The following is a 104,201-nucleotide window of genomic DNA, read 5'->3' on the forward strand; positions in this document are numbered from 1 at the left end:
CCCGCTGCCTCAAGCGCTACATCGCCCGACAGCTCTACCGCACCATCACCACCCACCACCGCACCCCTTGACAACCTCACTCACAGATCGGCGCAGCGGGGGCGGGGCGGGGCGGCGCAGCGGGGGCGGGGCGGGGCAGGGCGGGGCAGCGGGGCGGGGCGGGGCGGTGGGGACAAGATCGGCGCAGCGCTGCGGGGTGGGGCGTTCGTATTATTTCGGCATGGTGGGGTTTTCGCGGCGGGCGGTGTTGCTGGCTGGCGGCGGGCTGCTGCTCGGGTGCTCACCAAGGACTGAGGCGGACGAGGTCCACCTGCGACTGGCTACCGGGCCGGCGGGGGCGGTCTACCGGAGGATCGGTGGGGCGTTGGCCGAGCACATCTCCGAGCAGGTGCCGGGGGCGACGGTGACCACCGTGCCGAGTGGGGCGTCCACCGACAACATCCGGATGCTGCGGGCCGGCGAGGTGCACCTGGGCCTGACCAGCCTGGATGCGCTGATCACCAGCGACGGCAGCGCGCCCGGTGGGTTGTCGGCGATCTGCCGGCTCTACGACAGCCATCTGCATCTCGTGGTCATGGCCGGTTCGGCGATCGGCGCGTTCAGAGACCTTGCGGGTAAACGGGTGTCTCTCGGTGCGCACGACTCGGGCACGGAGTTCACGTCGTTGCGGGTCCTGAGGCTCGGCCCGCTCGAAGCCGACGGCCGGAATCTCAGCCAGGCCGAGTCGGCGGCGGCGTTGCGGGACGGCACGATCGACGCGATGTTCTCGTTGACCGGGGTTCCGACGCCCGCGATCACCGAGTTGGCGCAGCGGCACCCGATCCGGTTGATCCCGTTGGACGCGCAGGCGGACGGGCTCTTCACGGCGTACCCGGGTCCCTACGCCCCGGCCATGATCCACGCGACTGCCTATGCCGGCGTTCCGGCGACGCGCACCGTCGCCGTGCCGAACGTGCTGCTCGCGCGCGACGACCTGCCCGACGATCTGGTTTACGCCATCACCGACACGGTTTTCCGGCACACCGGGGCGATCACCTCCGCTGGCCGTGATGACGCCGAGGCCCTTCCGGAGGCGTGGCAGATCAATGTGCGTACCGGAATCTCCACCGCGTCGGTCCCACTCCATCCGGGGGCGGCGGCCTGGTTCCGCGACCGCAAACGCTGACGCCGGGACCACAAACGCTGAGGCCGCGACCGCAAACATTGACGCCGGGACCACGTCAGGCCGAGGCGGGCGCGACAGGCAGCACCACCACCGCGGCCAGCCCGTGCCCGGAGCCGTCCGGACGTGGCAGGCCCGCCTCCAGCCGCAGCTCACCTCCGGCCGCGGTGACCAGGCCGGCGCAGATCGCCAGCCCCAGGCCGGTGCCGGGCACGTTCTGGTGCCGGGGCGAGCGCCAGAATCGTTGCAGCGCCTGGGCCCGCTCGGACACGTCGATGCCCTGCCCGTCGTCCCGGACGACGACCGTGACGACCGCAGCAGCGGGATCGACGTCCGCGCTGACCTCGATCACCTGCGCGTCGGACAGCCGCAATGCGTTGCTGATCAGCTCGTCCAGGATGCTGCCCAGGCCGCCCGGCGGCTCCAACAACCGCAACCCCGGGGGTACGTCGACAGTCAGTGTCTGCCCGGCCGTGGCCGTCAGGGCCCGCCACCTGTCGACCCGGGTCGCCAGCACCTCGTCGAGGTCTACCGGCGACGACCTCCGCATGCTCTCCATCCGTGCGCTGGCCTGGAGTGAGTTCAGCATTCGTTGCATCGCCTTCAGTTCGTCGACGGCGACGTCGTACACCTGTTGCCCGTCTCCCTCGGGCCGTAGGTGTGGTGCCAGGCTCTCCACGGCGAGCCGCAGGCTTGTCAACGGGTTGCGTAACTGGTGTGACGCGTCGGAGACGAACGCGCGCTGCCGCTGGGCGGCGTTCTCGACGGCGTCCATCATGGTGTTGAACGACTGCGCGAGCCGACGCAGCTCGATCGGGCCGGCCTCGGCGTCGGCGCGGATGGTCAGGTCGCCCGCGGAGATCCGCGAGGTCGCCGCGTCGAGTTTCCGTACCGGCCGCAGCACCCACGCCGACACCGGCCAGGCGACGGCTGTCAACGCGAGCAGCGGCAGCAGCCCGAGCCCGGCCAGCCGAGCCCAGCGGACCAGGATCAGCTCGCGCGTCCGGGTCAGGTCGGAGATCGTCACGACCGCGCCGACGACCTCGCTGTCCCGGCCGACCGGCTCCGCCACGACGAGCGCCGAGTCGTCCCACGGTGCCCACTCCCAGGACGGTTCGGACCGGGCGCCGGCGAGCGCCGCGGTCACGATCCGGGGCAACGCCGCCTCGGTGCGGGCCGCGTTCTGGTAAGCGTCGGCTGGTCCGAGCAGCACCGCGCCCGACGTGTCGATGAGCGCGACCGGGATGCCGTACAGCTCGTGGTACCGCGTCAGCTCCTGCTGCAACGCCTCGGTGCGGCCGGTCGACAGGGCGGTCTCGGCAAGCGAGGCGAACCGGCCGACGTCGCCCAGCCGGTTGACGTAGGTCTCCTGCATCTCGCGTTCGGCGACGGTGACGCTGAGCGGCACCCCGAGCGCCGCGACGAGCAGGGCCGCGAGGGGGACCAGGACGACGAGCAGTCGGCGGTGCACGACGTCAGCCGGTCAGCTCCGGCTGGTCGGCCAGCAGCCGATAGCCGACGCCGTGGATCGTTCGGATGGCCACGTTCGACCCCAGCTTGTGCCGGATCGTCGCGATGTGGGTGTCCAGGGTGCGGCTCGACGACTCCCAGGTCGCGCCCCAGATCTGGTCGAGGATGACGTCGCGGCTGACCACGTTCGGCGCGCGCCGGGCCAGCAGCAGGAGCAGCTCGAACTCCTTGCGGGTCAACGACACGGGGGTGCCGTCGACGGTGACCTCGCGGGTGCCGACGCCGATCCGCAGCGGGCCGAGGACGAGCTTCTCGTCCGCCTGGGCGTGGGCGCGGGCGGCCCGGGTGCGGCGCAGGACGGCGTCGATGCGGGCGAGCAACTCCGGAACGCCGAACGGTTTGACGATGTAGTCGTCAGCGCCGGCACGCAGGCCCCGGACCCGCTCGTGCTCCTCGGATCGCGCGGTCACCGCGATCACGGCGGTCTGCGGGTGGTCGCGCAGCCTGCGGATCACGTCGAGCCCGTCGCCGTCGGGGAGACCCAGGTCGACGAGGACCACGTCGGACGGCGCGGCGCGCACGGCCTGCGCGGCGGTGGCGACGCGGTGGACCTCGAAACCCGCCTGGGTCAGGACGGTCACCAGCCCCCGTGCCACGCGGTCGTCATCCTCGATGACGGTTATCCGCATAGCAGCGGATTGTACGGCCCGGATCGGCTCCCGCCGGCCCCGGTTCTTGGGATTTTCCTGACACCATCCGGGCCCCGACCAGCAGAGACTGAGGGCCACTGACGCGCCGAGGAATGTCCATGCGTTGATGGGGAGGTCGCCGTATGCGAACGACAGGCAGATACTGGACCACCGCGCGGATGATCGCCGCGATCGGTGTCGTATCGCTCGCCGCCGCGTGTTCCGGCAACGGGGGCGCCACCGGCGGCGACGCCGCGAGTTACCCGGACGACAACATCACGATCGTCGTGCCGTTCAGCGCGGGCGGCCCGACGGACACGGTCACCCGCCTGATCGCCGAGCCGATGGCCGCGAAGCTCGGTGGCAAGATCGTCGTGCAGAACGTCGAGGGCGCTGGCGGCACTGTCGGCGCCGGTCAGGTCGCGCGAGCCAAGTCGGACGGCTACACCGTGCTGATGCACCACATCGGCATGTCGACGGCGCCCGCCCTCTACAAGAGCCTGGGCTACAAGCCCCTGGAGGACTTCGAGACGGTCGGTCTGGTCACCGAGGTGCCGATGACGATCGTCGCCCGCAAGGACTTCGCACCCGCGACACTCCAGGACCTGGTGACCCACGTGAAGGCGAACGCCAACAAGGTCACGCTCGCCAACGCCGGCATCGGCGCCGCGTCCCACCTGTGCGGACTGCTGTTCCAGACCGCCACCGGCGTGAAGCTCCAGGAGGTCCCGTACCAGGGCACCGGCCCCGCGTTGACCGACCTCGTCGGCGGCCAGGTCGACTTCATGTGCGACCAGACGACGAACACCAGCGGCCAGATCGCCGCGGGGAAGGTGAAGGCGTACGCGGTCACCACGCCCGAGCGGGTGAAGAGCCTTCCCGACCTGCCCACCACCACCGAGGCCGGGCTGCCGCAGCTCACGGTCAGCGTGTGGCACGGTCTCTACGTTCCGGCCGACACGCCGAAGGAGATCGTCCAGAAGCTGTCCGAGGCGTTGCAGGTGGCCCTGGCCGACCAGAAGGTCATCGACCAGATGGCCAAGCTCGGCACCGCTCCCGTCGCGGCCCAGGACGCGACCCCGGACGCGCACCGGGCGAAGCTCGACGAACAGCTCGGCACCTGGGCGAAGATCATCGCCGACGCCGGGGTCAAGGTCTCCTGAGGTGGAGCGCCGTCGGTCGTACCCGGATGTTCTCGCCGGTGCAATCTTCGTCCTGATCGGTGGCGCGTTCGTGGTGGGGGCGCTCGGCTACGAGGTGGGCACCCCCACGCGGATGGGTCCCGGCGCCTTCCCGCTGCTGGTCGGCGCGGCCGTGGGCGCACTGGGCCTGGCGATCATCGGCAAGGGGCTCGTCGCCGGTGAGGTGATCTCGTTCGGGCCGGTCCCGTGGCGAGCGGTCGCTGCAATCGTGCTCGCGGTCCTGTTCTTCGGGTTCACCATCCGGCGCCTCGGGTTCGTACCGACGACGGCGGTGACCGCACTGCTCACCACCCTGGCCAGCACCCGCGTACGGCCGCTCACGGCGGTGGCCGTGGCCACCGGCCTGACCGTGGCCAGCACGCTCATCTTCGTCGTCGGACTCCAGCTACGGATCCCCCTGTGGGGCCCCTGGCTGGGGGCCTGACGCGACGTCCGGATTGAGGCATGGAACTCCTCGACAACCTCGCGCTGGGCTTCTCGACGGCCCTGCTGGTCCAGAACGTCCTCTACTGCTTCGTGGGAGTGCTGCTCGGGACGGCGGTGGGCGTCCTGCCCGGCATCGGGCCCACCGCGACGGTCGCGATGCTGCTGCCGATCACGTTCAGCTTCGAGCCGGTCACGGCGCTGATCATGCTGGCCGGCATCTACTACGGGGCGCAGTACGGCGGCTCGACGACCGCCATCCTGATCAACCTGCCCGGTGAGTCGTCGGCCGCGGTGACCGCGCTGGACGGGCACGAGATGGCTCGCCAGGGCCGGGCCGGGCCGGCCCTGGCGGCCGCGGCGATCGGGTCCTTCGTCGCGGGTACGGTCGCCACCGTGGCGCTCGCCGCCGCTGCTCCACCGCTGGCGAGTGTCGCGTTGAAGTTCGGCCCGGCCGACTACTTCTCACTCGTGCTGTTCGGCCTGATCGTGTCGATCGCGCTGGCGCGGGGCACCGCGCTCAAGGCACTGGCGATGATCGCGCTCGGCGTGCTGCTCGGCACGGTCGGCCAGGACATCTACACCGGGACGCCCCGGTTCGTGTTCGAGCAGCGCGAGCTGTACGGCGGGATCGACTTCGTGTCGGTCGCCGTGGGCCTGTTCGGGGTGGCCGAGATCCTGCGCAACCTGGAGAACGAGCAGACCCGTACGGCGATCGTCAACAGGGTGACGAACCTCTGGCCGACCCGGGAGGACCGACGTCGGATCGTCGCCCCGATCCTGCGCGGCACCGGCCTCGGCGCCGCGCTCGGCGTCCTGCCCGGCGGCGGCCACGTGCTCGCCTCGTTCACCTCGTACGCCGTCGAGAAGCGCATCTCGAAGCGACAGCAGGAGTTCGGGCGGGGCGCGATCGAGGGTGTCGCCGGGCCCGAGTCGGCGAACAACGCCGCCGCGCAGACGTCGTTCATCCCGCTGCTCACCCTGGGCCTGCCGGCCCACCCGGTGATGGCCCTGATGATCGGCGCGTTCATCGTGCACGGCATCACCCCGGGCCCGAACGTCATCAACGACGAGCCGGCGCTGTTCTGGGGCCTGATCGCCTCGATGTGGATCGGTAACGTGCTCCTGCTGGTGCTGAACCTGCCGCTGATCGGCCTCTGGGTGCGCATGCTGCGCATCCCGTACCAGGTGCTCTTCCCGATGATCATTCTGTTCGCCGCGATCGGCACCTACTCACTGAACGCCAACGCGTACGACGTCTACGCGATCGCGTTCTTCGGGATCCTGGGCTACATCCTGATCAAGTGCGGGTGCGAGCCGGCGCCCCTGCTGCTCGGCTTCGTCCTCGGCCCGCTGCTGGAGGAGAACCTGCGGCGCGCGCTCATCATCTCCCGCGGCGACCCGTCGGTCTTCCTGACCCGACCGATCTCCGCGGCGCTGCTGGCCCTGACGGTCGTCGCGCTCGTCGTCGCCGTCCTGCCGACGATCCGCCGACGTCGCGAGGTCGTCTTCGCCGAGGAGGAGTAGTAATCCGAACCGTGTGACGGTCAGGTCGACGAAGATTGTCCCCGTGACGAGCGACAACCCGCATCGGAGCTGGACCAGCCGAACCGCCTGGGAGGGGCGGTTCAACGCTCCGCTGCGCGCGTTCCTGCGGACCGAGACCGGCGGCGCGCGGGTGGTGCTCGTCGCCGCGGTGGTGGCTCTCGTCTGGGCCAACCTCGACACGTCGTCGTACGAGTCGGTCTGGAGCACGTCCCTCTCGGTCCAGCTCGGCGACTGGCACCTGTCGGACGACCTGCGGACCTGGGTCAACAGCGGTCTGATGACGTTCTTCTTCCTGGTCGCGGGGCTGGAGTTGCGCCGCGAGTTCGACATCGGCGAGTTGCGGGAACGGCGTCGCCTGGCGTTGCCGATGCTCGCCGGGGTCGGCGGCATGCTCGTGCCGATCGCGATCTACCTCGCCATCAACGCCGGGCACCCCACCGCCGCGGGCTGGGGTGCGGTGATGGCCACCGACACGGCGCTCGCGCTCGGCGCGCTTGCCGTCTTCGGGCCGCGTTTCTCGGAACGGCTGCGGGGTTTCCTGCTGACCGTCTCCGTCGTCGACGACGTGGTGGCGATCGCGGTGCTGGCCATCGCGTACCCGCATCACCCCTCGCTGACGGCACTCGTCGTCGCGGCGGCGATCTTCGGCGCGGTTCTGCTCGTCCGGACGTGGGGTGTGCGGTTCGGGCCGGTCTACGCGCTGCTGGGCGTGGCGGCCTGGATCGCCGTGTCCATGTCCGGTGTCGACCCGGTCGCGGTGGGCCTGGTGATGGGGTTGCTGACCTACGCCTACGCCCCGGGTCGCAGCGACCTGCAACGGGCCAGCGACCAGTTCCGCCTCTTCCGAGAACAGCCCACCCCGCAGCTCGCCCGGATGGCCCGGGCCGGGCTCATCTCGGCGCTGTCGCCGAACGAGCGGTTGCAGACGCTCTACCATCCGTGGGCGAGCTACGTGGTGGTGCCACTGTTCGCGCTCGCCAACGTCGGCATCGTGATCGACGGCGACCTGTTGGCCAGGGCCGTGAACTCCCCGGTCACGCTCGGCGTCGTGGTCGCGTACATCGTCGGCAAGCCGGCCGGGATCACCGCCACCGCGTGGCTGGTGACCCGGCTGAGCGGCAACCGCTTTCGGCCACCTGTCGGCTGGGTCGCCGTCGCGGGGGTCGGGACGATCTCCGGCATCGGGTTCACCGTCGCGCTCCTGATCGCCACCCATGCGCTGAGCGGCCCGGCCCTGGACGAGGCGAAGTTCGGCATCATCGTGGCGACCCTCGGCGCGTCCCTCGTCACCTGGCTGGTGTTCCGCTCCGTCGGGCGGCTCTCACCGGCGCGGCGGACCCGCGCGCTGCTGGGCGTCACCGAGGGGATCGTCGACCTGATGCTCCCGGTCGATGCGGAGCGCGACCACATGCGCGGGGCGCTCGAGGCGCCGGTGACGGTGGTGGAGTACGGCGACTTCGAGTGCCCCTACTGCGGGCAGGCCGAGCCGATGGTCAGGGAGTTGCTTGCCGACTTCGCCAACGTCAGGTACGTCTGGCGGCACCTGCCACTCACCGACGTCCACCCCCATGCCCAACTGGCCGCCGAGGCCGCCGAGGCGGCGGGGGAGCAGGGCGCGTTCTGGGAGATGCACGACCTGCTGCTCGCCCACCAGGACGCTCTCAACCCCGCCGAAGTGCTCGGCTACGCCGAACAACTCGACCTGGACCTGGACGCGTTCCGGGAACACATGGCGAAGCGGATGGGCGTGGACCGGATCGCCGAGGACGTCGACTCCGCCGACCTCAGCGGCGTCACCGGCACCCCGACCTTCTTCATCAACGGCCGGCGACACCACGGCGCTTACGACATCGCCGCGATCTCGGCCGCGGTGAAGTCGGCGTTCGCGAGCGCAAAGCTCCGCCCCGAGTACCACCCCCGCGAACCTGGCCGCCGGGAGGCTGGTCCGGCGAGCTGACCGGGCTGGCGCGCTGATCCGGCGGCCAGGTTCTCGGCGCCAGCCAGGTGTTCGACGAGCGCCGCGGCCCCCTGACGGCCGTCGGTGGTGCCGGCCCGTTCGGGGGTACGGATGGACACCTCGCCCACCTCCCGCAGTCGCCCCGGCGCTCGACCAACAGTCAGCCTGCGCGACCTACGTGCTCCGTCTGCGTGATCTGCGGCCCGCCTCCGTGGCAATGGGATCCGCCGTCGTGACCTGGGATCCGCCTCCGAGCCACCTTGGTGCTGAGGTATTGGTCGGCACCTTTGGAGCTGAATCGTTTGCGCCATCGGCGACCAGGGCGGGTCGTTCTTTCGGCTTGGGCCACAGCTTCCGCGCTGCGACCCACGGAGCCTTGATCTTCCGTAGCTCGTCCGGAGAGTTCACCCCGCCCCGTGCCCCCGCCCCGTGCCCCTCGATCATGGAGTTCTGGTGGGCGAAAAACCCGTGTACGCCCCTAATGTGAGGCACCACAACTCCATGATCGACGCAGCCAGGCCAGCCGCCCCGGCGATCTTGCAGTTTTGGTTGTCGAGATGTGGGATATGAGCCTTATGTCGCCACAGAAAGTGCAAGATCGCGGTGATTGATCGGGGTGCTGTCCGAGGTGAGGCGTAGTGGGTCTGAATTGTTGCGACATCGGCTCGAAGGGCAGCGTGCTTAGGCAGGTGTCCCGGCGGGCCGCGACGGCGGCCGCGTTGAAACTTGAGCCCGCAGTCGCGCCGGTCCAGACGCGCGGCGCTCACGGTCGCGTTCACGGGTTTGAGCGTCCGGCCGGAGTGGCCTCAACGATCTGTCCGCGGGTCGATGTCCGAAGTGGAACACGCGCGGAACGTATTCGTGGAATCACGATGGACTCGAGCCCTTGACTCGCGGGAAACATCGGGCCACCATCTGACAACGTTGTCACCGATCCTCGTCATCTGACAACGTTGTCATATCTGGAGGCACGATGTCCGACCCATCGCCGATGTCGCGGCGTACCTTCCTTTCCGCCGGCGCGACGCTGCTCGCCTCGGTCGGGGTGACCGCTGCGCTGCCGGACGCCCTCGCGTCCGCCGCCGTGCCGGCGCCGCCGGCCAGCCCGTCGGCCACCCCGACCGCCACCGACCTGGCCCGGTACCGTCCGGTGGCGGTCTCCTCGACCGACTACGCGCCGACACCCGCCACCTTTGCCGTGGACGGCCTGGCGCAGGTCGGCGTCCGGGGGAGTGGGTGGCGCGCGGCCAATGGTGACCCGCAGTGGATCTCGGTGGACCTTCAGGCGCTGTGCCGGGTCGAGGCCGTCTCCCTGGTCTTCGAGGCCACGCTCAGCGACGGGCCGTTCGACGGCAACTACACCGAGACCGACGGCGACGAGATCCTCTCCAGCGCCGCGACGGCGTACCGGATCGAGGTCTCCACCGACGGCAGTGCCTGGCGAACGGTGTACGAGACCAGCGAGGGCCAGGGCGGCGTGCAGTCCATCAAGCTGCCCGAGCCGGTCACCGCCAGGTGGGTTCGGATGACCACCACGAAGCGCTCGAACAGCAACCCGGTGGGCCTCAACGGTTTCCAGGTCTACGGCGTACCGCTGGCCGGCCGGCCGAAGGCCGAGGGCTGGACCAGTTGGGAGGGTGGCAACACCGGCCCGGCGCCCGAGCTGAAGGTCGCCGCCGACGGTACGGTGCCGCTGGAGTCGGGCTGGTCGCTGACCATGGACGACTTCGCCGGCACCGCCGATGGCGCCGAACTCTCCCGCGCCGGTGTCGACGTCCGGTCCTGGCTGCCGGCGACGGTGCCCGGCACCGTGCTGGGCACCCTTGTCGAGCAGGGGCACCTGCCCGATCCGGTGAGCGGCCTCAACAACATGCGCATTCCGGAGGCGCTGTCCCGGCACACGTGGTGGTACCGGCGCGCCCTGCGGCTGCCGCGCGACCTGGACACCTCGGCCGGCCGACGGGTCTGGCTGGAGTTCGACGGGATCAACCACGAGGCGACCGCCTGGGTCAACGGTGTGCAGGTCGGCAGCGTCAAGCACCCGTTCGCACGGGCTGCCTTCGACATCACCGACGCTCTCGCCGGTCACCGGGGCGAGCACGTCCTCGCCGTCCGGGTCACCCCGATGCCGCACCCGGGCACCCCGGGCGACAAGGGCCCCGACGGTCGTACCTTCCTCCAGTCGGCCCACCACTACCTGGACGCGCCGACCTACCTGGCGGTGTCCGGGTGGGACTGGATGCCGGCTGTCCGCGACCGGGTCACCGGCCTCTGGGACCACGTCCGGTTGCGCAGCACCGGCGCCGTCGTCGTCGGCGACCCGCACGTGCAGACCACGCTGCCCGACCTGCCCCGCACCGACACCGCCGAGGTCACCATCCGGGTGCCGGTCCGCAACGCGGCCACCACCGCCACCACGGTCACCGTCCGCGCCGAGTTCGACAGGGTACGCGTGGAGTCCACGGTCACCGTCCCCGCCGGCGGAAGCACCACTGTCACCTTCGCGCCGGAGCGCTTCCCCGCGCTGCGCCTGCGCAAGCCCCGGCTGTGGTGGCCAAACGGCTACGGCGAGCCCCACCTGTACGACCTCACGCTCACCGCCACCGTCAAGCGTTCGGTCAGCGACCGGCGTGCGCTCCGTTTCGGTATCCGCGAGTTCGCCTACGACTGGCATCAGCCGATCGTGATCTCGCCGCCGGGTAAGCCCGCGCTGGAGTTCGTCGACGGGGCGGCCACCCAACTGGTCCCGTTCGCCCGGCAGCACGCCCGGTACGTTCGCATTCAGGCCGGCCAGCGCGCCACCGGCTGGGGCATCTCGATGTTCTCGCTGTCGGTGGCCGACGGCGCCGGCCCGGATCTCGCCCTGGGCCGCGACGCCACCGCCTCGTCGTCGGAGAACGACGGCAACGGTCCGGGCAGGGCCGTCGACGGCGATGCGGCCACCCGCTGGGCTTCGCAGGCCGAGGACGACCAGTGGATCCAGGTCGACCTCGGCGCGGCTGTCGACGTCGACCGGGTCACCATCGTGTGGGAGCAGGCGTACGCGCTGGACTACCGGGTGCAGGTCTCCGTCGACGGCGACGCCTGGAGCGACGTGACGTCGGTGAGCAACGACACCCCGCTGGGCAGCCGCGCCACCCAGGTCGAGACGTTCGCCAGCCAGACCGCCCAGCACCTGCGCATCCAGACCGGCGCGCGGGTCACCTCGTGGGGTGTGTCCATGTGGGCGCTGTCGGTGCAGCGGCAGGCCGAGCCGGACGTCGATCTGGCCCTGCGCAAGGCCGCCACCGCGTCGTCGTCCGACGGCGACTCGAACGGCCCGGACCGGGCCGTCGACGGCAATCCGCGGACCCGGTGGTCGTCGGCGTTCGAGGACAACCAGTGGATCCAGGTCGACCTCGGCGCACCTGTCACCTTCGACCAGGTCACCATCGTGTGGGAGCAGGCGTACGCCCGCGACTTCGTCATCCAGGTCTCGACCGACGGGCAGCGGTGGACGGACGTCAAGGCGGTCAGCAACAAGATCACCGAACTGAAGATCAGTGTCAACGGTGTGCCGGTGTTCGCCCGGGGCGGCAACTGGGGCTGGGACGAGCTGCTGCGTCGGGTGCTGCCCGACCGGCTGGCCGACACGGTCGAGATGCACCGGGACATGAACTTCACGATGATCCGCAACTGGCTGGGCAGCAGCAACCGCGAGGAGCTGTACCAGGCCTGCGACGAGCAGGGCATCCTGGTGTGGAACGACTTCTGGCAGGCCGGCGGGTTCCTGCCCAACCCGCCCGGCTACGTGGACATCGCCGCCGACACGATCCGGCGGTTCCGCCACCACCCGAGCATCGTGGTCTGGTGCGGCGCGAACGAGGGTGACCCGCCGCCGATCGTCGACGCCGGCCTCAAGCAGGCGGTCAGCACCGAGCATCCGGAGATCCTCTACATTCCCAACTCGGCCAGCGGCATCGTGAGCGGGCGTGGGCCGTACCACTGGGTCGACCCGAGCACCTACACCGACGTGAAGATGTACGAGGCCGACTCCTTCGGCTTCCACACCGAGATCGGCATGCCGGTCGTGTCGGTGGTGGAGAGCATGCGCAACCTCGTCGGCGACGCGAAGGAGTGGCCGATCGGCGAGGTGTGGAACTACCACGACTGGTCGACCATCGGTAACCAGCGCGTCGGCACGTACCAGGCGGCCATCGACGCGCGGCTCGGCGAGTCCGCCTCGCTCGACGAGTTCGCCACCCGGGCGCAGTTCGTCAACTACGAGAGCCACCGCGCCATGTTCGAGGCGTGGAACGCCAACCTGTGGCAGGACGCCACGGGTCTGCTGCTGTGGATGTCGCACCCGGCGTGGCACAGCACGGTGTGGCAGACCTACGACTACGACCTCGACGTCAACGGTGCCTACTACGGCGCCCGCAAGGGGTGCGAGCCGGTGCACGTGCAGGCCGACCCGGGCAGCTGGCAGGTCCGGGTGGTCAACCACACCGCCGCGCCGCTGAGCGGGGTCACCGTGAGTGCCCGACGGTACGACCTGAGCGGCCGTTCGTTGGATGCCCCACAGCGTCAGCGGGTGGACGTGGCGCGGTCGGCCACCGCTGCGGTCTTCCCGCTCGCCGCGCCGGACGGCGGCGGGCTGCACCTGGTGCGACTGGAGTTGCGCGACGGCCGCGACCGGCTGTTGGCGGAGAACACGTACTGGCGCTACGACAGGGCCGAGCAGTTGCGGGCGCTCAACGACCTGCCGCGCACCCGACTGTCGACGTCGTCGAGCACCGTCCGCGTCGTGGACGGACGCAACACCGTCACCACGACGGTCCGCAACCAGGGCCGTACGGTCGCGGCGTTGGTGCGGCTGGCGGTGCGCGACAAGCGCGGTGAGCGGGTCCTGCCGGCCCGCTACGACGACAACTACTTCTGGCTCCTGCCGGGGGAGACCCGCGAGGTGCGCGTCTCCTGGCCGGCGCGGTCGAACCTCGCCCGCCAGGTCACGGTGACCGCCCAGGCGTACAACTCCTAGGAGTACGCGGTGGGAGGCGGCATCCCGAGCCGCTTCCCACCGCGTCGTGCCTGTCCCGCCACCTGATGCGGGTGTTTAGGTCCGTTACCGCACGTCGACCCGACGCCGACACCCATGCTGGACGAGTGACACGGTCCGGTTCCACGTCCGGCGCGGTGCGGGTCGCGTTCGCGTTCTGGATCACGCTCGTGGGCACCACCGTGCCGACCCCGCTCTATCCGCTCTACGAGATGGAGTTCGGGTTCTCGTCGTTGACCGTGACAGTCGTCTACGCCCTGTACGCGCTGGGAGTCGTCGTCGGGCTGCTGGTCTTCGGCCGACTCTCCGACCAGATCGGGCGACGACCGGTCATCCTCATCGCGCTGCTGCTCTCCGTCGCCGCCGACGCCGTGTTCCTGTTCGCCGTGGACCTGGCGATGATCATCGTGGGTCGGGTCCTCGCCGGTCTGTCCGCCGCGCTGATCATCGGGGCGGCGACCGCGGCGCTTGCGGAGCTGATCGACAGCCGCCATCCCAAGCGTGCCGCCACCGTGTCGATCTTCGCGAACCTGGGCGGCCTGGCGGCCGGTACCCTGCTGTCCGGGGTCGTGTCGGACGTGGCACCCGACCCGCTCCGGCTGCCCTGGCTGATCGTGCTGGTCCTGGCGGTGATCGCGATCATCGCGCTGCGCGGGGTGCCGGAGACGGTGCGGGAACGGTCCGCGGTGACCCTGCGGGTGCAGCGGTTGCACGTGCCGGCGGCCATCCGGGGCGACTTCGTCCGTTCGGCGATCACCGCCGGTGCGGGCTTCGCCGCTCTCGGGGTGCTCACGTCCGTGACGGGGCTGTTCCTCGGCATGGTCCTGCACGAGAGGTCGCACACCCTGGCGGCGCTCGTGGTCTTCGTGGCGTTCATCGCAGCGGCGTTCGGTCAGCTGCTGACCCGCGTCCTGTCCTCACGCGCCGCGCTCGCCTACGCCTGCCTGGGCCTGGTCGCGGGGGCCGGCCTGCTGGCGTACAGCATGTGGATGGCCCTGCTGGCGACGCTGATCATCAGTGCGGCGCTCATCGGGGTCGCGTCGGGGGTAGCGGTCGGCGACGGCATCGCGACGATCACGATGAGGACCGAACCGCAGCACCGGGCCGAGGCGGTGTCGACCTTCTTCGCCATCCTGTTCGCCATGCTCGGCGTGCCCGCGGTCGGGGTCGGTCTGCTCATCCAGACGATCGGCCTGCGTCCCGCCGCCGAACTCTTCAGTGCGGTGGTGGCGGTGCTCGCGCTGGTCGTCCTGCTCAGCCTGCTGCGGGGCGGCCGGACCCGGCCCGCGAACTGACCACCGGATACGCTCCCCGGATCATGACGTTCACCACCCGACCCACGTTGCAGGGCACCTTCGGCATGGTGTCCTCCACGCACTGGCTGGCCAGCCAGGCGGCGATGGGCATCCTCGAACGCGGGGGCAACGCCTTCGACGCCGCGGTCACCGCCGGGTTCGTCCTGCACGTGGTCGAGCCGCACCTGAACGGGCCGGGCGGCGAGGTCCCGGCCATCGTGGCCACCGCGCAGGACCCCGCTCCGAAGGTGCTGTGCGGGCAGGGCCCGGCACCGGCCGGAGCGACGATCGCGCACTTCCGGTCCCTCGGGATGGACCTCGTCCCCGGCGCCGGGCCGCTCGCGGCGGCCGTGCCCGGTGCTGTGGACGCCTGGCTCCTGCTGCTGCGCGAGCACGGCACGCTCACCCTCGCCGAGGTGCTGGAGCCGGCGATCGGCTACGCCGGCGCCGGGCACCCGCTGGTGGGCCGGGTCGGTGACACCGTGGCCGCCGTCCGGTCGCTGTTCGAGGACCACTGGCCCACGTCCGCCGCGCTCTGGCTGCGTGGCGGCCGACCGCCGCGCGCGGGGGAGTTGGTCACCAACCCGGCGTACGCGGACACGCTGCGCCGACTCGTCCAGGCGGGGCAGGCGGCCGGCACGGACCGGGAGGCCCAGATCGAGGCGGCGCGACGCGCCTGGAGTACGGGTTTCGTCGCCGAGGCGATCGACGCGTTCAGCCGGTTACCGTTCCAGGACTCCAGCGGCCGGCCGCACGCCGGGCTGGTCACCGGCGACGACCTGGCCGCGTACTCGGCGAGCTGGGAGACGCCCGCCATTCTCGACTGGCACGGCTACTCGGTGGCGAAGACGGGTTTCTGGGGCCAGGGCCCGGTGCTGCTCGAGTCCCTCGCCACACTGGACGCGCTCGACGACCCCGCCGGGTACGACCCGGGGACCGCCGCGGGCGTCCACGCCCAGGTCGAGGCGCTCAAGCTCGCCTTCGCCGACCGGGAGGCCTGGTACGGCGACGGCGTCGACGTGCCCGCCAGGGCGCTGCTCTCCCCGCAGTACGCGCGGGAGCGGGCCGCCCTGATCGGCGACCGAGCGTCGGTGGAACTGCGGCCGGGGCGTCCGGACGGGGCGCAGCCGCGCCTGCCCGCCCACGTCCGACCCGGCGCCGCGCGGCGTACCGGGCCGACGGACGCCGCCACCGGAGAGCCGACCGTGCAGGCGGACGGCGTGACCCGGGGCGACACCTGTCACGTGGACGTGGTCGACCGCTGGGGCAACATGATCTCCGCTACGCCCAGCGGTGGCTGGTTGCAGAGTTCCCCGACGATCCCGGAACTCGGCTTCCCACTGGGCAGCAGGTTGCAGATGTTCTGGCTGGAGGAGGGGCTCGCCTCCTCGTTGGCGCCGGGGCGGCGGCCGCGTACGACGTTGAGCCCGACGATGGTGCACCGCGACGGTGAGCCGGTGCTGGCCTGCGGCACCCCCGGTGGCGACCAGCAGGACCAGTGGCAGTTGCCGTTCCTGCTGCGGCACCTCGTCGGTGGGCAGAGCCTCCAGGAGGCCATCGACGCCCCGGCGTGGCACACGGTCAGCCTGCCGGGGTCGTTCTATCCACGGGACATGGAGCCGGGCGTGCTGGTGGTGGAGGACCGGCTCGACGAGGGCGTGCGGACGGCGCTGCGGGCGTACGGGCACGAGGTGCGGGTCGTCGACGGGTGGAGCCTCGGTCGGCTCTGCGCCGTGACCCGCGACCCGGCGACGGGTGTGCTCGCCGCCGGTGCGAACCCCCGGGGTATGCAGGGCTACGCGTGCGGCCGTTAGGTGGTCACCACGTAGCCGCCCTCGGCGTTCTCGTGGGCTGCGGCGGACGCGGGCCTGAGCGTCAGACGCCGCGCGCGAACAGCGCGAGACGTACCCGGTTGGGGCTGTCGGTCTTGGCCATCAGGCTGGTGATGTGGGTCTTGACCGTGGTGACGCCGATGTGGAGACGGTCGCCGATCTCGGTGTTGGACAGCCCCTCGGCGACCAGGTTCAGCACGTCCCGTTCGCGGGCGGTCAACCCCTGCACCTGCCGGGGTATCTCCGGGCGCGCGTGCACCGCGCGCTGCACGAGTCGGCGCAGCACCTCCGCGCTGAACGGGCTGTCACCGACCGCGGCCCGACGGATGCCGTCAAGCAACTCGGTCGGGGGCGCGTCCTTGAGCAGGAACCCGCAGGCGCCGGCGGTCAGCGCGGGGTAGAGGTGGTCGTCGTCGCCGAACGTGGTCAACACCAGGATGCGGGTGGCCGGACGCTCGGTGAGGATTCGGCTGGTCGCGGTGATCCCGTCGACGCCGGGCATGCGCAGGTCCATGACGACGACGTCGGGCAGGAGCCGCGCGGCGAGGGCGATCGCGTCGCGGCCGTTGTCGGCCTCCCCGACGACCTCGATGTCGGGCTGGGCGTCGCAGAGCATCCGCAGCCCGGCCCGGATGAGGTGCTGGTCGTCGACCAGCAGCACCCGGATCACGCCGACTCCGTCGTGCGGGACGCGGTCGGAGCCTCCCGCTCGCGGGGCACGGCCCTGGTGGGCGCGGGTGCCACCGCCGGGAGGACGGTACGCACCCGCCACCCGGTGTCGGTCGGGCCGGCGTCCAGCCGGCCGCCGAGGACCTCGACACGTTCGCGCATCCCGGTGATGCCGTGCCCGCCACCGGCCGGGATGCCCGCCGGCACCCCGCCGCGCCCGTTGTCGGTGACCTCCCAGTGCACGGAGCCGTCCCGGACGGCGACCACCAGGTGCGCGAGCGCGGACGTCCCGGCGTGTTTGGCCACGTTCGTCAACGCCTCCTGGGTCAGTCGCAGCACCGCCATGCCGCGCACCGCGTCGAGTGAACCGATCGCCGGATCGAGATCGGCCTCCACCGTGACACCCGCCTGCCGGGCCCGGTCGATGGACGCGCCGATCGCCGCCGGCAGCGCGGCGGGCTCGATCGCGGTCAGCGCCGCGTCGCCGCGTACCCCGTCGGGGTCGCGCAGCACCGCGACCAGCCGGCGTAGCTCCCCCAGGGCCGCGGTGCCGGTGCCGTGCACGTCGTCGAAGACCTCGCCCACCCGAGGATCCAGGTCGGTGAGCACGTGCCGGGCCACGCCGACCCGCAGGACCATCGACGCCACGTGGTGCGCGACCACGTCGTGCAGCTCACGGGCGATGGCGCTGCGTTCGTCGGCGCGGGCCGCGCGGCTCTCCGACTCGTGCTGCCGTTGCTCGGCCAGGGCCCGCTCCACGGCCTGCCGACCCAACTCCCGGTTGGTGCGGATGAGCAGGCCGAGCAGCACCGGAACGCCGACCTCCAGGGCCAGGCCGACGACGCCGGAGGCGATCTGGCCGGGTGTGTCGCCGATCGAGTCGGTCAGGTCGACCACGGCCAGCAGCGTGGCGGACAGCCAGATGACCCGCGCGCGACGGGCCCGCATGGTGATCTCCAGCAGGGCCCAGCTCGCGCCGACCTGGTTGATCGTGAAGTCGTCGACCAGGCTGATCCCAACTGCCAGCAGGGCCGTCTGCGTCATCAGGTTGACCACTGGCCGACGGTGCGCCACCAGCGCCGCGGCGAACGCCAGCACCGCGAGGACCCACTGTGTTGGTGTCGGCATGTTGGTGGAGTGCGGGATGACGAGCAGGTAACCGAGCCCGACGAGGTCGAGCAGCACCATCCGCACGAAGGTGTCGCGCATGTCGAACAGTCGCGCCGGCCAGCTCACGGTGGTCAGCCTAGGTGCTGCGGCCCGGTGGCGGCGGTCGACGACCCCCGCCACCGGGTCCGGACCGCGAGGTAGGCGGCCAGCCCGAGCGGTCCGAGCAGGATGGTCAGCAGCAGCACCGGAGCCATCACCAGCGCCGGCACCCCCCGTTCCCGGCTGTCCCACCACGCCCACCGCCCGACGAACAGATCGAACGCGATCATGTGCGCCCAACCCGCCGCCGCCCCGTCGGCGGTGCCGAGCAGGTCGCGCACCCCGGCCAGGGTCGGCGACGCAACCGCCGGCAACACGTCACCGAACGCCGGCAGCACCAGCAGCGCGTAGATCACCACGACCGGCAGCACGATCAGCGGAGAGGCGACGATCCGGGCGGTCCACGACCAGCGGGGCAGCAGGATCATCAGCGCCCAGAACGGCGCGGCCACCGCGAAGGTCAGCGTGAACAGCGTCGCGGTCACGCGACCAGCGCCAGTTCCGGGCGACGGCGGCGCGCCAGCACGAGCCCGGCGGCGGTCGCGGTCGTGACCACCAGGGCCGCGAGCGCGGCGAGGGTGACAGCGTCCGGCCGCAGCAGTGCCTGCCCGCGCAGTGCCTGCCAGGTCAACATCACCGTGAGTACGCCGTACGCCGCGCCCGCCACGACCAGCAGCCGGGCCCGGGTGCGCTCGTCCAACCGCGTGGCGAACCGGCTCAGCAGGATCGCCAGGATCGGCAACGCCTGGAGGGCGTGCAACCCCACGAAGTGCCCGATCCGCAGGTCACCTCCGGTGGTGCTCCAGCCGACCACCGGCAGGCCCGCCCCGCCGTCGGGGACACCGACGCTGTGCGCCCCGGAGATCCCCTCGATGCCCGGGTCCTGCATCGGCAGCGCCATCGGCACCGCCGCGAGCATCCCCAGCAGGGACAGGCCGAGCCCCCACCCGACGGCGGTCGCGGCGACCCGATCGGGGATCCGCTGGATCAGGACCACGATCCCGATGACGAGGTGCGCGAAGAACAGCACCATGATCGCCGCACCCATCGCCGCGAACATCGCGGTGTTCACGGGCGTGGTGTCGTTGAAGTGGCTCATCTGCCCGCGTGCCGCCTGACCGACGATCCACGCGTTCTCGACGACCGCCACCGCGACGATGACGACGACCGCCCACTCGACGACCCGGCTGCGGCGCGGCAGCAGGGAGAGCATCCAGGCGAGCGTCGCGCCGTACAGCACGAACGACACCGCGAACTTGAACGGCTTGAGCCAGATCGGCACCCCGGTGAGGACGCGCGGGTCGACGAGGATGCCGACCACGGCCACGACGGTGAGCACCGCCATCAGGGACACCAGGATCATCAGGGGGCGGTTCCAGCGCATCGCCCGGCGCACAACGGTAGTCATGTCTGTAGATGCTCGTCTCCGGGCGCGCCGATCGCGTCCGACCTCGGGCCCTGGTTGCGACCGCTGGTCGGAGCGGTCCTCCTCCCTGGGTAGGAGTCGAAGCCCGTCGAAACCGCTCGTTGGTGCTGGCCCGGCTTGTCGATGTCCGGCTGCTCGGCCACGAGCAACCGAACCAGCTCCGGGGCTCGGTAGCGCACCCCCTGGGACGTCGGTTCGGTCATCGTCACGAGGTGTGCGTCGGCGAGCTGTTCGAGCACCAGCTCCACACCGATTTCGGCCAGCCCCAGTGGTCCGGCGAGCGGTCCGGCCGGAATCCCCGCCGGGCCGGCCGCGCTGACCAGGTGCAGCGCCCGTCGTTCGAGCGCTCCGACCGCGCGGTAGGACACCGCGACGCGCGCACGGACCGACAGGTCGTCGAGCACGAGTTCGTCGAGGTGAGTGTGCTCGTCCCGCAGCGCGAGCGCGAGTCTGCGGATCATGACCGGTGGGCGTCCCGCCAGGCGGCTGGCGGTGATCAGCAGCGCCAGCGGCAGTCCCGCGCAGGACGCGACGACCGAACGGGTCGACTCGTCCGCGTCGATCAGACCGGCCCTGGTGCGGAACATCAGCTCGGCGGCGACCGGATCGAGCGGGCCGAGGTCGACGCGATGCACGTCGGTGAGCCCGGCCAGCCGATGCCGGCTGGTCACGATGACAGTGCACGCCGCGTCGCCCGGCAGCAACGCCCGGATCTGCGCCAGGTCGGTCGCGTCGTCCAGGACGAGGAGCGCGCGACTCTCGGCGAGGCAGCCGCGCAGCAACGCGTGCCGGTCGGCGGGCAGTGCGGGTAACCGCTCCCCGGCCACCCCGAAGGCGTGCAACAGACGGATCACCACCGGGTCCAGCGCGTCGGCGACCGCGTCCTGCGGTGGCCGGGACGATGCCGGCACCGGTCCACCAAGGTCGACGAAGAGGTGGGCGCCGTGCCCGGCCGGGCGGAGCAGGTGGGCGAGGTGGATCGCGAGGGCGGTCTTGCCGACACCGGCCGGTCCCACGACGACCGCGACCCGACAGCGGCCGGGGACCACCGGCGAGTGGGTAAGCGCGTCGAGCAGCCCGCGCGCCTCAGCCTCTCGACCGAACAGCACGGGCAGGTCGGCCGGTAGTTGCCGCAGGGGGCCGGCCGGTCCGACGACCGGCGCCCGCTGATGCCTCGCGCTGGGCTCCTGCGGCGGGGTCATCTCCGGCTCGCGCCGCAGCACCGCCCGGTACTGGGCGGTCAGGTCGGCGCTCGGCTCCATGCCGAACCCCTCCACCAACGCCGTCCGGGCCGCGCGGTAGGTCGCGACCGCGCCGGTGGTGTCCCCGCCGCGGGCGCAGGCGGTCATCAGCTGGCCCCAGGCCCGCTCCCGGCCCGGGTGCTGTCCGACGAAACCCTGGAGTAGCTCCCGTGCCGCGCCGAACCGCTCGGCTCGCAGCAGGGCCTCGGCGTACCCCTCGGTCGCCTCCACCCAGCGGTTGTGCAGGAGCACCGACCAGCCGGACAGCACCGGCCCCTGCGGCACGTTCAGCAGCGGAACGCCCCGGTACGCCTGCGTCGCGTGGTGTAGATGCCGTGTCGCGGACGCCAGATCGCCGTCGTTGAGCGCCCGGAGGCCGGCGGTCACGTCCCGTTCGAACGTCACCACGTCGAGCGCCAGCGGCGTCTCGTCCACCAGCCGCAGTGCCCACCCGGCTCCGTTGCGGACCAGTTGACCGCCCGCGCCGGTGACCCGGGCCAGCCAGCTCCGCAACCCCCACGCGTAGGTCCGCAGGTTGACCGCGGCGGACTGGGGCGGGGCGCTCGGCCACAGCTCCGCCATCACCCGGTCCCGGCTGACCATCCGCTTCCCGTCCATCAGCAGCAGAGCCAGCAGGGAGCGCTGCCGCCCGGACGGCAGCACCACAAGCTCCCCATCGACAGTGACCCGCATCGTGCCGAGCAACTCGACCGACAGAACCATGACCCACCCGCCCCCGTGCCTCCCCGGCCGCGAGACGACGGACTGCCGCCCCACGCTCACGCCGGAGCTCGTTGGGCCCAGTCTCAGTGCGAGGAGTTCGACGGTCACCGCACCTGACCGTGCGGAACAGACCCGAACGCCGCGGACGCCGGCCTCCCGGCGCGCGAGCCGGGCGGCGCACGGGCACCACGAGTACGGCGACGTGTACGGGCCGTCGTACGGCGGTCAGCGAGCGTTCCAGCGAGCCGACCGTCGGCCAACTCGTCACTTTGGAGTCATCGTGACCGCTCGATCAAGGCCCGGACGTCTACGTCTCGGGATCCTGCTGCTAATGGCGGTGGTGGTGGCCGTGCCCGGGAGTGCGGTGGCGCCGCTGTCGCCACCGAAACCGGCCTCGGCAGCCCCGTTCCGCCCGGCCGGGGACGCGGTACCGACAAGCGCGGTGCCGACCCGACCCCGCCCCGTCGACCGTACCCCGCTGGTCACCAAGGCGCCCAGCACGACCTGGCCGAAGGCCGAGGTCGCGGTGGTGAACCCGCCGTCTCCAGAGGATCGCGCCGCGGCCAGGGCCGACCGCGCACTGACCGCGCCGAGCCTGCGCCGGGCCGGCAACACCCCGGTCTCGGTGGCCGCGGACAGCCCGGTACGGGTGGAGGTGCTGGACCGCTCCGCCGCCGCCCGGCGCGGCCCGGCAGGTCTGCTGCTGCGCCTCAGCCACACCGATCAGAAGACGCGTGACCTCGGCGTCAGCGTGGACTACTCCGGGTTCCGCAGCGCCTTCGGCGGTGACTACGGCGCGCGGCTTCGCCTGGTCCGGGTGCCGGAGTGCGCTGCCACCGAGGGTGTCGGATGCGGTCGCGGGCAGCCGGTGGCGACCCGCAACAACGCCCGGACCGGCACCCTCAGCGCCCAGGTCTCCGATGGGCTCTTTGCGGTGACCGCCGGGGCGGCGGGCTCGACCGGCAGCTACGGGCCGACGTCGCTGGCGCCGTCGGCGACCTGGCAGGTGGGCCTGCAGTCCGGCGACTTCACCTGGTCGTACCCGATGGAGGTGCCGTCGGTGCCGGGCATCGAGCCGGACCTCGGCCTGAGCTACTCGTCGGGAGCGGTCGACGGCAAGACCGCCTCCACCAACAACCAGCCCTCCTGGATCGGTGAGGGTTTCGACCTGCAACCCGGCTTCATCGAGCGGTCCTACAAGGCGTGCGCCGAGGACGGGCAGACCGGGGTCAACGACCAGTGCTGGGAGACGGAGAACGCGGTGGTGTCCCTGCCGGGTGTCTCCGGCGAACTGGTTCGCGACCAGGCCACCGGCGTCTGGCGGGCCGAGGAGGACGACGGCTGGCGGATCGAGCGGCTGACCGGCGCGGTCAACGGCGACGAGGGCTCGGCCACCCCGGACGACCGGGGTGAGCACTGGAAGCTGACCGCCCAGGACGGCACGCAGTACTTCTTCGGCCTGAACCGGCTGCCCGGGTGGTCGTCGGGTCGCGGCGAGACCAACTCCACCTACACGATGCCGATCTTCGGCAACGAGGCGAACGAACCCTGCCACGGGTCGACGTTCGCGCAGTCGTGGTGCCAGCAGGCGTACCGCTGGAACCTCGACTACGTGGTCGACACGCACGGCGACGCGATGGCGTACTACTACGACCGGGAGATCAACCAGTACGGGCGGAACAAGACCCCGACCGCGCCGACGCCGTACGTGCGCGCCGGCTACCTCAACCGGATCGAGTACGGGCTGCGCGCGTCGAGCGTCTACACGGTGCCGGCGAGCGCCCGGGTGCTCTTCAGCACCGCGCCCCGCTGCCTGCCCGGCTCGTCCTGCCAGGCCGGCCAGCCGGCGGACTTCCCGGACGTACCCCTGGACCAGTCCTGCTCCGGCGGCACGTGCCCGCTGGCGGCACCGACGTTCTGGGGCACGAAGCGGTTGGCGAAGGTGACCACCCAGGTCAACCACGGCGGCTTCCAGGACGTCGGCTCGTGGAACCTCAACCACACCTTCCCCGACCCGCAGGACGGCTCCACCGCCTCTCTCTGGTTGGAGTCGATCGCCCAGAGCGGGCACCTCGACGGCAGCGCCACCCTGCCGTTGATCGACTTCGACCCGGCGACCACCGCCCAGGGCGAGGGCACGCCCAACCGGGTCGATGGCCTGGACACCCAGCCGGCGATGAACAAGTTCCGGGTCGGCACGGTGAACAACGAGACCGGCGGGCAGATCCTGGTCAAGTACGCACCCACCGGCTGCGTGCGCACGGCCCTGCCCGCGGCGCAGTCCAACACGTCGCGCTGCTTCCCGGGCTACTACGCCCAGGAGTTCGAGACCCCGACGATCGACTGGTTCCAGAAGTACGTGGTCACCGAGACGGTCGAGACCGACCTGGTCGGCGGCGGCACACCGGAGGTGACCCGCTACGAGTACGGCACGGACGGCGCCTGGCACTTCGACGACGCCGAGCTGACCCCCGATCGGTTCAAGACCTGGGGGCAGTGGCGGGGCTTCCAGAAGGTCCAGGAGATCAGCGGCAACGGCACGGACGCGCCGCACACCGTGACCGAGCACGTTTTCCTGCGCGGCATGCACGGCGACCGTGCAACGCCAACCGGGGGCAGCAAGTCGGTCCAGGTGGACGGGTTGGACGATTTGAACATCCGGCGCGGCTTCGCCCGGGAGACCTCGGTCTACAACGGCGTCGGAGGCGCCCTGGTGTCCCGCTCGGTCAGTGAACCCCTGGAGATCAGGAACACGGCCACCCGCCCCCGGTCGACCGGCACGAACCTGGCCGCCTGGGTGACCGCCGAGCGCTCGGAGCGCAGCACCGAGACCCTGGCCGCCGGTGGCAGCCGGACCACCGAGGTGCTGTACCGCTACGACGACGACGGGCTACCGATCGAGGAGCACGACCGGGGCGACATCGACGTCGCCGACGACGACGAGTGCACGACCACGACGTACGCGAAGAACCGCACCGACTGGATCATCGACGCCGAATCGCGGTCCACCACCGTGCTCGCGCCGTGCGGCACCACGCCCACCTATCCGGAGGGCCTGCTCAGCGACGAGCGGTTCTACTACGACGGACAGTCCACCTGGGGCGCTCCGCCGATCCGCGGTGACATCACGAAGTCCGAGGAGGCCAAGGACTGGTCGAACGGACCAGTCTGGCAGACCGTCGGCAGCGCAGTCCTGGACGACCACGGCCGACCGACGTCGATGACCGATGCCCTCGGCCACACCAGCACGACCACCTATACGCCAACCGTCGGTGGTCCGCTCACCTCGGTCCGGGCCACCAACCCGCTGGGGCACGCGTCGACAATGACCCTAGCTCCGCTGACCGAGGATCCGCTCACCGTGGTCGACGCCAACGGCCGCCAGACCGATCTCGCCTACGACCCCATGGGCCGGTTGACCAAGGTGTGGCTGCCCGGTCGGGCGAAGGCGACGACGACGCCGAACCTGGAGTACAGCTACGACGTGCGGCGCACCGCCCCGACGGTGCTGGGCACCCGGACCTTGCTCGGCACCGGGACCGCGTACGCCACGTCCTACCAACTGCTCGACGGGTTCCTGCGCGAGCGGCAGACCCAGGAGCAGTCGCCGAACACCTCCGGACGGATCGTCACCGACACCTTCTACGACTCGCACGGGCGGGACTGGAAGGAGAACGCCGACTACTACACCAGCGGCCTGCCAGCCAAGGTGCTCGTCGGAGTGGCCGACACGGCGGTGCCGTCACAGACCCGGACGCTGTACGACGGGGCCGGCCGGGAGACCGCGGAGATCCTCTACGGCCGCAACGTGGAGAAGTGGCGGACCAGTACCACGTACGGCGGTGACCGGGTCTCGGTCACCCCGCCGGCCGGGGACACCGCCACCACGACGATCCTCGACGCGCACGACCGGACCGTCGAGCTGCGCCAGCACACCGCCGGCGTGACCAGCGGCTACGACAGCACCCGCTACGGCTATGACCGGGCCGGACGCCTGAGCACCGTCACCGATCCGGACGGCAACGTCTGGCGGCACTTCTACGACCTGCGTGGCCGCAAGATCCGTACCGAGGACCCGGATGCCGGCGTCCAGCGGATCGGCTACGACGAGGCGGATCGGCCGGTCACCACCACCGACGGCCGTAACCGCACGGTGGTCACGCTCTACGACGAGCTGGACCGGCAGAAGGCGGTGCACGAGACCTCGTCCACTGGGCCGAAGCTGGCCGAGTGGACGTACGACACCCTGCCCGGCGGCAAGGGGTTGGCCACCGCCTCAAAGCGGTACGTCGGTTCCGCCGTCTACGAGAATCAGGTGCTGGGCTACGACCCGAGCGGTCAGCCCACCGGCGCATCGGTCGTCATCCCGGCGGCCGAGGGCGGTCTGGCCCGCTCGTACGACACCACGTTCCGCTACAACGCCGCCGGCCAGGTCACCGACACCAACCTGCCGTCCGCCGGTGACCTCGCCGCCGAAACGGTGAAGTCCTTCTACACCTCGCTCGGCCTGCCCAGCTCGCTGGCGTCCAGTGGCAACACCTATGTCGCCAGCACCGGTTACAGCAACACTGGCGAGTTGGGCCGGTTCGTGCTGGGCGCTAGCGGCAGGCAGGTCACCCGGGACTTCAGCTACGACGAGACGACCGGGCGGTTGACCCGCGCCCAGACCCAGTCGCCGGGCACCACACCGGTCTCCGACGCCACCTACTCCTACGACCCGGCCGGCAACCTCCTGCGGGTCGGCGACAGCGTCACCAACGACACGCAGTGCTTCGAGTACGACCAGTTGCGGCGGCTGACCGAGGCTTGGACTCCGGCCGGCGGCAACTGCGCGGCGGCGCGCGGCACAGCGGCGCTCGGTGGCCCTGCGGCCTACTGGCACAGCTGGACCTTCGACAAGGTCGGCAACCGGCTGACCGAGGCGCGGCGCTCCGCAGCCGGCGACACCACCGCCAGCTACACGTATCCCGCGGCGGGTTCTGCCCAACCACACACCCTGACCTCGGTGCGGACTACCGGACCGGGCGGGGACCGGACCGACAGCTACAGCTACGACGCCGACGGCAACACCACAGGTCGGTCGGTCAACGGCAAGGTACAGGTCCTGGACTGGGACGCCGAGGGGCACGTCTCCACCATCACGGAGAACGGCAAGACCACCTCGTTCGTCTACGACGCCGACGGCAACCGGCTGCTGCGCCGCGACGCCACCGGCACCACGCTGTACCTGGGGCACACCGAGGTGCATCAGCCAACCAGCGGTGCGACGACGGCCACCCGCTACTACGCCTACCAGGGACAGCCGGTGGCCGTGCGTAAGGGTGGCCAGGTCTCCTGGCTGACGTCCGACCACCACGGCACCGGTGAGATCGCCATCGACTCGGCCACCATGGCGGTGACCCGTCGACTACTCACGCCGTACGGCACGGCACGTGGCGGCACCGGCACCTGGCCGGGGGAGCGGGGCTTCGTCGGCGGCAACATCGACCCGGGCACCGGGTTGACCCATCTCGGCGCCCGGGAGTACGACCCGGGCACCGGCCGGTTCATCTCGGTCGACCCGATCATCGACATCGACGATCCACAGCAGATGCACGGGTACGCCTACTCCAGCAACAACCCGACGTCGTTCAGCGACCCGGACGGGTTGAAGCTGATGGCGGACAACAGCGGCGGCGGCAAGGCCAAGCCGAAGGCGAAGAAGCCGGCGCCAGCGAAGAAGAAGGCCGCCCCGAAGAAGAAGGCGAAGTCCTACGCCGCGTCTCCAGCGCAGAAAGCCGCGTACGCGAAGGCCAAGTGCGGCGCGTCGTGCGTCAGCGCCAACGGGAAGAAGATGAACAAGAAGGGGGTGAAGGCGTACGAGGCGAAGCAGAAGAAGGCCGCCAAGGAGCAGCAGAAGCGCACCACCGCGGCGAAGAAAGCGAGGGCCAACGCCGCGAAGAGCTGCAACGCCGCCTGCCGGCGCGACGCCACGGCGAACAAGCCCAAGGCCAAGGCCAAGGCCAAGGCCGCACCCAAGACGCCCGCCAAGTCGACGCCGAAAGCTCCTTCGAAGGATGTGGAGAAGAAGCGTGCGCTGGTGCACACGGCCACGGGCATCGGCGTTGGCCTCTTGACCGGCCTCGCTGTCGCGGCAATCTGTGCCGGCACAGCGGGCATCGGCTGTGCGGTGGTGGCTGGCCTGGGAGTAGGCGCGCTTATCGGAACACCCGCACAACTCGGGGTCGCCCGAGCGATGGGAGAGGAGATATCCGGGCGTAAGGCGGTTCAATGGCTGGGGCAGTCTTATCTGGGCGGCCTCGGGCAGGGGTACAGCTGGGGCAAGTACGGGATGTCTCCTCTGAAAGTGGGGATCCATCGCGCCAGGAATGGTCAAATGCCTTCCCCCCGAGAGCCGTGACCGATTGACCACGACTCCGAGCGACTTCGGTCTGGCCAGTTCGTTCGGTCCGATCGGTAGTGCGTAGGGCGAGGCCCGCGGTCGTCTGACCGTGGGCCTCGTTGCATACCCCGGCATGTACGGGGTGCTGTACGTCGACCTCGCACGCTGAGCCCGGCCCGTCCTCCACGACGGGTCGGGCTCAGTCGTCGGAGGTTGGCATGCGCGTTGTCCACAGAGGGCTGCTGGTGGCGGCACTCGTCGTCGCGGGGCTGCCGGTGCTCGGGTCACCGGCTCATCCCGCCGCCCCGCCCACCGACCGGCCCGGCGCCCTGGTGCCGGTCGCGCCGCGGGGCGAGGACGTCTCCCGCAAGCTGGCCGCCCGCGCCGTACCGCCGGTGGTCTGGCCGGACGCGGGGCGGGCCGACGTCGATCGGGACGCCACCCCGGTTCGGGCCGGTCGGCTGCCGGTCCGGGTTTCCGCGGCCGACGGGCGGGCCGGCCGGGTCGGCGTCGAGGTGCTGGATCGGGCGGCCACCGCCCGGGCGCAGGTGCGCGGACTGGTGATGAAGGTCCGGCACGCGGCCACCGACGAGGACCGCACACCGCGCCGCTCGACTGTCGACATCGACTACGCCGGCTTCCGGGGCGCCTTCGGCGGTGACTACGCGGCCCGGTTACGTCTGGTCAAGCTGCCCGACTGCGCCCCGAGCGCCGGCCCGGCCTGCGGGCCGAGCCAGCCGGTCGCCGCGACGAACGACAGCCGCGCCAAGCGGGTCTCGGCCCGGGTCACCGACGGCACGTACGCGCTGACCGCCGGGGCGAGTGGCGCGGCCGGCAGCTTCCGACCGACCTCCCTGTCGCCGTCGGCGACCTGGCAGGTCGGCCCGCAGTCCGGCGACTTCCAGTGGTCCTACCCGCTGCGGACGCCGCAGTTGCCCGGTGGTGCACCGGAGCTGGCGCTCGACTACTCGTCCGGGCGAGTCGACGGACGCACCGCCGCGACCAACAACCAGCCGTCCTGGGCCGGTGAGGGCTTCGAGCTGCAACCGGGCTTCATCGAGCGGTCGTACCAGCCCTGCCTCGAGGACGGTCAGGCCGGCGTCGGCGACTTCTGCTGGGCGACGAACGGTGCTGGGAAGCTGGTGCAGAGCGCCACGGTCTCGTTGCCCGGCCTCAACAGCGAGCTGGTCCGCGACGACGCCACCGGCACCTGGCGGGCCGAGCAGGACGAGGGTTGGCGTACCGAGCTGCTGACCGGCGCTGTCAACGGTGACGAGGGTTCGACCAGCCCGGACGATCGGGGCGAGTACTGGCGGTTGACCGCGCCGGACGGCACCCAGTACCACTTCGGCCGCAACCGGATGCCGGGCTGGACGGCTGGCGCGGCCGAGACCAACTCGACTCTCACCGTGCCGGTCTTCGGCAACCACGCGAACGAGCCGTGCAAGGGCACCTCCTTCGCGACGTCGTGGTGCCAGCAGGCGTACCGCTGGATGTTGGACTTCGTGGTCACCCCGCACGGCGACGTGACCACCTACCACTACGACCGCGAGACCAACAGCTACGGCCGCAACGCCACCCCCGGCAGCCCGACGCCGTACGTCCGGGCCGCGAACGTCTCCCGGATCGAGTACGGGCAGCGCCTGGACACGCTCTACACCGCGCAGGCGGGGGCGCGGGTGCTGTTCGGCAGCGCCGAGCGGTGCCGCCCCGGGTCACCCTGTCAGCAGTCGCAGCCGGCGGACTTCCCGGACACGCCGCTGGACCAGGCGTGTGCCGCACTGTGCCCGCTGTCGACCCCGACCTTCTGGAGCACCCGCCGGCTCGCGAAGGTGAGCACCCAGGTCAACGACGGCGGTTTCCGGGACGTCGACTCGTGGAGCCTGACCCACACCTTCCCGGCGACAGGTGACGATTCGGCTCCCAGCCTCTGGCTGGAGTCGATCGTGCACACCGGCCACGTCCGCGGCACCGCGAGCATGCCCGCCGTCGACTTCGACCCGGGTACCACGGCCGAGGGGGAGGGCACCCCGAACCGGATCGACACCCAGGGCGACACCCAGCCCGCGATGCGCAAGTACCGGCTCGGCACGATCCGCAATGAGACCGGTGGCCGCACCGAGATCAGTTACGCCGCGTCCGACTGCCAGCCGACCGCGCTGCCGACGCCGGACCGCAACACGGCCCGCTGTTTCCCGGTCTACTGGTCGACCGAGTTCGCCACCCCGACCCGGGACTGGTTCGCCAAGTACCTGGTCACCCGGGTCACCGAGACCGACCTGGTCGGCGGGGAGAGCGCCAACCCCAAGATCACTGAGTACGAGTACGACGGGTCGGCCGCCTGGCACCACGACGACGCCGAACTCGTCCCCGACCGGTACAAGTCGTGGGGGCAGTGGCGCGGTTACCAGCGGGTCCGCATTCGCGCCGGTCATCCGGGCGACGGCCCCCGCACCCTGACCGAGCACGTCTACCTGCGGGGCATGCACGGCGACCGCAACGCCGACGGCACCACCAAGACCGTGACGATCGAGGGGCTCGCCGACGAGGCGCCGCTGCGGGGGTTCGCCCGCCAGACCACGGTCTTCGACGGCGACAGCGCCTCGGTGCTCTCCCGTACCGTGGCGCAGCCGATGCAGTTGCCGGTCAGCGCGACCCGGGACCGCGCCGGCACCCCGTTGCGGGCCCGGGTCACCCAGATCAAGTCCAGCACCACCACGACCACACTTGCCACCGGCAGCCGGGTCACCGAGCAGCGTTACGGCTACAACGGTTCCGGGCTGCTCACCGAGACGCACGACCTCGGCGACGTGGCGCTTCCCGGTGACGACACCTGCCAGGTGCAGACCTACGCCGTCAACGAGGCGAGCTGGATCCTGAACGCGCTCTCCCGGCAGGTCACCGTCGCCGGAGACTGCCAGAGCACCGAGGTGCTGACCGACCGCCGGTTCTTCCACGACGGGGCCGAGGGTTGGGGGAGCCCGCCGTCGACTGGCGACGTCACCCGGGTCGAGGAGGGCACCGAGACCGGTTACCAGGTGACCGAGCGCGCCACGTTCGACGTGCACGGCCGTCCGTTGGACCGGCGCGACGCCTCCGGCGACCTGACCCGCACCTCGTACACCCCGGCGGTCGGCGGGCCGTTGACCGCAACCGTGGTGACCGACCCGGCCGGGTTCACGGTGACCACCACGATCGACCCGCTGCTCGGGCAGCCGCTGTCGACCCGGGACGCCAACGGCGGCGTGACGACCAACGGGTACGACCCGCTCGGCCGGCTGACCTCGGTGTGGCTGCCCGGTCGGGCGACCACCGCGACCCCGAACCACCGCTACTCCTACCTGGTCCCCGGTACCGGCCCGAGCGTGGTCACCAGCCAACAACTGATCGGCACCGGCGCGGCCTACCGGACCAGCACCGAACTCTTCGACGGGTTCCTGCGGTCCCGACAGGTGCAGCAGCCGGCACCAGGCGGCGGCCGGATCCTGACCGACACCCGGTACGACTCACATGGCCGGGTGTCCCGCACCTCGGCGCCGCGGTTCGACAGCGGAGCACCCGGCGTCGGCCTGGTCGCCCAGCCGGCGGTGCTGCCGGCGGAGACCCGGCTCGGCTACGACGGCGCCGGCCGGCAGAACGCCGAGGTGCTCTACGGCCAGGGCGTGGAGAAGTGGCGAACCAGCACCAGCCACGGCGGCGACCGGGTCACTGTCGACCCGCCGGTCGGGGGCACCGCAACCGTGGAGATCCGCGACGCCCGAAACCGTACGGTGGAGCTGCGCCAGTTCCTCTCCGGCGCGCCCAACGGTACGTACCAGGCGACCCGGTACACGTACACGTTGGCCGGGCAACTCGCCTCGACCACCGACCACGCCGGCAACGTGTGGCGCTACGGCTACGACCGGCGCGGTCGGCAGGTGCGCGCCGAGACGCCGAACTCGGGCACCCGATCTACCAGCTACGACGCCGAGGGGCGGGTGCTGACCAGCACCGACGGCAACGGCCGAACGGTGAGCTACGACTACGACCAGTTGGGGCGGCGCACGGCGGTGCGCGAGGGCGCCACGGTGCTCGCCAGTTGGGCGTACGACACCGCGACCAACGGTCGGGGCCGGCTGGCCAGCAGCACCCGGTACGCCGCCAGCGGCGACATCGTCACCGGTGTGAGCGGCTACGACCTGCGTGGTCGGATCACCGGTACGGCGCTCACCGTGACCGAGCCGGGGCTGGCCGGCACCTACCGGACCGGACACGTCTGGTACGAGGACGACCAGCCGTACACCGCCACGCTGACCCTGCCGGTAGCGAACCTCGGTGGGTTGGCAACCACCGAGACGCTGCGGCACGGCTACGAGGCGAGCGGACTGCCGAGCACCCTGCTGGGGCAGAGCAGCTACGTCGCGGCCACCACCTACACCCGCACCGGTGAGGTGGAGTCCTACCAACTCGGCGCCGCCGGTCGGCAGGTCACCCGCGCGTTCGGATACGACCCGGTGACCCGGTGGCTGACCCGCGCCGAGACCCGCCGGCAGGGCCAGGGCGCTGCCGCCGACGTCTCCTACGCCCACGACCAGGTGGGCGGGGTGACCCGGATCGCCGATGCCACCACCGCCGACACCCAGTGCCTGCGCTACGACGGGCTGCGCCGGCTCGTCGAGGGGTGGACGCCGGCCGGTGGCGACTGCGCGACCGGGCCGAGCGTCGCCGGCCTGGGTGGACCGGCCCGGTACTGGGACTCGTGGAGTTTCGACGACTCGGGCAACCGGGCCGCCGAGATCCGGCGCGGCGCCGCCGGGCAGAGCACCCGTACCTACTCCTACCCGGCCCCGGGCGGCGCGCAGCCGCACACGCTGCGCTCGGTCCGTACCGAGGGTCCGGCCGGCACCCGGACCGACACCTTCAGCTACGACGCCGACGGCAACACCCTGACCCGGCCCGGTCAACAGCTCGGCTGGGACGCCGAGGGCCGGCTCGCCACGGTCAGCGCCGGCGGCCGGACCTCCTCCTTCGGGTACGACGCGGACGGCAACCGGGTGCTGCGTCGCGACGCCAGCGGCACAACGCTCTACCTGGGTGACACCGAACTGCACCGCGACCCGGCCGGGGTGGTGACCGGTACGCGGTACTACCGGCACAACGGTGCCACGGTGGCGTTGCGCCGGGGTGGCACGGTGAGCTGGCTCGCCACCGACCACCACGGAACGGCGCAGACCCTGCTCGACTCGACCACGCTCGCCGCGACCAGCCGGCTGCTCGGCCCGTACGGCCAGCCGCGGGCCACCGTCGCCGGCTGGGTCGGTGACCGGGGCTTCGTGGGTGGCAGCGCCGACCCGGACAGCGGGCTGGTGCAACTCGGCGCCCGCCAGTACGACCCGGACACCGGGCGGTTCGTCTCGGTCGACCCGGTCACCGATGTGGCCGATCCGCAACAACTCGGCGGCTACGCGTACGCGAACCACAATCCGGTCACCTTCACCGACCCGGACGGGCTGCTGACCAAGAAGCCCGCTGCGAAGAAGGCGGACAAGCCGGCCAAGACCTCGACGAAGAGCAGCATCACCATCGGCGCGACCGCCACCCGCAGCACCAAACCGTTGACCAGCGGGAGCAAGCAACGGCTGTCCGAGGTGATCGACTACCTGTCGGGCAGCTACAGCTACAGCGACTGGGAGGAGGTCTACACCTGGGAGGACACGCCCAGCGGTGCCAGCAGCGGTGTCTACATCGACGGCTACAGCCGGGACGACGGCTACTACTCCCTCGACGACTACTACGACGACTACTACGAGGACGACTACGAGGTGCCGGTCGTGTACTACGGGGAGAGGGATTGCGTCGGCTGGAACCAGTGCCTCTATCCGCGTCCGATCGAGCAGAGCGTGGTGTGGGAGTCGGCTGCCGCGTTGGACTTCGTCACGGAGTACCGATCGGTGCCCACCGTGCCGGCGCCGATGACGTACCGCGTCACCGAACCGTCCGGCTGGGCGAGCCCGGTCGCAGGGCTCAGTCTTCCCGCCGAGCACCGGCTCGACCTGCCGACGTTCTCCTGGCGGCGGTCATGACCCGCCGGCGGCTCTGGCCGCTCTGCGGGCTGGTGCTCGCTGCCGTCGTCGCCGGGCTGACGTTGCCCCGGTCGCCGTCGGGCACCGCGTCGGCCAGCGGCTTTCCGGCCGTCGCCGTGGCGGCGGCGCCGGTCGAGGAGCCCGCCAGGGTCCGTGCCGCCCGCAGCGGCACCCGGGTCGCGCTGCCCGAACGGACGACCGCGACCAGGCAGGTCTTCGTGAACCCGGACGGCACCCTCACCGCCGAGATCAGCCAACGCCCCGAGCGGGTCCGGCGGGGCGAGCAGTGGGTGCCGGTGGACACCCGTCTGCGCGCCCGGCCGGACGGCACCGTCGCACCCGTTGCGGCGGCCGGGCTGACCCTCTCCGGCGGCGGAACGACGCCGCTGGCGACCCTGGTCACCGGTGACGGCCGGCTCGAACTGAGCTGGCCGACGCCGCTGCCCAGGCCGGTGCTGGCCGGCGAGACCGCCAGCTACGCCGACGTACTGCCCGGTGTGGACCTGCGGGTGCGGGCCACCGCGACCGGCTTCTCCCAGGTGCTGGTGGTCCGGACCGCCGAGGCGGCCCGCCAGCCGGCGCTGCGCCGGTACACGTTCGGGCTGCGCACGACGAAGCTGACCGCCACCCGCAACGACGCCGGTGGCCTACGGGTCACCGACCGGGCCGGAAGGACCGTCCTCAGCTCGGGTAGTGCCTGGATGTGGGACTCGGCGACCCGCGACGGGTCGGACCGACCCGCCCGGCGGGCGCCGATCGGGCTGGAGGTGACCGGGGACCGGCTGACGCTCGTCCCCGACCCGGCTCTGCTGCTCGACCCGGCGGCCCGGTTCCCGCTCCACCTCGACCCGGACCTGACCGGCGACCAGCAGCACTGGCTCATGGTGCAGAAGGACCTACCGAACCAGAACTGGTGGGACAGCACGCAGTTCCGCCCGCAGGTCGGCCGTGACCCACGGGAGTCGAGCACCGACCGGTTCCGGTCCTACTTCGAGCTGGACACGTCAGGGGTGGCCGGCAGGAGCATCATCCGGGCGCAGTTGCGGATCCCGCAGACCTGGTCGTGGTCGTGCACCCCCGAGCCGCTGCACCTCTACCACACCGCGCCGATCACGTCGGCGATGAACTGGACCACCGCTCCGCCGCTGCTCGCCAACCGGAAGTTGAGCACCATCACCGAGGCGTACGGCGGTGAGGGCACCGGCGCCTCCTGCCAGGTTCCGAACGACGCGGAACTCACCGCCACCGCCGCGGTGGCCGAGGCGGCCGCCGTCCGGGCACCCACACTGACCCTCGGGCTCGCCTCGGACGAGTGGACAAGCGCCAACGGCGCCAAGGAGTTCCTGCCGAAGGCGACGCTCGTGATCACCTACAACACGGTGCCCGAGGCCCCCGAACTGGACGGCTGTACCGACAACTCGGCCGGTTACCTGACCAGCGACCAACCGACCCTGACCGCCGTGCCACTCGACGCCGACCAGGACGACCAGTTCCTGTCGGTGGCCTTCCAGTGGGCGGACAACACCGGTCGGGTGCTGGGCGAGGCACCGGGGGACCAGAGCGTCTTCTCCGGCAACCCGGTACACGCTCGGATCAGCACCGTGCTGACCGAGGGCGCGACGTACCAGTGGCGGGCACGTACCCAGGACGCCAAGACCACGGGACCGTGGAGTGCCTGGTGCCGGTTCGTCCTCGACGCCCAGCCGCCGACGGTCGCGCCGACGGTGACCTCGCCGGTCTTCGTGGCCGACGGCGTCGCCGGCCGGCCGTACGAGGCGGGTGAGGTCCGCTTCGACGCCAACGGCGCCACCGACGTGGTGGCGTTCCGGTACTGGGTCAACGAGAAGGAGCAGCCCGACCTGCCGGCCGCCGGTGGGCTGGCCCGGGTGCAGGTGACGCCGACCCGCGGCTACAACACGGTGCTGGTGCGCGGGGTGGACCGGGCCGGGCTGACCGGCCCGGAGACCCGCTTCGACTTCGTGACCGACAGCGAACACCTGACGCCACCTGTCGCCGAGTGGACGATGGAGGACTACGGCAGCGAGGCGTGGGACACGGGCAGCAACCTGCACCACGCCACGCTTACCGGCGCGGCCGTCTTCGGCGCTGGTCGAGGCTCCGGCGGTCTGGAGTTGGACGCCTCCGAGCAGACCTACGCCCGGACCGCGGGTCCGGTGATCCGCACCGACGCCAGCTTCACCGCCATGGCCTGGGTCAAGCTGGCCAGGGACGACGACTGGTTCACCGCGCTCGGCCAGTCGGGCCTGCGGTTCCCCGGCTTCGAGCTGGAGTACGGCCTGTGGCCGCGCGGCTGGGTCTTCGAGATGGCCACCTCCGACAGCACCGAGGGGCAGGTCTCGGTCGACGCCGCCGCGGCCAGTGGGATCACTGCCCAGCCCGATGTCTGGACCCACCTGGCCGGCGTGTACGACCACCAGGCCGGGCAGCTACGGCTCTACGTCAACGGCGCGCTCGCCGGTACGGCGGCGCACCGCAGCACCTGGAACGCGACCGGGCCGGTCAACATCGGCAGCGGCTTCTGGCACGGCACGCATCCGGCCCGGTGGCCGGGCAGCCTGGACGACGTACGGATCTTCGATCGGGTGACGAGCGAGGCCGAGATCCGCGAGGTGATGGCAGGGGAGCCGTGGGGTGCGGAGGCGCGCTGGCAGTTCGAGGAGACCGAGGGGCGTACCGCTGTCGACGAGACCGGCAACACCAACACCCTCGCCGTGTCGTCGAGCGGGCAGCCGTGGGGGGCGGGCCGCAACGGGGGCGGTCTGCACCTCGACGGCGACGGCGACATGGCCTGGGCCCCCGGCCCGGTGGTCCGTACCGATCGGAGCTTCACCGCCGCCGCCTGGGTGAAGCTGGCCCGCGACACCACCACCGGCACGGTGCTGAGTCAGGATGGCCGGACCTCCAGCGGCTTCACCCTGCGCTACGACGCCGGGTCGCGGCGTTGGTCCTTCGCGATGGCCCGGGCCGACGCGGCGGACGGGCGGGACTGGCCGGCCGTGCACTCGACGGTCGCGCCGGTGCTCGGCGAGTGGACCCACCTGGCCGGGGTGTACGACCACGACCGGGGCCAACTGCGCCTCTATGTGAACGGGGTGCTCTCGGGCACTGTCGCGCACCTCAGCACCTGGCACGCCACGGGGCAGTCGCTTGTCGGGCGGGGCCGTAACAACGGCTGGTATGTGGAGTGGTGGTCCGGGGTCATCGATGAGCCGGTGCTGACCAGCGGGGCGTTGACCCAGGGCCAGATCGCCGGGCTGATCGGCGACAACCTGGAGGGCTCGGGAGGCGAGTGGGACTTCGAACCCGAGCCGACCGGGCCGACCACCCTGGCCCGGGTGGACCGCAGCGGCAACCGGCACAGCATCACCATCGGCCCGGGGGTGGACCGTACCGTTGCCGGTTACGGCACGGGCGGCAAGGGCCTCGGGTTCGACGGCACCGGCGGGTACGCGAGCACGGCCGGTCCGGTCGTGCGGACCACCGGCAGCTTCACCGTCGCCGCCTGGGTCAAGGTGACCGACACCGGCGTACGCCGGGTCGCGGTGAGTCAACAGGCCACCCAGACCAGCGGCTTCAGCCTGGAGTACAGCCGCGAGCGCAACCGGTGGGCGTTCGTCGTTCCGCACGACGACCGGAGCACGACGAGCGGGGAGCGGGTGTCGACAGTGGTCTCCACAGGTGCTCCGCAGCTGAACACCTGGACCCATCTGACCGGTGTCTACGACGCCGCGGCCAGCGAGCTGCGGCTCTACGTCAACGGTCGGTTCGCCAACGTGGTGACCCACCGCCGGCCCTGGTCGTCCCGAGGGCCCCTGCAGATCGGCCGGGCCTGGTGGGGCGGTGCCTGGCAGGCGCCCTGGAAGGGAGTCGTCGATCAGGTCCGGGTGCTCGACCGGGCCGCGGTCATCGACGAGGTGCGTGCGCTCGCCGGCATCGCCACGCCGCCGGAACCCGGACCGCTGCGCCTCTTCGCTCAACATGCCAACCTCTGCCTCGGCGAGAACCCCCTGGACACCGTCGGTCACCTCTTCCTGACCGCCTGCCGGGGGGTCATCCCCGACCTGTCGTTCCAGCTTGCCGGCGACGACCTGTACCGGATCATGACCGCGCATCCGCAGCACGGGACGGGCTGCACAGGCGTGGCCGGCAACTCTACGGCGGTCGGCGCCCGGTTGGAGAACGACTACTGCGTCGATCGCAAGCCGGAGCGGTTGACCCGGTTCCGACTGATTCCGGTGTTCGGCCCGACGTTGCACGGGCACCTCATCAAGGCGGAGCACAGTGGACTCTGCGTCGGTGTCGCCGGTGACGCGACGGCACCCGGCTCGGTCGCCGTGCAGCTGACCTGCGATCCGACCGCCCCGGGCCAGGTCTTCGACCTGCAACGCGTACCCGACGACGGGATGCCGGCACCGGGTGCGACCCAGATCCGGTCGGTGCACTCCGGGCTCTGTGTGGGTGAGGTGTCCGGCGATTCGAACCATGTTCTGCAGCAGACCTCGTGTGCCAGCGCGTCACCGCCGATGCGGGTGGAGGCGGCCGGGCAGGGCAGGTACTGGATCAAGAGCACGCACCCGGTCAACGGGGTGGGCTGCACCCGGGTGCTGAGTCCGGTGATCGCCGTCGGCAGCGCGGTCGCCGACGGGGCCTGCCCGGCCGACGCCGGCGCGGCACACCGGTTCCGCCTGGAGCCGGTCAGCGCGCCGCTCACCGGCTATCTGATCCGCCCGTTGCAGAGCGGGCACTGCCTGGGCATCGTGGGCAGTTCCACGACGGCCGGCGCCCGTCTGGTGCAGCAGGCGTGCGATCCGGCCGCCCGGGGGCAGGTGTTCGAGTTCCGGCCACCGGGCACCACGCCGTGACCGCGTTCATCTCGGGGGACGCCGTGTCTCCCGATTCCACAGAACGGCGCAAAAATACCGCTTTAGGGTAAGTGAGGTGATCGCCCCTACCTGCCCCGATAGCTTTCGAAGGAGAGGAAAACTCGTATTCCTCCCATCGGGTGCAGAAGGAGATCGGAGATGAAGCGCAGCGTCGCCCTCGCGGCCGCCCTCCTGGCGGGCCTCAGCAGCATCGGATCGATCCCCGGGACCGCCGTCGCCGACGGCGGCGGCCCTGGTTACCACGACGACCGCAAGGGGGGTGATCACCACGACGGCGACGAGGGCGCGGTCTTCGTCCAGACCAACAAGGCCGAGGGCAACACCATCAAGGTGTACGACCGTGACGAGGACGGTCGCCTCACCAAGGCGGGCGAGTACGAGACCGGCGGGCTGGGCGGCTTCACCATCGGCGCGCCGCTCGACGCGCTGGCCTCGCAGGGGTCCCTCACCTATCACCGGGGACTGCTGTTCGCGGTCAACGCCGGCAGCAACACCGTGACGGTCTTCCGCGTCGACGGCACCAGGTTGCACAAGCTCCAGGTCGTCTGGTCCGGTGGTCTGCTGCCGGTGAGCGTCGCGGCCCGTGGCGACCTCGTCTACGTCCTCAACGCCGGCGGCGAGGGCTCGGTGCAGGGCTTCGAGCTGGACAAGGGGCGCCTGTCGCGGATCGAGGACGCCAACCGGTCGCTCGGGCTGCACAACGGCAACCCGCCCGCGTTCGCGTCCGCCCCGGCGCAGGTCAAGATCGACCCGGACAGCGAGTTCGTCCTGGTGTCGGCCAAGAACGCCAACGTCATGTTCAGCTACGAGATCGGCCGCCACGGCGAGCTGTCCCGCAACCCGGTGATCAGCGACGCGGGGAACACCCCGTTCGGCTTCACCTTCGACTCCGAGGACTCGTTGCTGGTCACCGAGTCGGGCGCGAACGCGGTCAGCCGGTTCGAGCTGGAGGACGACGGCGCGCTCGACCAGGTCGGCCCGTCGGTGCCCAACGGGCAGCAGGCGCCGTGCTGGATCCAGCGTGTCGGCGACTACTTCTTCGTCGCCAACGCGGGCAGCTCCACCATCAGTTCCTACCGGGTCGACGACGACGGCAAGCTCGAAATCGTCAAGAACGTCGCCGCCGACACCAACGGCGGTTCGATCGACATGACCGCCAGCGACGGCTTCCTGTACGTGCAGAACGCCACCGCCGGCAACGTGCAGGGCTACAAGGTGCACGAGGACGGGTCCCTGAATCTCGTCACCACTGTCGAGGGTCTGCCGAAGTTCGAGAACGGCATCGGCATGGAGGGCATCGCCGCCTCCTGAGCAGCAACTCCGCTGGTCCCGGTCGTTCGTCGACCGGGGCCAGCGTCGTCTGGCGGGTCGCCGCGCCTCAGGAGGCCAGCCGCTCGCGTGCGGTCGGCCCGGGGAGTTCGGCACCGCCGTCCGACGTGTTGATCTCCGACCAGACGGCGTCGAGGGAGAGGCCCAAAACGTCGGCGATCGCCGCGATCGTCGGAAAGGCGGGGGTGGCTATCCGGCCGGACTCGATCTTCCGAAGGGTCTCCGGCGAGACGCCCGCGTCGAGCGCGGTGAGGAGCATCGAACGCTCTCCGCGGGCTCGACGCAGGAGGGCACCGAGGCGCTGTCCGCGTTCGAGCTCTGCGGGAGTGAGCGGCAACCTGACCATGCCCCGATTCTAGTACCGGGATAATATGGCCGGGATACTTATTGGTGGCCCGAGGAAGGCGCTTCATGATCGAGATCCTGAGCCCCACCGACGTGCTGCGCGGGAAGGACACCGGCGCGCTCGTCGCCACCATCCTGCGAACGCTGAAGAGCCGGTGTGCGGTCGGTACCAACCTGCTGGACATCGACAGCTGGGCGCAGACCATGATCACCGAGGCCGGGGCGCAGTCCTGCTACGTCGACTACGAGCCGTCCTTCGGGCGCGGGCCGTTCGGCCACTACATCTGCACGTCGGTGAATGACGCCGTGCTGCACGGGCTGCCGTACGACTACGCCCTCGCCGACGGTGACCTGCTCTCGCTCGACCTTGCCGTCTCCCTCGGCGGAGTCGTCGCCGACTCGGCGATCAGCTTCATCGTCGGGGACGCGCGACCCCCGGAGAGCGTCGCGCTCATCGACGCGACCGAGCGCGCGTTGCGGGCAGGGATCGCCGCCGCCGGGCCCGACGTCCGCATCGGTGACATCTCCCATGCCATCGGCACGGTCCTGCAGGCGGCGGGATACTCGGTCAACACCGAGTTCGGCGGCCACGGCGTCGGGTCGACGATGCACCAGGACCCGCACGTTTCCAACACGGGGCGCCCCGGTCGCGGATACCGGCTGCGCCCGGGGCTGCTGCTGGCGTTGGAGCCCTGGGTCATGGCGGACACCGCCACGCTCGTCACCGATGCCGACGGCTGGACGCTCCGCAGCGCCACCGGTTGCCGGACGGCGCACAGCGAGCACACCATCGCCATCACCGACGACGGCGCGGACGTGCTCACCCTGCCGAGGGCCTGATCCGTACGGCACCGCCACCGTGGATGACTAACCGGCCACCGACCGGGCACGTCCTTCCGTGACGCCCTGCGGGGTCGCGTTCAGAATGAACCGATCGGTCATATTTTCCGTGATGACGGTCAGGGTCACCCACCAGAGTCACGGAGGCACGATGTCAACGGTTCGAACGGGTCCGGTCATCGGACTGCTCGTGCAGGTCGGCGTGCTGGCGGTGCTCGCCCAGACGGTCGGTCTGGGCACGCCGGGCTGGGTGGCCGGCCTGGCGTACGGGCTGGTCCTGTGCGCCCTGCTCGGCCGGGGGATGTCCCGCTCGGGTGCGGACGCGCTGAGCCCGGCCGACCGGGTGACGCTGAGCCGGGCGATCCTGGTCGGCGCAGTGACGGCCCTGGCCGCCGACTCGTTCGGCAGGTCGGCGCCGGTCACCCTGATGGTCGTCCTCACCAGCGTGGCGTTGGCCCTCGACGCCGTGGACGGCTACACGGCCCGCCGCACCGGGACCACGAGCGAGCTCGGCGCGCGCTTCGACATGGAGATCGACTCCTTCCTGGTCCTGGTGCTCTGCCTGCACGTGGCTCCCGCGGTGGGTGGTTGGGTGCTCGCCATCGGCGCGATGCGCTACGTCTTCGTCGCCGCGAGCTGGGTGCTGGGCTGGATGCGCGGGTCCCTGCCGCCGCGCTACTGGCGCAAGGTCGTCGCCGCCGTCCAGGGCGTGGCGCTGACGGTGGCGATGGGCGACAAGCTTCCGGGGCCACTGACGACAGTCGTGCTTGTGGCGTCACTGGCGCTGCTCGTCGAGTCGTTCGGGCGTGACATCGCGTGGCTCTGGACGACCCGGCACCTTCGCCACACCGTCATCCACGACGTCCCGGACGTACTGGTGCACGCGAGCAGCCCGGTGAGCCACAGCGCCCCGAGCCCCGCGACGGCGGCACTGGCCCAGGGTAGGACGGACGGGCGGCCCTGGGCGGACCGCCAGACGGTCGCGGTGGCCCGCCGCGGGATCGCCCGCGTCTGAGCCGCCCAGATGCCGCGCACCACGAAGATCATGGAAGGATGCCCGGGTTGTCGCTCTTGACGCGCGTACGTCGGCTGCCGAACCAGGGACGGAGGGCGATGGGGGACGACGTCCCGGACACCACCGCCACCGACGGCAGCGACGTCGAGGACCGGCCGAAGCGTTCCATCGTGGGCCGGCTGACGACCGTCCTGGCCGCGCTGCTCGTGCTGCTCGTCCTCACCCTGCCGTACGACTACGGCCGGCTCAGCCCGGCGGGGTTCGTGCGGATCCCGCTGGAGGCGCTGTTGGTCGTGGCGCTCCTGCTCGCCCTGCCGTCGCGGGGCAGCCGACTGGTCGCGACGCTCGCCGGTGTGGCGCTCGGCCTGCTGGGCCTGCTGAAGCTCCTCGACCTGGGGTTCTCCGCCGCGCTGAGCCGGGCGTTCGACCCGGTGCTCGACTGGGCGTTGCTCGACGAGGGGTTCGCCTTCCTCAGCGAGTCGTACGGCCGGCCCGCCGCCATCGGCGCCGCGGTCACCTTGGCGGTGCTGCTGGTGGCCCTGCCCACCCTGGTCACGCTGTCGGTGCGGCGACTGCGGCGGCTGGTGGTCCGGCACCGCACCGGCACCACCCGGGTCGTGGCCGCGCTCGTGGTCGTCTGGGTGGCCTGCGCCGCGTTCAACGTGCGGGTGGTCGAGGGCGTGCCGGTCGCCGACACGTCCGCGACCACCCTGGCCAACGGTCATGGCTTCCAGGTGCGCCTGCGTCTCGACGACCGTGAGACCTTCGGTGCCCTGATCGAGGCCGACAGGTTCGGTGACACCCCGGGTGACCAGCTCCTGACCGCGCTGCGCGGCAAGAACGTGGTCGTCGCCTTCGTGGAGAGCTACGGCCGGGACGCCGTCGAGGACCCGGAGTTCGCGCCGCAGGTCGGTGCGGTCCTGGACCGCGGCACCAGCGAGCTGGGCGCGGCGGGTTTCGCCGCGCAGAGCGGCTTCCTCACCTCGCCGACCTTCGGTGGCGGCAGTTGGCTCGCGCACGACACGCTGCTCTCCGGCCTCTGGATCGACAACGACCAGCGCCACCGCACCCTGCTCGCCAGCGACCGGATGACCCTCAACAGGGCCTTCCAGCGGGCGAGTTGGCAGACCGTCGGCGTGATGCCCGCCGTCACGAAGGCGTGGCCGGAGGGCTCCTTCTTCGGCTACGACCGCTTCTACAACGCGAAGACGCTCGCGTACCGTGGCCCGAAGTTCAGCTTCGGCACCCCACCCGACCAGTACACCCTGGCCAGCTGGCAACGCCTGGAGCAGGCCAAGCGCGACGGCAACGTGATGACCGAGCTGGCGCTGGTGTCGAGTCACGCGCCCTGGACGCCCGTCCCGCCGCTGCTCGACTGGGCCGACGTCGGCGACGGCGCGGTCTACCGTGGGGCCGGCGCGGGCAGGTCCGACGAGAAGCGCCGCAGCACCACCCAGATCCGCGCGGACTACCGGAAGTCCATCGAGTACACCCTCGGGTCGCTCATCTCCTATGTGCGGACCTACGGAGACGACGACCTCGTGTTCATCGTCCTCGGTGACCACCAGCCCGCCGCGGTCGTCACCGGCGACAACGCCAGTCACGACGTCCCGATCTCGATCATCACCCGGGACCGGGCCGTGCTGGACCGGATCTCCGGGTGGGGCTGGCAGGACGGGCTGAAGCCCGGGCCGCAGGCGCCGGTCTGGCGGATGGACGCCTTCCGCGACCGTTTCCTGACCGCCTTCGGCCCGTAGCCCTCGGCGACCCCTCTCACGAACTGGACCCCGACAGATGACGGCTACCACCGCAACCAGGATCGCCGCGCTCCGCACCGATCCGGCCCTGTCCTCGCTGCACCGCTCGCTCGACGTCTACTACGGCGACCCCGCGCGGGACACGAGGATGGACGCCTTCTACTCCCGCTTCGTCGGCAGCGGCGATCTCGTCTTCGACATCGGCTCCCATGTGGGCGACCACATCGGCAGCTTCCGTCGTCTCGGTGCCCGGGTCGTCGCGGTGGAACCGCAGCCGCTGTGTCTGCGGGCACTGCGGACGATCTACGCCGACGACGATCAGGTGACACTCGTCGACGCGGCCTGCGGCGCGCGCACCGGGCGTACCCGGTTGCACGTCAACTCCACGAACCCCACCGTGTCGACCGCGTCACTGGACTTCGTCCGGGCGGCGAACGGCGCGGGCGGTTGGGAGAGCGAGGTGTGGGACGCCGACATCGAGGTCCCGGTGGTCACCGTCGACGCGCTGATCGAGACGTACGGCGTGCCGACCTTCACCAAGATCGACGTCGAGGGTTTCGAGGACGAGGTGTTGGCCGGGCTGAGCCGCCCACTGCCCGCGCTCTCGTTCGAGTTCACCACCATCGCGCGTGCGGTCGCCCACCGCTGTCTCGACCGGCTGACAGCGCTCGGCTTCGCCGGCTTCGACGTCGCGTTGGGCGACGACAAGTCGATGACCTTCCGACGCTGGGTGTCCGCCACCGACCTGGCGACACACCTCGACGACCTGCCGCACGCCGCGAACGCCGGCGACGTGTACTGCGTGAGCCGCTGACCGGGAACCCACCACCTGGCCGTAGCCGGGGGTGCGGCGGCTAGATCATGCGCAGGGCCAGCGCGGCGGAGACCGCCAACTCGCGGTCGAACACCTGATCCCGGGGAACGAACACCATCGCCTGCCCCTCACCGAGGACGACGTCCTCCTGTTGGGCGGTGGTGGTGCCGTGGAACACGTGGACGGTCACCGTGTGCGGGAAACCGGCTTCGTACGGACGCGGACCGCTCCACAGCGGGTGCAGCGTTTCCGCGGTCAGGCCCGTCTCCTCCACCAGTTCGCGGTGGGCCGCCTCCTCCGGGGACTCGCCCGGCTCGACGTGGCCGCCCGGCAGGCTCCACTGACCCGGCGAGACGGGTGCGTCGTCGTCGCGGTGCTGGAGCAGCACCGCGCCCGACGGGTCGACGAGCAGCACGAGGGCGACGTCATAGGTGGCCATGACGAGACGGTGCCACGTCGCCGGGAGCATGTCGACGACTGTGGCGCCCTGGCGCGACGGGGCGCGTACCCTGCGCGGATGGACCTCGATGATCTTCCGCTTGCCGAGTTCGCGTTTCCGGGGCCACTACGAGACAAACTGGTAGGTGCGATCCTGTCCGGGGCGAAGACCTCGACGACCGGCCTGCTCGCCGGTTACGAGTGCGCCAACGAGCCGCTGCCCGAGGTGGGTCAGCTCTCGGCAGTGGTGGACTCCGCAGGCCGGCGGGTCGCGGCCATCGAGCTGACCGACGTCCGGGTGATCCGGCTCGCCGACGTCGACCTGTCACACGCCCTAGCCGAGGGGGAGGGCGACGAGTCGGTGGCGCAGTGGCGGGCGGGGCACGAGACGTTCTGGCACAGCGCCGAGGTGCGCGCCGAGCTTGGCGATCCGACGTTCACGGTCGACGACGACACCCGGGTGGTGACCGAGCGCTTCCGGCTGGTGCACGTCGTCTGAGCATCAACACTCCACTGTGGATGACTGACGGGTCACGGCACCGTCCAAGGTCACCTATGCTCGGCGCGTGATCCCCCCGGCACTCGAGATCCGCGGCCTGGTCAAGACCTTCGCGGCGCATCGCGCGGTGGACGGCGTCGATCTGACCGTCCACCCCGGCACCTTCCACGGCATCGTCGGGCCCAACGGCGCCGGCAAGTCCACCACCATCGGAATGGCCGTCGGCCTGGTCACCCCGGACGCGGGGCAGATCCGGGTCCTCGGCCACGACGCGCTGCGCGAGCGGGGCCTGACCCGCGCGCTGACCGGCGTACTGCCCGACGGCCTCGACTTCCCGGAACGCCTCACCGGCGCCGAACTGCTGCGCTACAGCGCCGGCCTGCGCGGGCTGCCCCGGGCCGCGGCGACCGACCGGGCCGCCGAACTGATCGACGTGCTCGGCCTGGCCAAGGGCGCCGGCACCCCGCTGGCTGACTGCTCCACCGGCACCCGCAAGAAGCTCGGGCTCGCCCAGGCGCTGCTGCACGCGCCCCGGCTGCTCGTGCTCGACGAACCGTTCGAGGCGGTCGACCCGGTCTCCGCGGCCACCATCCGCCGGGTGCTGCGCCGGTTCGTGGCCGGCGGCGGCACGTGCGTGCTGTCCACCCACTCGATGCTGCTCGTCGAGCAGATGTGCGACGAGGTCACCGTGATCCATCAGGGCCGGGTGGTCGCCGCCGGAACGGTCGCCGACGTCGCCGCCGGCAGCAGCCTGGAGGACCGGTTCGTCGAACTGGTCGGCGCCGAGGCCGCTGGCAGCGCCGGCCTGGACTGGCTGACCGAGGCGCGATGAGCACCCGACCCGTCGCCGCCGGCCCACTGGGCGGCACCCTCGGCGCGATCGCGGTGCCAGCCCGGATGCGCGCGACGATGCTGCGCCGCTCACTGCGTGAGCACCCCGGGCCCACGGTGGCCGGCCTGGTCGGTCTCCTCGCCGCCGCCTGGTTGATCCGGTACGCGCTCCGCGGCGACCCGCACACCCTCGGTCTGCTCGTCGGGGCGTGGGTTGTCGGTTGGATCGTGCTGCCACTCCTGCTCGGCGGCGGACGCGGCCGGGTCCGTCCGGTGCACCTGCGGTTGGAGCCGATCGGCGGCGCACCAGCCGCGCTCGGTCTGCTCGCCGCATCGGCGATCGGCGTCGGTCCGGCCGTCTCGCTGGTGGCGCTCGCCGCGCTGCCCGTGCACGCCGCCCGATACGGCGCTGTCGCGGTGGTCGTGACCGCCTGCGGCGCGGTGCTGCTCTGGCTCCTCGGGCTGATCGGCTCGGCCATCGCGCTGGAGATCGTCGGGCACGCCGGCGGCCCGGCCGGGGCGCTCCTCACCGGCGTCTTCACCGGGACGGCGATGGGCGTGGCCGGGTCGCTCTGGGCGGTCTTCCCGTGGGTGTCGGTCCTGCTCGTGGCAGCGCCGGAGCAGGTGGTCCGGGCCATGGCGTACGTGCCGACTGGTTGGCCGGTCGCCGCCGTCACCGGGTCGACCGGGCACGGTGTGCGGTTGATGGCGACCCTGGTGGGCGTGGTGGCGCTCTGCGCCGCCGCGTACATCATGCTGGTCCGAAGGGTGATCGCGGCTGGCGTGCCGTTCCGGCCGCGCCGGACCACGGCGATGTCACCGGCCGCCGCCGTGCGCGACCGGCTGGGGTGGGTGCCGGCGGCGACGCGGGCGGTCGCCGGCCGTGAGGTGCGGGCCTGGGCGCGGCATCCGCTGCGGTTGCAGTACCTGGCGTTCGCGGTGGTGTACGGCGCGCTGCTCGCCGGCCTGCCGCTGCTGTCCGACGTCGACGTGCTGCTGCCCTGGGCCGGGCCGCTCGCGGTGCTCGGCGCGGCGGCCATGTCGGCCGGGCTGGTCGGCCTGGACGGCACCGCGCTGTGGCTGCCGTTCACCACGCCCGGTGGTGAACGGGCCGAGGTCCGGGGTCGAGCCGTGGCGTGGTTGGTGGTGGTCACCCCGATCGGGTTGGCGCTCACCGTCGCGGGCGTCCTGCTCGCACCCGACGTCGATCCGCTCGCCGCGCTCTGCACTCTGCCGGCCCTGCTCGGCGCGGGCGCCGCGGTGCCGGTGTGGGTGTCGCTGCTACGGGTGCGCCCGGTGGCCGACCCGCGACACCCCACCGCGGCGGACAACCCGACCGACATCGTCAGCGTGCTCGTCGCCACGGCGGCGGGGCTGCTCGCCGCGACGCCGGTGCTCGCGCTGGTGGTCTGGGGTCCGCCCGAGGTGGCCTGGCTGCTGCCGCTGGTCGGGCTACTGTCCGGTGCGGCGGCGTACGGCGGCGGCGTCTGGTTGGCCGACGAGCGCCTCGCCCGGCGCGGGACCGACGTGCTCGCCGCCGCAGGCAGGCGAAGCCGGCCTGCGGAGACGGTGCTTCCGCTGACGTGGGACGTGCGCTGGTACCGGGAGAACAGGTCGACCGCGTGGGCACTGGTGCTGCTGACCGTGGGGTGGATCCCGGTGATCCCGCAGGGCGTGCTGCCGCTGGCCTTCGGAATGGACGGTGCGTGGATCGTGGCCGGTCACCTGGACGGCGGCGCACGCACCACGGTGGCGCTGGTGATGGTCGGCCTGGGCGTCGCGATGCTGCTCACCGGCCTGGTGCTGTGGGATCGTCGACCGCAGCCGGCGGCGTGAGCCGTGACGGCTGGCTAGCCCTTGGTGGCGCGGGCGGCGGTGTCGATGAAGTCGGCGACGGGGCCGGGTTGCGAGACTGCCACGGCGTGCGACGCCTCGACCTCGATCGTGGTGGACCCGGCCCGCTCGGCCATGAAGCGTTGCAGGTCCGGCGGGATGCCCTGGTCCTGGGTGCTGACCAGGGTCCAGGACGGGATGGTCTTCCAGGCGGCCTTGGTCACGGACCCGCTCTGCGCGTGTTCGGTGGCCGGCCGCTGGGTGACCGCCATCAACTCGGCGACGTCAGGGGCGACGTCGGCGGCGAACACCGCCGGAAACTTGTCTTGATAAATGTACTGATCCATGCCCGTGCTGCCGTCGCTGAGACGAAAGGGAACCATTTTGATCGCGGTGCCCAGTTGACTTCCGGGGTACTTCATCGTCAAGGCGAGCACGCTCTCGCCGACGTCCGGGCTGATACTGGCGACGAACACCAGGGCCTTGACATTAGCGGCGCCGTCGGCGGCCTCGGTCATCACCGCTCCGCCGTAGGAGTGAGCGGCCATCACTACCGGACCATCGATGGCGTCCAGGACGGACCGCACGTAGGCCGCGTCCTCCTGCACACCACGCAGCGGGTTCGCGACGGCGATGACCGGGTAACCCCGACGCCGGAGATTCGCGATCACACCATTCCAGCTCGACGAGTCGGCGAACGCCCCGTGCACGAGCACAATTGTGGGCTGCCCCGATTCTTTGCCGGGCACCTCAGGGTTGGCGCTCACTCAGCATCACCTTTCCTGAAATCGCACTGCCGCTGGGATGGAACGACATGCGGGGGCTGGTGTGGTCCAGCACCAGTATTCAGCACGACCGGATCCTCTTTCGGCGATTCGTCAGACGGGTGGATCCACCTGACCTCGGCAACTGGCAGCCGGGGCTGGTTTTCCCCACCGTGGTCCGCCACACTGCGCGGTATGCGTGATCGTTGGCGCCGGTGGGCGTGGGTCGGGGTGCTCGTCATCGGGCTGATCCTCTACTTGGCGGTGCTGCGGACCCTGGTCAGCACCAAGAATCCGAACTTCGTGCCAGCGTTGATCCTGCTCGGGGCCACGCTGGTGCCGTTGACGTTCCTGACGTTCGCGCAGGCCCGTACCGGGCGGTGGCAGGTGCCGGCGTCGGCGTTGGCGACGTCGGCGTTCTTCGGCGGCGTGATCGGCACGGTGGTCGCCGGCACCCTGGAGTACGACACCCTGCGCGGCCTCGGCACGCTGCCGATGCTGTTCGTGGCGCTCATCGAGGAGTCGGCGAAGCTGATCGTCCCGGTGGTGCTGCTGTTCACGGTGGTGGCCCAGCATCGGCGTCGGGTGCCCTCGGACGGACTGGTCATCGGTGTCGCGGCAGGCATGGGGTTCGCCGCGCTGGAGACGATGGGGTATGCGTTCAGCGCGCTGCTGAGTTCACAGGGCAACATCGGCGCGGTGGAGCAGACGCTCTTCATCCGGGGCCTCACGGCGCCCGCCGGTCACACCGCCTGGACCGGGCTGACCGCCGGCGCGCTCTGGGCGTTGCTGGCCAGCCCGAGCGTCCGCCGACTTGTCGGGTTCATCGGCACGTTCGTGGGCGTCGTCGTCCTGCACACCCTCTGGGACACGTTCACCGGTTCGCTGGTCTTCGTCGTGGTGGCGATCGCGAGCATCGGCTGGCTCTTCTGGGAGTTGCACCGCTACCGGACCTTCAACGACCACCCGGTCGGCGAGCTGCAACCGCACTGACCATCGCCGTACCCCATGCCTCTCCCGGCCCGCGTCGCAGGGCCGGGGGAGGCATGACTGTTGGTGATACCGCTGCGACCGGGACCGCGCCTCATCTACCGTCAGAGTGTTCATATTTGACGGTATTGGTGGGAAAGGTGCGGCGATGGGGGTGCGTAGCTGGTTCGAGGGTTGGCCGGTCTACCGCCAGCTCACCGGCACGGACCCGCTGGGTCGGGGTTTGGCGGCGAAGTCCGCCGGGTCCCGTGCGCTCACCGCCCGCACCGAGACCGCCGACTCGATGGCACGGTCGGTCTGTCCGTACTGCGCGGTGGGTTGTGGCCAGCGGGTGTTCGTCAAGGACGGGCGGGTCAGTCAGATCGAGGGCGACCCGGACAGTCCGATCTCGCGGGGTCGGCTCTGCCCGAAGGGTTCGGCGAGCAAGAGCCTGGTCACCAGCCCGCTGCGACGGACCACGGTCCGCTACCGGCGTCCGTACGGCACCGAGTGGGAGGACCTCGACCTCGACACGGCGATGAACATGATCGCCGATCGGGTCCTGGCCGCCCGGAACGAGACCTGGGAGGACGTCGACGCCGAGGGGCGACCGCTCAACCGGACGCTCGGCATCTCCAGCCTGGGTGGGGCGACGCTGGACAACGAGGAGAACTACCTCATCAAGAAGTTGTTCACCGCGATGGGGGCGCTCCAGATCGAGAACCAGGCCCGTATTTGACACTCCGCCACCGTCCCCGGTCTGGGGACCAGCTTCGGTCGTGGCGGCGCCACCCAGTTCCAACAGGACCTGTCGAACTCCGACGTCATCGTCATCCAGGGTTCGAACATGGCCGAGGCGCACCCGGTCGGTTTCCAGTGGGTAATGGAGGCCAAGCGTCGCGGCGCGAAGGTCTTCCACGTCGACCCGCGGTTCACCCGCACCAGCGCGTTGGCCGACTCGTACCTGCCGATCCGCGCGGGCACCGACATCGCGCTGCTCGGCGGGGTGATCCGCTACATCCTCGACAACGAGCTGGACTTCCGGGAGTACGTGGTCGCCTACACCAACGCGGCGACGATCGTGACCGAGGAGTTCGTCGACACCGAGGACCTGCACGGGCTCTTCTCCGGCTTCCAGGAGAAGAACGCCTCCTACGACCAGACCAGTTGGCGCTACGAGGGCCACGGGCGGGGCGAGACGACCCGCGACACCGAGATCCAGCGTGAGACCGGGGCCGGGCTGGAGCACGAGTCACACGGTGCACCGGTCGGTGGCGAGACCGAACGCGACGAGACGTTGCAGCACCCGCGCTGCGTCTACCAGATCCTCAAGCGGCACTACGCCCGCTACACCCCGGAGATGGTGGAGCGGGTCTGCGGCATCCCGCAGGAGAAGTTCCTGGAGTTGGCGCAGGCATGGACGGAGAACTCCGGCCGGGACCGCACCGGGATGCTCGTCTACTCGGTGGGGTGGACCCAGCACAGCGTGGGTGTGCAGTACATCCGTACCGGCGCGATCATCCAGTTGTTGTTGGGCAACATGGGTCGCCCGGGTGGTGGGGTGATGGCCCTGCGGGGGCACGCCAGCATCCAGGGCTCCACCGACATTCCGACGCTGTTCAACCTGCTGCCGGGTTACCTCCCGATGCCACACCACGCCAACCACCCGACGCTCGACAAGTGGGTGGACAGCATCCGGCACCCCGGCCAGAAGGGCTTCTGGGGCAACGCCCGCACCTACGGCGTCAACCTGCTCAAGGCGTACTGGGGCGACGCGGCCACCGCCGAGAACGACTACTGCTACGGCTACATGCCGCGGATGACCGGTGACCACGGCACCTACCAGCAGGTCCTCGACATGATCGACGGGAAGATCAAGGGGTACTTCCTGCTCGGGCAGAACCCTGCGGTCGGCTCGGCGCACGGTCGGGCGCAGCGGCTCGGGATGGCCAACCTCGACTGGTTGGTGGTCCGCGACCTGTTCGAGATCGAGAGCGCCACCTTCTGGAAGAACGCGCCGGAGATCGAGACCGGCGAGATCGTGACGGCCGAGTGCCGCACCGAGGTGTTCTTCCTGCCCGCCGCCTCGCACGTGGAGAAGGAAGGAACCTTCACCCAGACGCAGCGGCTGTTGCAGTGGCGGGAGAAGGCCGTCGAGCCGCCGGGCGACGCCCGTTCCGAACTGTGGTTCTTCTACCACCTCGGGCGCATCGTCCGGGAGCGGTTGGCGGCGTCCACCACGCCGCGCGACCGGGCGCTGCTCGACCTCACCTGGGACTACCCGACGCACGGTCCGCACGCGGAGCCGAGCGCCGAGGCGGTGCTGCGCGAGATCAACGGGTACGACGTGGCGACCGGCCGACCGCTGGCGTCGTTCACTGAGATGAAGGACGACGGTTCCACCGTCGGCGGCTGCTGGATCTACACCGGGGTGTACGCCGACGGCGTCAACCAGGCCGCCCGCCGCAAACCCGGCGCGGAGCAGTCCCTGGTGGCCCCCGAGTGGGGTTGGGCGTGGCCGGCGAACCGGCGCATCCTCTACAACCGCGCGTCCGCCGACCCGGACGGGAACCCGTGGTCCGAGCGCAAGCGGTACGTGTGGTGGGACGCGGAGAAGGGCGAGTGGACCGGCTACGACGTGCCGGACTTCGAGAAGACAAAACCGCCGTCCTACCGGCCGGAGGACGACGCCTCGGGGGTGGCGGGCATCGCCGGTGACGACCCGTTCATCCTTCAGGGCGACGGTAAGGGCTGGCTGTACGCCCCCACCGGGGTGCTCGACGGGCCGCTGCCGACGCACTACGAGCCGGTGGAGTCGCCGGTGCGCAACCCGCTCTACCGGCAGCAGGCCAACCCGACCCGCAAGGTCTACACGCACCCGATCAACACGCTCAACCCGAGCCCGCCGGAGCCGTACAGCCAGGTGTTCCCGTACGTGTTCACGGTCAGCCGGCTCACCGAGCACCACACCGCGGGTGCGATGAGCCGGACGGTGTCGCCCCTCGCGGAGCTGCAACCGGAGATGTTCGTCGAGGTGTCGCCGGAGTTGGCGGCCGAACGCGGGCTCCAGCACCTGGACTTCGCCCACCTGGTGACCGCCCGGGCGGCCATCGAGGCGAAGGTGCTGGTCACCGACCGGCTCACCCCGCTGCGGGTGGACGGTCGGGTCATCCACCAGGTGTGGTTGCCGTACCACTTCGGTTTCGAGGGTCTGGTGACCGGCGACTCGGCCAACGACCTGTTCGGCATCAGCCTGGACCCGAACGTGCTGATCCAGGAGAGCAAGGTCGGCACCTGCGACATCCGACCCGGACGCCGCCCCCGGGGTCGGCGACTGCGAGAACTCGTCATCGACTACCGGCGGCGCTCCGGGGACCTCAACCCGCACTACCCACCGCAGGTCACGACCGACTCCGCCGACAGCGGCCCGGACCAGGAGGTCTGACCCATGCCCCACGCCAACGCTCTGTACGGCCCGCTGGACCCGGCGCCCGATGCCGGCTACGAGGATCCGCCGCCGCGGATGGGGTTCTTCACCGATACCAGTGTCTGCATCGGTTGTAAGGCCTGTGAGGTTGCCTGCAAGGAGTGGAACGGGGTTCCGGAGAGCGGGTTGGACCTGCTCGGCATGTCGTACGACAACACCGGGGCGTTGACCGCGAACTCGTGGCGACACGTCGCGTTCGTCGAGCAGCCCCGTCGGGCCGGTCTGGCGACCCCGGCGTTCGACGGCAACCCGGACGGGCCGGCGATCAGCCCGGCGACGGCCGCGATGGGGGCGCGTACCCACACCGACACCGGCACCGACCCGGGCCTGCCCGCCGGCTCGCCCGCGGCGGCGGCCCGGATGTCGGCCGGCCCGGAGTTCCTGGGGATGCCGGGGGCGCAGCCGCCGGGCCGGGGGTCGGGCGTCGAGGGGCGGACGGATTTCCGCTGGTTGATGATGTCGGACGTCTGTAAGCACTGCACGCATGCGGCGTGTCTGGATGTGTGTCCGACGGGTTCGTTGTTCCGGACCGAGTTCGGGACGGTGGTGGTGCAGGAGGACATCTGCAACGGGTGTGGGTACTGCATCTCGGCGTGTCCGTACGGGGTGATCGATCAGCGTAAGGACGATGGTCGGGCGTGGAAGTGCACGTTGTGCTACGACCGGTTGGGTGCGGGGATGACGCCGGCGTGTGCGCAGGCGTGTCCGACCGAGTCGATCCAGTACGGGCCCCTGGACGAGTTGCGGGAGCGGGCCGCGACGCGGGTGGCGACGTTGCGGGGCAGGGGGGTGCCGGAGGCGCGTCTGTACGGGCACGACCCGAACGACGGGGTGGGTGGTGACGGGGCGTTCTTCCTGCTGCTGGACGAGCCGGAGGTGTACGGGCTGCCACCGGACCCGGTGGTGACCACCCGCGACCTGACCGCCATGTGGAAACACGCCGGCGCCGCCGCCCTGGCGATGGCCGCCGCCACGGTGGTCGCGTTCCTGGGCAGGCGGCGGTGACCCGCGACGGTGAGCAGCTCACCGTGCCGAAGGTCGACTTCACCTCCTACTACGGGCGCCCGATCCTCAAACCGCCGGTCTGGAAGCGCGACATCGCCGGTTACCTGTTCACCGGGGGCCTCGCCGCCGGGGGAGCGCTCATCGGGGCGGGTGCCCAGCTCACCGGGCGGCCGGCGCTGCGGCAGGTGGGGCGGTGGACGGCCCTCGGCGGCGTCACCGCGAGCGCGTACCTGCTGGTGCACGACCTCGGCCGACCGAGCCGGTTCCACCACATGCTCCGGGTCGTCAAGCTGACCTCGCCGATGTCGGTCGGCACCTGGATCCTCACCGCGTTCGGCCCGGCCGCCGGCGTGGCCGCGGTCGCCGAACTGGCGCCACGGCTACCCGAGCACGGCGTCCTCGGTCTCGCCCGCCGGCTGGCGCCGACGGTCGGTGACGTCGCCGGGCTGGCCGCCGCGGTCTCCGCTCCGGCGCTCGCCACGTACACCGGGGTGCTGCTCGCCGACACCGCCGTGCCCGCCTGGCACGAGGCGTACCCCTTCCTGCCGTTCGTCTTCGGTGGTAGCGCGCTCGCCGCCGCCACCGGGGTCGGCCTCATCGCGGCGCCCGCCACCCAGACCGCCCCGCTGCGGCGACTCGCCGTCGTCGCGGCGACCGTCAAGTATCTCGGCGGACGCCGGATAGAGCGCTTGGGCCTGCCCGGCGAGCCCTACCGGCAGGGGCGCAGCGGTCGGCTGGTCCGGGCCGGAGACGTGCTGCTCGGCGTGGGCACCGTGGCCGCGCTGTTCAGCCGGCGCAGCCGACTGATGTCGGTGCTCTCCGGGGCGGCGCTCGTCGCGTCGTCCGTCGCCACCCGCCTCGGCGTGTTCGAGGCCGGGATGGCATCGGCGCGGGACCCGAAGTACACCGTCGTGCCGCAACGGCAGCGGCGCGACCGCAGGGAGGGCCGGCCACCGGCCGAACAGGGGACATAGCTCGACCGGCAGGAGCCAGCCAGTGAGCCGACAGACGGGGGACTCAGCTCATGGCACACACCGCAACTGATCCAGGAAGATCCACACCGACGCGCGGGCGGTGGGGTCTCGTCGTCGCCGCAGTGCTCGTCCAGCTCGCGCTCGGCGCGGTGTACGCGTGGAGCGTGTTCAACAAGCCGCTCCAGGACGAGTTCGGCTGGGCCAAGTGGGAGGCGGTGCTGCCGTTCGAGGTGGCGATCGGAACGATCTTCATAGGTAGCCTGGTCGGTGGCCGCATCCAGGACCGGCGCGGACCACGCCCGGTCGCGCTCGGCGGCGGCGTGCTCTACGCGGTCGGCAACATGCTGGCCTCGCTCACGTCGTCGGCGGACGACCTCTGGTTGCTCGTGCTCACGTACGGCGTGCTCGGTGGCATCGGCCTGGGGGCCGCCTACATCACCCCGATCGCCATGCTCGCCAAGTGGTTCCCGGACCGGCGCGGTCTGATCACCGGCATCGCGGTCGCCGGGTTCGGCTTCGGCGCGGTGATCGTCGCACCGGTGGCGAAACGGCTGCTCAACGGCACCGGCGACCCCACGCACGTGTTCTTCCCGCTGGGCCTTGCGTACCTGATCGCGATCCTGCTCGGGGCGTCCTTCTTCCGGAACCCGCCGACGGGCTACCAGGTGCCCGGGTTCACCCCGAAGACCACCGGCCGGGCCCTCGCCGGCACCCGCGTCTACACACTGCGCGAGGCGTTGCGCACCCGGCAGTGGTACATGCTCACCGGCATCCTCGCGCTCAACGTGGCCTGCGGCATCGCGCTGATCTCCCAGGCGTCGGACGCCGCCCAGGTCATCACCGGGGCGAGTGCGGCGACCGCCGCCACCCTGGTCGGCGTCCTCGGTCTGTTCAACGGCGCCGGACGGGTGGCGTGGGCGTGGTTGTCCGACCGCACCGGGCGGATGCCCGCGTTCATCGGGATGCTGCTGTTGCAGGCCATCGCCTTCTTCATCCTGCCGCACGCCGCGTCGCTGGCGCTCTTCGCGGTTCTCGCCGCGCTTGTCTACCTCGCCTACGGCGGAGGCTTCGGCACGATGCCCGCTACCGCCGCGGACTACTTCGGCACACCCAACGGCGGTGCCATCTACGGGGCGATGATCGTGGCGTGGAGCCTCGGGGGAGTGGTCGGCCCTCTTGTCACGTCGCTGCTCTACGAGGCGAGCGGCAAGAGCTACACGCTGCCGTTCACGGTCATCGCGATCGTTGCCCTGGTCGCACTGGTGCTGCCACCGATCACCCGGATGCCCTCCGAGCCCGGGCTACCCCAGTCCCTCGGCGGCGGCAAAGGCCGCTGACCATCCCGGCCCCGCCCTGCCCTGCCCCAACCCTCCACCCCGGCGATCATGGAGTTGTGGTGGGATATAAATCCTGATTTGTGCACCAAGTCAGGCACCACAACTCCTTGATCGACGGGGGGCAGGGGGGTGAGGGCGCGGGGCGGGGCGGCGCGGGGCGGGGCGGGGCGGGGCGGGGCGGGGCGGCGGGGGTGGATGGGTTAGTCGTCGCGGGCGAAGTCGCCCTTCGGCGCGATGATCTCGAGGTTCGTGCCGTCCGGGTCGTTGAAGTACGCGACCTCGGTGCCGACCGCCGCCGGCGGGTTCACCTCGCCGGACGCGAACGTGTACGGCTGCCCGAGGAACTCGAACCCGGCCTCGCTCATCCGCTCGTGGACGGCGCGTACGTCGTCGACGTGGAAGCACAGGTGCATCGAGCCGGGCCGGTTGGCGGCCACCTGGGCGGTGTCGCCGACCGGCTCCTGGAACTGGATCAGGTCGATCCCGAGGTTGTCGAGGTTGAACGTGGCGTACCGCAGTTTCGTGGTCGGCAGCCCCTGCGACTGCGCGAACCCGGCACCGTGCATGCTCTCGTCCCGGACGACGGCGTCAGGCCCGTTCGACGCGCGCCTGCTGGTGGTCGGTCAGCCGCAGCCCCACCCCGCGCACGACGTCGATGGTGGCCCCGGTGCCCAGGTCGTGCAGCTTGCGACGTAGTCGCTTCACCAACGACTGCACGTCCGCCTTGCGTTCGCGGCCCTCGTCGCCCCAGACGGAGCGGTGCAGCTCGGCGTAGCTCCAGACCCGGGCTGGCTCGGTGACCAGGCAGGTCAGCAGGTCGTGTTCCAGCCGGGTGAGGTCGACCTCACGTTCTCCGCAGCGGGCGCTGGAGCGGGCCGAGTCGATCACCAGGGCGGTGACCGGTGCCGCTTCCGGCTGGGCGGCCACCTGCTGCGGGGCGGCGATCAGCCGACGCAGCTCGTCGAGGTCGGCGACCAGCAGCAGCGGTGCGATGCCGTCGAGAAGCTCGGCGAGCCGGATGCGCTCGGCCGGCGACGGGGTCACCGCGATCAGCAGGGGGAACGGCTCGTCGGCCGGCTCGCCCCTGTCCACCGTTGCCTCGTCCTTCGCCACCGCACCTTCCGGGATCGATGGGCATCCCTGCCCAACTCTCGTCACGGTCCTGACAATGATTGGCAAGCGCGTCGCCAGCCAGGGCGACTCTTAGCGACAAGTTGCTCACGGCAAGTTCTTGATCGTCCGTTCTTCTCGATCATAGTGTCCACTCGGGCAACCGGCGTGACCCGCGCGGTGCATGGGGGAGGTCCACCATGGCCCATTTACACCCTGGGTCGTTCTGAGGGAGGCAGCACCGATGTTCAGACGTCCACAATGGCGACGGGCGGCCAGATCACTGGTCAGCGCCGGCGCGGCGACGATCCTCGCCGCGACATGCTTGGCCACCATGGGCTCGGGCGCGCAGGCCGCGCCGGGCGGTGCGATGGGGGCGACCGCCCCGACCGGTGACAAGATCCGACCGGAGCTCGCCAAGCAGCTCCAGGCCAAGAGTGAAGGGGACTTCTGGATCCGGTTCAAGGACCGGGCCGACCTCAGCAAGGCAAGTGCCATCAAGGACTGGTCGAAGCGGGGCACGGCGGTGGCGGACGCGCTGCGCAAGACCGCCGCGGCGAGCCAGGGCAAGATCCGGGCCGACCTCGACAGCTCGGGCACGAAGTACCAGACCTTCTGGGCCACCAACGCCATCAAGGTCAACAGCGGCTCGCTGGCGATGGCACAGAAGTTCGCCGGGCGCTCGGAGGTCGAGGGCCTCTACGCCCCGGTCGCGTACAAGGTGCCGGAGACGACCAAGGGCGCCGACGAGAAGACGGTGAACGCCCTGGAGTGGGGCATCGCCAACATCAACGCCGACGACGTCTGGTCCCAGTACGGCGTCAAGGGCGAGGGCATCACCATCGCGAACATCGACACCGGCGTGCAGTTCAACCACCCGGCGCTGGTGAACTCCTACCGCGGCAACAACGGCGACGGCACGTTCGACCACAACTACAACTGGTTCAACGCGCCCGGCGCCGGTGCCTGCACGACGGCCCCCTGCGACGGTGACGGCCACGGTACGCACACGATGGGCACCATGGCCGGCTCCGACGGCGCGAACCAGATCGGTGTCGCCCCCGGGGTCAAGTGGATCGCGGCGAACGGGTGCTGCCCGAGCGACGCCGCCCTGATCGAATCCGGTCAGTGGATGCTGGAGCCGCTGGACCTCAACGGTCAGAACGCGGACGCGAGCAAGCGACCCAACATCATCAACAACTCGTGGGGCACCCGCGACCCGTCAAACGAGCCGTTCATGGAGGACGTGACGGACGCCTGGGCCGCCTCCGGGATCTTCGGCACCTGGTCCAACGGCAACAGCGGGCCGGCCTGCCAGACCAGTGGCTCGCCGGGCAGCCTCGCCAGCAACTACTCGACCGGCGCGTACGACGTCAACAACAACGTCGCCGGCTTCTCCTCCCGGGGCGCCGGTCAGAACGGCGAGATCAAGCCGAACATCTCCGCGCCGGGGGTGAACGTCCGGTCGAGCATCCCGGGCAGCGCCTACGGCAGCATCAGCGGCACCTCGATGGCCGCGCCGCACCTCGCGGGCGCGATCGCGCTGCTGTACTCGGCGGCGCCGTCGCTGATCGGTGACGTCGACGCGACCCGCGCACTGCTCAACGGTGCCGCGGTCGACAAGGCCGACGCCCAGTGTGGTGGCACCGCCGCCGACAACAACGTCTACGGCGAAGGCCGACTGGACGCCCTCGCACTGCTCAACGCCGCCCCGACCGGCGACATCGGCACGCTCGCCGGCACGGTCACCGACGCGACCTCCGGCGCGCCGATCGCCGGCGCGACGGTGACGCTCACCGGCCCCTCCGAGCGTGAGCTGACCACCGGTGCCGACGGCAAGTTCTCGACCCAACTCCCCACCGGCGACTACCAGGTCGCCGTCGCGGCGTTCGGCTACGGCAGCACCACCAGGACGGCGACGATCACCAAGGGTGCCACCACGACGCTCGACGTTGCCCTCACGGCGGTGCCGAGTGTCAACGTCACCGGAGCGGTCACCGACGGCTCCGGCCACGGTTGGCCGCTGTACGCGAAGGTGACCGTGACGGGCGTGTCCGGCGTCTACGACTACACCACCCCGTCGAACGGTCGCTACAGCATCAAGCTGCCGGCCGGGCAGACGTACACCCTGACGTACGAGTCGCAGTACCCGGGCTACCAGACCGTCACCAAGCAGGTCGTGGTCGGATCGGGCAACACCACCGCGAACGTGGCCGTGCCGGTGGACAGCGACGCCTGCACCACCGCGCCGGGATACACGACCGGCTCCGACGGTGAGTACGAGACCTTCGATGCCACCACCACGCCGGCCGGCTGGACCGTTGTGGACAACGCCGGTAGCGGACAGGTCTGGAAGTTCACCGACGACGGCGACCGGGGCAACCTGACCGGCGGCACCGGCAACTTCGCGATGATCGACAGTGACGCGTACGGGGCGGGCACCACCCAGGACACCTCCCTGGTCAGCCCGGTGGTCGACCTGACCAGCGTCACCGCCCCGGTCATCCGGTTCAACCAGGACTTCAACCAGCTCAACGACGACACCGCCGACGTCGACCTGAGCATCGACGGTGGTGCCACCTGGACCAACGTGCTCCGCCAGGAGACGGACGTCCGGGGGCCGAAGCTGACCGAGATCCCGATCCCGCAGGCGGCCGGCAAGGCCCAGGTGCAGGTGCGGTTCCACTACTACGACGCCTCGTACGAGTGGTGGTGGGAGGTCGACAACGTCCTGATCGGCAGCCAGATCACCTGTGTGCCGCTCGACGGCGGTCTGGTCGTCGGCAACGTCCGCGACAAGAACGACGACAGCTACGTCAACGGCGCGACCGTCACCAGCAAGGACCGGCCCGCCGAGAAGGCCGTCACGGTGGCGACTCCGGACGACCCGGGGTTGGCCGACGGCTTCTACTGGATCTACTCGTCGCTGACCGGCGAGCACCAGTTCACGGCGACCGCCGGCAACTACGTCAGCCAGACCAAGACCGTCGACGTCGAGGCCGACTGGGCGACCACCGCGAACTTCCAGCTCGCGGCCGGCCGGCTGTCGGTGGCGCCGACCCAGCTGAGCGCGACGCTCCAGATGCCCAACGGCAAGACCAGTAAGACGTTCACGGTGACCAACACCGGCGGCGCGCCGGTCGAGGTCAAGTTCGGTGAGCGGGACAACGGATTCGAGTTGCTGCGGGCGGACGGGTCCAAGGTCACCCGGCAGCAGGTGCTCGGCTCCAGCGGTGCTCCGGAGCAGCGGCTGACCGTACCGACGTCGTTCGCCGCGAAGGCGTCCGGCAAGGAGGCCAAGGCCGCCGCCGCGGCGACCGGACCGCAGGCGGCGCCGTGGACCGACATCGCCAACTACCCGGCCACGATCATGGACAACCGGGTGGTGAACCTGGACGGCAAGGTGTATTCGCTCGGTGGCGGCGACGGTGAGGCGTCCACCACCAAGAACTACGCCTACGACCCGGTCGCGCAGACCTGGACGGCGATCGCCGACCTGCCGGGAGCGCGCAACGCCGTGACCGCGGGCGTGGTGAACGGCAAGATCATTGTCACCGGTGGCTGGGGCGACGACGGCCCGGACTCGGCCACCTGGTCGTACGACCCGGGGGCGAACACCTGGACCGAGCTGGCCGACAACCCGGCGCCGAGGTCCGCCGCCGGACAGGGCGTCGTGGACGGCAAGCTGTACGCGGTCGGCGGCTGCACGACGGCCGCCTGCCTGCCCATGTCGAACAGCGTCGTCAGGTACGACCCGGGCACCGACAAGTGGGAGACGCTGCCCAACTACCCGAAGTCGGTGGCCTTCGCCTCCTGCGGTGGCATCGACGGCGTCCTCTACTGCACCGGCGGCAACGACGGTGCGGCGGCGCAGAAGTCCAGCTACGCCTTCGACCCGGGTGCCAACACCTGGACCGCCATCGCCGACGCGCCGACCGACAACTGGGCCAGCTCGTACGCCGTCGCCAGCGGCAAGCTCCTGGTCGTCGGTGGGTCGCAGGGTGGGGCCATCAGCAACGCCGGCTTCGCCTTCGACCCGGCCACGGGTTCGTGGTCCAACCTGCCGAACGCCAACACCGCCCGGTACCGCGGCGGCGCGGCGTGCGGCTTCTACAAGATCGGCGGCTCGTCCGGCAACTTCAACGCGGCTCCGGACAGCGAGGTGCTCCCGGGCTTCGAGGGGTGCGCCGAGTCGGCGGCCGACGTCAGCTGGATGACCATCGACAAGTCGGCGGTCACTCTCGCACCGGGTGCGAAGGTCACCGTCACCGTCGGTCTGACCGCGAACGTCGACCAGCCGGGCACCTACTCCGGCGCGGTCGCGATCTCCGAGAACACCCCGTACTCGGTGGCGCCGGTCGCCGTGACCATGACGGCGAACCCCCCGAAGACCTGGGGCAAGCTCATGGGTACGGTCACCGGCACCAGCTGCCAGGGCGCCACCTCGCCGCTCACCGGCGCGGTCGTGCAGGTCGACTCGTGGGCCTCGTCGTACACCTTCGCCACCGACGCCGAGGGCAAGTACGCCTACTGGGTGGACCGTCGCAACAACCCGCTCACGATGATCGTGGCCAAGGACGGCTGGAAGCCGCAGACCCGTCAGACCAGGATCGACACCTCCACTCCCACGGTGGAGAACTTCGGGCTGGCACCGATCAGGTGCTGACGCCCGAGCGCTAGCCGAAGGGGGTCCGGCCCGCCTGGTCTGAAGACCGGGCGGGCCGGACCGCGTCCGGGGTGGTCAGACCGGGGCGAGCCGAAAGCCGACCCCGCGTACCGAGTGGATCGTCGTCGCGGCGTTGAGCCGGGCGAGCTTGCCGCGCACCCGGCGGACCACCGAGTGCATGTCGGAGCCCCGACCGAGGTGCCGGTTGCCCCAGACCTCGAGGTGCAGGCGCTCGTAGGTCCAGACCTGCCCGGGCGCGTGCACCAGGCAGAGCAGGACGTCGTGCTCCAGTCGGGTCAGGTCGATCTCCTGGTCGCGCCACCGCAGCACCCGGCGGTCGGAGTCGACGGCCAGATCCGGTGGCGGTGGTTGCGCACCCGGTGTCGCCTCGGCGAGCACGGCCCTGGCCGGGGGAGTGGGGGCGGGAGGCGCCGCGACCACCCCGAGGAACTCTCGTGCCTGGTCGACTGACGAGACGATCAGGAAGGCGTCACTGCCACCGAGCAGCCGGGCCAGATGTCGCCGCTCGGCCGGCGATGAGGCGATGCCGATGACCAGGCTGGCGGCTGGAATTCCCTGCATCTTCCAACACCTTCCGGTTCCCCAACTCACTCCGGATGGATTTCCGCACCGCCGACCAAGGCATCGATCGACGTCCTGACCCTAGTGGTGGCTGATCTCGGCTGGGTAAACGATCGTTGCATGCAAGCATGTGAATCCCACCGCCCCGTTGCGGCCCATCCGACCCCACGCCGACGATGCGCTCTTCCGGAAGCGGTGCGGTGGTTGTGACAGAACCAAGACAATTCGAGGACGGGGTACGGACCTGCCGGGGCGAGCATGGTCGCCATGTCCATCGGATCGTCGTACTCCGTCGGGCGGTCGACGCCCGGTCCGGCGCGACCGCTGCCTCACGCCCGCGCGGCGGTGCCGCTGGGCCTTCGACTGCTCGCGGCGGCGCTCTGCGGTCTGTTCGCCCTGATCTCCAGCGCGGCCCTCTTCGTTCGGACGTACCCCGGGCAGTGGCTGGACGGGGTGCTGCTACCGCGCGCCGAGCGGGGCGGCGGGTATGAGCAGCAGACCGTGCTTGTGGGCCCGGCCAAGACCGTGCTCGCCACCTTCGGCAGCCCGACCCTCATCGCTGCCCTGCTCGGCGTGGTGCTGCTGGTGGGTGTGCTCCGCCGACGGCTGGTGGCGGGGGTCGTCGGCGTGGGCATGGTCGTCTGTGTGGTGCTGGTGGCCGGCGCGGTGAAGTCGCAGCTCCCCCGCCCGGATCTGCAGATCGCCAGCTCCACCACCCACAACAGCTTCCCCAGCGGTCATGTCGCGGCGGCGAGCACCCTGCTGCTGGCGTTCCTGCTGGTCCTACCCCCTTGGGCGCGGCGCTGGCTGGCGGTGCCGGGCGCGGCGGGTGTCTCGGTGATCGCCGCCGCCACCATGATCGCGGGCTGGCACCGGTTCAGTGACGTGCTCGGCGGCGTACTGCTGGGGGTGACCCTGTGCTGCCTGGCCGCAGCCGCGTTGGCGGCGTGGCCCGGTGCGCGGGACGCGGCCGGCGGTGCCATCGGTGGCGGCCTCTGGCGCCGGCTGGCCGAGGCGGGCGTCGGCCTGGTCGTGCTGGTCTGGGTGCTGGTGGTGGTGATGCCCGGTCTGGCCGCGTCGGTGCAGCGGGGGCTGCTGGCCGCCATCGTGGCCGCAGCCGCGTCGACGATGTTCCTGGTGGGCGCGGTGGTGTTCCTGCTGCGTTCGACGGACTTCGCGGCTCCGCTCGGGGTGGAGGGCGCCGCACCGCCGCAGCCATCGACCGAATCGGGAAAGCTCTCATGATGGGATACTTGACGACATGTCCCAGGTGCTGTTGATCGAAGACCACCAGACGGTGCGCGACGGACTGCAGCTGGCGCTCACCCGACAGGGCCACACGGTGCAGGCCGTGGGCACCGGCGAGCAGGGTCTGGAGCGGCTGCGGACGACCCCGTCCGACGTCGTGGTCCTCGACCTCATGCTGCCCGGGATGGACGGATTCGAGGTTTGTCGCCGGATTCGGCAGCTCGGTGACCTGCCGATCATCATGCTCACCGCCCGTAACGACGACATGGACGTGGTGGCGGGTCTGGAGGCCGGCGCCGACGACTACGTCGTCAAGCCCGTGCAGGCCCGGGTCCTGGAGGCCCGCATCCGCGCGGTGCTGCGACGGACCGGCGGCGACTCGCGACGTGGCAGCGACCGGGCCGGCCCGGAACACCACGGAGCCCTGACGATCGACCGGGCCGCGCTTGTGGTCAGCAAGGACGGGACGCCGGTCAGCCTCGCCCCGACGGAGCTGCGGCTGCTGCTCGAACTCTCGCACACGCCAGGTCAGGTGCTGAGCCGCCAGCAACTGCTGGAGGCCGTCTGGGAGCACGGATACCTCGGCGACTCCCGACTGGTGGACGCGTGCGTCCAGCGGGTACGCGCCAAGATCGAGGCTGACTCGTCGGCGCCGGTCTTCATCCAGACCGTACGCGGTTTCGGGTATCGGTTCGGGCCACTGTGACGTTCTGGCGCTCCGCCGCCGCCCAGGTCTCGGGCCTACGGGTCCGGCTCCTCCTGGCCTTCGCGCTGCTGGGGGTCACCACCACCGCCGTCGTGGCCAGCGGCAGCTACGTCCAGGCCCGGACCGTCATCCTCCAGCAGGCGCAGGACGCCGCCGTCCTGTCGCTTACCGACCAGCTCGCGAAGGTCTACCCGATCGTCCAGCTTCCGCCGACGCAGGACGACCTCGAACTGTTGGCCCAGCGCCTGAGCGACCGGGAGGGCTTCGCCGTGGTCTTCTACCGGGACATGCGGTCGCAGGCCGGCTCCGACATCGCCGACCCGCTCAGCAGCGAGCTGCGGCAGGAGGTCCGGGGCGGCCGGCTCGCCTGGCAGCGTGTCTCGCTGGACGGCCAACCCTGGTTGCTCATCGGCACCCAGCTGCGACTCGACCGGTCGGACGGCACGTCCCGGGCATCGGGGCTGGAGGTCTACTCGGTACGCAGTCTGGTGCCCGAGCAGCAGAGCATCGACCGGCTCGCCACCCGGGCCTGGCTGACCGGCGCGCTGTCCCTGGTCCTCGCCGTTCTGCTGGCCCTGCTCTCCGCCCGTGGAGTCCTGCGACCCGTCCGCGACCTGGGCCGGGCGGCGCGCCGCCTCGGCCAGGGCGACCTGAGCACCCGGCTGACGGTCCGCGGCGTCGACGAGCTGGCCGACGTGGCGCGGACCTTCAACGACACCGCCGGCCAGTTGGAGCGGCAGGTAGGCGAGCTGCGGCGGATGGAGGCCGACGCCCGTCGCTTCGTGGCCGACGTCTCGCACGAACTCCGCACCCCGCTGGCCGCGATGACGGCGGTCACCGACGTGCTCGACGAGGAGGCCGACCACCTGCCCGGGGACGCCGGCCGGGCTGCTCGGCTGGTCAGCCAGGAGACGCAGAACCTCACCCAACTGGTCAACGACCTCATCGAGGTCAGCAGGTTCGACTCCGGCGCGGCGCGGCTCGCCCTCGACGACGTGGACGTGGCCGCGGCAGTCACCGCCAGCCTGCGGATCCGCGGCTGGACCGACCGGGTCCGCGCCGACCTGCCGCCCGCAGTGGTGGCCCGGCTCGATCCCCGCCGACTGGACGTCATCGTCGCCAATCTGGTCGGCAACGCCTTTCGGCACGGCGCCGAACCGGTGTCCGTGCGCCTGACCGCCGACCCCGACTGGGTCACCATCGAGGTGGCCGACCAGGGGCCGGGCCTGGACCCGGAGGTGCTCCCGCACGTCTTCGACCGCTTCTACAAGGCCGACACCGCGCGTACCCGCTCCGAGGGCAGCGGCCTCGGCCTCGCCATCTCCTGGGAGAACGCGCGGCTGCACCACCACGGCGAACGACGGGGGGCTCTCGTCGCCGGCAACGGCCCCGGCGGCGGGGCGGTCTTCACCCTCCGGCTGCCCCGGGAGACGACCGATGTCGGCGGTGCCCGATGACCGGCCGGCGCACCAGCCGCGCGCTGCTCGCCGGCACGGTGCTGCTCGGCACGCTGCTGACGGCGGGTTGCGGGGTACGGCCCAGCGCTGTCATCACCGGTCGTCCCGCGGTCAGCGGCCCGGTGCAGGGCGTCGGGGTCTACCTGCTCGCGCAGAGCGAACTCGTGCTTGTCGTACGTCCGGCGACGGTGGACCTCACCCCCGCCAGCATCCTCGCCCTGCTCGCGGCCGGCCCGGAGGAGGACGAACGCCGCCAGGGCCTCACCAGTGAGGTGCCGGCCGGGCTCGCCCCGGTCACGGTGACCACCACGACCGACCAGAACGGCGGCCTCACCGTACGGACGGCCACCTCGGCGCGGGCGCTGTCGGTGAACGCGGTCAACCAGATCGTCTGCACACTCGCCGACGCCGCGCCGCAGACCGGCCTCGCGAACAGTTCAGCCCCGGTCACCCTCGTCGGGCCGGGCGGCGCGCGGCCGCCCCGGCGGTGCCCGATCGGTTGACCGGGCACCGCCACCGCCTCACACCAGGTCGACGGCCCGGGCCTGCCGAGGCAGCCCGCTGTGGTGGCCGCGGTCCTCATCGGCGAGCGCGCCGGAGATCAGAATGTCGATCAGGGCGGCGAACCCGATGCCGGCCTGCTGCCAGATCTGCGGGAACTGGGACGCGGCGGTGAAACCGGGGAACGTGTTGACCTCGTTCACGATGGGCTCGGGCGAACCCTCGGTGGGCAGGAAGAAGTCGACCCGCAGCAGCCCACGGCAGTCGAGGGCCCGGAAGGCGCGAATCGCACGGTCCTGAAGCACCTCGGTGGTAGCCGCGTCGAGCGGGGCGGGAATCTGGAAGATCGCCCCGCCGTCGTACTTCGCGTCGTAGTCGAAGAACCCGGTGCCGGTCACCCGGATCTCCAGCGGCGGACCGGCCTGCACCCGGCCGTCCGGGTGCTGCAGGACGGCCACGTCGATCTCGCGCCCCCGGGCCCCCTGCTCGACGAGCACCTTCGGGTCGACCTGGCGGGCCTGCTCCAGCGCGGCGGGCACCCCCGCCCAGTCGTCCACCCGGACGACGCCCAGGCTCGACCCGGCCCGGGCCGGCTTCACGAAGACCGGCAGCTCCAGTCGACGCTCGTCATCGGGCGACAGGGCCTCACCGGGACGCAGGGTCACCCCGGGGCTGACCCGCAGGCCCTCCGCCGCGAGAAGCCGCTTGGTGACCCCCTTGTCCATGCCGGCGGCGCTGGCGAAGACGCCGTTGCCGACGTACCGCACGCCGAGCCACTCCAGCAGCGACGACACGGTGCCGTCCTCGCCGTACGGGCCGTGCAGGGCCGGGAACACCACGTCCTGGGCGCGCAGGACCCGCAACGCCGCGGGCAGGGGCGTCGGTCGACCGTCGACGTGCCACCCGCCGGCACGGTCGATGAGCACCTCGGTGACCTGGTACCGATCCCGGTCCAGGTGGGCGAGGATGCTCTCCGCCGAGCGGCGGGACACCTCGTGCTCGCCGCTCTGCCCGCCGTACAGCACTGCCAGTCGGATCGTCATGAAACCCGTGCCCTTCCGTGGAGGTGCTCGCGGGCCACCCGGGCCCCGATACCGGTCAAGATCTCGTGTGGGTTGGTGTCGGCCCAGCTGGCCCACTCGACGACCGTCGGAGGGTGCTGGTCGCCCTCGGCCGGGCCGAACACCACGACCGGGTCGCCGATCGTCACGGGAAGATCCCCGACGTCGACCACGCACTGGTCCATGGCGATGCGTCCGACGATCGGGCACCGCCGACCGGCGAGCCACACCGAGGCGCGGCCGCCGGCGGCCCGGGGCAGCCCGTCGGCGTAGCCGAGCGGCAGCAGCGCCAGCGTGGTCGGTGTGCCGGTCACGTGCTCCGGACCGTAGGAGACGCCCGTGCCGGCCGGCACCCGCTTGACGTTGATCACGCTTGTCCGCAGGGTCATCGCGGCGTGCAGCCCGAACTCGCCCGGACCGCTGGCGCCGAACGGGTCCACGCCGTAGAGGGCTATTCCGATCCGGCAGAGGTCGAAGCGGGTCCGTGGCGCGGAGAGGGCCGCCGCCGAGTTGGCCAGGTGGACGAGGTCGGGGTCCAGACCGGCCGACCGGGCGAACCGCAGGGACTCCTCGAAGACCGCCACCTGCCGGGTGAGCGTGGGTGCGCCCGGCAGGTCGGCGTCGGCGAGGTGGGACCACACCCCGCGCACCCGGACCCCGCCCTCTCGCTCGTACTTGTGGGCCCAACCGACCAACTCGGGCCAGTCGTCCCCGGCGGCCCCGTTGCGGGACAACCCGGTGTCCGCCTTGAGGTGCACCATCGCTGGTACGCCGAGCAGACGGGCCGCGTCGGCGACCGCGTGCAGGTGTGTCGTCGTGGAGACGCCGACGTCGACGTCTTCCTTGATCAACATACCGAAGTCGTCACCGGGGCCGTGCAGCCAGCTCAACGTGGGCGCGGTCACACCCGCGTCGCGCAGGGCCAGCGCCTCGGCCGTCGAGGTCACGCCCAACCAGGTGGCACCGGCGCGCAGCGCGGCTCGGGCGACCTGCACCGCGCCGTGGCCGAACCCGTCGGCCTTCACCACGGCCATCAGCCCGGTGCCGGTGATCGAGGCGATCGTCCGCACGTTGCTGGCGACGGCCTCCAGGTCCACGAACGCCTCGGCCAGGGTGCTCATCCGGCCGCCTCCACCCGGCGCGGGCCGGGAAGCGCGAAGAGCCAGCCCGCGCGGACCCCCAGCAGCCCCCGGTGTACGGCCAGGCTCAGGCCGATCACCAGGCCGGTCAGCAGAATCGGATAGGCGAGCACGATCAGGCCCTGAGCGGACCGATCCAGTCCGGAAACCGGTACGAGCAACAGCCGGTGCAGCAGGGCCAGGACCGGCATGTGGATGACGTAGATCGGCAGGGTGATGCGGCCGAGCCTAGCCAGCGGTTCGCTGAGCGCCGACCGTCGCGACAGCCGCGCAGCGGCGGTTATGCCGAAGATCACTGCCAGCACCGAGACCGCCGGCCACACACCGAACCACTGCTGGGCGCCGGTCACCGCCATCGCGGCGAGCGCCAGAACGTAGCCACCCGAGGTCAGCACCAGCCGGCGGCGGCTGGCGGTGGCGGCCCACCGCTCGAGCTGCGACCGCAGGTACCGGCCGGCGAGGAAGAAGACCAGGTTCTGGTAGAGGCCGGCGCGGTTGCCCGGAGTGTCGAGCAGGCCGGCGGCGGCGACGGCGGACAGCGCGGCGGCGGGGACCAGGACCAGCGCCCGGGGAACCCGGCGGGTCGCCTTGGCGATCGTGAAGTACAGCGCCAGGGCGTACAGGTACCAGAGGTTTGACGGCGTGACGGTGAGCTGCTCCAGCAGGCCGAGGGCCGAGGTGGCACGGTCGGTCGGCAACTCCGGCGCGGCGGCGAGGACCGCGGTGTGGATCAGCAGCCAGACGGCGTACAGGTAGAGGAACCCGGCGATCCGGCTGCGGGCGACGACCCGCCACGGCCGCTGGGCGGCATTCGCCGCGAAGACGCCCGAGATGGTGAAGAACAGCGGCATCCGCAGCGGCAGGAACTGCTCACCGAGCGTTCCCCACAGACCCGGCACCGGTACGCCGACGTGCCAGTCGATCTGGAGGTAGTCCTTCACGACGACGTGCCACAGGACGACGAGGACGATGCAGACGCCCTTCGCGGCATCCGCCCACTGCGCCCGCTGTGATCCGGAGGCGGCGAGCGTGGAGGCGGGTCCGGTCCGTTGGCGGTGGCGAGACCGGACGCGCGTCGCGTCGGGTGCCGGCTCGACGGGCCGGGACGTGGTGGGCTGTGGGATCACGCACCGAAAGCTGCCAGCCGGATATCCGCACGTGATCCACGAATTGTCATGATCCGGTAATGGAGGGCCGCAGGACCCGAGTCGTTTGCGGTTCCGACCGGTCCCCGAGGGACGTCGGACGGCATTAGGCTCGTTGCGGAGGTGCCGAACATGAAGCTCGGGCTGCACTACTGGAACTACTCGATTCCGGCCGACCCGGCCGCGATCGCGCCGACCCTGGCGCAGGCGGCGACCGTCGCGGAGCAGGCTGGGGTCGCGTCGTTCACGGTGATGGACCACTTCTTCCAGATGGACGCGGTGTTCGCGGCCGAGGAGCCGATGCTCGAGGCGTACACCACGCTCGGCTACGTCGCGGCCCTGACCCAGCGGATGACGCTTGGCGTGCTGGTCACCGGCGTGATGTACCGCTACCCGGGGTTGCTCGCCAAGACCGTGACGACCCTCGACGTGCTCTCCGGAGGTCGGGCCCGCCTCGGCATCGGCGCCTCCTGGTACGAGCGCGAGCAGCGCGGGCTTGGTGTGCCGGTCGTCCCGGTGGCCGAGCGGTTCGAGCGGTTGGAGGAGACGCTGCGCGTCTGCCTACAGATGTGGAGTGCCGACGACGGCCCGTTCAATGGGCAGCACTACCAGCTCGCCGAGACCATCAACTCGCCGCAGCCGTTGAGCCGCCCGCGCCCGCCCATCATGATCGGTGGTGGCGGCGAGAAGAAGACCCTGCTGCTGGTGGCCCGGTACGCCGACGCCTGCAACCTGTTCGGCCGCGCCGGCATCGACGACATCACCCGCAAGCTGGACGTGTTGCGTGGGCACTGCGCCGCCGAAGGCCGCGACTACGACACCATCGAGAAGACGGTGGTCGCCGCCCAGGCGCCGCTCGACGACACCGACGCGTTTCTCGCCGAGGTGTCCGCGTACGCGGCGCTCGGGGTGAGCGAGGTGCAGGTGACGCCGGATCGGGACCCGGTCGAGTTCGCCCAGCGGCTCGGCGACGAGGTGCTGCCCCGGTTGGCCGACATCGGCTGATTCCGCCTCGACGATGCCGGCGGGGGAGGAGGCGGATCCCCTCGCCGTGGTCGGATGCGACGAGGGCCGTCCTCCCGGTGCTGCGGAGGACGGCCCTCGTCGGTGGTGGGGTCAGGCGACCGCTGCGGGGAATCTCTCCCAGACCCGGTGCGCGGCCATCAACTGCTGCACCGCGGTCAGCGCCTCGGCACCCGAGCCCGCCGACACGACGCCGGGGGTGCCGGCGACGCCGGCCTGCTCCAGCACGGTGACGCCGGCGCCCCAGGCGCCGATCGCCTTGGCGTGCCGCCAGGACTCCTCGACGAGCAGCAGTACGCGGGGGTCCACGGTTGCCGGGCCGGGCCGGCCCGCCGTGTCGTCGCGGGCGGGCAGCGCGTCCGGTGCGGGTGCCGGCGCTCCGGCCAGCAGGACCGCGTCGAACTCGACCGACCGACCGGTGGCGAAGGTGCGCTGCACCGGCAGGTCGCCCACCATGCCGCCGTGCGGGGCGATCAGCAGCGGCACCATGCCGGCCGCGAACACGGCCCGGCGGACCTCGTCGACGCCGTCCAGGTCGCCGTCCGGGTCGACGACGATCCCGACCGTGCGGCCGTCGCTCGGCCACTCCCGACCGACCTGCGACAGCGCCGGGCTGGGCGTGACGTCGGGGAGGGCGACGGTCGGCTGCGGCGCGGGCAGGCCCAGGCCGGTGGCGACCTGCTCGCACAGCACCGGGTCGATGTTGGCGAGGCTCTGCAGCTGGCGCTCCTTGATCGCCTGGTGGTAGCACTTGCCCAACTCGAAGGTGTACGCCCGGACGATGTGTTCCCTCTCGACCGGCGACATGCTCAGCCAGAACAGACGGACCTGGCTGTAGTGGTCGTCGAACGAGGCGGGGTTCGCGCGTACCTTCGGAGCCTCGGCCACGGTGACCGGCACGTCGACGAACGCCTGCTCGGCGTCACCGGCGGGGAACGGGTTGCCGCCGTCGAGCGAGTTCGGCCGGTACGGTGCGACGCCGGCGTGCACGGCCTGCTGGTGGAAGCCGTCGCGCAGCATGTCGTTCACCGCTGCGTGCGGGCGGTTGATCGGGATCTGCGTGAAGTTGGGCCCGCCCAGCCGGGTGAGCTGCGTGTCGAGGTACGAGAAGAGCCGGCCCTGCAGCAGCGGGTCGTTCGTGACGTCGATGCCCGGGGGCAGGTGGCCGAGGTGGAAGGCGACCTGTTCGGTCTCGGCGAAGAAGTTCGTCGGGGTCCGGTTGAGCACCAGCTTGCCGATCGGCTGCACCTCGGCCAACTCCTCCGGCACGATCTTCGTCGGGTCCAGCAGGTCGATGCCGGCGAAGGTCTCCTCAGGAGTGTCCGGGAAGACCTGGATGCCCAGCTCCCACTCGGGATACGCGCCGGCCTCGATGGCGTCGTAGAGGTCACGGCGGTGGAAGTCCGGGTCCATGCCCCCGAGGAGTTGCGCCTCCTCCCAGGTCAGCGAGTGCACGCCAAGCTTCGGCTTCCAGTGGAACTTGGCCAGCGCCGTCTCCCCGGCCTCGTTGACGAGGCGGAAGGTGTGCACGCCGAAACCCTCCATCGTCCGGTACGAACGCGGAATGCCCCGGTCGGACATGTTCCAGATGGTGTGGTGCTGCGCCTCGGTGTGCAGCGACACGAAGTCCCAGAAGGTGTCGTGGGCGCTCTGCGCCTGCGGGATCTCCCGGTCGGGGTGCGGCTTGCCGGCGTGGATGATGTCCGGGAACTTGATCGCGTCCTGGATGAAGAACACCGGCATGTTGTTGCCGACCAGGTCGAAGGTGCCCTCGTCGGTGTAGAACTTCGTGGCGAAGCCACGGGTGTCGCGGACCGTGTCGGCCGAACCCCGCGAACCGAGCACGGTGGAGAACCGGACGAAGACCTCGGTCTCCCGGCCCTTCCTGAGGAAGCCGGCACGGGTGACCGCCTCGGCGGTGCCGTACGCGGTGAACACCCCGTGCGCGCCGGCGCCCCGGGCGTGCACGACGCGCTCCGGAATGCGTTCGTGGTCGAAGTGCGTGATCTTCTCGCGGAGGTGGTGGTCCTGCAGGAGCACCGGCCCGCGCGGCCCGGCCTTGAGCGAGTGGTCGGTGTCGCGCAGCCGCGCCCCGTTCGCGGTGGTGAGGTGTGCCCCCTGCTGACCATTCGCGACAGTCGGCGCACCGGTCTGCGCGCCGGTCGGCGTACGGGTCTGCGGTGCCCCCTGCTCCGGCTTCGGCGGCAGCGGATCGTGCGGCGTCGTCGGCTCCTCGACGGTCGGTGGCGCGCTCCCCGGCGCGCCGGGGATGTCTGGGCTGAGGGCGTCGGCGATCTTTCCTGAGGCGGTCTTCACGGCGTTCTTGACCGCCTCGGCGGGCTTGCTGGAATCCACTGAATAAACCTCTCCATGGCACGTGGGCGGGCCGGCGCCTGCCCTGCTACCCCTGGTCAGAGGGTCGAAACACGGCTGATCTCGGCATTTCGCTCCGGGACTGGTGATTTCGCCGATGCCAGGAACGGCGGAGCAGCCAAAACTTACACACGTCGATATCCCTCGACTTTAGGGAGTGCCCGACGTGTCCTCACCAACCACCACCCGTCACCGTTCCGTCGCAGGCCGTGCCACCCGGCTCGCGCTGGCCGCCGTCCTGGCCGCCGGTGGCGCCCTGGCCGGATCGTCAAGCGCCGCCCAGGCCGCCGGTCCCTACGAGCGCGGCCCCGCCCCGACCACCTCGATCCTGGAGGCCAGTCGCGGACCGTTCGCCACGGCGTCGCAGAGCGTGTCCTCGCTGAGCGTCACCGGCTTCGGCGGCGGCGTCATCTACTACCCGACCAGCACCAGCGAGGGCACCTTCGGCGCCATCGCCATCTCGCCCGGCTACACGGCGGCCTGGTCCAGCATCAGCTGGCTCGGACCGCGCATCGCCTCGCACGGATTCGTGGTGATCGGCATCGAGACCAACACCCGGCTGGACCAGCCGGACAGCCGGGGTCGGCAGCTGCTCGCCGCGCTCGACTACCTCACCCAGCGCAGCTCGGTGCGGACCCGGATCGACAGCAGTCGACTCGCGGTCGCCGGCCACTCGATGGGTGGCGGGGGCAGCCTGGAGGCGGCCTCGTCGCGGCCCTCGTTGCAGGCCGCGGTGCCGCTGGCACCGTGGAACACCGACAAGAGCTGGTCCGAGCTACGGGTTCCCACGCTGATCATCGGTGGCGAGAGTGACAGCGTCGCGCCGGTCGCGACGCACTCGGTGCCGTTCTACAACAGCATCCCGTCCTCGGCCGAGAAGGCGTACCTGGAGCTGAACGGGGCGAGCCACTTCTTCCCGCAGACCACGAACACGCCGACCGCCCGGCAGATGGTGGCCTGGCTGAAGCGGTTCGTCGACGACGACACCCGCTACGAGCAGTTCCTCTGCCCCGGCCCGAGCGGCTCGGCCATCCAGGAGTACCGCAACACCTGTCCCAGCGCCTGACGGCGGTCACCGGGGCGGTCGCCACTGGCGGCCGCCCCGCCCACGTGCGTGAAGGGGCATTGAAGGTCTTGACGCCAAACCCGAGAAACGTACACTGCGAGTGTAAATAAACACCCGCCACGACAGAGGGATGGGTGATGGAGCGCGGCCTCGAACTGCACCACATCGGCGTCCGTTTCGGCGGCCTCACCGCCCTCGACGACGTGTCCCTGCGGGTCCCACCCCAACAGGTGGTGGGCGTCATCGGGCCCAACGGCGCCGGCAAGACCACGCTGTTCAACGTGATCTGCGGCTTCGTCGCGCCGCAGACGGGTTCGCTCACCCTCGACGGCCGGCCGCTGCGGCCACGGCCGCACCGGCTGACCCGGCTCGGCATCGCCCGGACCCTGCAGGGCACCGGGCTCTTCGCCGGGCTGAGCGTGCTGGAGAACGTGATGACCGGCGCGTCGCACACCGCCCGCGCCGGCTTCGTCCCGGCGTTGCTCGGGCTGCCGGCGAGCGACCGCGACGAGCGCCGGCTCCGGGCTGAGGCCCTGGCCATCCTCGACGAGCTGGGCATCGCCGAGCACGCCGACGCCGCCCCGACCACCCTGCCCTTCGCCGTACGCCAGCGGGTCGCCCTGGCCCGCGCGCTCGCCGCCCGCCCCCGGCTGCTGCTGCTCGACGAGCCGGCCGGTGGCCTCGGGGCCGACGACATCGCCGAGCTGGCGGAGTTGGTCCGCCAACTGCCCCGGCGGGACACCGACCCCTGCGCCGTGCTCCTGGTCGAGCACCACATGGACCTGGTGATGGCGGTCTGCGACGAGATCGTGGTGCTCGACTTCGGCCGGGTCATCGCCGCCGGCACCCCGGACGAGATCCGGGACGACCCCGCGGTCACCGACGCGTACCTCGGTGCCGCCGTCGAAGAAGAGGTGTCCCCGTGAGCGCGAGGAGTGAGCCGGGTTTGCGAGCCCCGCAGTCGCGAGGTGGCTCAGCGTGAGCGCTTCCGACCTGCTCGTCGTGCGGGGGTTGGTCGCCGGTTACGGTGCCGCGCCGGTGCTGCGGGCCATCGACCTCACCGTCCCGGCCAGCACCATCGCCGCGGTCGTCGGCGCCAACGGCGCCGGCAAGACCACCCTCCTGCGCGCGCTCTCCGGCATGATCCGCCCGGCCGCCGGCCAGGTCCTGCTGGCCGGGGAGGACCTTCGCGGTACGCCGGTGGAGCAGCTCGTGCGACGCGGCATGGCGCACGTCCCGGAGGGTCGGGGCGTGATCAGTGAGCTGACCGTCGACGAGAACCTGCGGTTGGGCGGGCTGTGGCGGCGCGACCGGGCCGACGCGGGGCGGGCCCTCGACGAGGTCTACCAGCTCTTCGAGCCGCTGGCCCGCCGCCGCCGGCACCTCGGTCACCAGCTCTCCGGCGGTGAGCGGCAGATGCTCGCGCTCGGTCGGGCCCTGGTCGGCCGTCCGCGTCTGCTGCTGCTGGACGAGCCGTCGCTCGGCCTGGCCCCCCGGGTGGTCGCCCGGACCATGGCCCTGCTCCGCCAACTGCGTGACCGCACCGGCCTGACCGTCCTGCTCGTCGAGCAGAACGTGCGCAGCGCGCTCGCCGTCGCCGACCAGGGCGTCGTGATGTCCCTCGGTCGGGTGGTGATCGCCGCTCCGGCGGCGAAGCTGCGCGACGACGTCGACCTGCGCCACGCGTACCTCGGTTTCTGACCACCACCTCGTCCCCCGGAGGGAGGACTGTTGGACCGCTTCGTCTTCCTCACCGTCGACGGCCTGTCCCGGGGCGCGGTGTACGCCGCGTTCGCGCTGGCCCTGGTGCTCATCTGGCGGGCGGCACGGGTCGTCAACTTCGCCCAGGGGGCGATGGCCGTCGCCGCCGCGTACGTCGCCTACAGCGTCAGCACCGCGACCGGCTCCTACTGGCTGGGCTTCGTGGTCGCGATCGTCGCCGGCCTGCTGCTCGGTGCCCTTGTGGACCGGGTGGTGATGCGGCACGTCGACCACGCCTCACCGCTCAACCCGGTGATCGTCGCGCTCGGGTTGGTGCTGCTGATCCAGGCCGTGCTGGGCATGGTGTACGGCAGTGAGTTCCGCCCCGCCGAGGCACCCTTCAGCCGGTCCGCCCTCACCGTGGGTGGGGTCGCCGTGCTGTCCCCGTACGACCTGTTCGTCTTCGCCACGATCGGGGTGGTGGTCAGCGGGCTGGCCTGGATGTTCGCCCGTACCCCGGTGGGGTTGCGGATGCGCGCGGCGGCCTTCGCCCCGGAGGTCTCCCGGCTGCTCGGGGTCAACGTCGGGGGCATGCTGACCCTCGGCTGGGCGCTGGCGTCCGGGGTGGGTGCGCTGGCCGCCATGCTGGTCCTGCCGACGGAGCTGGGTCTGCACCCGCACGCGATGGACCTGGTGTTCGTCTCGGCGTTCACGGCGGCGGTGGTCGGTGGGTTGGACAGTCCACCAGGGGCGGTGGTCGGCGGTCTGGTGGTGGGGTTGCTGTTCTCCTACGTGAGCGGCTACGCCGGCAGTGACCTCACCCCGCTCGCGGTGCTGGTCCTGCTGCTGGCGGTGCTGCTGGTCCGGCCCGGTGGGCTGTTCGCCCCGGTCGCGGCGAGGCGGGTGTGAGCGCCACCAGGGCGGCCCTGCCGCCGCGACACCAGCTCGACGACCCGGGCCGCCGACCTGTGGACCGGCGACATGGCTCCACCCTGCTGCGTCACCTCGCGGTGGTGCTGGCCGCCGGGCTGCTGCTGGTGGCGGTCAGCTACGCCGTCGAGCCGTTCCGCAACTTCCAGCTCGCCACCGTGGCCGCCTACCTCTGCGCGACCGCCGGGCTGACCGTCCTCACCGGGCTCAACGGACAACTGTCGCTCGGGCACGGCGCGTTGATGGCCACCGGGGCGTACACGGTGGCGCTGTGCCAGACCGCGTTCGCCGACCGGGGGATGACCGGCGGCTGGCTGTTGCCGCTCTCGTTGGGTGCGGCGATCGTCAGCACGGTCGCGGTCGGCGCGGTGGTCGGTGTGGCCGCGGCCCGGCTGCGCGGCCCCTACCTGGCCGGGGTCACCCTCGCCGTGGCGGTGGTGGTGCCGGCGTTGGCGGTCACCTTCGACGGCGTGTTCAACGGCGAGCAGGGGCTGTCGGTGCCGGTGGAGCCGCCGCCGCTGTCGCTCGGCGCGTACTTCCCGTACGAGCGGTGGCAGCTCTGGGTCACCGGCGCGGCCACCCTGCTCGCGTTGCTGCTGTTGGCGAACCTGGTCCGCAGCCGGTACGGGCGTACCTTCCGGGCGGTCCGTGACGACGAGGTGGCCGCCCGCCTGGCCGGCATCCACGTGGCCCGTACCCAGGTCCTCGCGTTCGTGGTCAGCGCGGCCACCGCCGGGCTCGGCGGTGCGTTGCTTGCGGTGCTCGCGCAGAGCGTGTCCCCCGGGGCGTTCTCGCTGACCCTGTCGCTGTTCCTGCTGATGGCCGTGGTGATCGGTGGTCTGGGTCGGCTGACCGGCGCGCTGTGGGGGGCCGTCCTGCTCGTCGCCCTGCCGGATCTGACCCACTCGCTGACCGAGCTGCTCACGCTCTCGCCCGCGGTGGCGCAGCGGCTCGAGGGCAACCTTCCTCTGGCGATCTTCGGACTCACCCTGATCGTCGTCATGATCGCCGCCCCCGGCGGTGTGCAGGGTCTGCTGTCGCGTCTCGGCCGGGCGTTGCTGGCCAGGCGGCCGACCCGGCGTTCCTGAGCTGTCCTCGGTCCGGCCTCGGCCGGGCGCCCCACCACCACACCGTTCCCCCAGCAAACCGGACCGAGAAAGGTCGGTGTCTCCCATGCACCGTAAAGCGCATCGCGGCCTCGCGATCGCCAGCACCATCGCCCTGCTCATCACCGCTGCCGGCTGTAGTGGCGACGACGGTCCCAGCTCCGGCGGGGCGTCGGTGCCGGGCGTCACCGACACCGAGGTCACCGTCGGCACCCACATGCCGCTGACCGGGCCGGCCTCGGCCGGCTACTCGAAGATCGCCCCGGCGACGAAGGCGTACTTCGACTACGTCAACGCCAACGGCGGGGTGCACGGCCGGAAGATCACCTACAAGATCATGGACGACGGCTACAACCCGGCGAACACCCAGCAGGTGGTACGCCAGCTCGTCCTGCAGGACAAGGTCTTCGCCGTCCTCAATGGTCTCGGTACGCCGACGCACACCGGGGTGCTCGACTTCCTCAAGAGCAACCGGGTGCCCGACCTCTTCGTCGCCTCCGGCAGCCGTAGCTGGGACCAGCCGGACAAGTACCCCGGCACCTTCGGCTTCAACCCGGACTACACCGTCGAGGGCAAGATTCTCGCCACCTACGCGAAGACGAACCTGGCTGGGCAGAAGGTCTGCTTCCTGGGCCAGGACGACGACTTCGGCCGGGACAGCCTGGCCGGCGTGGAGAAGGTGCTCGGCGCCTCCGCCGTGGCGGTCAAGCAGACGTACGTCACCAGCAACACCAACGTGGCACCGCAGATCGGCGCGTTCAAGGCGGCCGGTTGCCAGGTCGTCGTGCTCGCCACGGTGCCCGGCTTCACCGCGCTCTCCGTCGGCACCGCGGCCCGGCTGGGCTTCAAGCCGCAGTGGCTGGTCTCCAACGTCGGCGCCGACCACCCGACCCTGGCCAAGCAACTCGGCGCTGCCGCGCCGCTGCTCGAGGGGATGGTCGGCACCAACTACCTGCCCATGCAGAACGACACCGCGAACCCGTGGATCCAGCTCTTCACGAAGATCAACAAGGAGCACAACGGAGACGCGCCGTTCGACGGCAACACCGTCTACGGCATGTCGGTCGGCTACCTCTTCGTGCAGACGCTGCTCGCCGCCGGCAAGGACCTGACCCGGGAGAAGCTCGTCGACGCCGTGCAGAAGGGTGGCTTCCAGGGCCCCGGACTGGTGCCGCTGCGCTTCTCCGCCAAGGACCACTCCGGGTACGGCGGCCAGCGGTTGAGCCGGGTCACCGGGGGAGAGCAGACCTACTTCGGCCCGGCGTACGAGACGGACGAGGCGGACGGGTCGGTCAACGAGTACACCGTCAGCCCGGCCGTGCCGCCGGCGAACGGGGTGCCGACCGCCTCCTGAGCCCCGTACCCCACCGTCCGGCCGGGTGTGGTCCCGCGTGACCGCGCCCGGTCGGACGGCTGCGCGCGTGCCGCCGGCCCGTCCCGTCGACCGTTCGACGCAGGCGTTGACCGATGCCGATCGCCGCTCCTAATATTTGCACCGTGAATGCAGATTCGGGTCGGCTTGCGGGTCGGGTCGCCACGGCCCATACGGCGGGCGTGGCCGCCCTCCCGGCCACCGACGACGCTGCCTCGATCACCGGGCGGGCCACCGTCCGCGACGGCGGCGTCCCGCTGACCGGCCGGGCCGGATGACGGCGTCGGTGGAGCGTCCGAGGTCGCTGATCAACGCCTGTCTAGACTCGGCGGTGCGTCGGGGGACGTCATGGCGGTGAGGGGGCGGGGGCGGATGGACGGGGTCGATGTGGCGGGCCGGGTCGACGGGCGCACCGCCCGCGCCGAGCGGACCCGAGCGGCCATCGTCGAGGCGCACCTCGCGCTCATCTCCGAGGGTGACCTGCGCCCGACCGGGGAACGCATCGCCGAGCGGGCCGGCATCTCGCTGCGCACCCTCTGGACCAACTTCAAGGACATGGAGACGCTCTTCGAGGCCAGCGGCGCGGAGGTGCTGCGCCAACAGGACGCCGCCCACCGGCCGATCTCGCCGGGGCTGCCGTTGGCGAAGCGGGTCGACGCGTACTGCCGGCAGCGGGCTCGGCTGCTGCAGCTCATCGCGCCGTCGGCGCGGGCCGCCCAGATGCGGGAGCCGGTCTCCGACCAGCTGCACCGCAACCGTCTCAAGCACATCGAACGGGTCCGGGACGAGGTCGAAAAGCTGTTCGCCGCCGAGCTGGCCGAGGCCGGGCAGGGGCGGGAGCAGTTGCGCAACGCCCTGGTGGTGGCCAGCACGTGGCAGGCCTGGTCGATGTTGCGCTACGGGCTCGGTCTGGGCGTGGACCAGGCCCGTGCGGTGATGTCCCGCACCGTGGGCGCCCTGCTGGCCGAGGTCGCGCCCGACTGATTGCGGCCCGGCCCGATATCGACCCCTCTTTCCATTCGGTTTCCGATGGGTAACACTTGCAGGCATGGTTACTGCATCAAGAGTGCAACTAACCGTGCTGCGTGGCCGGGACGACGAGTGCCGGGCTGTCCGAAGCCTGCTCGACGACATGACCACCGCCGGCGGTGCCCTGCTGGTGTGCGGAGAGCCCGGTTCGGGCCGCACCGCGCTTGTCGGCCACGCCCATCGGCACGCCGAGGGCCGCACCGTGCTCGCCGGCGGTGGGCTCGCCGGGGAGGCCGCCCTGCCGTACGCCGGCCTGCAACGTCTGCTCGACCCGGTGCTCGACCGGGCCGCCGCCCTGCCCACCGAGCAACGGCAGGCGCTGCGGCGTGCGCTGGCCGGGGACGGCTGCCCCTCCGGCCGCCAACTGACGCTGTCGATGGCGGTGCTCGGGCTGCTCGCCGCCGCCGCCGGGGACCGGCCCTTGCTGGTCACCATGGACGACATCGACCGGGGTGACCCGCAGACCGCGCAGGCGCTGGCGTTCGTGGCCCGCCGAGTGCGGCAGATCCCCATCGCTGTCCTGCTCACCGCGGACGTCACCGCCAACCTCGACGGGATACCGACACACCGACTGCGCGCACTGACCGAGCACGACAGCAGCGCGGTCCTCACCGACCGGCTCGACCGGCTGGCCGAGCGTACGGGCGGCGACGCACTCCCGGCGAGGCCCGCCGCATCGACCCTGGCCACGTTGGCCGCGATCGGCGGCGGCAACCCGCAGGCGCTCGTGGACCTCGCCGAGGCGCTCAGCGCGGGGCAGTGGCGGGGTGAGGAGTCGCTGCCGGCCGCGCCGCCGGCGGACGGAGCGCTGGCCCGCGCGTACCGCGCCCGGCTGGACCGGTTGCCACCGGAGACCCGCCGGGTGCTGCTGCTCGCCGCCCTCGACGAGGACGGCGATCCGGGCACCCTGATCCGAGCCGCGGCGGCCGCCGGGGCCGAGGTCGAGGCGCTCGCCCCGGCGGAGGTCGCCGGCCTGGTCCGCGTCGAGCAGCGCGGTGTCACCTTTCCGCAGCCCCTGGTGCGCACGATGATCGTCGCCAGCGCGCCGCTCGCGGTGCGCCGCGCGGCGCACCGACTGCTCGCCGAGGTGCTTGTCGCGGACGGGCAGCGGCTCCGCCGGGCGATGCACCGGGCCGCCGCGACGGCGGGTGCCGACCCGGTCCTCGCCGCCGAGTTGGAACAGGCTGCGGTCGGCGGGTCCGGCGGCTGGTCCGCCGCCTCGGCGGCCCTGCGCTGGGCCGCCGAGTTGAGCGACCACCCGAAGCTGACCGCCGCCCGTCTGCTGACCGCCGCCCGCTACGCCTGGGCCGGGGGGAAACCCGACGTGGCCCGGTTGCTGCTCGACCGCCTCCGCGCCGCCGGTGCCGACCCGGTCGTCCGAGGACGCGCGGACCTGCTCCGCGGCGAGTTGGAGCTGCGCTGCGGCACCGCGTCGACCGCGTCGGTCACGCTGTCGACCGCCGCCACGACGGTGGCCGGCACCCACCGCGCCCTGGCGCTGTGCGGGCTGGTCCGGGCCGGTGAGGCCGTCTGCTTCGCCGGAGACCAGCACCGGTACGCCGAGATCGACCGCCGGGCGCTGGCGTTGCGGCGGCCGAACGACCCGCCGGCCCTGGAACTCATGGGCTCGCTGATCTCCGGGGTGGCGGCGACCCTGCGCGGCGACCATGAGCGGGCCGGCCCCGCGCTGCGCCGCGCCGTGGTGCTGGGCGGTCGGCTGACCGGTTCGGCGTCGACCCCCACCGCGCTCAGTTGCGCCGCGGCGGCCGGCCTGTTGGTGGCCGTGGACGGCGCGGCCCATCGGCTCGCCGAGCGCGCCGTCGAGCTGGCCCGGGAACGCGGCGAGCTGTCCATGCTGTCCCGGGCCCTGGAGCTGCGGGCGGTCGCCGAGTACTGGTTGGGTCGCCACGAGGCGGCGGCGCAGACGTCCCGTGACGGGCTGCGCGTCGCCCGTGCCACCGGCCAGGTCAACTGCGCCAACGTCCACTTGGGCATGCTCGCCGTCCTCGCCGCGATCCGGGCCGACCGCGACGCGAGCCTGCGGCGGATCCGCGAGATCGGCGAGACACCGACCCCGGGCAGCCGTCCGCACGCGCTCGCCGCGTGGGCCCTGGCGGTGCTCGACCTGGTCGACGGCCGGCACGCCGAGGCCGCGGCCCGGCTGGCGTCGCTGGCTCGACTCGGCACCGGCCGAGGTCAGGTCCTCGTGCAGGTGATGGCCACCCCGTACCTGGTGGAGGCGGCTGCGCACCTGGCGCACCGGCCGGCGGCGACAGCCGCGCTCGCCGCGTTCGACAGGTGGGCCAGCAGCACGGCCAGCCCACTGCGCCGGGCGCTGTCCGCGCGTTGCCACGCGCTGCTCGCCCCTCGGGGCGGCGCCGAGGCGGAGCACGCCTTCCAGGCGGCGTTGCGCCTGCACCCGGCAGAGGCCGGCACGTTCGAGCGGGCCCGCACCGAACTGCTCTTCGGTCAGGAGCTGCGTCGCAGTCGACGCCCTCGCGACGCGCGGACGCACCTGCACCAGGCGCGCGAGATGTTCAGTCTGCTCGGGGTGGAGCGCTGGGCCGAGCAGGCGACCACGGAGCTGCGGGCGGCCGGCGAGTCGGTCGGTCCGCCGGACCTGCCGGCGGCGCGGTTGCTGACCGGCCAGCAGCTGCGGATCGCCGAGCTGGTCGCCGAGGGCGCCACCAACCGGGAGATCGCGGCCCGGCTGTTCCTCTCCACCCGTACCGTCGACCATCACCTGCGCAACGTGTTCCACCGGCTGGGCATCCGTTCGCGTACCGAGCTGGCTCGCGCGTTCACCGCCGAACGGCACGTCGGTCTGGCCTCGGACCGGTGACCATCCGGTCTGGACGCGTTTAACTATCGCCGCTAGTTTGAGCGTCATGGACCTCACCCTCTCCGCCGAGCAGGCGGCGGTCCGCCGGCTGGCCGCCGAGTTCGCCGACCGCGAGCTGCTGCCGCACGCGGCCACCTGGGACCGCCGCGAGTCGGTCGACCCCGCCATCGTCGGCATGCTCGGCGACCTGGGTTTCCTGGGCCTGACCATCGCCGAGGCCGACGGCGGTTCCGGCGGCGACCACCTCGCGTACTGCCTGGTCCTGGAGGAGCTCGGCCGGGGCGACTCCGCGGTGCGTGGCATCGTCTCGGTCTCCCTCGGCCTGGTCGCGAAGTCGATCGCCGCGCACGGGAGCGCGGAGCAGCGGGCCGAGTGGCTGCCGAAGCTCTGCGAGGGCACCGCGCTGGGCTGCTTCGCGCTGACCGAACCGGACAGCGGCTCGGACGCGGCAGCGCTGCGTACCCGCGCGGTCCGCGACGGCACCGACTGGCTGCTCACCGGCACGAAGATGTTCATCACCAACGGCACCACGGCCGACGTCGCGCTGGTCTTCGCCCGTACCGGCGGCCCCGGGCACCGGGGAATCAGCGCCTTCCTGGTCCCCACCGACAGCCCGGGGCTGACCCGGCGGGAGATCCACGGCAAGCTCGGCCTGCGCGGCCAGGCCACCGGAGAGTTGGGCTTCGACGAGGTCCGCATGCCCGACACGGCTCTCCTCGGCGCCGAGGGCGGCGGATTCCGGCTGGCCCTGGCCACCCTCGCCAAGGGCCGGATGTCGGTGGCCGCCGGGTGCGTCGGCATCGCCCAGGGCTGCCTCGACGCGGCGGTCGGCTACGCCGGACAGCGGACCCAGTTCGACAAGCCCATCGCCGGGCACCAGCTCGTCCAACAACTGCTCGCCGCCATCGCGGTGGACACCGCCGCCGCCCGGCTGCTGGTGTGGCAGGTGGCCGACCTGATCGACCGGGACCAGCCCTTCGCCACCGAGGCGTCGGTGGCCAAGCTCTTCGCCAGTGAGGCCGCCGTCCGCGCGGCCAACAACGCGGTCCAGGTTTTCGGTGGGTACGGCTACATCGACGAGTACCCGGTCGGCAAGTACCTGCGCGACGCCCGGGTCGCCACCCTCTACGAGGGCACCAGCCAGATCCAGCAACTCCTCATCGGACGCGCGCTCACCGGCGTCAACGCCTTCTAACCCCAGGGAGACCCGGCATGAGAGTGTTCACCTCGTTCGAAGACCTGGCCGCCGCGACGGGTGAGAGCTTCGGGCCCGGCCCGTGGCAGCGCGTCGAGCAGAGCCGCGTCGACCTCTTCGCCGACGCCACCGACGACCACCAGTGGATCCATCTCGACCCGGTCCGCGCCGCGGCGGGTCCGTTCGGCGGGACGATCGCACACGGTTACCTCACCCTGTCACTGTTGCCGGCGTTGGCCGGCGGGCTCTACCGGGTCGAGGGGGTGGCGATGGGGGTCAACTACGGGCTGAACCGGGTGCGTTTCCCCGCGCCGGTGCGGGTCGGCGCCTCCGTGCGCGCCACCGCCACCATCGCCGAGGTGTCGCCGGTGAGCGGCGGGGTGCAGGTGGTCGCGACGGTCACCGTTGAGAGCGACGGCGGCGGCAAGCCCGTCTGCGTCGCCGAGACCGTGAGTCGTCTCTACCGCGCCACGGATTGATGACCCGACATCGCGACGGCTGACCCACCCCCGGGGAGTGGGTTGCGGGCCCGGCCTCTGCCGCGGCCGTCCCCTCGGCGATGACCGCAGTGGTCGCGCGAGCGACCTGCGGCGTCAGGCGACAGTGCAGGCGGTGCCGTTGAGGGTGAACGCGGACGGGCGGCCACTGTTGCCGGTGTGGGTCGCCTGGAAGCCGATGTCGACCGAGGTGTTCGGCGCGATCGTCGCGTTGTAGGAGACGTTGCGGGCGGTCACCGCGCCGCTGGTCGGGGAGTAGCTGGCGTTCCAGCCGCTGGTGATGCTCTGCCCGGCGGGCAGCGTGAACGCCAGAGCCCACCCGTTGACCGGCGTGCTGCTCGTGTTGGTCACCGAGACCGACGCGGTGAGACCACTGTTCCAGGCATTTACCGTGTACGCGACACGGCAGGCACCGGACGGCGGGGGAGTGGTCGGTGGTTCGGTGGTGGGTGGGGGTGTGGTCGGAGGCGTGTCTCCGCCGATGCTTCCGGGCACGGCACGCAGAGCGTCGTACCAGGCGGCGGCCATCTTGCGGTAGCCCGTGGCGTTCGGGTGCACCCCGTCGGCCAGGTCGCTGAGTGTCAGGGCGCGGTACATGTCGACCAGGTGGACGCGCCTACCGGCGGCGGCCCTGCTCTGCACGATCCCGGGGATCGCGTTGTTGTAGCCCCGGACCTGGTTGTCCGCACCGGACTTCGGGATGATCGTCGCGACGAACACGTCCGCGTTCGGTGCGGTGTTGGTGATCCGGTCGACGAGTGTGGCCAGTCGGGACGGCGCCCCGGACGTGTCGCCGTACATGTCGTTGGTGCCGATGTGCAGCAGCACGGTCCGTGGGTTCGTGGCCCGCAACCAGTTGACCACGTTGGCGTCGATCTGGGCGATCGTCCAACCGGAGTGCCCCTGGTGGTCGTGGTCGCCGAGGCTGGCCGGGCCGTTGAACTGCGAACCGACGAAGTCGATCCGGTAACCGCCGGACGTGAACCGCTGCCACAACTCGATCCGGTAACCGCCGGGAACGTTGAAACCATCGGTGATCGAGTCGCCCAGCGGCATCACGCGGACGCCGCCGTTGGACTCCGCGCTCGCGGGAGTGGTCGCGATCGGCACGGCGGCGACCATGGCGGCGATGGCGGCCAGGGCCGTCCACCACCGGCGGGCCCGCCGGGGCCTCGACGTCGTCACGCTTGCGGTCCGTGCGGGAGGGACGGGTGGGACGAGCGTTGGACTGCGCATGGGCTTCCTCTGTGGGGGTGCGCGACATCAGCGGCCAGCGGCGAGAGGGTCTGCCGCCACGACGCGGTACGCGGAGGTGGGTGCGCCCAACGACCAAGAACCCGGACATCTTCACTGGTGGTCGTGGCGCTGAGGGTGGCACCGGCCGTCGAGGTTTGGCCGCGACGGGCCGATGAGCCGTGCCGGAGGTGTGCCCTGCACCTCGCCGGACGCACCATAGCGTGTTATCGCTAACACCGGCAACAGATCGGGCACGGCGCGACCACCTGGCGATCGGTCCTCAGGTGGCCGGGTGGAGCACCGAGCCCAGCCAGCGGAGCTGACGCCGGACGTGCAGAGCCTCACCGCCCTCGTGGCCGTTGAACGGGTAGACGTGCATCTCCCGCTCGGGTGGGACCGGCCTCCCGTTCGCGGCGCCGTAGTGGTTGTAGGCGGCGAAGGCGGTTCGTGGCGGGCACACTGTGTCGCGTCGACCGACCCCGAAGTGCGCAGGCGCCGTGGCGCGCCGTGCGAAGCTCACCCCGTCGACATAGGACAGGGTGCGCCACACGGCCTCCTCAGCCTCCCGGTCGACGGCCAGGTACCTGGCGATCTCGCCGTACGGCGGGAGGTCGCTGAGCGCGACGGCCCGGCGCATGTCGCAGAGGAACGGGGCGGTGGTCAGCACCGCGCTGAGGTCGTCGACGAGACCGGCCACCGCCAGGGCAATGCCGCCGCCCTGGCTGTTGCCCAGCACGGTGACCCGGTCGCGCTCGACCCCCGGCAGCGCACGGACCGCCTCGACGGCCCGGACCCCATCGGTGATCAGGCGGCGGTAGTGGTAGTCCCGTGGGTCGCGGATCCCCCAGGTGACCGGCGAGGGCCCGCCGGGCGCCCCGTGCGGGTCGGCGGTGTCCCCGGCACCGTACTGCCCCGCCTGGCCCCGGTTGTCCATCAGCAGGTGCGCGTAACCAGCGACCGGCCAGGTCAACCGTTCGTGGGGCAGACCGCGGCCGCGGCCGTAGCCGGCGTACTCGACCACGGCCGGCAGTGGCCCCCGCACCCCGGCCGGTCTGGTGTACCAGGCGCGTACGGGGTCACCGCCGAAGCCGGCGAACGTGACGTCCCAGGAGTCGAGCAACCGCAGGTCGGTGGGTTCCGGACGGACGTCGACGAGTACCGGCACGGCGGTCGCCTCGGCGAGCGTGTCGCGCCAGAACTCGTCGAAGTCGTCGGGCTCGGCGACCTCGGGCGCGTACCGCTGGAGGTCGTCGAAGGTGAACGCGGAGTGGGGCACAGGTCCTCGCAGGGGCCGGGGTCAGTGCGGGTTGGCGGGGGGCGCGGTGCTCTCCCGCACGACCAGTTCGGTCACCAGGTCGATCCGGCTTGTGGCCGGCTCGTTTCCCCTGGTGAGGTCCAGCAACATCTGGGTGGCGATGCCCGCCATGTCGCGCAACGGCTGATTGATCGTGGTGAGGGCCGGGTCGGTCCAGGCGGAGACGGGCAGATTGTCGTACCCGATCACCGACAGGTCCTCGGGTACGCGCAGGCCGCACTGACGGGCGGCCCGGAGCACTCCCATGGCCTGGATGTCCGAACCGGCGAAGACCGCGGTGGGTCGGTCCGGCCGCTGGAGCAGTTGCAGCCCGTGGGCGTGCCCCGCGCCGGCGGAGAAGCTGCCGTAGCGGATCAGCTCGCGGTCGACAGTCATCCCGGCCTCGTCGTGGGCCGACTGGAAGCCTGCGGCACGGGCGCGGCTGCACAGCACGTCGGGTGGCCCGGAGATGATGGCGATGCGTCGGTGCCCCAGGTCCAGCAGGTGCCGAGCGGCGAGCAGGCCGCCGTTCCAGTTGTTCGACCCGACGGTGGGGACGGAGGCCGACGTCGCGCTGTCGGTGTCGACGACCACGAACGGTATGCCCTGCCGGCGCAGGTGCTGCTGTTGGGCATCGGCCAGGTGGGAGAGGACGAACACCACACCCAGGGGTCGGTCGGCGAGCAACGCCTCCAGCCATCGGGCTGGTGGGCGGTGCGCGCCGTCGAGCTGCGCGATCGACAACCCGATGCCGGCCGCGGTGGTTACCGCCTCGACGCCCCGCAGGATCTCCATCGCCCAACCCGTGTCGAACTCGTGGAACACGAGGTCCACCCGACCGGCGCTGGTCGGGCTCCGGCGGGCGCGGCGCTGGTACTGGTGGCGGTCGAGGCTCGCCTCCACCCGGGCTCTGGTGCCGGGGGCGACATCGCCGCGTCCGTTGAGGACCTTGGACACGGTGGCGACCGAGACGCCCACATCATTGGCGATGGTCGCGATGGTGGTGGTGGAGGCGGGTGGGTCGAGCGGGCGGTGCTCTGTCATCGCAGCCTCATACAGCATCGAAAGTTTCGGCCGACCTTAACATGATGAGACATTCACGCCAGTCGGTGCCGCCGCTGGCTCGGCCATTCGCGGTCGCCGCGCGGCTCATCGGCGACTGAGCGCCGATTGTGGAGTCACCGTGTGCAGGGAACATGGGCTGGTGGCCCGATTGAGACCCTTGACAGGTATCGATGGGGCACTTAGGTTGCCGAAAAGGTTACGCGGGCTTCCGGAAAGTTTCGGATCGTGGGAAACGGCCGCCACGGAGCTGGTTGCGCGGCGGCGGCGGGATGGGGCCGGAGCTAAGGGGTCATGGCATGAGTGGTCAGTCGCTCGGGGACGGCGGCGTCGCGCCGTGGCGTGATCAGCGGTTGTCGCCGACCGACCGCGCCGAAGCGCTTCTGCAATTGATGTCGATCGAAGAGAAAATCGCGCAGCTCGTCGGGGTCTGGGTCGGCGCCGAGGCCAGCGGCGAAGGCGTCGCACCGCACCAGTCCGACATGATCAGCGGGCTGCCACCGTGGAGCACCGTCATCAGGTACGGGTTGGGCCAGCTCACCCGGCCGTTCGGCACCGCCCCGGTCGACCCGGTGCTCGGCGCCCGGTCGCTGGCGGCCTCGCAGGCGCAGATCGTCGCCGCCAGTCGGTTCGGCATTCCCGCCCAGGTGCACGAGGAGTGCCTCACCGGGTTCGCGGCGTGGCGGGCCACCGTCTACCCGACTCCACTGAGCTGGGGTGCGTCCTTCGACCCCGACCTGGTCGAGGCGATGGCCGACCGCATCGGGCGGTCGATGCGCGCCGCCGGTGTGCACCAGGGGCTCGCCCCGGTCCTGGACGTCACCCGGGACTACCGCTGGGGCCGCACCGAGGAGACGATCGGCGAGGACCCCTACCTGGTCGGGACGACAGGTGCCGCGTACGTGCGAGGGCTGGAACGAGCCGGCCTGGTGGCCACGCTGAAGCACTTCGCCGGTTACTCCGCCTCCCGGGGCGGGCGCAACCTCGCGCCGGTGCCGATGGGTCACCGCGAGCTGACCGACGTCATCCTGCCGCCGTTCGAGATGGCGCTGCGCCATGGCGGTGCCCGCTCGGTGATGAACTCCTACGCCGAGATCGACGGCCTGCCCGTCGCCGCCGACCGTGGGCTGCTGACCGGGCTGTTGCGCGACGAGTGGGGCTTCACCGGCACCGTGGTGGCCGACTACTTCGCCGTACGGTTCCTGCAGACCCTGCACGGGGTCGCCGGAGACGCCGCTGACGCGGCCCGGCTCGCCCTGCGGGCCGGGATCGACGTCGAGCTGCCCACCGTCGACGCGTTCGGCGAACCGCTCGTGGAGGCGGCGCGTCGAGGTGAGGTCGACGAGGCGTTGATCGACGGCGCGCTGCGCCGGGTGTTGCTCCAGAAGATCGAGGTTGGCCTGCTCGACGAGGGTTGGCAGGCGCTGCCCGACGACGTCGAGTCCCTGCGCTTCGACGACGAGGCCAGCCAGGACATCGCGGTCCGCCTGGCCCGGGAGTCCGTCGTGCTACTGCGCAACGCCGACGTCCTCCCGCTGCCGGTGAGCAGCCGGGTCGCCCTGGTCGGCCCGGCCGCCGACGACCCGATGGCCATGCTCGGCTGCTACACGTTCCCCAACCACGTGGGGGTCCACCACAGCGAGTTCGGGCTCGGCGTGGACATCCCCACTCTGCGCGACGAGTTGGCCCGGCGCGTCCCGATGCTCACCTACGAGCCGGGGTGCGCCATCACCGGCGAGGACACCTCGGGTATCCCGGCCGCGGTCGCCGCAGCCGCCGCCGCCGACGTGTGCGTGGTGGCCGTCGGTGACCGGGCGGGAATGTTCGGCCGGGGCACCTCCGGCGAGGGCTGTGACGCCGTCGACCTGCGGCTGCCCGGCGTGCAGGCCGACCTCGTCCGCGCCGTCCTGGCCACCGGCACCCCGGTCGTCCTGCTGTTGATGGCCGGTCGTCCCTACGCGCTCGGCCCGGAGTTCGACGGCGCGGCGGCCGTGGTGCAGGCGTTCTTCCTCGGCCAGCGCGGTGGGCAGGCGCTCGCCGAGGTGCTCACCGGCGCGGTGAACCCCTCCGGGCGGTTGCCGGTCGGCGTTCCCCGCGACGCCGGCGGGCTGCCGAGCACCTACCTCGCACCACCGCTCGGTCGACGCAACAAGGTCTCCTCGATCGACCCGACCCCGGTCTACCCGTTCGGTCACGGGCTGAGCTACACCACCTTCGAGTGGTCCGACGCGACGGTGGTCGAGCCGCGCGAGGATCCGGCGGAATGGCCCGTCGACGGCGAGGTGCGGGTGCGGATCACCGTCGCCAACACCGGTGCGCGGGCCGGCACCGAGGTCGTCCAGCTCTACCTGCACGACCCGGTCGCGCAGACCACCCGTCCGGTGGTCCGGCTGGTCGGCTACACCCGACTGCCGTTGGCACCCGGCGAGGCGGCGCACGTGACGTTCGGCGTACCGGCCGACCTGGCGTCGTTCACCGGGTTGACCGGCCGGCGGATCGTCGAGCCCGGCGACGTCGAGCTGCGGTTCGGCCGATCGAGTGGCGACGTGGCGGCGGCCCTCCCGCTGCGACTCGTCGGCGCCGAGCGGCAGGTCGGCCACGACCGGGAACTGCTCACCTCGGTGCGGGTCGAGCCCCTCGTGGCTGTTCGACAGTCGGCATAGGAGGCCGAGGATGACATCCACCCTGCGGCCACCACCACCGGCCCCGCCGCGTCCCCCGCGGGAGGCGCACCAGCCCGCCCCGCGCTCGCCGCGACGCCGGCGCAGTTGGCGGCAGGCCCTGCGCCGCGACTGGCAGCTCTACTCCCTGGCCATCCTGCCGCTGCTGTTCTTCCTCGTCTTCCGGTACCTGCCGATGATCGGCAACATCATCGCCTTCCGCCGGTTCAAGCCCGGCGGCAGCATCTTCGGCGAGTACTGGGTCGGCCTGCGCTACTTCCGGATGTTCCTCAGCGACCCGACGTTCTGGGAGGTTTTCACCAACACCCTCGTGCTCGGGGCGCTGACCCTGCTGTTCTGTTTTCCGCTGCCGATCGTGCTGGCGCTGCTGCTCAACGAGGTCCGGGCCCGCCGCTTCAAGCGGTTCGTCCAGTCCGTGTCCTATCTTCCGCACTTCCTGTCGATCGTGATCGTGGCGGCGATGGTCATGCAGTTGACCTCGATCGAGGGCACCGCCAACCAGATCGTCAGCCTGTTCGGTGGCGACCCGGTGGCGTTCCTGCAGAAACCGGAGTGGTTCCGCACCATCTACGTCTCGTCCGAGGTGTGGCAGACCGTCGGGTGGGGCACGATCCTCTACCTCGCCGCCCTCACCACCATCGACGAGAACCTGTACGAGGCCGCCCGGATCGACGGCGCCGGGCGGCTGCGCCAGACCTGGCACGTGACGTTGCCCGGCATCCGTCCGACGATGGTGACCCTGCTGATCCTCAACATCGGCAGCTTCCTGGCGGTCGGGTTCGAGAAGGTCCTGCTGCTCTACAACCCGTTGACGTACCCGACCGCCGACGTGGTCTCGACGTACCTGTTCCGGATGGGCTTCCAGTCGAGCAACTTCAGCTACGCGGCCGCCATCGGCCTCTTCGAGGCGGTGATCGGGCTGATCCTCGTCCTGTCGGCGAACGTCATCTCCCGTCGCACGGTGGGGACGAGCCTGTGGTGACCCTCGGCACGAAGGCCGACGCCCCGAAGACGCGCGGACCGGACGACAGCCGGGGTTACCGGATCTTCCGGGTCGTCAACACGGTCGTCCTGCTCGGCGTGGTGGTCGTGACGCTGTACCCGTTCCTCAACATCCTGGCCCGGTCGCTCAGCGAAGAGGCGTACATCATCGCCGGCGAGGTGACGATCGTTCCGCGCGGGTTCGACGTGACCGCGTACAAGCTGTTGATGTCGGACGCGATGTTCTGGACGAACTACCGCAACACCGTGGTGTACACGGTGGTCGCCACGCTCATCTCCATCGTGCTGACCACCTGTTACGCGTACGTGCTGTCGAAGCCGCAGCTCAAGGGGCGACCCTTCCTCATCGGTGTCGCGCTGTTCACCATGTTCTTCTCCGGTGGCCTGATCCCCAACTACGTGCTGGTGACCAGCCTGGGAATGAAGAACACCATCTGGGCCGTGGTGATCCCCAACGCCATCAGCGTGTTCAACCTGCTGGTGATGAAGGCGTTCTTCGAGAGTCTGCCGAGCGACCTGGAGGAGGCCGCGGCGGTCGACGGGCTGAACACGTACGGCATCCTGCTGCGGATCGTGCTCCCGCTGTCGAAGGCGATCGTCGCCACGATGGTGCTCTTCTACGCGGTCTCCTTCTGGAACTCGTGGTTCGCCGCGTTCCTCTACATGGACCGGCAGGACCTGCTGCCGGTAACCGTGTACCTGCGCAACCTCATCGCGGGCGCCACGAGCGCCGAGTCGTCCGCCGCCGACGCCGACAAGGTCCAGGCGGCGGCCACTCTCCAGGCCGTGACGATCGTGCTCACCACCCTGCCCATCCTGGCGGTCTACCCCTTCGTCCAGCGGTACTTCGTCCGTGGCGTGATGCTCGGAGCGGTCAAGGGATGACGGTGAGCACCGCACTGCTGCACCTCAAAACCCCACCACCGAAAGGACGAGCCATGCTCCACAAGACGTGGCGCCGCGTGGCGGCAGCCACCGCGGGTCTGCTCGCGCTCTCCCTTGCCACCGCCTGTTCCGAGGACCCCGGCGAATCGAAGGACCTGTCCGGGAACCGGGTCGGCGCGATGGCCACCTACGGCGTCGGTGACCAGTTCAAGGCCACCGAGGCACTGTCGTTCTCCACCCTCTACAACAACCACACGTTCTACCCGCTCAAGGAGGACTGGCTGTTCTGGTCGGAACTCACCAAGCGGACCAACGTCAAGATCGAACCGGTGGCCGTGCCGCTCAGTGACTACGAGCAGAAGCGCAGCCTGCTGATCGGTGCCGGGGACGCTCCACTGATCATCCCGAAGACGTACCACCCGCAGGAGGACGCGTTCGTGTCCTCCGGGGCGATCCTTCCGGTGAGCGACTACCTGGACCTGATGCCCAACCTCAAGGAGAAGATCACCAAGTGGAACCTCAAGCCGGAGATCGACAACCTGCGGCAGGCCGACGGTAAGTTCTACCTGCTGCCGGGCCTGCACGAGAAGCCCACGCAGGACTACACGGTGCTGGTGCGCACCGACATCATGCAGGAACTCAACCTGCCGACCCCGAAGACCTGGGACGAGCTGTACACGGTGCTCAAGGCGATGAAGGCGAAGTACCCGAACGTCTACCCGTACTCCGACCTCTTCAGCAAGCCCAACCCGACGGGCGCCCTGCTGGGGATCCTCGGCTCGTCGCACGGCACCTACGCGGGCTGGGACTTCCAGCACGCCACCTGGGACCCGACGGCGAAGAAGTTCACCTACACCGGCTCGTCCGAGCAGTACAAGCAGGTGGTCACGTACCTGCACAAGCTCGTCTCGGAAGGGTTGCTCGACCCGGAGAGCTTCACCCAGACCGACGACCAGGCCCGGCAGAAGCTCGCCAACGGCAAGTCCTTCGTGGTCACCGGCAACGCGCAGACGCTCGTCAACAACCACCGCCCCGACCTGGCGAAGACCCTGCCGAACGCGAAGATGGCCAAGATCCCGCTGCCGATCGGCCCGGCTGGCGAGGTCAATCCGTTCCCCCGGCTGGAGAACGGCATCATGATCTCCTCGAAGGCCCGGGAGAGCAAGAACTTCGTGGCCATGATGCAGTTCATCGACTGGCTGTGGTATTCGGATGCCGGCCTGGAGTTCGCCCGCTGGGGCGTCGAGGGCACCACCTTCACCAAGGACGCCTCCGGCAAGCGCACGCTCGACGCCGGCATCGACTTCCTCGGCCTGCACCCGACGGCGACCAAGCACCTGCAGAAGGACTTCGGCTTCCACAACGGCGTCTTCGCCTACGGCGGCACCCCCGACCTGGTCCGTGGGTTCTTCTCGCCGGAGGAACTGGAGTTCCAGAAGGTGATGGACGCCCGCAAGCCGCGGGAGGTGCCCCCGCCGCGCCCGTTCACCGACGAGGAGCGCGAGCAGGTGTCGCTCTGGGAGACCCCGCTGAAGGACTTCGTCACCCAGAACACGCTGAAGTTCGCCCTCGGCCAGCGTCCGCTCAGCGAGTGGGACGCGTACGTGGCCGAGCTGAAGGCCAAGAACTCGGACCAGTACATCGACCTGGTCAACAAGGCGTACGAGCGGTTCCAGAAGAACAACGGCTGACCAGCGGCGTCCGGTCGGGCGGTAGTCGCCGCCCGACCGGCCCGCCAAGGGGACCAGAGGGAGCGACCGTGAGTGGCGTGAGCCAGACCTGGCGACAGTTCGGCGACGGCCCACTGTCGCGGATCACCTCGCGCGTCTACATCCTGCTCGTCCTCGAGCTGCTCCTGCTGCTCACCACGGTGCCCGCCCTGCTGCCACTGCTGGTGCTCGGCCGCGATGCCAGCAACCTGCCGCTCGTCGCGCTCTTCCTGGTACCGCTCGGCCCGGCGATCTCCGCGGCCCTGTACGCCCTGCGTCACCAGCGAACCGACCTGACCGACCTGCACCCGGCAGCACTGTTCTGGCGCGGCTACCGGGCAAACGCGTTCGCGGTGCTACGCATCTGGGTGCCGACGCTGCTGTGGCTGACAGTGCTCACCGTGAACCTCGCCTACCGGGGCGCGGCCGGCCTGTCGAGCCTGTGGGCGGTGCCACTGGTGCTGATCGCCGTGGTCGTGACACTCGGCGCGGCGAACGCCCTCGTGATCACCTCGCTGTTCGACTTCCGTACCCGGGACGTGCTCCGGCTGGCCGTGCACTTCCTCGTGCGTACCCCCGGTGTTCCGGTCGGCAACGCCCTGCTGCTGGCCGCGGCGGCCGGGATCACCGCGGTCTCCTCCGAGGCGGCGCTGATGCTGCTCGCGTCGGTCGCGGTGCTGGCGTACCTGCGAGTCAGCGACCCGATGATCCACCTGATCCGGAAGGAGTTCACCTCATGAGCCTGCCCGTCAGCGCCAAGGTGCCCTTCGGGGGCGACTACAACCCGGAACAGTGGCCCGAGGACGTGTGGAAGCAGGACTACCGGCTCTTCGACTCCGCCCGCATCGACCTGGTCACCCTCGGCGTGTTCGACTGGGCGCTCACCCAGCCCGCCGAGGACACCTACGACTTCGCCCTGCTGGACCGGATCGTGGAGCGGGCCAGTGCCGAGGGACGCGGGATCTGCCTGGCCACCGGCACCGGCGCGCATCCGCCGTGGTTGGCGAAGGCGTACCCGGAGGTGACCCGGACCGACTTCGAGGGCCGCAAGCACCGGTTCGGTCAGCGGCACAACTCCTGCCCCAACTCGCCGGTCTTCCGCCGGCTCTCGACGGAGCTGGCCCGCCGGGTCGCCCGTCGCTACGCCGACACCCCGGCCGTGCTCGCGTGGCACGTCGGCAACGAGTACGGCGGCGCCTGCTACTGCGCGCTGTGCGCGGCCGGCTTCCGGGACTGGCTGCGCAACCGCTACGGCAGCCTCGACGAGCTGAACGAGGCCTGGTACACCACCTTCTGGGCGCACACCTTCACCGACTGGGACGAGATCGAGGCGCCGTCGGCGCTGACCGAGCACTGGCGCGGGCCGGACCACACGGCGTTCCCGGGCATCACCCTCGACTACCTGCGGTTCACCTCGGACGCGATGCTCAGCAACTTCCGCGACGAGAAGGCCGCCATCCGGGAGTCCAGCCCGACGCTGCCGGTGACCACGAACTTCATGGGCATGTACCGGCCGATCGACTACCACCGCTGGGCCCCCCACCTGGACTTCGTCTCCTGGGACAACTACCCGCCCGACGACGGGTCGGCGGCCCGGATGGCACTGACCCACGACCTGATGCGCGGGCTCAAGGACGGCCAGCCGTTCTGGCTGATGGAACAGACCCCGAGCTTCACCGCGTGCCGCGACGTCAACCCGTTGAAACGCCCGGGTCTGATGCGGCTGTGGAGTTGGCAGGCCGTGGCACACGGCGCCGACGCGGTGCTCTTCTTCCAGCTGCGCGCCTCCCGGGGGGCGAGCGAGAAGTACCACGGAGCGGTCATCGGCCACGCCGGTCGCTCCGACACCCGGGTCTTCCGGGAGGTCGCCGAGCTGGGTGCCGAACTGGACCGGCTCGGCCCGGCGACGCTCGGCGCGCGGACCCCGGCCCGGGTGGCGCTGCTGTTCGACTGGGACAGCTGGTGGGCGTTGGAACTCTCCGACGGCCCGTCCCGGCTGGTCCGCTACCAGCAGGTCGTGCTCGCGTACCACCGGGCGCTCTGGGACGCCGGGGTGGACCTGGACGTGGTCGCGGTGACCGCCGACCTGTCCCGCTACGACGTGGTCGTCGCCCCGGCCCTGCACCTGCTCAAGGGCGACCTGCCGCAGCGCCTGGAGGCGGTGGCGGCGCGCGGCGGGTCGGTGTTGACCACCTACCTGTCCGGCCGGGTGGACGAGAACGACCAGGCGTTCCTGATGGACGTGCCGGGCCCGCTCGGGCAGCTCATGGGAGTCCGGGTCGACGAGTGGGACGCGCGCGGCCCGGAGGTGGTCAACCCGGTACGCCTCGACGACGGCGCGGATCCTGTCGACGTCGACGCGAGCCTGCTGTTCGAGTTGGTGATTCCGCAGGGCGCGCAGGTGGTCGGCACCTACCAGGCCGACTTCTACGCGGGCACCCCGGCGGTGACCCGCAACTCCTTCGGCGCCGGCCACGGCTGGTACGTGGCCGCCGGGTTGGACCAGACCGGGGTGTCCTGGGTGGTGCGGCAGGTGCTCGCCCGACACGACCTGCTCGGGCCCTACCCGGACGTCCCGGACCTGGAATCCGCCGTGCGGGTCGCGGCCGACGGGTCCCGGCTGCTGTTTCTGCTCAACCACAGTGCCGAGCCGGTCGAGGTGACCGCCCGGGCCAGCGGCGTCGATCTGCTCACCGGCGACCGTACGGTGGCCGGCGCGGTGCTGCGGCTGCCGGCGTACGGGGTCGTCGTGCTGGAGGAGGTCCGGTGAACGCCGAAGAGTCGGTCGAGTTGGAGCAGCTGATGTTCGTCGAGGAGCCGATGGATGGTGACCAGCCGCGCGTCCATCCGGCCTGGCTGCCCCCGGAGGCGTTCCGGTCGCTCGGCGCGCGGCGCATCCTCCTGCACGGCGAGGGATTGCTCGTCGACACCGTCCTCGACGAGGTGTCTCGTGCCTGCGCCCGGTACGGCGGTCGGGTGTGGCATTCCCCCTCCTGGGACGTCGACGTCGATCTGGTGTTCGCCCTGCGCGACGCCGGTGAGCTGCCCAACCCGGCGGTGGAGGCGGCGCGTGCGGCCGGCGAGGCGGCGCTCGCCGAACTGGGCGACGGTGGGACGCTCGGCGACGAGGGGTTCGTGTTGGCGCGGGCCGGCGAGGTGACTGCGGTGCTCGCCGACGCGCCCGCCGGCCTGCTGTACGGGCTCTTCCACGTGGTCCGACTCTGCGCGGCGGCCTTCGACCCGGCCCGCCCTCCGGAGCGGCACCGGCCGGCCCTGCGCCGACGGATGCTGAACCACTGGGACAACGTGGCCGTGCACCCGGTGATGGGCCAGGTCGAACGGGGGTACGCGGGCGGCTCGATCTTCTGGCAGGACGGCCGCCCGCGCGGCGACCTGGCCCGGGTGCGGGAGTACGGGCGGCTGCTGGCGTCCTGCGGGGTCAACGCGATCTCGGTGAACAACGTCAACGTGGCCCGCGCGGAGGCGTTGCTGCTCACCGAACGGCTCGGCGACGTGGCCGAGATCGCGGACGTGCTGCGCCCGTACGGCATCCGGGTGCACCTGTCGGTCAGCTTCGCCGCGCCGGTCGTCCTCGGTGGCCTGCCGACCGCCGACCCCCTGGACGAGTCCGTGCGGATCTGGTGGGCCGGCACCACCCGGCGGGTGTACGACCGGATCCCGGACTTCGGCGGTTACCTGGTGAAGGCCGACTCGGAGGGGCAACCCGGCCCGTTCACCTACGGCCGTGACCACGCCGACGGCGCGAACCTGCTGGCCGAGGCGCTCGCCCCGCACGGGGGAGTGGTGCACTGGCGGGCGTTCGTCTACAACCACCACCAGGACTGGCGGGACCGGTCCACCGACCGGGCGCGGGCCGCGTACGACCACTTCGCCCCGCTCGACGGGCGGTTCCGCACCAACGTGGTCGTCCAGGTGAAGTACGGGCCGGTGGACTTCCAGACGCGGGAGCCGGTCTCGCCGGTGCTCGCCGCGATGCCGGCCACCCGGATGGCGGTGGAGTTGCAGGTCACCCAGGAGTACACCGGACAGCAGCGGCACGTCTGCCACCTCGGCCCGTGGTGGAGCGAGGTGCTGCGCTTCGCCCCCTGGGGGCCGGGCGGACGGACGATCGGGGACGTGGTCACGGGAGAGGCGGCGGCGGGTGGCGGGATGGTCGCCGTCGCCAACGTCGGCGACGACGTCTTCTGGACCGGGCACCCGTTGGCGCAGGCCAACCTGTACACGTTCGGCCGGCTGGCCTGGGACCCTCGGCGGGATCCGACGGCGATCCTCGACGAGTGGATCACACTGACCTTCCCGCCGTCGGCGACCGCCGACGCGGAGTTGGTACGGCGGACGCTGCACGAGATCATGGACGACTCGTGGCGCACCTACGAGCGCTACACCGCCCCGCTGGGCGTCGGCTTCATGGTCAACCCCGGCGACCACTACGGCCCCGGCGTCGACGGGTACGAGTACACCCGGTGGGGCACCTACCACTTCGCCGACCGGGACGGTGTCGGCGTGGATCGCAGCCGCGCGTCCGGCACCGGCTTCACCGGGCAGTACCCGCCGTACTGGTCCGAGGTGTACGAGTCACCCGAGAGCTGCCCCGACGAGCTGTTGCTCTTCTTCCACCATGTGCCGTACGGGCACGTGCTGCACAGCGGCTCGACAGTCATTCAGCACATCTACGACACCCACTTCGCGGGGGTCGAGGAGGTGGTGGGGATGCGACGGAGGTGGCAGACGTTGACCGGCATGATCGACCCGAGCGTGTACGAGCGGGTCGCCGAACGGCTCGAGGAGCAGGTGCGCTGCGCCACCGAGTGGCGCGACCAGATCAACACCTACTTCTTCCGCAAGTCCGGGGTGCCGGACGAGCGAGGGCGCGACATCTACTGACCGGCCCTGCGCAGCGGCCCGACCATGCGGTCGGGCCGCCCTGAGTCGCGTCCGGTGGGGGTCCGGCAGATTCCGAAAACGTCCCGGTAATTTCTCGGGACCAGCAGCCATCGTCGATACCCGCCGACGTCGGTTGCGGCGCTGGTGACTGCGGAAACCGTTGTGGCGAAAGGTTTCCGGAAGCCTTGACAATCGAGTGTGTTCGATTGAAGCTGGCATGGTCACGCGAGCCGCGGTCAAGGTCGGGCGAAGGGCACTCCTCGACTCAAGTCCCCTTCCACGCGCCTTTTTCCGCAAGGGATCGCGACGATGACACTGAAGACCAGAACGCTTGGCGCCGTCATGGCGGCCGTGACGCTTGCCGTCGCCGCGCTGACCTTCGCCAGCCCCGCTTCGGCGGCGACGCTCACCCAGGTGAGCAACTTCGGCACCAACCCCACAAACCTGCAGATGCACCTGTACGTCCCGGACCGGGTGGCGACCCGACCGGCGATCCTCCTGGCCATGCACTACTGCACCGGGACGGGCCCCGCGTTCCACTCGGGCACCCAGTACGCGTCCCTCGCCGACAGGTACGGCTTCATCGTGATCTACCCGTCGGCGACCCGCAGCAGCAAGTGCTGGGACGTCTACTCGCCGCAGGCGTTGCGCCGTGGCGGCGGCAGCGACCCGGTCGGGCTGATGTCCATGGTCGACTACGTGAAGCAGCGGTACGCCGCCGACCCCTCGCGGATCTTCGCCACCGGCACCTCCTCCGGCGCGATGATGACGAACGTGATGCTCGGCGTCTATCCGGACGTCTTCGCGGCGGGCGCCTCGTTCGCCGGAGTGCCGTTCGCCTGTTTCGCCACCGGCGGCACCTCGGAGTGGAACAGCCAGTGCGCGAACGGGCAGCTCATCCGGACCGCGCAGCAGTGGGGTGACCTCGTCCGGGAGGCGTACCCCGGCTACACCGGTCCGCGGCCCCGGATGCAGATCTGGCACGGCACCAACGACGACACGCTGCGTTACCCGAACTTCGGTGAGCAGGTCAAGCAGTGGACGAACGTGCACGGGCTGAGCCAGACGCCGACGTTCACCGACTCCCCACGCTCCGGCTACACCCGCACCCGCTACGGCAGCAGCGGCCCGATGGCGCCGGTCGAGGCGATCAGCATGCAGGGTGTCACGCACAACGTGCCTGTCGACGCGGCGCAGGTGATCCGTTTCTTCGGGCTCGACGGCACCGCGCCGCCGACCACCACACCGCCGACCACCACACCGCCGACCACCCCACCGCCGACCACCCCACCGCCGACGACCCCGCCGCCGAGCGAGGGTGCCTGCCGGGTCGGTTACACGGTCAACGCCTGGAACAGCGGCTTCACCGCGAGCGTCGCCATCACCAACACCGGTGCCACCGCCGTGAACGGCTGGGAGTTGACCTTCACGCTGCCCGGCGGGCAGCGCATCACCAGCGGTTGGAACGCCCAGTACGCCCCCGTCAGCGGTGCGGTGACCGCCCGCAACGTCTCCTACAACAGCACCATCGCCCCGAACGCGTCGGTCGAGATCGGCTTCCAGGCCACGCACGAGGGCGGCACTGGCAAACCCTCGTCGTTCGCCCTCAACGGTGCCGCCTGTTCGGTGTCCTGATTTCCGCTCCCACCCCACCACCTGAGAAGGAGTCGCACGATGAGAAGAGCGAGATGGAAGGCGGCGTCAAGAGCCGCGATCGCGCTTACCGGCGCGGGTGCCCTCGTCGCCGGTATGGCGATGTTCCTGACGGCACCGCCGGCCGCCGCCGGGACGACCCTTGGCGCGTCCGCCGCCGAGAAGGGTCGGTACTTCGGCACGGCGGTCGCCGGATTCAAGCTCTCCGACAGCGCGTACACCACGATCTTGAACCGTGAGTTCAACATGGTGACCGCTGAGAACGAGATGAAGATGAACGCCACCGAGCCGCAGCAGAACCAGTTCAGCTACGGGGCGGCGGACCAGATCGTCAACCACGCCCGCAGCCGCGGGATGAGCGTGCGGGGTCACACCCTGGCGTGGCACTCGCAGCAGCCCGACTGGATGGAGCGCATGAGCGGCAGCGCGCTGCGGCAGGCGATGCTCAACCACGTCACAAAGGTGGCCACCTACTACCGTGGCAAGGTCGTGGCGTGGGACGTGGTGAACGAGGCGTTCGCCGACGGCAGCTCCGGCGGTCGCCGCGACTCCAACCTCCAGCGCACCGGCAACGACTGGATCGAGGCGGCGTTCCGGGCCGCGCGGGCCGCCGACCCGGGCGCGAAGCTCTGCTACAACGACTACAACACCGACAACTGGACCCACGCGAAGACGCAGGGCGTCTACAACATGGTCCGGGACTTCAAGGCCCGGGGCGTGCCGATCGACTGCGTCGGTTTCCAGTCGCACTTCAACAACGACTCACCGTACGTGAGCAACTACCGCACCACGCTGTCCAGCTTCGCTGCCCTCGGTGTGGACGTGCAGATCACCGAACTGGACATCCAGGGTGCGTCGGCGAACACCTACCGCAGCGTGGTCGAGGACTGTCTGGCTGTGGCCCGCTGCAACGGCATCACGGTGTGGGGCATCCGGGACAGTGACTCGTGGCGCTCCAACCAGACCCCGTTGCTGTTCAACAGCAACGGCTCGAAGAAGCCCGCGTACGACGCGGTCCTCACCGCGTTGAACAACGGCACCACGCCGACCGACCCGCCCACCGACCCGCCCACCGACCCGCCCACCGACCCGCCGACCGACCCGCCCACCACCACGCCGCCGCCGGGCCCGGGTGGCTGCACCGCCACGGTGTCGGTGAACCAGTGGAACGGTGGCTTCGTGGCGAACGTGCGGGTGACCGCAGGCTCGTCGGCGCTCAACGGGTGGACGGTGTCGATCGGGCTGCCGTCCGGCGCCACCGTCACCAACGCCTGGAGCGCCAACCGCAGTGGTAACACCGGCACGACGAACTGGACCAACGTCGCCTACAACGGTCAGGTCAGCGCCGGGCAGTCCACCGAGTTCGGCTTCCAGGCCAACGGCACCGCCGGCAGCCTGAGCCCCACCTGCTCCGCAGGCTGACGCCCACCGGCCCGGTGCGGGGGGCCTGCCCCCCACCCCACCCCCACCCCACCCCCACCCCACCTCTGCCCTCGGTGATCAAGAGGGTTGGGGGTTGGCGGTCGGGGGGTGGGGGGGGCGGGCGGTTGTTGTCC

Annotated in this window: 69 protein-coding genes and 1 pseudogene; 50 read left to right on the forward strand and 20 right to left on the reverse strand. The window is 71.1% G+C overall.

Annotated features, from left to right (window positions below):
* The first annotated feature begins 166 nt into the window (after window positions 1-166).
* Window positions 167-1,165, forward strand: coding sequence for a TAXI family TRAP transporter solute-binding subunit (locus tag AB0C15_RS24840; RefSeq protein ID WP_357355670.1), 999 nt, complete (start codon window positions 167-169; stop codon window positions 1,163-1,165).
* Window positions 1,166-1,220: 55 nt separating this feature from the next.
* Here the strand turns inward: AB0C15_RS24840 and AB0C15_RS24845 are convergent, their stop codons facing one another.
* Both AB0C15_RS24845 and AB0C15_RS24850 read right to left on the reverse strand, forming a co-directional pair.
* On the reverse strand, window positions 1,221-2,633 hold the full coding sequence (locus tag AB0C15_RS24845; protein ID WP_357355672.1) for a HAMP domain-containing sensor histidine kinase: 1,413 nt from the start codon (window positions 2,631-2,633) through the stop codon (window positions 1,221-1,223).
* Window positions 2,634-2,637: 4 nt separating this feature from the next.
* A complete protein-coding gene (locus tag AB0C15_RS24850; RefSeq protein WP_357355674.1) occupies window positions 2,638-3,321 on the reverse strand; it encodes a response regulator transcription factor in 684 nt (227 codons plus the stop codon).
* Window positions 3,322-3,464: 143 nt separating this feature from the next.
* Here AB0C15_RS24850 and AB0C15_RS24855 point away from each other — a divergent pair, with 143 nt between their 5' ends.
* The 7 genes from AB0C15_RS24855 to AB0C15_RS24885 all read left to right on the forward strand — a co-directional run bounded on the left by AB0C15_RS24855 (window position 3,465) and on the right by AB0C15_RS24885 (window position 16,598).
* On the forward strand, window positions 3,465-4,484 hold the full coding sequence (locus AB0C15_RS24855; protein ID WP_357355676.1) for a tripartite tricarboxylate transporter substrate-binding protein: 1,020 nt from the start codon (window positions 3,465-3,467) through the stop codon (window positions 4,482-4,484).
* Window position 4,485: 1 nt separating this feature from the next.
* Complete coding sequence (locus AB0C15_RS24860; RefSeq protein ID WP_357355678.1) at window positions 4,486-4,947, forward strand: tripartite tricarboxylate transporter TctB family protein; 462 nt, start codon at window positions 4,486-4,488, stop codon at window positions 4,945-4,947.
* Window positions 4,948-4,967: 20 nt separating this feature from the next.
* Entirely contained in the window at window positions 4,968-6,473 is a 1,506-nt protein-coding gene (locus tag AB0C15_RS24865; protein ID WP_357355680.1) for a tripartite tricarboxylate transporter permease, read from the forward strand.
* Window positions 6,474-6,516: 43 nt separating this feature from the next.
* Entirely contained in the window at window positions 6,517-8,451 is a 1,935-nt protein-coding gene (locus tag AB0C15_RS24870) for a Na+/H+ antiporter NhaA (protein ID WP_357355682.1), read from the forward strand.
* Between the two features lie 973 nt (window positions 8,452-9,424).
* Entirely contained in the window at window positions 9,425-13,471 is a 4,047-nt protein-coding gene (locus AB0C15_RS24875) for a discoidin domain-containing protein (RefSeq protein WP_357355684.1), read from the forward strand.
* Between the two features lie 125 nt (window positions 13,472-13,596).
* A complete protein-coding gene (locus AB0C15_RS24880; protein WP_357355686.1) occupies window positions 13,597-14,784 on the forward strand; it encodes an MFS transporter in 1,188 nt (395 codons plus the stop codon).
* Window positions 14,785-14,807: 23 nt separating this feature from the next.
* The gene (locus tag AB0C15_RS24885; protein ID WP_357355688.1) at window positions 14,808-16,598 is read left to right on the forward strand and encodes a gamma-glutamyltransferase family protein; all 1,791 of its coding nucleotides are present in this window, start codon (window positions 14,808-14,810) and stop codon (window positions 16,596-16,598) included.
* A gap of 61 nt (window positions 16,599-16,659) precedes the next feature.
* Here AB0C15_RS24885 and AB0C15_RS24890 read toward each other — a convergent pair whose 3' ends face one another.
* The 5 genes from AB0C15_RS24890 to AB0C15_RS24910 are packed head-to-tail and all read right to left on the reverse strand — an operon-like array spanning window position 16,660 to window position 21,884.
* A complete protein-coding gene (locus AB0C15_RS24890; protein ID WP_357355690.1) occupies window positions 16,660-17,286 on the reverse strand; it encodes a response regulator transcription factor in 627 nt (208 codons plus the stop codon).
* Entirely contained in the window at window positions 17,283-18,521 is a 1,239-nt protein-coding gene (locus AB0C15_RS24895; protein WP_357355692.1) for a histidine kinase, read from the reverse strand. The genes AB0C15_RS24890 and AB0C15_RS24895 overlap by 4 nt, the downstream gene beginning before the upstream one ends.
* Window positions 18,522-18,526: 5 nt before the next feature.
* Window positions 18,527-18,979 carry an ABA4-like family protein gene (locus tag AB0C15_RS24900; RefSeq protein ID WP_357355694.1) on the reverse strand — a complete coding sequence of 151 codons (453 nt, stop codon included), beginning with the start codon at window positions 18,977-18,979 and terminating at the stop codon, window positions 18,527-18,529.
* A complete protein-coding gene (locus AB0C15_RS24905) occupies window positions 18,976-19,902 on the reverse strand; it encodes a hypothetical protein (RefSeq protein ID WP_357355696.1) in 927 nt (308 codons plus the stop codon). The genes AB0C15_RS24900 and AB0C15_RS24905 overlap by 4 nt, the downstream gene beginning before the upstream one ends.
* Complete coding sequence (locus AB0C15_RS24910; protein ID WP_357355698.1) at window positions 19,899-21,884, reverse strand: BTAD domain-containing putative transcriptional regulator; 1,986 nt, start codon at window positions 21,882-21,884, stop codon at window positions 19,899-19,901. The genes AB0C15_RS24905 and AB0C15_RS24910 overlap by 4 nt, the downstream gene beginning before the upstream one ends.
* Before the next feature lie 331 nt (window positions 21,885-22,215).
* Here AB0C15_RS24910 and AB0C15_RS24915 point away from each other — a divergent pair, with 331 nt between their 5' ends.
* From AB0C15_RS24915 to AB0C15_RS24930, 4 genes are all read left to right on the forward strand, one after another.
* The gene (locus AB0C15_RS24915; protein ID WP_357355700.1) at window positions 22,216-28,284 is read left to right on the forward strand and encodes an RHS repeat-associated core domain-containing protein; all 6,069 of its coding nucleotides are present in this window, start codon (window positions 22,216-22,218) and stop codon (window positions 28,282-28,284) included.
* A 200-nt stretch (window positions 28,285-28,484) separates the two neighbouring features.
* Window positions 28,485-34,328, forward strand: coding sequence for an RHS repeat-associated core domain-containing protein (locus tag AB0C15_RS24920; RefSeq protein ID WP_357355702.1), 5,844 nt, complete (start codon window positions 28,485-28,487; stop codon window positions 34,326-34,328).
* On the forward strand, window positions 34,325-39,211 hold the full coding sequence (locus AB0C15_RS24925; RefSeq protein ID WP_357355704.1) for a LamG-like jellyroll fold domain-containing protein: 4,887 nt from the start codon (window positions 34,325-34,327) through the stop codon (window positions 39,209-39,211). Before AB0C15_RS24920 ends, AB0C15_RS24925 begins: the two co-directional genes overlap by 4 nt.
* Before the next feature lie 159 nt (window positions 39,212-39,370).
* Window positions 39,371-40,543 carry a beta-propeller fold lactonase family protein gene (locus AB0C15_RS24930; protein WP_357355706.1) on the forward strand — a complete coding sequence of 391 codons (1,173 nt, stop codon included), beginning with the start codon at window positions 39,371-39,373 and terminating at the stop codon, window positions 40,541-40,543.
* A gap of 67 nt (window positions 40,544-40,610) precedes the next feature.
* On the opposite strand, the gene AB0C15_RS24935 is transcribed toward AB0C15_RS24930, so the two are convergent.
* Window positions 40,611-40,907 (reverse strand): helix-turn-helix transcriptional regulator, encoded by a 297-nt coding sequence (locus AB0C15_RS24935; protein WP_357355708.1) that lies wholly within the window; start codon window positions 40,905-40,907, stop codon window positions 40,611-40,613.
* 65 nt (window positions 40,908-40,972) lie between these two features.
* Between AB0C15_RS24935 and map the strand changes: the two genes are divergently transcribed.
* From map to AB0C15_RS24955, 4 genes and pseudogenes are all read left to right on the forward strand, one after another.
* Entirely contained in the window at window positions 40,973-41,746 is a 774-nt protein-coding gene (map, locus tag AB0C15_RS24940) for a type I methionyl aminopeptidase (RefSeq protein ID WP_357355710.1), read from the forward strand.
* 151 nt (window positions 41,747-41,897) lie between these two features.
* A pseudogene (locus AB0C15_RS24945) lies at window positions 41,898-42,572 on the forward strand (CDP-alcohol phosphatidyltransferase family protein); the annotation flags it as partial.
* A gap of 287 nt (window positions 42,573-42,859) precedes the next feature.
* Complete coding sequence (locus AB0C15_RS24950) at window positions 42,860-44,518, forward strand: sulfatase-like hydrolase/transferase (RefSeq protein WP_357355712.1); 1,659 nt, start codon at window positions 42,860-42,862, stop codon at window positions 44,516-44,518.
* 37 nt (window positions 44,519-44,555) lie between these two features.
* A complete protein-coding gene (locus AB0C15_RS24955) occupies window positions 44,556-45,332 on the forward strand; it encodes an FkbM family methyltransferase (RefSeq protein WP_357355714.1) in 777 nt (258 codons plus the stop codon).
* A gap of 40 nt (window positions 45,333-45,372) precedes the next feature.
* Here the strand turns inward: AB0C15_RS24955 and AB0C15_RS24960 are convergent, their stop codons facing one another.
* On the reverse strand, window positions 45,373-45,771 hold the full coding sequence (locus AB0C15_RS24960) for an NUDIX domain-containing protein (RefSeq protein WP_357355716.1): 399 nt from the start codon (window positions 45,769-45,771) through the stop codon (window positions 45,373-45,375).
* 78 nt (window positions 45,772-45,849) lie between these two features.
* Here AB0C15_RS24960 and AB0C15_RS24965 point away from each other — a divergent pair, with 78 nt between their 5' ends.
* From AB0C15_RS24965 to AB0C15_RS24975, 3 genes are all read left to right on the forward strand, one after another.
* Window positions 45,850-46,269: an ASCH domain-containing protein gene (locus AB0C15_RS24965; protein ID WP_357355718.1), complete on the forward strand. Its 420-nt coding sequence runs from the start codon at window positions 45,850-45,852 to the stop codon at window positions 46,267-46,269.
* A gap of 67 nt (window positions 46,270-46,336) precedes the next feature.
* A complete protein-coding gene (locus AB0C15_RS24970) occupies window positions 46,337-47,101 on the forward strand; it encodes an ABC transporter ATP-binding protein (RefSeq protein ID WP_357355720.1) in 765 nt (254 codons plus the stop codon).
* The gene (locus AB0C15_RS24975) at window positions 47,098-48,936 is read left to right on the forward strand and encodes a hypothetical protein (RefSeq protein WP_357355722.1); all 1,839 of its coding nucleotides are present in this window, start codon (window positions 47,098-47,100) and stop codon (window positions 48,934-48,936) included. Before AB0C15_RS24970 ends, AB0C15_RS24975 begins: the two co-directional genes overlap by 4 nt.
* Window positions 48,937-48,950: 14 nt before the next feature.
* Here the strand turns inward: AB0C15_RS24975 and AB0C15_RS24980 are convergent, their stop codons facing one another.
* Window positions 48,951-49,700 (reverse strand): alpha/beta hydrolase, encoded by a 750-nt coding sequence (locus AB0C15_RS24980; protein WP_357355724.1) that lies wholly within the window; start codon window positions 49,698-49,700, stop codon window positions 48,951-48,953.
* A 192-nt stretch (window positions 49,701-49,892) separates the two neighbouring features.
* Between AB0C15_RS24980 and AB0C15_RS24985 the strand changes: the two genes are divergently transcribed.
* The 5 genes from AB0C15_RS24985 to AB0C15_RS25005 all read left to right on the forward strand — a co-directional run bounded on the left by AB0C15_RS24985 (window position 49,893) and on the right by AB0C15_RS25005 (window position 57,469).
* On the forward strand, window positions 49,893-50,690 hold the full coding sequence (locus AB0C15_RS24985; protein ID WP_357355726.1) for a PrsW family intramembrane metalloprotease: 798 nt from the start codon (window positions 49,893-49,895) through the stop codon (window positions 50,688-50,690).
* A 145-nt stretch (window positions 50,691-50,835) separates the two neighbouring features.
* Window positions 50,836-54,111: a formate dehydrogenase gene (gene fdh / locus AB0C15_RS24990; protein ID WP_357355728.1), complete on the forward strand. Its 3,276-nt coding sequence runs from the start codon at window positions 50,836-50,838 to the stop codon at window positions 54,109-54,111.
* A 3-nt stretch (window positions 54,112-54,114) separates the two neighbouring features.
* Window positions 54,115-55,158, forward strand: coding sequence for a 4Fe-4S dicluster domain-containing protein (locus tag AB0C15_RS24995; protein WP_357355730.1), 1,044 nt, complete (start codon window positions 54,115-54,117; stop codon window positions 55,156-55,158).
* On the forward strand, window positions 55,155-56,132 hold the full coding sequence (gene nrfD, locus AB0C15_RS25000; protein ID WP_357355732.1) for an NrfD/PsrC family molybdoenzyme membrane anchor subunit: 978 nt from the start codon (window positions 55,155-55,157) through the stop codon (window positions 56,130-56,132). The genes AB0C15_RS24995 and nrfD overlap by 4 nt, the downstream gene beginning before the upstream one ends.
* A gap of 50 nt (window positions 56,133-56,182) precedes the next feature.
* Window positions 56,183-57,469, forward strand: coding sequence for an OFA family MFS transporter (locus AB0C15_RS25005; RefSeq protein WP_357355734.1), 1,287 nt, complete (start codon window positions 56,183-56,185; stop codon window positions 57,467-57,469).
* A 200-nt stretch (window positions 57,470-57,669) separates the two neighbouring features.
* Here AB0C15_RS25005 and AB0C15_RS25010 read toward each other — a convergent pair whose 3' ends face one another.
* Window positions 57,670-58,035: a VOC family protein gene (locus tag AB0C15_RS25010; RefSeq protein ID WP_357355736.1), complete on the reverse strand. Its 366-nt coding sequence runs from the start codon at window positions 58,033-58,035 to the stop codon at window positions 57,670-57,672.
* Between the two features lie 22 nt (window positions 58,036-58,057).
* Entirely contained in the window at window positions 58,058-58,582 is a 525-nt protein-coding gene (locus tag AB0C15_RS25015; RefSeq protein WP_357355738.1) for a winged helix-turn-helix domain-containing protein, read from the reverse strand.
* Window positions 58,583-58,823: 241 nt separating this feature from the next.
* Here AB0C15_RS25015 and AB0C15_RS25020 point away from each other — a divergent pair, with 241 nt between their 5' ends.
* On the forward strand, window positions 58,824-63,245 hold the full coding sequence (locus tag AB0C15_RS25020) for a S8 family serine peptidase (protein ID WP_357355740.1): 4,422 nt from the start codon (window positions 58,824-58,826) through the stop codon (window positions 63,243-63,245).
* 75 nt (window positions 63,246-63,320) lie between these two features.
* Here AB0C15_RS25020 and AB0C15_RS25025 read toward each other — a convergent pair whose 3' ends face one another.
* Window positions 63,321-63,827: a winged helix-turn-helix domain-containing protein gene (locus tag AB0C15_RS25025; protein WP_357355742.1), complete on the reverse strand. Its 507-nt coding sequence runs from the start codon at window positions 63,825-63,827 to the stop codon at window positions 63,321-63,323.
* 267 nt (window positions 63,828-64,094) lie between these two features.
* Here AB0C15_RS25025 and AB0C15_RS25030 point away from each other — a divergent pair, with 267 nt between their 5' ends.
* Genes AB0C15_RS25030 through AB0C15_RS25045 form a run of 4 tightly spaced genes read left to right on the forward strand, consistent with a single transcriptional unit; the run spans window position 64,095 to window position 67,741 of the window.
* The gene (locus AB0C15_RS25030; RefSeq protein ID WP_357355743.1) at window positions 64,095-65,072 is read left to right on the forward strand and encodes a phosphatase PAP2 family protein; all 978 of its coding nucleotides are present in this window, start codon (window positions 64,095-64,097) and stop codon (window positions 65,070-65,072) included.
* Window positions 65,073-65,088: 16 nt separating this feature from the next.
* Complete coding sequence (locus AB0C15_RS25035; RefSeq protein ID WP_357355745.1) at window positions 65,089-65,781, forward strand: response regulator transcription factor; 693 nt, start codon at window positions 65,089-65,091, stop codon at window positions 65,779-65,781.
* Entirely contained in the window at window positions 65,778-67,238 is a 1,461-nt protein-coding gene (locus AB0C15_RS25040; RefSeq protein WP_357355747.1) for a HAMP domain-containing sensor histidine kinase, read from the forward strand. The genes AB0C15_RS25035 and AB0C15_RS25040 overlap by 4 nt, the downstream gene beginning before the upstream one ends.
* Window positions 67,235-67,741 (forward strand): hypothetical protein, encoded by a 507-nt coding sequence (locus AB0C15_RS25045; protein WP_357355750.1) that lies wholly within the window; start codon window positions 67,235-67,237, stop codon window positions 67,739-67,741. The genes AB0C15_RS25040 and AB0C15_RS25045 overlap by 4 nt, the downstream gene beginning before the upstream one ends.
* Window positions 67,742-67,759: 18 nt before the next feature.
* Here AB0C15_RS25045 and AB0C15_RS25050 read toward each other — a convergent pair whose 3' ends face one another.
* Genes AB0C15_RS25050 through AB0C15_RS25060 form a run of 3 tightly spaced genes read right to left on the reverse strand, consistent with a single transcriptional unit; the run spans window position 67,760 to window position 71,066 of the window.
* Window positions 67,760-68,782: a D-alanine--D-alanine ligase family protein gene (locus tag AB0C15_RS25050; RefSeq protein WP_357355752.1), complete on the reverse strand. Its 1,023-nt coding sequence runs from the start codon at window positions 68,780-68,782 to the stop codon at window positions 67,760-67,762.
* Entirely contained in the window at window positions 68,779-69,921 is a 1,143-nt protein-coding gene (alr, locus tag AB0C15_RS25055) for an alanine racemase (RefSeq protein ID WP_357355754.1), read from the reverse strand. Before alr ends, AB0C15_RS25050 begins: the two co-directional genes overlap by 4 nt.
* Window positions 69,918-71,066, reverse strand: a complete 1,149-nt coding sequence (locus AB0C15_RS25060; RefSeq protein WP_357355756.1) for an acyltransferase — start codon at window positions 71,064-71,066, stop codon at window positions 69,918-69,920. The genes alr and AB0C15_RS25060 overlap by 4 nt, the downstream gene beginning before the upstream one ends.
* 150 nt (window positions 71,067-71,216) lie before the next feature.
* On the opposite strand from AB0C15_RS25060, the gene AB0C15_RS25065 reads away from it, so the two are divergent.
* Window positions 71,217-72,089: an LLM class F420-dependent oxidoreductase gene (locus tag AB0C15_RS25065; RefSeq protein ID WP_357355758.1), complete on the forward strand. Its 873-nt coding sequence runs from the start codon at window positions 71,217-71,219 to the stop codon at window positions 72,087-72,089.
* A gap of 111 nt (window positions 72,090-72,200) precedes the next feature.
* Here AB0C15_RS25065 and AB0C15_RS25070 read toward each other — a convergent pair whose 3' ends face one another.
* Window positions 72,201-74,462 carry a catalase gene (locus AB0C15_RS25070; protein ID WP_357355760.1) on the reverse strand — a complete coding sequence of 754 codons (2,262 nt, stop codon included), beginning with the start codon at window positions 74,460-74,462 and terminating at the stop codon, window positions 72,201-72,203.
* A gap of 184 nt (window positions 74,463-74,646) precedes the next feature.
* Here AB0C15_RS25070 and AB0C15_RS25075 point away from each other — a divergent pair, with 184 nt between their 5' ends.
* From AB0C15_RS25075 to AB0C15_RS25125, 11 genes are all read left to right on the forward strand, one after another.
* Window positions 74,647-75,546 carry an alpha/beta hydrolase gene (locus AB0C15_RS25075; RefSeq protein ID WP_357355762.1) on the forward strand — a complete coding sequence of 300 codons (900 nt, stop codon included), beginning with the start codon at window positions 74,647-74,649 and terminating at the stop codon, window positions 75,544-75,546.
* 137 nt (window positions 75,547-75,683) lie between these two features.
* On the forward strand, window positions 75,684-76,472 hold the full coding sequence (locus AB0C15_RS25080) for an ATP-binding cassette domain-containing protein (protein ID WP_357355764.1): 789 nt from the start codon (window positions 75,684-75,686) through the stop codon (window positions 76,470-76,472).
* A 52-nt stretch (window positions 76,473-76,524) separates the two neighbouring features.
* Complete coding sequence (locus AB0C15_RS25085; protein WP_357355766.1) at window positions 76,525-77,247, forward strand: ABC transporter ATP-binding protein; 723 nt, start codon at window positions 76,525-76,527, stop codon at window positions 77,245-77,247.
* Between the two features lie 30 nt (window positions 77,248-77,277).
* Window positions 77,278-78,156, forward strand: coding sequence for a branched-chain amino acid ABC transporter permease (locus tag AB0C15_RS25090; RefSeq protein ID WP_357355768.1), 879 nt, complete (start codon window positions 77,278-77,280; stop codon window positions 78,154-78,156).
* Window positions 78,153-79,265, forward strand: a complete 1,113-nt coding sequence (locus tag AB0C15_RS25095) for a branched-chain amino acid ABC transporter permease (protein ID WP_357355770.1) — start codon at window positions 78,153-78,155, stop codon at window positions 79,263-79,265. The genes AB0C15_RS25090 and AB0C15_RS25095 overlap by 4 nt, the downstream gene beginning before the upstream one ends.
* An 85-nt stretch (window positions 79,266-79,350) precedes the next feature.
* Complete coding sequence (locus AB0C15_RS25100; protein WP_357355772.1) at window positions 79,351-80,637, forward strand: ABC transporter substrate-binding protein; 1,287 nt, start codon at window positions 79,351-79,353, stop codon at window positions 80,635-80,637.
* 143 nt (window positions 80,638-80,780) lie between these two features.
* Window positions 80,781-80,933 carry a hypothetical protein gene (locus tag AB0C15_RS25105; RefSeq protein ID WP_357355774.1) on the forward strand — a complete coding sequence of 51 codons (153 nt, stop codon included), beginning with the start codon at window positions 80,781-80,783 and terminating at the stop codon, window positions 80,931-80,933.
* Window positions 80,934-81,027: 94 nt separating this feature from the next.
* Complete coding sequence (locus tag AB0C15_RS25110; RefSeq protein ID WP_357355776.1) at window positions 81,028-81,639, forward strand: TetR/AcrR family transcriptional regulator; 612 nt, start codon at window positions 81,028-81,030, stop codon at window positions 81,637-81,639.
* 64 nt (window positions 81,640-81,703) lie between these two features.
* Window positions 81,704-84,526 (forward strand): LuxR family transcriptional regulator, encoded by a 2,823-nt coding sequence (locus AB0C15_RS25115; RefSeq protein ID WP_357355778.1) that lies wholly within the window; start codon window positions 81,704-81,706, stop codon window positions 84,524-84,526.
* Window positions 84,527-84,572: 46 nt separating this feature from the next.
* On the forward strand, window positions 84,573-85,721 hold the full coding sequence (locus AB0C15_RS25120; protein WP_357355781.1) for an acyl-CoA dehydrogenase family protein: 1,149 nt from the start codon (window positions 84,573-84,575) through the stop codon (window positions 85,719-85,721).
* 17 nt (window positions 85,722-85,738) lie between these two features.
* The gene (locus AB0C15_RS25125; RefSeq protein ID WP_357355783.1) at window positions 85,739-86,200 is read left to right on the forward strand and encodes a MaoC family dehydratase; all 462 of its coding nucleotides are present in this window, start codon (window positions 85,739-85,741) and stop codon (window positions 86,198-86,200) included.
* A gap of 114 nt (window positions 86,201-86,314) precedes the next feature.
* On the opposite strand, the gene AB0C15_RS25130 is transcribed toward AB0C15_RS25125, so the two are convergent.
* The 3 genes from AB0C15_RS25130 to AB0C15_RS25140 form a co-directional block, all read right to left on the reverse strand.
* On the reverse strand, window positions 86,315-87,403 hold the full coding sequence (locus AB0C15_RS25130) for a cellulose binding domain-containing protein (RefSeq protein WP_357355785.1): 1,089 nt from the start codon (window positions 87,401-87,403) through the stop codon (window positions 86,315-86,317).
* 331 nt (window positions 87,404-87,734) lie between these two features.
* Complete coding sequence (locus AB0C15_RS25135) at window positions 87,735-88,730, reverse strand: acetylxylan esterase (protein ID WP_357355787.1); 996 nt, start codon at window positions 88,728-88,730, stop codon at window positions 87,735-87,737.
* A 21-nt stretch (window positions 88,731-88,751) separates the two neighbouring features.
* Window positions 88,752-89,792: a LacI family DNA-binding transcriptional regulator gene (locus AB0C15_RS25140; RefSeq protein WP_357355789.1), complete on the reverse strand. Its 1,041-nt coding sequence runs from the start codon at window positions 89,790-89,792 to the stop codon at window positions 88,752-88,754.
* A 317-nt stretch (window positions 89,793-90,109) separates the two neighbouring features.
* On the opposite strand from AB0C15_RS25140, the gene AB0C15_RS25145 reads away from it, so the two are divergent.
* The 9 genes from AB0C15_RS25145 (at window position 90,110) to AB0C15_RS25185 (ending at window position 104,067) form a co-directional block, all read left to right on the forward strand.
* Window positions 90,110-92,473: a glycoside hydrolase family 3 N-terminal domain-containing protein gene (locus tag AB0C15_RS25145; protein WP_357355791.1), complete on the forward strand. Its 2,364-nt coding sequence runs from the start codon at window positions 90,110-90,112 to the stop codon at window positions 92,471-92,473.
* Between the two features lie 10 nt (window positions 92,474-92,483).
* Window positions 92,484-93,473: an ABC transporter permease subunit gene (locus AB0C15_RS25150; protein ID WP_357355793.1), complete on the forward strand. Its 990-nt coding sequence runs from the start codon at window positions 92,484-92,486 to the stop codon at window positions 93,471-93,473.
* Window positions 93,470-94,378, forward strand: coding sequence for a carbohydrate ABC transporter permease (locus AB0C15_RS25155; RefSeq protein ID WP_357355795.1), 909 nt, complete (start codon window positions 93,470-93,472; stop codon window positions 94,376-94,378). The genes AB0C15_RS25150 and AB0C15_RS25155 overlap by 4 nt, the downstream gene beginning before the upstream one ends.
* Before the next feature lie 53 nt (window positions 94,379-94,431).
* A complete protein-coding gene (locus tag AB0C15_RS25160) occupies window positions 94,432-96,069 on the forward strand; it encodes an extracellular solute-binding protein (protein WP_357355796.1) in 1,638 nt (545 codons plus the stop codon).
* A gap of 68 nt (window positions 96,070-96,137) precedes the next feature.
* Complete coding sequence (locus AB0C15_RS25165) at window positions 96,138-96,827, forward strand: YesL family protein (protein WP_357355798.1); 690 nt, start codon at window positions 96,138-96,140, stop codon at window positions 96,825-96,827.
* Window positions 96,824-98,857 (forward strand): beta-galactosidase, encoded by a 2,034-nt coding sequence (locus AB0C15_RS25170; protein WP_357355800.1) that lies wholly within the window; start codon window positions 96,824-96,826, stop codon window positions 98,855-98,857. Before AB0C15_RS25165 ends, AB0C15_RS25170 begins: the two co-directional genes overlap by 4 nt.
* Window positions 98,854-100,992 carry an alpha-glucuronidase gene (locus AB0C15_RS25175; RefSeq protein ID WP_357355802.1) on the forward strand — a complete coding sequence of 713 codons (2,139 nt, stop codon included), beginning with the start codon at window positions 98,854-98,856 and terminating at the stop codon, window positions 100,990-100,992. Before AB0C15_RS25170 ends, AB0C15_RS25175 begins: the two co-directional genes overlap by 4 nt.
* Before the next feature lie 309 nt (window positions 100,993-101,301).
* Window positions 101,302-102,627, forward strand: a complete 1,326-nt coding sequence (locus tag AB0C15_RS25180) for a PHB depolymerase family esterase (protein ID WP_357355804.1) — start codon at window positions 101,302-101,304, stop codon at window positions 102,625-102,627.
* 114 nt (window positions 102,628-102,741) lie between these two features.
* Window positions 102,742-104,067 (forward strand): endo-1,4-beta-xylanase, encoded by a 1,326-nt coding sequence (locus AB0C15_RS25185; protein ID WP_357355805.1) that lies wholly within the window; start codon window positions 102,742-102,744, stop codon window positions 104,065-104,067.
* Window positions 104,068-104,201: the final 134 nt, after the last annotated feature.

It is taken from the genome of Micromonospora sp. NPDC048835 (genome assembly GCF_040649995.1).
Lineage (GTDB): Bacteria > Actinomycetota > Actinomycetes > Mycobacteriales > Micromonosporaceae > Micromonospora.

Bases quoted from the DNA above. Each gene is read 5' to 3' on its own strand.
- AB0C15_RS24865 (WP_357355680.1), top strand. From the start codon at position 4,968: ATGGAACTCCTCGACAACCTCGCGCTGGGCTTCTCGACGGCCCTGCTG.
- AB0C15_RS25115 (WP_357355778.1), top strand. From the start codon at position 81,704: ATGGTTACTGCATCAAGAGTGCAACTAACCGTGCTGCGTGGCCGGGAC.
- AB0C15_RS24925 (WP_357355704.1), top strand. From the start codon at position 34,325: ATGACCCGCCGGCGGCTCTGGCCGCTCTGCGGGCTGGTGCTCGCTGCC.
- AB0C15_RS24995 (WP_357355730.1), top strand. From the start codon at position 54,115: ATGCCCCACGCCAACGCTCTGTACGGCCCGCTGGACCCGGCGCCCGAT.
- AB0C15_RS24955 (WP_357355714.1), top strand. From the start codon at position 44,556: ATGACGGCTACCACCGCAACCAGGATCGCCGCGCTCCGCACCGATCCG.
- AB0C15_RS25010 (WP_357355736.1), bottom strand. From the start codon at position 58,035: ATGCACGGTGCCGGGTTCGCGCAGTCGCAGGGGCTGCCGACCACGAAA.
- map (WP_357355710.1), top strand. From the start codon at position 40,973: ATGATCGAGATCCTGAGCCCCACCGACGTGCTGCGCGGGAAGGACACC.
- AB0C15_RS25125 (WP_357355783.1), top strand. From the start codon at position 85,739: ATGAGAGTGTTCACCTCGTTCGAAGACCTGGCCGCCGCGACGGGTGAG.
- AB0C15_RS25065 (WP_357355758.1), top strand. From the start codon at position 71,217: ATGAAGCTCGGGCTGCACTACTGGAACTACTCGATTCCGGCCGACCCG.
- AB0C15_RS25180 (WP_357355804.1), top strand. From the start codon at position 101,302: ATGACACTGAAGACCAGAACGCTTGGCGCCGTCATGGCGGCCGTGACG.
- AB0C15_RS24985 (WP_357355726.1), top strand. From the start codon at position 49,893: ATGCGTGATCGTTGGCGCCGGTGGGCGTGGGTCGGGGTGCTCGTCATC.
- AB0C15_RS25035 (WP_357355745.1), top strand. From the start codon at position 65,089: ATGTCCCAGGTGCTGTTGATCGAAGACCACCAGACGGTGCGCGACGGA.
- AB0C15_RS25150 (WP_357355793.1), top strand. From the start codon at position 92,484: ATGACATCCACCCTGCGGCCACCACCACCGGCCCCGCCGCGTCCCCCG.
- alr (WP_357355754.1), bottom strand. From the start codon at position 69,921: ATGAGCACCCTGGCCGAGGCGTTCGTGGACCTGGAGGCCGTCGCCAGC.
- AB0C15_RS25120 (WP_357355781.1), top strand. From the start codon at position 84,573: ATGGACCTCACCCTCTCCGCCGAGCAGGCGGCGGTCCGCCGGCTGGCC.
- AB0C15_RS24855 (WP_357355676.1), top strand. From the start codon at position 3,465: ATGCGAACGACAGGCAGATACTGGACCACCGCGCGGATGATCGCCGCG.
- AB0C15_RS24885 (WP_357355688.1), top strand. From the start codon at position 14,808: ATGACGTTCACCACCCGACCCACGTTGCAGGGCACCTTCGGCATGGTG.
- AB0C15_RS25160 (WP_357355796.1), top strand. From the start codon at position 94,432: ATGCTCCACAAGACGTGGCGCCGCGTGGCGGCAGCCACCGCGGGTCTG.
- AB0C15_RS24850 (WP_357355674.1), bottom strand. From the start codon at position 3,321: ATGCGGATAACCGTCATCGAGGATGACGACCGCGTGGCACGGGGGCTG.
- AB0C15_RS25025 (WP_357355742.1), bottom strand. From the start codon at position 63,827: ATGCAGGGAATTCCAGCCGCCAGCCTGGTCATCGGCATCGCCTCATCG.
- AB0C15_RS24905 (WP_357355696.1), bottom strand. From the start codon at position 19,902: ATGACTACCGTTGTGCGCCGGGCGATGCGCTGGAACCGCCCCCTGATG.
- AB0C15_RS24950 (WP_357355712.1), top strand. From the start codon at position 42,860: ATGGGGGACGACGTCCCGGACACCACCGCCACCGACGGCAGCGACGTC.
- AB0C15_RS24975 (WP_357355722.1), top strand. From the start codon at position 47,098: ATGAGCACCCGACCCGTCGCCGCCGGCCCACTGGGCGGCACCCTCGGC.
- AB0C15_RS25050 (WP_357355752.1), bottom strand. From the start codon at position 68,782: ATGACGATCCGACTGGCAGTGCTGTACGGCGGGCAGAGCGGCGAGCAC.
- AB0C15_RS24965 (WP_357355718.1), top strand. From the start codon at position 45,850: ATGGACCTCGATGATCTTCCGCTTGCCGAGTTCGCGTTTCCGGGGCCA.
- AB0C15_RS24930 (WP_357355706.1), top strand. From the start codon at position 39,371: ATGAAGCGCAGCGTCGCCCTCGCGGCCGCCCTCCTGGCGGGCCTCAGC.
- AB0C15_RS24910 (WP_357355698.1), bottom strand. From the start codon at position 21,884: ATGGTTCTGTCGGTCGAGTTGCTCGGCACGATGCGGGTCACTGTCGAT.
- AB0C15_RS24920 (WP_357355702.1), top strand. From the start codon at position 28,485: ATGCGCGTTGTCCACAGAGGGCTGCTGGTGGCGGCACTCGTCGTCGCG.
- AB0C15_RS25100 (WP_357355772.1), top strand. From the start codon at position 79,351: ATGCACCGTAAAGCGCATCGCGGCCTCGCGATCGCCAGCACCATCGCC.
- AB0C15_RS25030 (WP_357355743.1), top strand. From the start codon at position 64,095: ATGTCCATCGGATCGTCGTACTCCGTCGGGCGGTCGACGCCCGGTCCG.
- AB0C15_RS25110 (WP_357355776.1), top strand. From the start codon at position 81,028: ATGGACGGGGTCGATGTGGCGGGCCGGGTCGACGGGCGCACCGCCCGC.
- AB0C15_RS25140 (WP_357355789.1), bottom strand. From the start codon at position 89,792: ATGACAGAGCACCGCCCGCTCGACCCACCCGCCTCCACCACCACCATC.
- AB0C15_RS24960 (WP_357355716.1), bottom strand. From the start codon at position 45,771: ATGGCCACCTATGACGTCGCCCTCGTGCTGCTCGTCGACCCGTCGGGC.
- AB0C15_RS25185 (WP_357355805.1), top strand. From the start codon at position 102,742: ATGGCGATGTTCCTGACGGCACCGCCGGCCGCCGCCGGGACGACCCTT.
- AB0C15_RS24875 (WP_357355684.1), top strand. From the start codon at position 9,425: ATGTCCGACCCATCGCCGATGTCGCGGCGTACCTTCCTTTCCGCCGGC.
- AB0C15_RS25005 (WP_357355734.1), top strand. From the start codon at position 56,183: ATGGCACACACCGCAACTGATCCAGGAAGATCCACACCGACGCGCGGG.
- AB0C15_RS25170 (WP_357355800.1), top strand. From the start codon at position 96,824: ATGAGCCTGCCCGTCAGCGCCAAGGTGCCCTTCGGGGGCGACTACAAC.
- AB0C15_RS25020 (WP_357355740.1), top strand. From the start codon at position 58,824: ATGTTCAGACGTCCACAATGGCGACGGGCGGCCAGATCACTGGTCAGC.
- AB0C15_RS24915 (WP_357355700.1), top strand. From the start codon at position 22,216: ATGGCGGTGGTGGTGGCCGTGCCCGGGAGTGCGGTGGCGCCGCTGTCG.
- AB0C15_RS25045 (WP_357355750.1), top strand. From the start codon at position 67,235: ATGACCGGCCGGCGCACCAGCCGCGCGCTGCTCGCCGGCACGGTGCTG.
- AB0C15_RS25145 (WP_357355791.1), top strand. From the start codon at position 90,110: ATGAGTGGTCAGTCGCTCGGGGACGGCGGCGTCGCGCCGTGGCGTGAT.
- AB0C15_RS25080 (WP_357355764.1), top strand. From the start codon at position 75,684: ATGGAGCGCGGCCTCGAACTGCACCACATCGGCGTCCGTTTCGGCGGC.
- AB0C15_RS24935 (WP_357355708.1), bottom strand. From the start codon at position 40,907: ATGGTCAGGTTGCCGCTCACTCCCGCAGAGCTCGAACGCGGACAGCGC.